Origin of the sequence: Saccharomonospora sp. NPDC046836, from assembly GCF_040645195.1 — a bacterium.
GTDB lineage: Bacteria > Actinomycetota > Actinomycetes > Mycobacteriales > Pseudonocardiaceae > Prauserella_A.
Genome location: NZ_JBEYXW010000011.1, coordinates 56,021 through 169,483, shown reverse-complemented (window position 1 = coordinate 169,483; position 113,463 = coordinate 56,021). Strand labels below are relative to the sequence as shown.

The 113,463-nt window shown below is 68.9% G+C and carries 104 protein-coding genes, 5 pseudogenes and 1 riboswitch (2 of these 110 only partly in view); of the genes and pseudogenes, 41 read left to right on the top strand and 68 right to left on the bottom strand.

Annotated features, from left to right (window positions below):
- Positions 1-399, bottom strand: the beginning of a protein-coding gene (locus ABZ863_RS15690) for an ABC transporter substrate-binding protein (RefSeq protein WP_358535697.1). The gene continues 903 nt to the left of window position 1, outside the view; 399 of the gene's 1,302 nt are visible here — the first part of the coding sequence; the start codon lies at positions 397-399; the stop codon falls past the left edge of the window.
- A complete protein-coding gene (gene ugpC, locus ABZ863_RS15685; RefSeq protein WP_358535695.1) occupies positions 399-1,607 on the bottom strand; it encodes a sn-glycerol-3-phosphate ABC transporter ATP-binding protein UgpC in 1,209 nt (402 codons plus the stop codon). Before ugpC ends, ABZ863_RS15690 begins: the two co-directional genes overlap by 1 nt.
- A 310-nt stretch (positions 1,608-1,917) precedes the next feature.
- Between ugpC and ABZ863_RS15680 the strand changes: the two genes are divergently transcribed.
- Together ABZ863_RS15680 and ABZ863_RS15675 are read left to right on the top strand one after the other, a co-directional pair.
- A complete protein-coding gene (locus ABZ863_RS15680) occupies positions 1,918-2,601 on the top strand; it encodes a response regulator transcription factor (protein ID WP_358535693.1) in 684 nt (227 codons plus the stop codon).
- Positions 2,598-3,935, top strand: coding sequence for a HAMP domain-containing sensor histidine kinase (locus ABZ863_RS15675; protein WP_358535691.1), 1,338 nt, complete (start codon positions 2,598-2,600; stop codon positions 3,933-3,935). The genes ABZ863_RS15680 and ABZ863_RS15675 overlap by 4 nt, the downstream gene beginning before the upstream one ends.
- Before the next feature lie 65 nt (positions 3,936-4,000).
- Here the strand turns inward: ABZ863_RS15675 and ABZ863_RS15670 are convergent, their stop codons facing one another.
- Positions 4,001-5,581, bottom strand: a complete 1,581-nt coding sequence (locus ABZ863_RS15670; protein WP_358535689.1) for an alanine/glycine:cation symporter family protein — start codon at positions 5,579-5,581, stop codon at positions 4,001-4,003.
- 88 nt (positions 5,582-5,669) lie between these two features.
- Positions 5,670-8,228, bottom strand: a complete 2,559-nt coding sequence (otsB, locus tag ABZ863_RS15665; protein WP_358535687.1) for a trehalose-phosphatase — start codon at positions 8,226-8,228, stop codon at positions 5,670-5,672.
- Positions 8,229-8,548: 320 nt separating this feature from the next.
- Between otsB and ABZ863_RS15660 the strand changes: the two genes are divergently transcribed.
- Positions 8,549-9,673 (top strand): sigma-70 family RNA polymerase sigma factor, encoded by a 1,125-nt coding sequence (locus tag ABZ863_RS15660; RefSeq protein WP_358535685.1) that lies wholly within the window; start codon positions 8,549-8,551, stop codon positions 9,671-9,673.
- On the top strand, positions 9,643-12,939 hold the full coding sequence (locus ABZ863_RS15655) for a BTAD domain-containing putative transcriptional regulator (RefSeq protein ID WP_358535683.1): 3,297 nt from the start codon (positions 9,643-9,645) through the stop codon (positions 12,937-12,939). The genes ABZ863_RS15660 and ABZ863_RS15655 overlap by 31 nt, the downstream gene beginning before the upstream one ends.
- Before the next feature lie 20 nt (positions 12,940-12,959).
- On the opposite strand, the pseudogene ABZ863_RS15650 reads toward ABZ863_RS15655, so the two are convergent.
- Positions 12,960-13,666: pseudogene (locus tag ABZ863_RS15650) on the bottom strand (formylglycine-generating enzyme family protein).
- Positions 13,667-14,017: 351 nt separating this feature from the next.
- On the opposite strand from ABZ863_RS15650, the gene ABZ863_RS15645 reads away from it, so the two are divergent.
- The 3 genes from ABZ863_RS15645 (at position 14,018) to ABZ863_RS15635 (ending at position 19,456) form a co-directional block, all read left to right on the top strand.
- Positions 14,018-15,760, top strand: a complete 1,743-nt coding sequence (locus ABZ863_RS15645; protein ID WP_358535681.1) for a cation:proton antiporter — start codon at positions 14,018-14,020, stop codon at positions 15,758-15,760.
- Between the two features lie 102 nt (positions 15,761-15,862).
- Positions 15,863-18,220 carry an arylsulfatase gene (locus ABZ863_RS15640; RefSeq protein WP_358535679.1) on the top strand — a complete coding sequence of 786 codons (2,358 nt, stop codon included), beginning with the start codon at positions 15,863-15,865 and terminating at the stop codon, positions 18,218-18,220.
- A gap of 84 nt (positions 18,221-18,304) precedes the next feature.
- Complete coding sequence (locus ABZ863_RS15635) at positions 18,305-19,456, top strand: LCP family protein (protein ID WP_358535677.1); 1,152 nt, start codon at positions 18,305-18,307, stop codon at positions 19,454-19,456.
- 476 nt (positions 19,457-19,932) lie between these two features.
- On the opposite strand, the gene ABZ863_RS15630 is transcribed toward ABZ863_RS15635, so the two are convergent.
- Positions 19,933-20,589: a class I SAM-dependent methyltransferase gene (locus ABZ863_RS15630; RefSeq protein WP_358535675.1), complete on the bottom strand. Its 657-nt coding sequence runs from the start codon at positions 20,587-20,589 to the stop codon at positions 19,933-19,935.
- 74 nt (positions 20,590-20,663) lie between these two features.
- On the opposite strand from ABZ863_RS15630, the gene hypF reads away from it, so the two are divergent.
- The gene (hypF, locus tag ABZ863_RS15625; protein ID WP_358535673.1) at positions 20,664-22,943 is read left to right on the top strand and encodes a carbamoyltransferase HypF; all 2,280 of its coding nucleotides are present in this window, start codon (positions 20,664-20,666) and stop codon (positions 22,941-22,943) included.
- 146 nt (positions 22,944-23,089) lie between these two features.
- On the opposite strand, the gene ABZ863_RS15620 is transcribed toward hypF, so the two are convergent.
- From ABZ863_RS15620 to ABZ863_RS15550, 15 genes are read right to left on the bottom strand one after another with little or no spacing between them, the layout of a single operon-like run.
- Positions 23,090-23,299: a hypothetical protein gene (locus tag ABZ863_RS15620; protein ID WP_358535672.1), complete on the bottom strand. Its 210-nt coding sequence runs from the start codon at positions 23,297-23,299 to the stop codon at positions 23,090-23,092.
- Positions 23,292-23,915 carry a DUF5947 family protein gene (locus tag ABZ863_RS15615; protein WP_358535670.1) on the bottom strand — a complete coding sequence of 208 codons (624 nt, stop codon included), beginning with the start codon at positions 23,913-23,915 and terminating at the stop codon, positions 23,292-23,294. The genes ABZ863_RS15620 and ABZ863_RS15615 overlap by 8 nt, the downstream gene beginning before the upstream one ends.
- Positions 23,912-24,469: a NifU family protein gene (locus tag ABZ863_RS15610; RefSeq protein WP_358535668.1), complete on the bottom strand. Its 558-nt coding sequence runs from the start codon at positions 24,467-24,469 to the stop codon at positions 23,912-23,914. The genes ABZ863_RS15615 and ABZ863_RS15610 overlap by 4 nt, the downstream gene beginning before the upstream one ends.
- Entirely contained in the window at positions 24,462-26,258 is a 1,797-nt protein-coding gene (locus ABZ863_RS15605; RefSeq protein ID WP_358535666.1) for a nickel-dependent hydrogenase large subunit, read from the bottom strand. The genes ABZ863_RS15610 and ABZ863_RS15605 overlap by 8 nt, the downstream gene beginning before the upstream one ends.
- Positions 26,259-26,291: 33 nt before the next feature.
- Positions 26,292-27,389 (bottom strand): hydrogenase expression protein HypE, encoded by a 1,098-nt coding sequence (locus ABZ863_RS15600; protein WP_358535664.1) that lies wholly within the window; start codon positions 27,387-27,389, stop codon positions 26,292-26,294.
- Complete coding sequence (locus ABZ863_RS15595; RefSeq protein WP_358535662.1) at positions 27,386-27,904, bottom strand: hydrogenase maturation protease; 519 nt, start codon at positions 27,902-27,904, stop codon at positions 27,386-27,388. Before ABZ863_RS15595 ends, ABZ863_RS15600 begins: the two co-directional genes overlap by 4 nt.
- A complete protein-coding gene (locus ABZ863_RS15590) occupies positions 27,901-29,268 on the bottom strand; it encodes a hypothetical protein (protein ID WP_358535660.1) in 1,368 nt (455 codons plus the stop codon). Before ABZ863_RS15590 ends, ABZ863_RS15595 begins: the two co-directional genes overlap by 4 nt.
- Positions 29,265-29,972 carry a hydrogenase nickel incorporation protein HypB gene (gene hypB, locus ABZ863_RS15585; protein ID WP_358535658.1) on the bottom strand — a complete coding sequence of 236 codons (708 nt, stop codon included), beginning with the start codon at positions 29,970-29,972 and terminating at the stop codon, positions 29,265-29,267. Before hypB ends, ABZ863_RS15590 begins: the two co-directional genes overlap by 4 nt.
- Position 29,973: 1 nt before the next feature.
- Complete coding sequence (locus tag ABZ863_RS15580) at positions 29,974-30,303, bottom strand: hydrogenase maturation nickel metallochaperone HypA (protein WP_358535656.1); 330 nt, start codon at positions 30,301-30,303, stop codon at positions 29,974-29,976.
- 3 nt (positions 30,304-30,306) lie between these two features.
- Entirely contained in the window at positions 30,307-31,389 is a 1,083-nt protein-coding gene (gene hypE, locus ABZ863_RS15575; protein WP_358535722.1) for a hydrogenase expression/formation protein HypE, read from the bottom strand.
- Between the two features lie 20 nt (positions 31,390-31,409).
- On the bottom strand, positions 31,410-32,537 hold the full coding sequence (gene hypD, locus ABZ863_RS15570) for a hydrogenase formation protein HypD (RefSeq protein ID WP_358535654.1): 1,128 nt from the start codon (positions 32,535-32,537) through the stop codon (positions 31,410-31,412).
- A gap of 12 nt (positions 32,538-32,549) precedes the next feature.
- Entirely contained in the window at positions 32,550-32,819 is a 270-nt protein-coding gene (gene hypC, locus ABZ863_RS15565) for a HypC/HybG/HupF family hydrogenase formation chaperone (protein WP_358535652.1), read from the bottom strand.
- Between the two features lie 14 nt (positions 32,820-32,833).
- Positions 32,834-33,514, bottom strand: a complete 681-nt coding sequence (locus ABZ863_RS15560) for an SIS domain-containing protein (RefSeq protein WP_358535720.1) — start codon at positions 33,512-33,514, stop codon at positions 32,834-32,836.
- Positions 33,507-33,731 carry a HypC/HybG/HupF family hydrogenase formation chaperone gene (locus ABZ863_RS15555; protein ID WP_358535650.1) on the bottom strand — a complete coding sequence of 75 codons (225 nt, stop codon included), beginning with the start codon at positions 33,729-33,731 and terminating at the stop codon, positions 33,507-33,509. Before ABZ863_RS15555 ends, ABZ863_RS15560 begins: the two co-directional genes overlap by 8 nt.
- Entirely contained in the window at positions 33,728-34,363 is a 636-nt protein-coding gene (locus ABZ863_RS15550; RefSeq protein WP_358535648.1) for an SIS domain-containing protein, read from the bottom strand. The genes ABZ863_RS15555 and ABZ863_RS15550 overlap by 4 nt, the downstream gene beginning before the upstream one ends.
- Before the next feature lie 304 nt (positions 34,364-34,667).
- Here ABZ863_RS15550 and ABZ863_RS15545 point away from each other — a divergent pair, with 304 nt between their 5' ends.
- Together ABZ863_RS15545 and ABZ863_RS15540 are read left to right on the top strand one after the other, a co-directional pair.
- On the top strand, positions 34,668-36,383 hold the full coding sequence (locus tag ABZ863_RS15545; RefSeq protein WP_358535646.1) for a PHP domain-containing protein: 1,716 nt from the start codon (positions 34,668-34,670) through the stop codon (positions 36,381-36,383).
- A gap of 122 nt (positions 36,384-36,505) precedes the next feature.
- Positions 36,506-37,747, top strand: coding sequence for an Nramp family divalent metal transporter (locus tag ABZ863_RS15540; protein ID WP_358535644.1), 1,242 nt, complete (start codon positions 36,506-36,508; stop codon positions 37,745-37,747).
- Positions 37,748-37,757: 10 nt separating this feature from the next.
- On the opposite strand, the gene ABZ863_RS15535 is transcribed toward ABZ863_RS15540, so the two are convergent.
- Positions 37,758-38,672, bottom strand: a complete 915-nt coding sequence (locus tag ABZ863_RS15535; protein WP_358535642.1) for a universal stress protein — start codon at positions 38,670-38,672, stop codon at positions 37,758-37,760.
- A 446-nt stretch (positions 38,673-39,118) separates the two neighbouring features.
- On the opposite strand from ABZ863_RS15535, the gene ABZ863_RS15530 reads away from it, so the two are divergent.
- Entirely contained in the window at positions 39,119-39,622 is a 504-nt protein-coding gene (locus tag ABZ863_RS15530) for a VOC family protein (protein WP_358535640.1), read from the top strand.
- A gap of 37 nt (positions 39,623-39,659) precedes the next feature.
- On the opposite strand, the gene ABZ863_RS15525 is transcribed toward ABZ863_RS15530, so the two are convergent.
- Together ABZ863_RS15525 and ABZ863_RS15520 are read right to left on the bottom strand one after the other, a co-directional pair.
- The gene (locus tag ABZ863_RS15525; RefSeq protein ID WP_358535638.1) at positions 39,660-40,223 is read right to left on the bottom strand and encodes an NUDIX domain-containing protein; all 564 of its coding nucleotides are present in this window, start codon (positions 40,221-40,223) and stop codon (positions 39,660-39,662) included.
- 20 nt (positions 40,224-40,243) lie between these two features.
- Complete coding sequence (locus tag ABZ863_RS15520) at positions 40,244-40,783, bottom strand: YceI family protein (protein ID WP_358535637.1); 540 nt, start codon at positions 40,781-40,783, stop codon at positions 40,244-40,246.
- Between the two features lie 102 nt (positions 40,784-40,885).
- On the opposite strand from ABZ863_RS15520, the gene ABZ863_RS15515 reads away from it, so the two are divergent.
- On the top strand, positions 40,886-41,740 hold the full coding sequence (locus tag ABZ863_RS15515; RefSeq protein WP_358535635.1) for a helix-turn-helix transcriptional regulator: 855 nt from the start codon (positions 40,886-40,888) through the stop codon (positions 41,738-41,740).
- Between the two features lie 365 nt (positions 41,741-42,105).
- On the opposite strand, the gene ABZ863_RS15510 is transcribed toward ABZ863_RS15515, so the two are convergent.
- From ABZ863_RS15510 to ABZ863_RS15495, 4 genes are all read right to left on the bottom strand, one after another.
- The gene (locus tag ABZ863_RS15510; protein WP_358535718.1) at positions 42,106-44,289 is read right to left on the bottom strand and encodes a heavy metal translocating P-type ATPase; all 2,184 of its coding nucleotides are present in this window, start codon (positions 44,287-44,289) and stop codon (positions 42,106-42,108) included.
- A gap of 65 nt (positions 44,290-44,354) precedes the next feature.
- Positions 44,355-45,254, bottom strand: a complete 900-nt coding sequence (locus ABZ863_RS15505) for a hypothetical protein (protein WP_358535633.1) — start codon at positions 45,252-45,254, stop codon at positions 44,355-44,357.
- Between the two features lie 36 nt (positions 45,255-45,290).
- Positions 45,291-45,497, bottom strand: a complete 207-nt coding sequence (locus ABZ863_RS15500) for a heavy-metal-associated domain-containing protein (RefSeq protein WP_358535631.1) — start codon at positions 45,495-45,497, stop codon at positions 45,291-45,293.
- A 35-nt stretch (positions 45,498-45,532) separates the two neighbouring features.
- The gene (locus ABZ863_RS15495) at positions 45,533-45,814 is read right to left on the bottom strand and encodes a metal-sensitive transcriptional regulator (protein WP_358535629.1); all 282 of its coding nucleotides are present in this window, start codon (positions 45,812-45,814) and stop codon (positions 45,533-45,535) included.
- Positions 45,815-46,016: 202 nt separating this feature from the next.
- Here ABZ863_RS15495 and ABZ863_RS15490 point away from each other — a divergent pair, with 202 nt between their 5' ends.
- The gene (locus ABZ863_RS15490; protein ID WP_358535627.1) at positions 46,017-46,697 is read left to right on the top strand and encodes an FCD domain-containing protein; all 681 of its coding nucleotides are present in this window, start codon (positions 46,017-46,019) and stop codon (positions 46,695-46,697) included.
- Positions 46,698-46,720: 23 nt separating this feature from the next.
- Here the strand turns inward: ABZ863_RS15490 and ABZ863_RS15485 are convergent.
- Together ABZ863_RS15485 and ABZ863_RS15480 are read right to left on the bottom strand one after the other, a co-directional pair.
- Positions 46,721-47,472, bottom strand: a pseudogene (locus ABZ863_RS15485) (SDR family oxidoreductase).
- A 4-nt stretch (positions 47,473-47,476) separates the two neighbouring features.
- Entirely contained in the window at positions 47,477-48,334 is an 858-nt protein-coding gene (locus ABZ863_RS15480; RefSeq protein ID WP_358535625.1) for a fumarylacetoacetate hydrolase family protein, read from the bottom strand.
- A 150-nt stretch (positions 48,335-48,484) separates the two neighbouring features.
- Between ABZ863_RS15480 and ABZ863_RS15475 the strand changes: the two are divergent.
- The 9 genes and pseudogenes from ABZ863_RS15475 (at position 48,485) to folP (ending at position 55,393) form a co-directional block, all read left to right on the top strand.
- Positions 48,485-49,724, top strand: a pseudogene (locus ABZ863_RS15475) (enolase C-terminal domain-like protein).
- 21 nt (positions 49,725-49,745) lie between these two features.
- A pseudogene (locus ABZ863_RS15470) lies at positions 49,746-50,369 on the top strand (ATP-binding cassette domain-containing protein); the annotation flags it as partial.
- A gap of 104 nt (positions 50,370-50,473) precedes the next feature.
- Positions 50,474-50,587 (top strand): annotated as a pseudogene (locus ABZ863_RS15465) (hypothetical protein); the annotation flags it as partial.
- Between the two features lie 3 nt (positions 50,588-50,590).
- A complete protein-coding gene (locus tag ABZ863_RS15460) occupies positions 50,591-50,752 on the top strand; it encodes a hypothetical protein (protein ID WP_358535726.1) in 162 nt (53 codons plus the stop codon).
- On the top strand, positions 50,721-51,329 hold the full coding sequence (locus ABZ863_RS15455) for a substrate-binding domain-containing protein (protein ID WP_358535623.1): 609 nt from the start codon (positions 50,721-50,723) through the stop codon (positions 51,327-51,329). The genes ABZ863_RS15460 and ABZ863_RS15455 overlap by 32 nt, the downstream gene beginning before the upstream one ends.
- Before the next feature lie 72 nt (positions 51,330-51,401).
- A riboswitch (cobalamin riboswitch) is annotated at positions 51,402-51,519 on the top strand.
- A 113-nt stretch (positions 51,520-51,632) separates the two neighbouring features.
- Positions 51,633-52,694 (top strand): iron ABC transporter permease, encoded by a 1,062-nt coding sequence (locus ABZ863_RS15450; protein ID WP_358535621.1) that lies wholly within the window; start codon positions 51,633-51,635, stop codon positions 52,692-52,694.
- Positions 52,694-53,497 carry an ABC transporter ATP-binding protein gene (locus tag ABZ863_RS15445; protein WP_358535619.1) on the top strand — a complete coding sequence of 268 codons (804 nt, stop codon included), beginning with the start codon at positions 52,694-52,696 and terminating at the stop codon, positions 53,495-53,497. The genes ABZ863_RS15450 and ABZ863_RS15445 overlap by 1 nt, the downstream gene beginning before the upstream one ends.
- The gene (locus ABZ863_RS15440) at positions 53,482-54,483 is read left to right on the top strand and encodes an ABC transporter substrate-binding protein (RefSeq protein ID WP_358535617.1); all 1,002 of its coding nucleotides are present in this window, start codon (positions 53,482-53,484) and stop codon (positions 54,481-54,483) included. The genes ABZ863_RS15445 and ABZ863_RS15440 overlap by 16 nt, the downstream gene beginning before the upstream one ends.
- Before the next feature lie 97 nt (positions 54,484-54,580).
- Entirely contained in the window at positions 54,581-55,393 is an 813-nt protein-coding gene (gene folP, locus ABZ863_RS15435) for a dihydropteroate synthase (protein WP_358535716.1), read from the top strand.
- Between the two features lie 174 nt (positions 55,394-55,567).
- Here folP and ABZ863_RS15430 read toward each other — a convergent pair whose 3' ends face one another.
- Positions 55,568-55,957 (bottom strand): hypothetical protein, encoded by a 390-nt coding sequence (locus ABZ863_RS15430; RefSeq protein WP_358535615.1) that lies wholly within the window; start codon positions 55,955-55,957, stop codon positions 55,568-55,570.
- 113 nt (positions 55,958-56,070) lie between these two features.
- Between ABZ863_RS15430 and ABZ863_RS15425 the strand changes: the two genes are divergently transcribed.
- Entirely contained in the window at positions 56,071-57,201 is a 1,131-nt protein-coding gene (locus tag ABZ863_RS15425) for a hypothetical protein (protein WP_358535613.1), read from the top strand.
- On the opposite strand, the gene ABZ863_RS15420 is transcribed toward ABZ863_RS15425, so the two are convergent.
- A complete protein-coding gene (locus tag ABZ863_RS15420) occupies positions 57,194-58,519 on the bottom strand; it encodes a PLP-dependent aminotransferase family protein (protein WP_358535611.1) in 1,326 nt (441 codons plus the stop codon). The genes ABZ863_RS15425 and ABZ863_RS15420 overlap by 8 nt on opposite strands.
- A gap of 68 nt (positions 58,520-58,587) precedes the next feature.
- On the opposite strand from ABZ863_RS15420, the gene ABZ863_RS15415 reads away from it, so the two are divergent.
- Together ABZ863_RS15415 and ABZ863_RS15410 are read left to right on the top strand one after the other, a co-directional pair.
- Positions 58,588-59,412, top strand: coding sequence for an alpha/beta fold hydrolase (locus tag ABZ863_RS15415; RefSeq protein WP_358535609.1), 825 nt, complete (start codon positions 58,588-58,590; stop codon positions 59,410-59,412).
- A gap of 46 nt (positions 59,413-59,458) precedes the next feature.
- On the top strand, positions 59,459-59,995 hold the full coding sequence (locus ABZ863_RS15410; RefSeq protein WP_358535607.1) for a hypothetical protein: 537 nt from the start codon (positions 59,459-59,461) through the stop codon (positions 59,993-59,995).
- On the opposite strand, the gene ABZ863_RS15405 is transcribed toward ABZ863_RS15410, so the two are convergent.
- The 5 genes from ABZ863_RS15405 to ABZ863_RS15385 form a co-directional block, all read right to left on the bottom strand.
- Positions 59,979-60,488 (bottom strand): FAD-dependent oxidoreductase, encoded by a 510-nt coding sequence (locus ABZ863_RS15405; RefSeq protein ID WP_358535605.1) that lies wholly within the window; start codon positions 60,486-60,488, stop codon positions 59,979-59,981. The two genes, ABZ863_RS15410 and ABZ863_RS15405, sit on opposite strands and share 17 nt — an antisense overlap.
- 48 nt (positions 60,489-60,536) lie before the next feature.
- A complete protein-coding gene (locus ABZ863_RS15400; protein WP_358535603.1) occupies positions 60,537-61,424 on the bottom strand; it encodes an RNA polymerase sigma-70 factor in 888 nt (295 codons plus the stop codon).
- An 82-nt stretch (positions 61,425-61,506) separates the two neighbouring features.
- A complete protein-coding gene (locus ABZ863_RS15395) occupies positions 61,507-61,770 on the bottom strand; it encodes a DUF4235 domain-containing protein (RefSeq protein WP_358535601.1) in 264 nt (87 codons plus the stop codon).
- A complete protein-coding gene (locus ABZ863_RS15390) occupies positions 61,767-62,090 on the bottom strand; it encodes a DUF3618 domain-containing protein (RefSeq protein WP_358535599.1) in 324 nt (107 codons plus the stop codon). Before ABZ863_RS15390 ends, ABZ863_RS15395 begins: the two co-directional genes overlap by 4 nt.
- Positions 62,087-62,503 (bottom strand): phage holin family protein, encoded by a 417-nt coding sequence (locus ABZ863_RS15385; protein WP_358535597.1) that lies wholly within the window; start codon positions 62,501-62,503, stop codon positions 62,087-62,089. The genes ABZ863_RS15390 and ABZ863_RS15385 overlap by 4 nt, the downstream gene beginning before the upstream one ends.
- A 131-nt stretch (positions 62,504-62,634) precedes the next feature.
- Here ABZ863_RS15385 and ABZ863_RS15380 point away from each other — a divergent pair, with 131 nt between their 5' ends.
- The 6 genes from ABZ863_RS15380 to ABZ863_RS15355 all read left to right on the top strand — a co-directional run bounded on the left by ABZ863_RS15380 (position 62,635) and on the right by ABZ863_RS15355 (position 67,101).
- Entirely contained in the window at positions 62,635-63,075 is a 441-nt protein-coding gene (locus ABZ863_RS15380) for an ATP-binding protein (RefSeq protein ID WP_358535595.1), read from the top strand.
- A 65-nt stretch (positions 63,076-63,140) separates the two neighbouring features.
- Entirely contained in the window at positions 63,141-64,331 is a 1,191-nt protein-coding gene (locus ABZ863_RS15375) for a glycosyltransferase (protein WP_358535593.1), read from the top strand.
- Positions 64,332-64,574: 243 nt separating this feature from the next.
- Positions 64,575-64,970, top strand: coding sequence for a PPOX class F420-dependent oxidoreductase (locus ABZ863_RS15370; RefSeq protein ID WP_358535591.1), 396 nt, complete (start codon positions 64,575-64,577; stop codon positions 64,968-64,970).
- 362 nt (positions 64,971-65,332) lie between these two features.
- The gene (locus ABZ863_RS15365; protein WP_358535589.1) at positions 65,333-65,704 is read left to right on the top strand and encodes an STAS domain-containing protein; all 372 of its coding nucleotides are present in this window, start codon (positions 65,333-65,335) and stop codon (positions 65,702-65,704) included.
- 39 nt (positions 65,705-65,743) lie between these two features.
- Positions 65,744-66,196: a hypothetical protein gene (locus tag ABZ863_RS15360; RefSeq protein ID WP_358535587.1), complete on the top strand. Its 453-nt coding sequence runs from the start codon at positions 65,744-65,746 to the stop codon at positions 66,194-66,196.
- A 5-nt stretch (positions 66,197-66,201) separates the two neighbouring features.
- Positions 66,202-67,101, top strand: a complete 900-nt coding sequence (locus ABZ863_RS15355; RefSeq protein WP_358535585.1) for a hypothetical protein — start codon at positions 66,202-66,204, stop codon at positions 67,099-67,101.
- On the opposite strand, the gene ABZ863_RS15350 is transcribed toward ABZ863_RS15355, so the two are convergent.
- The 14 genes from ABZ863_RS15350 to ABZ863_RS15285 form a co-directional block, all read right to left on the bottom strand.
- Positions 67,077-67,952 carry a sugar phosphate isomerase/epimerase gene (locus ABZ863_RS15350; RefSeq protein WP_358535583.1) on the bottom strand — a complete coding sequence of 292 codons (876 nt, stop codon included), beginning with the start codon at positions 67,950-67,952 and terminating at the stop codon, positions 67,077-67,079. The two genes, ABZ863_RS15355 and ABZ863_RS15350, sit on opposite strands and share 25 nt — an antisense overlap.
- Positions 67,949-68,956 (bottom strand): sugar phosphate isomerase/epimerase family protein, encoded by a 1,008-nt coding sequence (locus tag ABZ863_RS15345; protein ID WP_358535581.1) that lies wholly within the window; start codon positions 68,954-68,956, stop codon positions 67,949-67,951. Before ABZ863_RS15345 ends, ABZ863_RS15350 begins: the two co-directional genes overlap by 4 nt.
- Complete coding sequence (locus tag ABZ863_RS15340) at positions 68,953-70,353, bottom strand: nucleotide pyrophosphatase/phosphodiesterase family protein (protein WP_358535579.1); 1,401 nt, start codon at positions 70,351-70,353, stop codon at positions 68,953-68,955. Before ABZ863_RS15340 ends, ABZ863_RS15345 begins: the two co-directional genes overlap by 4 nt.
- The gene (gene eboE / locus ABZ863_RS15335; RefSeq protein WP_358535714.1) at positions 70,350-71,474 is read right to left on the bottom strand and encodes a metabolite traffic protein EboE; all 1,125 of its coding nucleotides are present in this window, start codon (positions 71,472-71,474) and stop codon (positions 70,350-70,352) included. The genes ABZ863_RS15340 and eboE overlap by 4 nt, the downstream gene beginning before the upstream one ends.
- Positions 71,475-71,482: 8 nt before the next feature.
- Positions 71,483-72,346: a TatD family hydrolase gene (locus ABZ863_RS15330; RefSeq protein WP_358535577.1), complete on the bottom strand. Its 864-nt coding sequence runs from the start codon at positions 72,344-72,346 to the stop codon at positions 71,483-71,485.
- Positions 72,343-73,731, bottom strand: a complete 1,389-nt coding sequence (locus tag ABZ863_RS15325) for an EboA domain-containing protein (RefSeq protein WP_358535575.1) — start codon at positions 73,729-73,731, stop codon at positions 72,343-72,345. The genes ABZ863_RS15330 and ABZ863_RS15325 overlap by 4 nt, the downstream gene beginning before the upstream one ends.
- Positions 73,728-74,579: an SCO3242 family prenyltransferase gene (locus ABZ863_RS15320; RefSeq protein WP_358535712.1), complete on the bottom strand. Its 852-nt coding sequence runs from the start codon at positions 74,577-74,579 to the stop codon at positions 73,728-73,730. Before ABZ863_RS15320 ends, ABZ863_RS15325 begins: the two co-directional genes overlap by 4 nt.
- Positions 74,580-74,584: 5 nt before the next feature.
- Entirely contained in the window at positions 74,585-75,733 is a 1,149-nt protein-coding gene (locus ABZ863_RS15315) for an inositol-3-phosphate synthase (RefSeq protein ID WP_358535573.1), read from the bottom strand.
- 75 nt (positions 75,734-75,808) lie between these two features.
- The gene (locus ABZ863_RS15310) at positions 75,809-80,344 is read right to left on the bottom strand and encodes a ThuA domain-containing protein (RefSeq protein ID WP_358535571.1); all 4,536 of its coding nucleotides are present in this window, start codon (positions 80,342-80,344) and stop codon (positions 75,809-75,811) included.
- Positions 80,345-80,466: 122 nt separating this feature from the next.
- Positions 80,467-81,621 (bottom strand): Gfo/Idh/MocA family oxidoreductase, encoded by a 1,155-nt coding sequence (locus ABZ863_RS15305; protein ID WP_358535569.1) that lies wholly within the window; start codon positions 81,619-81,621, stop codon positions 80,467-80,469.
- Positions 81,618-82,676, bottom strand: coding sequence for a substrate-binding domain-containing protein (locus ABZ863_RS15300; RefSeq protein ID WP_358535567.1), 1,059 nt, complete (start codon positions 82,674-82,676; stop codon positions 81,618-81,620). Before ABZ863_RS15300 ends, ABZ863_RS15305 begins: the two co-directional genes overlap by 4 nt.
- The gene (locus tag ABZ863_RS15295; protein WP_358535710.1) at positions 82,673-83,713 is read right to left on the bottom strand and encodes an ABC transporter permease; all 1,041 of its coding nucleotides are present in this window, start codon (positions 83,711-83,713) and stop codon (positions 82,673-82,675) included. Before ABZ863_RS15295 ends, ABZ863_RS15300 begins: the two co-directional genes overlap by 4 nt.
- A 135-nt stretch (positions 83,714-83,848) precedes the next feature.
- Complete coding sequence (locus tag ABZ863_RS15290; RefSeq protein ID WP_358535565.1) at positions 83,849-85,336, bottom strand: sugar ABC transporter ATP-binding protein; 1,488 nt, start codon at positions 85,334-85,336, stop codon at positions 83,849-83,851.
- 277 nt (positions 85,337-85,613) lie between these two features.
- On the bottom strand, positions 85,614-86,582 hold the full coding sequence (locus ABZ863_RS15285) for an aldo/keto reductase (protein ID WP_358535563.1): 969 nt from the start codon (positions 86,580-86,582) through the stop codon (positions 85,614-85,616).
- 154 nt (positions 86,583-86,736) lie between these two features.
- On the opposite strand from ABZ863_RS15285, the gene ABZ863_RS15280 reads away from it, so the two are divergent.
- From ABZ863_RS15280 to ABZ863_RS15270, 3 genes are all read left to right on the top strand, one after another.
- Positions 86,737-87,657 carry a DMT family transporter gene (locus ABZ863_RS15280; protein WP_358535561.1) on the top strand — a complete coding sequence of 307 codons (921 nt, stop codon included), beginning with the start codon at positions 86,737-86,739 and terminating at the stop codon, positions 87,655-87,657.
- 538 nt (positions 87,658-88,195) lie between these two features.
- Entirely contained in the window at positions 88,196-88,978 is a 783-nt protein-coding gene (locus tag ABZ863_RS15275) for a DUF222 domain-containing protein (protein ID WP_358535559.1), read from the top strand.
- Between the two features lie 222 nt (positions 88,979-89,200).
- Positions 89,201-89,575 carry a VOC family protein gene (locus ABZ863_RS15270; protein ID WP_358535557.1) on the top strand — a complete coding sequence of 125 codons (375 nt, stop codon included), beginning with the start codon at positions 89,201-89,203 and terminating at the stop codon, positions 89,573-89,575.
- 323 nt (positions 89,576-89,898) lie between these two features.
- Here the strand turns inward: ABZ863_RS15270 and lpdA are convergent, their stop codons facing one another.
- From lpdA to ABZ863_RS15220, 10 genes are all read right to left on the bottom strand, one after another.
- On the bottom strand, positions 89,899-91,299 hold the full coding sequence (lpdA, locus tag ABZ863_RS15265; RefSeq protein WP_358535555.1) for a dihydrolipoyl dehydrogenase: 1,401 nt from the start codon (positions 91,297-91,299) through the stop codon (positions 89,899-89,901).
- A 9-nt stretch (positions 91,300-91,308) separates the two neighbouring features.
- Positions 91,309-92,049, bottom strand: a complete 741-nt coding sequence (locus ABZ863_RS15260) for a lysophospholipid acyltransferase family protein (protein WP_358535553.1) — start codon at positions 92,047-92,049, stop codon at positions 91,309-91,311.
- Entirely contained in the window at positions 92,019-92,192 is a 174-nt protein-coding gene (locus ABZ863_RS15255) for a hypothetical protein (protein ID WP_358535551.1), read from the bottom strand. Before ABZ863_RS15255 ends, ABZ863_RS15260 begins: the two co-directional genes overlap by 31 nt.
- A 21-nt stretch (positions 92,193-92,213) precedes the next feature.
- Complete coding sequence (locus tag ABZ863_RS15250) at positions 92,214-92,621, bottom strand: nitroreductase family deazaflavin-dependent oxidoreductase (protein ID WP_358535549.1); 408 nt, start codon at positions 92,619-92,621, stop codon at positions 92,214-92,216.
- A gap of 41 nt (positions 92,622-92,662) precedes the next feature.
- Entirely contained in the window at positions 92,663-93,616 is a 954-nt protein-coding gene (locus ABZ863_RS15245) for a threonine/serine dehydratase (RefSeq protein WP_358535547.1), read from the bottom strand.
- A gap of 275 nt (positions 93,617-93,891) precedes the next feature.
- Positions 93,892-94,743: a sugar phosphate isomerase/epimerase gene (locus ABZ863_RS15240; RefSeq protein ID WP_358535545.1), complete on the bottom strand. Its 852-nt coding sequence runs from the start codon at positions 94,741-94,743 to the stop codon at positions 93,892-93,894.
- Positions 94,740-97,919: a ThuA domain-containing protein gene (locus ABZ863_RS15235; RefSeq protein ID WP_358535543.1), complete on the bottom strand. Its 3,180-nt coding sequence runs from the start codon at positions 97,917-97,919 to the stop codon at positions 94,740-94,742. The genes ABZ863_RS15240 and ABZ863_RS15235 overlap by 4 nt, the downstream gene beginning before the upstream one ends.
- 80 nt (positions 97,920-97,999) lie before the next feature.
- Entirely contained in the window at positions 98,000-98,776 is a 777-nt protein-coding gene (locus ABZ863_RS15230) for an ABC transporter ATP-binding protein (protein ID WP_358535541.1), read from the bottom strand.
- 7 nt (positions 98,777-98,783) lie between these two features.
- Positions 98,784-99,803 carry an ABC transporter substrate-binding protein gene (locus ABZ863_RS15225; protein ID WP_358535539.1) on the bottom strand — a complete coding sequence of 340 codons (1,020 nt, stop codon included), beginning with the start codon at positions 99,801-99,803 and terminating at the stop codon, positions 98,784-98,786.
- 24 nt (positions 99,804-99,827) lie between these two features.
- Positions 99,828-100,706 (bottom strand): ABC transporter permease, encoded by an 879-nt coding sequence (locus ABZ863_RS15220; protein WP_358535537.1) that lies wholly within the window; start codon positions 100,704-100,706, stop codon positions 99,828-99,830.
- A 145-nt stretch (positions 100,707-100,851) separates the two neighbouring features.
- On the opposite strand from ABZ863_RS15220, the gene ABZ863_RS15215 reads away from it, so the two are divergent.
- The 5 genes from ABZ863_RS15215 to ABZ863_RS15195 all read left to right on the top strand — a co-directional run bounded on the left by ABZ863_RS15215 (position 100,852) and on the right by ABZ863_RS15195 (position 104,485).
- Positions 100,852-101,880, top strand: coding sequence for a LacI family DNA-binding transcriptional regulator (locus ABZ863_RS15215; protein WP_358535535.1), 1,029 nt, complete (start codon positions 100,852-100,854; stop codon positions 101,878-101,880).
- 4 nt (positions 101,881-101,884) lie between these two features.
- Positions 101,885-103,024, top strand: a complete 1,140-nt coding sequence (locus tag ABZ863_RS15210) for an enolase C-terminal domain-like protein (RefSeq protein WP_358535533.1) — start codon at positions 101,885-101,887, stop codon at positions 103,022-103,024.
- A gap of 149 nt (positions 103,025-103,173) precedes the next feature.
- A complete protein-coding gene (locus ABZ863_RS15205) occupies positions 103,174-103,362 on the top strand; it encodes a hypothetical protein (protein WP_358535531.1) in 189 nt (62 codons plus the stop codon).
- A gap of 54 nt (positions 103,363-103,416) precedes the next feature.
- Positions 103,417-103,881 (top strand): redox-sensitive transcriptional activator SoxR, encoded by a 465-nt coding sequence (gene soxR, locus ABZ863_RS15200; protein ID WP_358535529.1) that lies wholly within the window; start codon positions 103,417-103,419, stop codon positions 103,879-103,881.
- A 58-nt stretch (positions 103,882-103,939) separates the two neighbouring features.
- Positions 103,940-104,485, top strand: coding sequence for an RNA 2'-phosphotransferase (locus tag ABZ863_RS15195; RefSeq protein WP_358535527.1), 546 nt, complete (start codon positions 103,940-103,942; stop codon positions 104,483-104,485).
- Between the two features lie 4 nt (positions 104,486-104,489).
- Here the strand turns inward: ABZ863_RS15195 and ABZ863_RS15190 are convergent, their stop codons facing one another.
- On the bottom strand, positions 104,490-105,068 hold the full coding sequence (locus ABZ863_RS15190) for a TetR family transcriptional regulator (protein WP_358535525.1): 579 nt from the start codon (positions 105,066-105,068) through the stop codon (positions 104,490-104,492).
- 193 nt (positions 105,069-105,261) lie between these two features.
- Between ABZ863_RS15190 and ABZ863_RS15185 the strand changes: the two genes are divergently transcribed.
- Positions 105,262-107,445: an MMPL family transporter gene (locus ABZ863_RS15185; protein WP_358535523.1), complete on the top strand. Its 2,184-nt coding sequence runs from the start codon at positions 105,262-105,264 to the stop codon at positions 107,443-107,445.
- 246 nt (positions 107,446-107,691) lie between these two features.
- Here ABZ863_RS15185 and ABZ863_RS15180 read toward each other — a convergent pair whose 3' ends face one another.
- From ABZ863_RS15180 to hisD, 4 genes are read right to left on the bottom strand one after another with little or no spacing between them, the layout of a single operon-like run.
- Positions 107,692-107,850, bottom strand: coding sequence for a hypothetical protein (locus tag ABZ863_RS15180; protein ID WP_358535521.1), 159 nt, complete (start codon positions 107,848-107,850; stop codon positions 107,692-107,694).
- Positions 107,851-108,450 (bottom strand): imidazoleglycerol-phosphate dehydratase HisB, encoded by a 600-nt coding sequence (hisB, locus tag ABZ863_RS15175; RefSeq protein ID WP_358535519.1) that lies wholly within the window; start codon positions 108,448-108,450, stop codon positions 107,851-107,853. It lies immediately after the preceding gene.
- Positions 108,447-109,547, bottom strand: coding sequence for a histidinol-phosphate transaminase (locus ABZ863_RS15170; RefSeq protein WP_358535517.1), 1,101 nt, complete (start codon positions 109,545-109,547; stop codon positions 108,447-108,449). Before ABZ863_RS15170 ends, hisB begins: the two co-directional genes overlap by 4 nt.
- Positions 109,544-110,869, bottom strand: coding sequence for a histidinol dehydrogenase (hisD, locus tag ABZ863_RS15165; RefSeq protein ID WP_358535515.1), 1,326 nt, complete (start codon positions 110,867-110,869; stop codon positions 109,544-109,546). The genes ABZ863_RS15170 and hisD overlap by 4 nt, the downstream gene beginning before the upstream one ends.
- 47 nt (positions 110,870-110,916) lie before the next feature.
- Here hisD and ABZ863_RS15160 point away from each other — a divergent pair, with 47 nt between their 5' ends.
- Positions 110,917-111,708: a carbon-nitrogen hydrolase family protein gene (locus ABZ863_RS15160; RefSeq protein ID WP_358535513.1), complete on the top strand. Its 792-nt coding sequence runs from the start codon at positions 110,917-110,919 to the stop codon at positions 111,706-111,708.
- A gap of 1 nt (position 111,709) precedes the next feature.
- Here ABZ863_RS15160 and nadC read toward each other — a convergent pair whose 3' ends face one another.
- Positions 111,710-112,567 (bottom strand): carboxylating nicotinate-nucleotide diphosphorylase, encoded by an 858-nt coding sequence (gene nadC / locus ABZ863_RS15155; protein ID WP_358535511.1) that lies wholly within the window; start codon positions 112,565-112,567, stop codon positions 111,710-111,712.
- Positions 112,564-113,463, bottom strand: partial view of an L-aspartate oxidase gene (locus ABZ863_RS15150; protein ID WP_358535509.1) — the 3' portion only. It continues 741 nt past the right edge of the window; only the last 900 of its 1,641 coding nucleotides appear in the window; its start codon lies beyond the right edge, outside the window; its stop codon occupies positions 112,564-112,566. The genes nadC and ABZ863_RS15150 overlap by 4 nt, the downstream gene beginning before the upstream one ends.

The window sequence follows — 113,463 nt, the reverse complement described above, 5'->3', positions numbered from 1 at the left end:
CTGCCACAGGTCGACGAAGTTCTCGTCCACCAACGCGCGCACCTCGTCCGACAGCGGCTTGAGTGAGCCTTGGCCCGCGAACTGCGCGATCAGCCCCGGCTGCGGCAGGAAGGCCACGTTCGGCGGGGTCTGACCGTCCACCTTGGTCTGCAGGACGGTGGGCAGGTCGTCACCCGCGGACGTGTACTTGACCTCGGCGCCGGTCTGCTCCTCGAACACGGCCAGCACCTCCTCGAAGGCGGCCTGCTCGTCGCCCGACCACACCGCGGAGACCTCCAGGGTCTGACCGCTCAGGTCGGCTCCCGAACCACCACTGGATTGGCCCTCGGACGACCCGCATGCCGCCAGCCCGAGCATGGCGACGGCCGCCAGGGCCACGCCGCCCATCGACTTCCTCATCAGTTCTCTCCTCGATCGTTCCAAATAGCGACACCGGTATCCGGATCAAAGAAGTGCATCCGCGCCGTGTCGACGCGGATCGCGATGCGCTGCCCCTCGAAGACGCTCGTGCGCGGGCTCAGCCGGCCGACCAGGACGATCGAATCGGCGCGCTCCCCCGCGGTGTCGTCACCGCGGTCGCGGGCCAGTTCCCTGGTGTCCTCTGTGAGCACGGGCCGGGAGTCGAGCGGGAAGTGCACGAGCACGTCGGACCCCATGGCCTCGACCAGGTCGGCGACCGAGTACAGCGTGTTGCCCTCGTGCGACTCGGTGAGCGCGGCGTCCTCCATGTCCTCGGGACGGATACCGAGGACCACGTCGCGCCCGCGGTAACGAGCCAGCCCCGGTCGCTGCCCAAGCACCGACTGCGGCAGCGACAGGCGCTGCGAGCCGATGCCGACCTCGTAACCCGAGCTCTCGGTGTACTCCAGCCGCGCGCTCACGAGGTTCATCCCCGGCGAGCCGATGAAGCCGGCCACGAACAGGTTCACCGGCCGGTCGTAGAGCTCCTGCGGGGGCCCGGCTTGTTGCAGGACGCCCCGTTTCATGACGACTACCCGGTCGCCCAGCGTCATGGCCTCCGTCTGGTCGTGGGTGACGTAAACGGTGGTGACGTTGAGATCCCGTTGAATACGCGCGATCTCGGCACGCATCTGGACACGAAGCTTCGCGTCGAGGTTGGACAGCGGCTCGTCCATGAGGAAGGCCCGCGGCTTGCGGACGATCGCCCGGCCCATCGCCACTCGCTGCCGCTGCCCACCCGAGAGGTTCCTCGGCTTGCGGTCGAGATGCTCGTGCAGGTCGAGAATGCGCGCCACCTCACGGACCCGGCGGTCGATCTCCGCCTTGCTCATCTTCCGCAGCGTGAGGCCGAAGGAGATGTTGTCGTACACGTTGAGGTGCGGGTACAGCGCGTAGGACTGGAACACCATGGCGACGTCGCGGTCCCTGGCAGGCAGATCATTGACGACGACATCGCCGATCTGGATGTCGCCTTCGCTGATCTCCTCGAGACCCGCGATCATTCTGAGCGCGGTGGTCTTACCGCAGCCGGAAGGGCCGACCAGCACGAGGAACTCACCGTCGGAGATCTCCAGATCAAGACCCTCAACAGCTCGTGTTCCATCGGCGTAACGTTTTCCGACCTTCGTCAGCACGATCGGTGCCACCGCGGACCTCCTCGTCCAAGCTCGGGAGACAGAATTCGGCGAATCGGTCGGCTGAGGACTCGCCACAACAAACGTCACGCTATGTGGCGGCGACCTAATAGATCCTTAAACGGCGGGCCCGATTGGCTTAACGGCTGGGAATCGCGCCTCCCCAGCTCCTGGTGGCCAGGTCCGCCAGTGCACCCGTAGTCACGCCCGTACCACGATGGCCTGACATCCAATGTGCTGCTGTTTCCCGCGTTCCGACGGGCCGGCGTCCGCGCCGCGATGTCAGCTTCACGCCAGGTTCTGACGCTAGGCTCACAACGTTATGCACACGGTTCTGCTAGTCGAAGATGACCCGGCAGTTCAAGCGGCGCTCGCTCGCACCCTATCCGCCAATGGATACGACGTGCGCACCGCTGGCACCGCCGCCGATGCGTTGCGAGACATCGCGTCCCTCCCGCTGGAACTCGTGATCCTGGACCTGGGTCTGCCCGATCTGGACGGCTCCTCAGCGCTCAGGATGATCCGCGGCGTGAGCGATGTGCCGGTGATCATCGCGACCGCACGGCGCGACGAAGGATCCGTCGTCAGGCTGCTCAACGACGGCGCCGACGACTACGTGGTGAAACCGTTCTCCAGCGAGCAGCTCATCGCGCGTATTCGCGCGCTCCTGCGCCGAACCGCCGCGGTGGAGGTGAACATCCGCCCCCTCGAAATCGGCGAGCTGCGCATCGACCGGGCCAGCAGGACCGTGACACTCGGCGCCCGCCAGCTCGAGCTCACGCGCAAGGAGTTCGACCTACTCGCCTTTCTCGCCGAGCACGCGGGCGAGGTGGTCAGCCGGAAGAAGATCGTCGAGCAGGTGTGGCAAGGCGAACTGCCCGTCAATAACCAGAGCATCGATGTGCACGTGTCATGGCTGCGGGGCAAACTGGGCGAGAGCGCCTCCGCTCCGCGGTACCTGCACACCGTGCGCGGCGTCGGCCTGAAACTCCTGTCACCGCCATGAGCCGCGCGTTCACGCGGCTGTCCCTACTCGCCTCGCTGTTGTGCCTCGGCGCCGTCCTGCTCGCGATCGTCGTCCACGACCTGGCCGGCGCTTCCGGGGACGCCGCCGACGAGTACCGGCGGCAGGCCTCGACGGTGGGGGCGGTGGTCGCAGTAGCTCCGCACCCCGAGCTGGTCCGGCGGATCGTGGCGCGCACACCGGCAGGTTCCGCCGGCGCACTCGCCGTCCACCTCCCAGGCGGGCAGGTGATCGGAACGAGCCGCGCATCACCGCACGAGGTGCAGGCTGTTGTCGCGACACGGCGCGGCACCGAGTCGCGCGGGGACTCGATCGAGCTCCTGCCCGTGGCACTCGACGGCAACGGTACCGCGGTCATCGAGCTGGACCTGCCCGACACCGTGTTCAGCGAGGGCTTCGGACAACGCTTCGCGCTCGTGACGGTGGCCGGCCTCGGCGGCACCGCGCTCGCCGTGGCCGCCATCCACCTGCGTTCCCGGCAGCTGGTACGGACCGTGCGCCACCTTGCCGACACTGCAGCCTCCCTCGGGAAGGGGCCCTACAGCGTCACCGTCTCCCCCACCATGCCAACGGAACTGGCTCGCCTGAACCGCGCACTGGCCGGGGTGGCACAGCGGTGGACGCGCCTGCGCACGGACGAACGCAAGCTGATGGCCGACCTGTCCCATCGGCTCCGTACCCCACTCACCGCGCTGAGCCTCGACGCAGAGGCTGTCGGCGACGGCCCGGTGGGCGCGCGGATCCGCAGGTCGATCGACGCGCTCGAGGCCGCCATCGACGAGGTCATCAGTGGCTCCGACCGCGAGCCTCGCAAGGTGCGGGAGAGCAGCTGCGATCTCGGCACCGTCGTCGCGGACCGGATGACGTTCTGGGCCGCGCTCGCCGAGGCACAGGGAAGGCACCAGCGGGTGGACACCGCGCGCTGCCCGACACCGGTGAAGCTCACCCGGGACGCGGTGGAGAGCATGCTCGACACTCTGCTCGTCAATGTCTTCCGCCATACCCCGCCCGGCAGCGACTTCGCGGTGGTCGTCGTCAAGCACGCGAACTGGATCACCCTCGTCGTGGACGACGCAGGGACCGGTATCGGCGACCCCGAGGCGGCCCTGCGTCGCGGCGCGAGCGGAAGCGGATCGACCGGGCTCGGTCTCGACATCGCTCGGAAGAGCGTCGAGAGCTGCGGCGGCACCATCCACATTGAACAGAGCAGTCTCGGCGGGGCGCGGGTGCGGCTGCGTCTCCCCGAGGCCGGCAGCGCGCCGGCCGACCGCCCACCCCGCGCGTGGCGGTTGTGGCGGCGGGGACCACAGCCGTGAGAGCGGTCGTGGGTCCGGCAGGCCTGGCCGTTCGGGCCTGCCGGACCCTCTCCGCACGACCGACGTCACTCGGTGGCCCGTACCGGGTCGGGGTCCCGTTCGGTCCGGGTGAGCTCGCCGGTCGCGACCTTCCGGCGGAACCGCGCCAGTTCCTTCTTCGCGACCGGTGCCAGGAAGTACAGGCCGAGGATGTTGAAGAAGGCCAGCACGAACAGCACCGCGTCGGTGAAGCTGATGACGCTGTCCACCGCGAGCACCGCGCCCAGCACGACGAAGACGCAGACGATCGCCTTGTAGACCATGGTCGTCATCCGGCCCCGGCCGAACAGGTAGCCCCACGCCTTCTCGCCGTAGTACGCCCAGGTGAGGATCGTCGAGAAGGCGAAGAGCGCCACCGCGATCGTGAGCACCACGGGGAACCACGGCAGCACCGTCTCGAACGCGTCGGACGTGAGCGTCACCCCGGCAGGGGTGCCACCGCCTTCGGCGACGGCCGCGCGGGCGGCCTCCCAGCTCGGCGTCGAAGCGATCACGATCGTCAGCGCCGTCATCGTGCAGATGACCACCGTGTCGATGAAGGGCTCCATTAGCGCGACGAGGCCCTCGGTGGCGGGATGGCGCGTCTTCACGGCCGAGTGGGCGATCGGCGCGGAGCCGACCCCGGCCTCGTTGGAGAAGACCGCGCGCTGGAACCCGACGATGAGCGCGCCAACCGCGCCGCCGGCGACGCCCTCGGGCGCGAACGCACCGCCGACGATCTCGCCGATGGCGCCAGGCACCGCGCTGAGGTTCGCACCGATGACGATGAGGCAGGCCGCCACGTAGATGATCGTCATGGTGGGGACCAGCCGGCCGGCGACGCGGCCGATGGACTTGATCCCCCCCATGATGACGAGCCCGACGACGGCGGCGAGAATCGCGCCGACGATCAGCGCGGCTCCATCCCCACCGAGGAACCCGTCCTCGCCGCCGGTCACCTCCTGCAGCTGGGCGAACGTCTGGTTCGACTGGAACATGTTGCCGCCCGCGATCCCGAACAGCAGGATCATGACTGCCGCCGCGCCTGCCAGGATTCGACCGAGGACAACGCCACCGCCGCCGAGCCTGGCCGGGAGTCCCTTACGCAGATACTGCATGGGCCCGCCGGACACGGAACCGTCCGGGTGCACATCGCGGTACTTCACGCCGAGTGTGCATTCGAGGAACTTGGTGGCCATGCCGAGCACGCCGCACAGGATCATCCACAGCGTCGCCCCCGGGCCGCCGATCGTGACGGCGACGGCCACACCCGCGATGTTGCCAAGGCCGACGGTTCCGGAAAGGGCCGCACTGAGTGCCTGGAAGTGCGTCACCTCACCGGGGTCGTCGGGACGCGAGTACTTCCCGCGGATGAGGTCGACGGACATCCGGAGGCCACGGAACTGAATGAATCCGAAGTAGATGGTAAAGGATGCGGCTGCGACGACCAACCAGGCTACGATCCACGGCATCCTCGCTCCGAACAGCGGGATCTCCGCGAACACGATGTCGTTGGTGAACGTCGAGATCGGCTCGAAAACGCGGTTGATCGCGTCCTCGATGCCGCCGGGTTCCTCCTGCGCGGCCAGCGCGGCAGGGGGTGAGCTCGCGCTCAGTGCATTCAACATGTCACCGGCTCCGTTGGTTCTGCGACAGGGTGAAGCGACCGTAGCCAGCCGCGTCTCAAGAGCTCCTCGAACGAACGCATCGACGCCCTCAGTCCGTGGCCGAGAACAGCTGAGCGCACCTGATCAGCCCCAGATGCGAGTACGCCTGCGGGTGGTTTCCCAGCGAACGTTCGGCAACCGGGTCGTACTCCTCGGGCAGCAGCCCGGTCGGTCCTGCCGCATTGGCGAGATGCTTGAACAGCTCCTCCGCCTCAGCACGCCGCCCGGTCAGGAGGTATGCCTCGACGAGCCAGGCCGTGCAGAGGTGGAACCCGCCCTCCTGGCCGGACAGGCCGTCGTCGCGGTGGTAGCGGTACACGGTGGACCCGCTCCGCAGCCGTTCCTCGGTGGCGGTCACCGTCGCCTGAAAGCGTTCGTCCGCGGGGTCGAGCAGACCAGAGAGACCGATGTGGAGGGTTGCGGCATCCAGGTCGTCGCCGTCGTACGCAGTGGTGAAGGAACCGGCCTCGGCGTTCCAGCCTCGTTCGAGCACATCGTCGGCGATCCGCCGGCGCAGCACAGTCCACTGTGGATCAGCTTGGATACCGAAGTCCCGGAACAAGCGCAGTGCACGGTCGATCGCGACCCAGCACATCACCTTGGAGTAGACGTGGTGGCGGGGCTGGACGGGATCCTCCCAGATGCCGTGATCCGGCTCGTGCCGCCTCCTGGCGACCGCCTCGACCATAGCCTCGACCAGCGACCGGTCCCGGGCGGTGAGGTGACCTCGCGCGTCTGCGAGATCCGCGACCAGGTCCACGACCGGGCCGAAGACGTCCAGTTGCACCTGCTGGCCGGCTTGATTGCCGACCCGGACCGGTCGCGATCCCGCGTAGCCGGGCAGGTGATCGATGACTGCCTCGGGCCCCACCGGCGCACCGGCAAGCGTGTACAGCGGATGCAGCCGCTCCGGACCGGACACGGTGGCGAGAATCCGGTGCAGCCAGCCGAGGAATCGCTCGGCCTCGGTAAGGGAGCCAAGGGATACCAATGATTTCGCCACCAGCGCGCCGTCCCGGAGCCAGCAGTACCGGTAGTCCCAATTGCGGACGCCGCCGATCTCCTCCGGCAGCGATGTCGTCGCGGCGGCCATGATGCCGCCGGTCGTGGAGTGACACAGCGCGCGCAACGTCAGCGCCGACCGCACGACGAGATCACGCTCGACCTCCGGCAGACGCAGCCCTGCTACCCAGCTCGACCAGTCCCGTTCCGCGCGCATGCGCCGCTCGGGTTCGGCCAGGCCGGGCGGGTCGAGATCCTCGCTGCCGCAACGAAGCTCGAGCACCACCGGACGACCGGGCGCCGGCCGGACCTTCGCGCGTGCCGTCTCGCTGACGCCGTCGGAGGAGATCTCCCACCGCACGCCGGGCGAGTACAACGTGATCGGGTCCGGGGTGCCCAGCACTCTGAGCCCGTTTCCCTGCACGACGAGTTTCACCGGAACCTGCCCGAAGTCCGGCCTCGGCGCGAACTCGACGTCGGCCGGGACGTCGCCGGTGAGAACCCGGACCAGGTCGGTCCGGTGCGTTCCCTGACGCCGGTCCAGGTAGTCCGTGACCAGTAGTCCGGACCACCGGGTCTCGACCGTCATGGTGTTCGGAACATACCGCTGTCCGAGCGGAAGCCCCTGCCGCTCGGGCACGACCGAGAAGTGGCCCGCGTCCCGCCCACCGAGCAGATCCGCGAACAGAGCCGCGGAATCCGGCTCCGGATGGCACATCCACGTGACACGCCCATCGGGAGCCAGCAGCGCCACCGAACGCCCGTCGGCCAGCATCGTCAGCCGTTCGATCGCCGGGGCCTGTTCGCCGTGCAGCCACGCCCGTCGCTGCTCCAGCAAGTACGCGAGCACCTGGGCGACCTCGTACGGATCATTGACCCGGAACCCGGCCAGCGACACGCCATCGCCGACCTTGATGCCGACGTCGGTACCGCCCAGCCGGGAGAAAGCCCGTTCATCGGCGACCGCGTCGCCGATGAACACCGTCGCGGAGGCGCTCGCACGGCGCCGCAGGTCGTCCAGCGCGTCCCCCTTGTCCGTCGCCACGACAGAGAGGTCGATGACGGCCTTGCCCTCGACAGCCTGGACTCCCGGGTGAGCGGCAGGGCCGCGACGGACGCGGTCGGCGACGACGCGGGCCACCTCATCGGAGGCGTTTCGCAGGTGTACGGCGAAACCCGCCGGCTTGGCCTCGAGCCGGACGCCATCGGCACCATCGATCAGATCCGCCAGCTCGCTGGAAAGCCGTTCTCTCAGTGCACGTGCGTTGGGGTCGAGCTGATGGACGAAGCCGGCATCGAACTCGGAGCCATGGCTGCCGACCAGGTGTACCTCGGCCGGCAGCCGGGACATCGTCGCGAGATCGCGCAGTGAGCGGCCCGAGATGACCGCCGTCGTTGTCTCGTGCAGACCGGCCAGCGACCGCAGCGCGGTCACGGACTCGCTGAGCGGAGCCGCCGCCTCCGGCTCCGCGACGATGGGCGCGAGCGTGCCGTCGTAGTCACACCCGACCAGCAGCCGGGGAGTCCGGGCCACCCGGACAATGGTGCGCCGCAGCTCGGGCGAGAGGGTCTCGACGCCGAGTCCACTGTGTTTCGTCGTTGCCACGTCCACCAGCTAACCGGTGTGAATCCCTGGCAGAGACCCGCTTGAGTCGATCGTTGGCCGCGCTTAAGCCTGTTTTAAGAGCGCCACCGATCAGACAGGTTGAGTCCAGCGTGTCCGGCGGGGTTGACAGCTGGTGCTTAAGTAGTGAAAGAGGGCACGCCGACCGGCTCGCCTCACCGGTCCCGCACCCTCCCATGCGAACCGCTGTCCGCATGCGCCCCGTACCCGGGGCCCTGCGCAGGTCCTCTGACCTCTGCCGTTGCCGGCCCGGAACCGTCCACACCGCGTCGCCGTGCCGACAGCCACCATCCACATACTCGGTGCCGTCCATCGCACGGCGGGAGAACGGTGACCCCTGGATGCTCGACACGAAGACCGGTGCGCTCATCGCCGACGGTGACCAGTCGGCGCCCCACGGAACTTTCGACGTGACCGGCGCATACCTTGCCAGCATCGGCCGCATCCCACTGCTGACCGCCCACGAAGAGGTGACTCTGGCCGGGGAGATCGAAGCGGGTGTGCTGGCAACGGCGGCGCTGAGCGAGCTGGGCCGCGGCCACGACCCAGCCCTCGACGACGACCTCCGGACCATCGCCGCCGAGGGCGAGGCAGCCAAAAGACGCCTGCTGGAAACGAACTTGCGTCTGGTCGTGAGCATCGCGAAGCGGTACCGGCATCGTGGGCTACCGTTGCTGGACCTCATCCAGGAAGGCAACCTCGGGCTGTGGCACGCGATCGAGAAGTTCGACCACACACAGGGCTTCAAGTTCTCCACCTACGCCACCTGGTGGATCCGCCAGGCCGTCAGCCGGGCGATCACCAACCAGGCGCCACTCATCCGTGTCCCGGTGAACGTGGCGAACAGGATCGACCAGGTACGCAAGGCGCGCCGTGAACTGTCCGTGCTGAACGGCCGCGAGCCGCGGTTCCAGGAGATCGCGGAGAGGCTGAAGATCACGGTCGCGGAGCTACTCGAACTGTTGTCCTACGACCAGCAGCCACTCAGTCTGGACCAGACCATTGACGGTGACCGGTTCGCTCTCGTGGACCGCGTCGGGCACGTACAGCCAGACATCGACACCTCGGGCGGCGACGCGGCCACTTCCCAGCTGCGGCAGGAGATCGCCGAACTGCTGTCCACGCTGAGCGAGCGCGAAGAAGAGGTGATCCGGCTTCGCTGCGGCCTTGACGGTGGCCCCCGGCGCACTCTCGAAGAAATCGGTAGACTGCTCGGCGTCTCACGGGAGCGGATCCGGCAGATCGAGAAACGGTCGCTGACCAAACTCCGCGAGTCGTCCCTATCCAGGCGACTACATGCCTATCTGTCCACATCGGACGAAACAGTTCCCCGGCCCGACCGGCACGGGGCCCGAAAGGATGAACTGCAGTCAACACGGGCGAAAGACACGGTGAGTTGGGCACATCGAAGGCTGTCGAGGGGCTGATTCGCGGACTGCGCCGACGCGCGGGCCTCACCCAGCAGGAAGTCGCCGATCTCGCGGGTATGAGCGTGGCCGGCCTGCGTGATATCGAGCAGGGCCGGGTTACCCGACCGCGAACGAGCACGCTGCGAAAACTGGCCATCGCTCTCGGCCTCTCCCGCTTCGAGACCGAGGAGCTGATTCAGGCCGGAACCCAGCGTGACATCGACGCGCCCGGCGTCCGGCTCGAGGTCCTCGGGCCACTGCGCGTGGTCGTCGACGGCGCCCTGGTCGACGTCGGCTCGGAGACCCAGCGGGTACTGCTGGGTCTGCTGGCTCTGTCCCCGAACGCGCCGGTCAGCAAGGACACCTTCGTCGAGGTCACGTGGGGCACGCGACCGCCTCCCACTGCCGTGGACTCGCTGCAGTCCCGCATGTCGCGGCTGCGGCGCCGGTTGCAGCCCACCAAGGGCGACGCCAAACAGGCGCCCGTGCTGACTGCTACTCGCGGCGGCTACCAGCTGACCCTGGCCACCGAGCAGCTGGACCTGTTGGTCTTCCGCAGGCTCGTCACGCACGCACGCCACGCGCGCGCCAACGGCGACCTCGACCACTCGTCCGTCCTGTTCGGACAGGCACTGGCCCTGTGGCGCGGAGAGCCACTCGCCGGTCTGGCGGCACTGCACACGCATCCAGTCGTGGCGGCGCTGAACAGGCAGTGGAGTGCCGTTGTGGTGGAGTACGCGGCCGTTGCGGCCGACCTCGCCCATCACGACGAGGTGCTGCCCCTGTTGCAGCGCGTCGCGGAGGGCGAGCCGTTGCACGAGGCCGCGCATGCGGCGCTCATGATCGCGCTCGCAGGCACCGGGCAGCAGGCCGCCGCACTCGCCACGTTCGACAGCTTGCGCAGGCGGTTGTCGGAGGAGCTGGGCGCGGATCCCGGCCCCGAGCTGACCAGCGCGCACCAGCGCGTGCTGCGTCAGGAGGTGCCGAGGACCAGGTTCGCACCGGTCACCGCACATCAGCAGCTGCCACCCGACATCGCCGACTTCACCGGAAGAGCCAGGGAGCTACGGATCCTCAGCGACCGGCTCGCGGCCACCGAGGGCAGCACCGCCGTGGCGGTCGGCACGATCCAGGGCATGGGCGGGGTGGGCAAGACCAGGCTCGCCGTGCACCTGGCACACCTTCTCGTGGCCTCGGGACACTACGGTGACGATCAGCTGTACGTGGATTTGCGCGGGCACGCCGACCAGCCACCCGCCGACCCCGCGACTGTCCTCGCTTCGTTCCTGCGCATGCTCGGCGTGCCGAGCGAGCACATCCCGGCGAACATCGAGGATCGCGCCGCGCTGTACCGCGATCGGCTGGCCGACAAGCGCACCCTGGTGCTGCTCGACAACGCGGCCTCCGAGGAACAGGTCCAACCACTGCTGCCCGCCGGAAGCGCCAACCTCGTCCTGATCACCAGCAGGCGGGCGCTCGCCCTCGACGGCGCGCACACCCTGCCGCTGGACGTGTTCTCCCCCACCGACGCCTACGAACTGCTGGCCGCGGTGATCGGTGAGGAGCGGGTCATGGCGGACCCCGCGGCGGCCCGCAGGGTGGTCGAGCTGTGCGGCCGGCTACCACTCGCAGTCGCGCTCGCCGCGCGGCGCCTGCAGTCGCGATCGAGCTGGCAGTTGGCGGACCTGGCGGACCGCCTCGCCACGGCAGGCGACCGGCTGGACGAACTGGTCGCGGGCAACCGGCAGCTGCGCGCGGTGTTCGACCTCTCCTATCGCGCACTCCACTCGCGCGAACGGCGGATGTTCCGGCTTCTCGCATTGCACCCCGGCGGGGACATCACCACCGACACCGCCGCGACGCTCGGCGGATGCGCACCGGCGGAGGCCCGGCGCCTGCTCGACCGCCTCGTTGACGAGCATCTGGTCACGATGGACGGCGTCACTCGCTACCGGCTCCACGACCTGCTCGGCGAGTACGCCCGCTGGATCGCAGGCGAGGCGGAGCCAGCGGCCGAGCGGCGCTCCGCCGTCGGAAGGCTGCTCGACTACTTCCTGCACACCGCTGCGCGGGCGGTGAACCTCGCCCACGAGCGACGTTGGATTCCCAAGCTGACCGGCACGCCGCCCGAACACGGCCCCCGATTCGAGACACGCCACGACGCGCGCAGCTGGCTGGAGACCGAACGCGGCAACCTCGCGGCCGCGGTGACGCTCGCCGCGAGGGACGGCTGGGCGACCCACGCCTGGCAGCTCGCCTTCACCATCGGCCGCTACCTCAACGTGCGCGGCTACACCTACGACTGGGCGCAAACCTATGAGGCCTCACTGGAGGCGGTGCTCGGCGCGAGCGACCCCATCGGGGAGGCCGTGATGCGGCTCTACCTCGGCCGCGCCCACCTCAATGAGGGACGCAACGAGGAAGCTGAAGATCACCTCCGTCGCGCGCTCCAACTCCAGCAGCAGACCAGGAACCGCATGCTGGAGACGGACATGCTGACCACGCTGGGCACTCTGTACTCCCGCACGGGTCAGTACCAGCAGGCGCTGGAATGCGCCGTCGAGGTCCGCCAGCTGTGCGCGGGGTTCGATCCAGCCCAGGAAAGCATCATGTGGACTGCGTCCGGGACCTTCCTCGCCAGGCAGGGCCGCTCGCAGGAGGCGGTCGACCACTACGGGCAGGCCCTCGCACTGGCAACGCGGCTGAGCGACGGAAGCACCGACAGCCAGCTGCTGGCCAACACCGGGGAAACCTACCGGCTACTCGGTCGCTACAGCGAGGCCGTCACCCACCTCGAACGCGCGTTGCACCTGGCCAGGGAGGACGAGGCCCGACCGGTCGAGGTGTATGCGCGTCACCGGCTCGGCTGTGTCTACCGCTCGCTCGGCCGACTGGACCAGGCGCTCGCCCACCTGGAAGCCGCACGGCGGTTGGTCGAGACGGTCAGGGCCGTGGCGATTACCGAAACCGAGGTGCTCATCGACCTCGGCATCGCCCATCGCGACGCTGGGAATCTCGACGGGGCGGCCGAGTTTCTCCAACAGGCGATCACATTGGCCACAGCACGGAAGGAACGGTACTTGGAGGCGCGTGCGCACAACGGCCTCGGCGATGTTCACCAGCGCAGGCGGGAAACGGAAGCGGCACAGGAACAGTGGCATCGAGCCGGGGATCTGTTGAGGCAGCTGGGAACGGTAGAGGCTGATCCTGCCCTGCTGGAAACGTCCAGCGGGACGTCCACACAGGACGCTGGAATCCCCGCTGCGCGCACCGGAGTCGGTTAGCGCGCCCCAGCCGTAGTCCGTCAGGTTCGGCCGGCGCACCGGAAACCGATGTTCCCGGTGGAGGTTTCCGGGGTGTTGGGCATCCTGGCGGATACGCGGTAGCGGCGACAGTAGGAGGCGTGGCAGAGGTACGAGCCGCCGCGCAGCGCACGGGCGGTGCCGGTCGGCGGACCACTGGGGTTCTCGCGGGGTCCGGTGACGTGCCACGTGGGGTGGAACCAGGCGGCGGTCCACTCCCAGACGTTACCGGTCATGTTGTACAGGCCATAGCCGTTGGGTGCGAAGGCGTCCACCGGGCAGGTAGCGAGGTAGCCGTCCTCCATGGTGTTGCAGGTGGGGAACTTGCCGTTCCACACGTTCATCCGGTGTCGGCCGCCGGGGCGCAGTTCGCGGCCCCAGGGGCAGTGCCGGCCTGTCAGCCCGCCGCGTGCGGCGTACTCCCACTCGGCCTCTGTTGGCAGGCGTCGTCCGGCCCAGGCGCAGTACGCGGTGGCATCGTTCCACGAGACATGCACCGCGGGGTGATCCTCGCGCCCCGCCAGGTCCGACCCCGGACCCTCGGGGTGCCGCCAGTCGGCCCCAGGGGCAGGAGCCCTCCGAAGACGAATGAGGCTCCGTACCGCTCGGCGTCGGTGAGGTACCCGGCGGCCTCGGCGAACGCGCGGAACCGGGCGTTGGTCACGCAGTGCGGATCGATGGCGAACGGGCTGACGCGGACGCGCCGCACGGACCCTCGCCGTCCGCGGGGTAGGCCACGGCGTCGTCGCTGCCCATGGCGAACCACCCGCCTTCCAGCGGCACGACTCCCAGTTGGGCAAACCTGTCCTCTGCCATGTCTTCGGCCCTATTCGCCGGCCTTCTTGCCTCGGTCATAGTCCCCGGCCTTCACCCGGCGGATATCGCCCGGCTTGGGTGAAGTGTCCAGCGGCACCCCCGGCGAGGTTGGAAGCTGGCTGACTGTGTGACCAGGCAGCTGTGTGGAGGATGCCATGGCCAAGGCCGTGCCCGGGCGGCAGCAGCGACGCGGCGTCGCCGTTCTGATGGGGCAGACGAGGGCTAGCTGAAGAAGAGGTAGGCGATGAGCACCAACGAGGTCCTGTTCGGGCTGGGCCTGATCGTGGTTCTCGCGGTGGGCTCGCAAGTGCTCGCCAGCCGCCTGCGTATCCCGGCACTGATCATCTTGCTGCCGGTGGGCTTCACGGCGGGCGCGCTGACGGCCGACGTCAATCCGGAACGCCTGTGGGGGGCGGCGTACCAGCCGCTGGTCTCGCTCGCGGTGGCGGTGATCCTCTATGACTCCGGCCTGTCGCTGGAGTGGGGCAAGATCCGCGGGCGTGCCCGCCGCGTGGTACCCCGCCTCGTGATCTGGGGGGTGCCGATCACGATGGCGTCCGCCGCGGCGTTGGCCGGCCCGCTGCTGGGTATGTCGACCGGGGCGGCGTTGATGACCGGCGCGGTCCTGGTGGTGTCCGGGCCGACGGTGGTGGGCCCGCTGCTGCGATTCGTTCGGCCGGCTGGCCGCCTGCAGCGAATACTGTCCTGGGAGGGTTCGCTGATCGACCCGGTCGGCGCCATCTTGGGTGCGGTGGTGTTCGAGACCGTGCTGGCGAGCACCCACGGCGGGATCAGCCACCCGGTGGGGCTGTTCCTGCTGTCCATCGGCATCGGCGCGGTCGGCGCGGCGGCCGGGGTCGCGGTGCTGTGGTTCTGCCTGTGCAAGCTTGATCTGGACGACGTGCTCAGCACCATGGCCCAGCTTGGGTGCGTGGTGGGGGTGGCGGCCGTCTGCGACATCGTCCGCGACGACACCGGGCTCATCGCCGCGCTTCTGATGGGGCTCGCGGTCGCGAACATGCGCGGCTTCGATGTCCCTGCCCGGCGGCCGTTCTTCGAGACCCTGGTGCAGCTGATCATCGGGGTCCTTTTCGTGTCGATCTCGGCCACCGTCACTCCCCAGTCGCTGCAGCACCTCGTGCTGCCCACATTCGGGCTCGTGGCCGTCCTGGTGCTGGTGATCCGCCCGCTGGTGGCCTTCCTTGCCACCTTCCGGACAGAGCTGACCAGGGGCGAACGTGCGTTCATCGGCTGGATGGCGCCGCGCGGCATCGTGGCCGCGGCCACCGCCTCGACCTTCGGGACCCAGCTGGCCGCGAACCACGTCGGCGGCGCGTCCAGGATCCTGCCCGTCTCCTTCCTGGTCATCGTCACCACCGTGGCCCTCTACGGCCTGACCGCGGTCCCGGTGGCCAGGCGGCTCGGCGTCACCCGCCCCGCCCGCAGCAGCCCGCTGCTGGTCGGCAGCGACCCGTGGGTCATCGACCTGGCTCGCGCCTTCCGCGCCGCCGGCCTGGACGTCCTCATGTGGGCCCCCTCCGACGACCAGCGCGCCCAGATCAAGCAAGCAGCCCTCCAACTGGCCCCCGGCGAACTGCTCGCCTCGGCCGTTGGCCAGGGCGCCGAGCTGGAAGGCATCACCGCAGTTCTCCTGCTCACCGACGAAGATCACTACAACGCGCTGGCCGCCATCAGCCTCGCGGGCAGCTCCAACACAACGGTCTATCGGCTAGCTCCCAGCCAGGGCGGCGTGGGCTCTTACGCCATCGGCGAAACGCTCTTCGGCCCGACCCTCACCCACCCGGCCCTGTCCGCCCGCTACACGAGCGGCGCCCACATCAGCACCAGATCATCTGACGGCGGGGTCCCCCCATCCGCCGACCTGTTGTTCCTGGTCAACGCCGAAGGAACGCTGATCCCGGCAACTACTTCCGGCGCCCCGGACCCCCGACCGGGTGACACCCTCGTCCTCCTGGGTCCGAGCTGAAACGGCGCGTATCGCTCGGCTTGGGTGATGCGCCGGGCGGCACGGCCGGCGAGCGTGGGAAGTCGGGCTGACATGTGACGAAGGACCTGTGTGGAGGATGCAATGGCCAAGCAGTTCAACGGCGTCGTGAACCTGGACGTCCGTGACTCGGTTCCGGACTGGCGTCCGTACGAGCAGCCGAAGGCGAAGCCCGGCACGCCGAATGTGGTCTACATCGTGCTCGACGACGTGGGGTTCGGCGCCCTGAGCTGTTACGGCGGGCCGATCGAGACGCCGAACATCGACCGGATCGCCGGGAATGGTCTTCGGTACGCGCAGTGGCACACCACGGCCCTGTGCTCCCCCACCCGCTCCTGTCTGCTCACGGGTCGTAATCACACCGTCAACGGCATGGCGTGCATCAGCGAGGCCGCCATCGGGTTCCCCAGCGCGAACGGGCACGTCCCGTCGGAATGCGCGACGCTCGCCGAGATGCTCGTCGACCAGGGCTTCAGCACGGCGATGGTCGGAAAGTGGCACCTGTGCGCCGAGGACGAGATGAACCTGGCCTCCAGCAAGCGGCACTGGCCGATCAGCCGCGGCTTCGAGCGCTTCTACGGCTTCCTCGGCGCGGAGACCAGCCAGTGGTACCCGAACCTGGTGCACGACAACCACAACGTCGAACAGCCGAAAAGTCCCGAGGAGGGCTACCACTTCAGCGTCGACATCACCGACAAGGCACTCGAGTTCGTCGACGACGTCAAGGCGGTCGCCCCGGAGCGGCCGGTCTTCCTGTACTACGCGCCGGGCTGCGCGCACGCCCCGCACCAGGTGCCGCGCGAGTGGATCGAACACTATCGGGGCCGGTTCGACGCCGGCTACGAAGAGATGCGCCGGCAGATCCTGGCCCGGCAGAAGGAACTGGGGTTGCTCCCGCCGAACACCGAACTGCCCCCGATCAACCCGATCGGGACTCCCGATACCCGGCGTGGCCCGGAAGGACAACCGTTCCCGCCGCTGGACTACACCCCTCCCTGGGACAGCCTTTCCGAGGACGAGAAGCAGCTGTTCGCTCGCATGGCCGAGACCTACGCGGGTTTCCTGACCCACTGCGACAGCCAGATCGGCCGCCTGCTGGATTACCTGGAGCAGATCGAGCAGTTGGACAACACGATTATCGTGGTGGTCTCCGACAACGGCGCCAGCGGCGAGGGCGGCCCCACCGGCTCGGTCAACGAGAACAAGTTCGCCAACGGTGTGCCCGACGACCTCGCCGAGAACGTGCGCATGCTGGACGACCTCGGCAGCCCCAAGACCTACAACCACTACCCGAACGGCTGGGCGATGGCATTCAACGCGCCGTTCAAGATGTGGAAGCGCTATTCGTTCAACGGTGGCATCTGCGACCCCTGCGTCATCGCCTGGCCAGCCGGGATCAAGGCAAGCGGCGAGATCCGCGACCAGTACCACCACGCCATCGACATCGTGCCCACCCTGCTGGACTGCCTTGGCATCCGGGAACCCGAGACCGTCAAGGGCTACACCCAGCACCCCGTCCAGGGCGTGAGCATGCGGTACAGCTTCGAGGAGAAGATGATCCCGACCGCCAAGCACACGCAGTTCTACTCGATGCTCGGCACCCGCGGCATCTGGCACGACGGCTGGAAGGCCGTCACCACCCACCCGGCCATCAGCGGCTGGAGCCACTTCAGCGAGGACACCTGGGAGCTCTACCACACCGACCGGGACCGCTCCGAATGCCACGACCTCGCGGCACAGGAACCCGCCAAGCTTCACGAGCTCATGGGTCTGTGGTTCCACGAGGCCGGTCTGAACCAGGCGTACCCGCTCGACGACCGCTCTGCCGTCGAGATCCTCACCACTCCGCGGCCCCAGATGACAGCACCGCGCAACCGCTACACCTACCGCCCCGGCGGCTCTGGGATTTCCGAGTCGGCTGCGCCGAGCGTCCGCAACCGCTCCTATTCGATCGGCGCTCTCGTCGACCTGCCCGGCCGGAGCGCGGCAGGTGTGCTGTTCGCGCACGGCAGCCGATTCGGTGGGCACGCGCTGTACGTCAGGGAGAACCGGCTGCACTACGTCTACAACTTCCTCGGCAGCGAGATGCAGCGAGTCAGCGCCACCGAGGAGCTGCCGACCGGCGAGAACATCATCCTCGCCGCCTCCTTCGACAGGGAAGGTGCGGACCCGCCCGGCACCGCCCACGGCACGCTCAACCTCTACTACGGCGACCGCAAGGTCGGCGAAGGCCGGATCCGGACCCAGCCCGGCAAGTTCAGCATCGCCGGTGAGGGCCTCAACATCGGCTGCGATCACGGAGACCCGGTCACCGACGACTACCCCGGCACCACCCCCTGGGCGTTCACCGGCGGAACACTCAAGCGGGTGGCGGTCGACGTCAGCGGTGAGCCCTACGTCGACCTGGAACGCGAGGCCGCCGCCATGCTCTCGCGCGAGTAGTGGCGACGCCGTACAGCGGGTGCTATCACGCTCATTTCACAGGGCCTGCGTTGAGCTGGACTGGCAGCCGCTTGTGAGGTGGTGATGGCGAACCGGGGAAGCGCGGTGGCGGTCAAGGTCGCCGTGGGGCTGCTGGCCGTGCTGGTGCTGGGGTTGACCGGTTACGGGTGGTCGGCCTATCGAGGCCTGGTCAACGGGCTGCGGACATCGCAGGCGCTGTCGGGCGAGACCACCTCCGCGGGTGCAGGCACCAACATCCTGATCATGGGCCTGGATTCGCGGCTGGACGAGAACGGCGACCCGCTCCCGCAGAACATCTACGACGCATTGCATGCCGGGGACGAGCAGAACGGTGGCTACAACGCGAATGTGCTGATGCTGCTCCACGTGCCCGGCCACGGCGGCAGGGCGACCTCGATCTCGATTCCGCGCGACGACTACGTCGATCTCGCCGGATGCCCGGACGGACAGTGCCAGGGCAAGATCAAACAGGCCTACGGGCTTGCCTTCGCCCAACGGTCCGGGGAGCTGGCAGCGCAGGGGGTGACGGATCACGCACAGCGGGAACAGCTGGCCAGGGAGGCCGGACGCAAAGCGGAAATCGATACCGTGCGCCAGTTCCTCGGCGGTGTCCCGATCGATCATTTCGTCGAGGTCACGCTCGTCGGGTTCTTCCAGATCGCCCAGGTCGTGCAACCGGTCACGGTCTGCCTGAACGAGGACACCCAGGACAGCTACTCCGGAGCGAACTTCCGCAAAGGGCAGCAGGAGATCGATGCCGCGCAGGCCGTGGCGTTCGTGCGCCAGCGGCGCGACTACGTCCACCCGGAGCTGAACTTCACGGATCTGGACCGGGAACGTCGCCAGCAGGCCTTCATCGCCTCCCTCGGCTACCAGCTCAAGCAGGGTGGTGCATTCGCCGACCCTGCGAAGCTCAACGGAATACTGGCGGTGGCGCAACGCAACATCGCGGTGGACGGCAATCTCGATCTGCTCTCCTTCGCGCAGCAGGCGGCCGGCCTTAGTAGTGGCAACGTCAGTTTTGTGACGCTGCCGATCGAGCATTTCGGCAGTGACCAGGCGGGTGAGAGCATCAACGTCGTAAACCCGGCGAGGATGCGCGCCACGGTGGCCCGGTTGCTGGGTCGAGGTGCGCCCCCTGCGCCGCAAGCTCCTTCCGCCAACGGCGATGCGCCGCCTGCCATAGCGGGTGGCGGCATCCCGTGCGTGAAATAGCGGCAGACAATCTCACATTTCCGGCAGTGGACATCCCGGTTCGCCGCACGCCGTGTTTTTCCGCATGCCACATAGCGAAACTGGCGCCGGACGGGTAACAGCAGCGTCGCTTATTGCGACTTCAAACGCGCCACAACTCTAGTGGCGTACGAGGACAGCGAGGCCTCAGCATCGCGGGGATGCCGGGGCCTCGCTATGCCTGCGCTTGGTTCGCCGGCAGTTTTTGACGCACTCGGCGCATTCCTCGTCGACATCCAACTCGACTGGGGAATCGGGAACTTCTTTCACGCGTAACAGGATCGTGGCCGCGTGCGACTTTCAGTCCGCCACGGCGACCTGTGGCACCTGATGGGTGTGTTGCCCCAGCACCGTGGGGGGTCCTGGGGCAACACACTTTTGTGTGTGTTGGGGTCGGCTTGGGTGGCGGTGCAGGTAGCGGCGTGGGCTGCGTGCCTGGTAGCAAGCGGCTTCGCCGGTCAGGAAACCGTCCGTGGCTTGTGGGCTAAGAGGTAGGCCTGTGGGGTCTTCTCCTGCTCCGTCGGCTCGCGGAGGAGCCGTGCGGTCACGACGATTCCCGCCTGGCACAGCTGTTCGGCGATCCGGTCGGGCGCCAGCCTGTAGGCGTCCAGTGAGACCCGGTGGCCGTAGCCCTGCTCGATGCGGCGACGCTCATTGCCGGCCTGGAACGCCAGCAACAGATGCGCTCCCGGCGCCAGCGTCCGATGGAACTCGGCGAACACGACAGGCAGCGACTCCGGTGGCGTGTGAATGATCGAGTACCAGGCGACGATGCCAGCCAGCTCTCCGTCGGACAGGTCGAGACCGGTCATCGACCCCACCTCGAACCGCAGGCCCGGATACCTTCGGCGGGCCTCCTCGATCATCCCCGGCGACAGGTCGATGCCGAACGCCGTGACCCCCAGGGACCTCAGGTGCGCCGTCACCCGGCCTGGACCACATCCGATGTCAGCGACCGGACCACCGTCGTCCGCTGCCGTCAGCTCGGCGAACGTCGCCAGCATCGCCCGGTCCAACGGCTTGCCCGCGAGTTCGGTCTCCAGGAGTTCGGCGTAGTTGGCGGCCACAATGTCGTAGGCCACCCGTGTGTCGGCCAGGTAAGCGGGTTCGGTCATGGCCGGACCGTACCGGCACACCCCGACAAGATGATCCTTTCGCACGGCACCGCCGCGGCCCGCACACTGGTGGGATGGACCAGCGTGTGGGGCGCACCGTCCGGGTCGAAGGTGTGGTGCAAGGCGTGGGGTTCCGGCCGTTCGTCCACGCGCTCGCCACCGAACTGGGGCTCGCCGGGCGCGTGGGCAACGACGTCCACGGCGTCTTCATCGAAATCGAGGGCCCACACAGCAGTGTCGACGGCTTTCTGGCGGCGCTGGCGCGCGACGCCCCACCACTGGCCGCCGTCGAGCGTGTCACCGCCACCGCCGTCGAACCGAGTGGGCGCAACGGCTTCACCATCGCATCGAGCCAGCCGGGCGGGCCACGGCAGACACTCGTCTCGGCGGACAGCGCGACCTGCGCGGACTGCCTGCGCGAGCTCAGCGACCCGGCCGACAGGCGGTTCGGCTACCCGTTCATCAACTGCACCAACTGCGGGCCACGGTTCACCATCGTCCGTGACGTGCCCTACGACCGGGCACTGACGACGATGGCTGCCTTCCGACTGTGCCCCGCCTGCGCCGCCGAGTACCACGATCCCACCAATCGCCGCTTCCACGCGCAGCCGGTCTGCTGCCCGGACTGCGGACCGCGGCTGCGGTTGACCGGCACGGACGGCCGCGAGGAGCCGGGCGACCCGATCGCGAAGGCCGCCACGGTTCTCCACAGTGGACAGATCCTCGCCGTCAAGGGGCTTGGTGGCTACCATCTCGCGGTACTCGCCAGTCACGATACCGCGGCTGCCACACTACGCCGCCGCAAGCATCGCGAGGACAAGCCGTTCGCCGTCATGGTGTCCGATATGGATGAATCGCGGAAGCTGTGCGCTGTGGACGATGTCGCGGCCGGCCTGCTCACCGGGCGGCGCAGGCCGATCGTGCTACTCCCCCGCCAGGACAGCGCACCCGTGGCCGCTGCGGTGGCGCCCGGTAACCGCGAGCTCGGCCTGATGCTGCCTTACACGCCGCTGCACCACCTGCTGCTGCACGCCACCGGTGCACCGATCGTGCTGACCAGTGGCAACACCTCCGACGAGCCGATCGCGTACCTGGACGAGGATGCCGTGCGGCGGCTGGCCGGCATCGCCGACGCGTTTCTGACACACGACCGGAAGATCCATGTCCGCACCGACGATTCGGTGGTCCGGCCGCTGTTCGGCCGCGCGTCGCCGGTGCGCCGCTCGCGCGGGTACGTGCCGGAGCCGGTCCCGCTGCACCGCCCGGCGCCTCGACCGGTACTCGGCTGCGGCGCCGAGCTGAAGAACACTTTCTGTCTGGCAAGGGGCCGGCATGCGTTCGTGTCGCACCACATCGGCGATCTGGAGAACTACGAGACCCTGCGGGCCTTCACGACGGGCATCGAACACTTCCGGCGCCTGTTCGAGATCGACCCGGTACTGGTGGCGCACGACCTGCACCCCGAGTATCTGTCCACAAAGCACGCCGTGCTGCTCGCCGAGCAGACCGAGGGTGTAGAGCTGGTCGGCGTCCAGCACCATCACGCGCACATCGCATCCTGCCTGGCCGACAACGGGGAGCCGGGGCCGGTGCTCGGTGTCGCGCTGGACGGTCTAGGCTACGGCACCGACGGCACCATCTGGGGTGGGGAAATACTGCTCGCCGACCTGGCGTCCTTCCAGCGACTCGGCCACCTGGAACCGGTCCCGCTGCCCGGCGGGACCGCCGCCATCCGCCAGCCGTGGCGGATGGCCGCGGCCTACCTCGCCGCCGCGTTCGGCGATGCCCTACCACCGGCACTGGACGTGCTGCGGCGCAACGAATCCCAGTGGCCAGGTGTGCTCTCGCTCGCCCGCGGAGCGGTGAACTCACCGCTGACCTCCAGTGCGGGGCGGCTGTTCGACGCCGTGTCGGCACTGCTCGGGCTACGCGACACGATCAACTACGAAGGGCAGGCCGCAATCGAGCTGGAGCAGCTGGCCGACCCGGCCGAACGCGGCGGCTACCACGCCACCGTGTCCGGCTCGAGTCCACTGCGGATCGCCGGCGCCGACCTGGTACGCGCGGCGGCCGAGGACCTGCTCCGCGGCGTCCCGCCCGCCGTGATCGCGGCGCGGTTCCACAACGGTGTGGTCGACGCGGTCGTGCGGGCGTGCGTGCACCTGCGCCAGGCCACCGGCATCGGCACCGTCGCGCTCTCCGGCGGCGTGTTCCAGAATGTCCTGCTACTGACCAGAACGGTGGAACAGCTGCAGCGCAACGAGTTCCGTGTCCTCACACATGCGAGGGTGCCGGCCAACGACGGCGGGATCAGCCTGGGGCAGGTGGCCGTCGCCGCCGCCATCGACCGCTGACTCACATGCGTTCGATCTTCATGTAACGCACCAGTGCGGGGTACTCCTTCCAGGCCAGCGCGGCGCACCCCGCGACGAGCGCACCAATGGCGACGAACAACAGTTTCCGTCCTTTCACGACTCCTCCTCCACTCGATGGTTTCCGTTCAGCCCGGCGGTAGGTTGGGCATGACGGGCAGGATGGGATTGTGCTTTTTCGGGCTCACCCCGGTGGAGCGCCGCGCATCGGCGGTGCCGTCTCTGTGGTGCCCGCCCTGCCTGTCGTACCCACCGGTGGAGTTGCCCTGGTGCACTCCCTTGGTGTGCGCGGAAGCGTCCGGTTTGACGTCAGGCTTGCCGACCCGGATCTCAGCCATGTCCGTTCCCCTTTTCCCTTGTGTGCTGCCGGTCGAGTTCGGCGAAGAAGTCGTCGATCGCCGGCCAGACGTGACTACCGCCGGACAACCCTTGCCATTCCCGGCGAATCACTGCCACCAGCCGGTAGCAGTCGTCGATCGGTACGATCCAGTGCTCATGCCGCCCACGTGCGGTGTTGACCAGCAGCGCCTGCACGCCGGGTGACAGCTTCGCGAGCGGCGGGCAGCTTCGCCGCATCGCCTGCCACGCCTCGGCCTCGACCTCCCACTGCGTTGCGCCGACCGGGCTCGGATAGTGAGCCACAACGGTGCCGTCAGGCTGCGGGACGAAGAACGCCAGACCGACCGGCACCCCGAGGTCCTGCGGCGGCAGCTCGGACAACCGCACCCGCTCCTCCGGGACGAGCCGGTAGTGTCCCCGGCCCGCAGCGTCCTTTTCGAACAGCAGTGTGCATGCGCGGCAAGTGCACAGCAGCTCGCCGCGTTGCTCGTCGAGCACATGGCGATGCCGTTCCGGCAGGTCCGCCGCGCACAGGTCGCAGCGTTCCGGCGCGGCGGGCACATCGGCGGCGGAGCGCCGGATGGCCCGGTGCAGCGCGCCCGAGGGTCCGGTCATCGCCCTGCCGCACCCGCCCCCGTGCGCAGGCCGAGCGACTCGATCGGGATGAACGCGGTGTCGTGCTCCCCGGCCGGCACCACCATCGTGACGTCGGTCAGTTCCGGTGCGACAGCCAGCACCGCCTGGCGGACCGCGTCCCGCACACCGGATGCCGCGGAGCCACAGCCACCCGTCGAGAGCGTCACCGTCGCCACGCCGTGCTCGATGCCGGCCAGTGCGATCTCGCCGCCGCCGTCGGTCACCGCGGTGCGCAGCTCGTCGATGACGCGAGCGACACGGCGGTGAACCGGTTCGGGGTGGATGTCGTGCAGCACCAGCAAATGCCCGAGCAGCTCGTCGCCGACGAGAGTTTCCAGCAGCGTGGGCACCTCGGCCGCGTAGCCGGTGGCGCGAGCCAGTGCCTCGCCGTAGACCTGGGCGAGTTCGGTGATCGCCGCCAGCGCGAGCTCACCGGCCGGGCCCGGGATCTCCTCAACCTGTTCCAGTACCTCGTCCAGTCGCGCGAGCCGCTCCCGCACGGCCTCGTCGCGCAACCGGCCGTCCTCAGCCATGGCTTGCTCCCCACATGGGCGAGTGCAGCTTCTGGATCGTGCGCCCCTTGCCGAGGTACATGTGCACACCGCAGGGCAGGCATGGGTCGAAGCTGCGCACGGCACGCATGATGTCGACGCCGCGGAAGTTCTCCGGGCCGTTCTCCTCGAAGATCGGCATGTTCTGCACGGCGTCCTCGTATGGTCCCGGGGTGCCGTAGCTGTCGCGCGGGCTGCCGTTCCACGGCGTCGGCGGGTACGGGTGGTAGTTGGCGATCTTGCCGTCCTTGATCACCAGGTGGTGGGACAGCACGCCACGGACCGCCTCGTGGAAACCGCACCCGATGGCCTCGTCGGGAACGTCGAAGTCGGTGAACACCTTGGTGTCGCCGCCACGCACGCGTCCGAGACCGTCCTCGATGAAATGCAGCGCCATCGCGGCAGCGTAAGCCACGAAGTAAACCCGGGCCCGGTTGCGCTCGATCGCGTTGGACCACTGTGGAATGGTCCACTCGAGCGTCTGCTCCGGCAGCGTGCGGCTCTTCGGCAGGGAAATCTGCACGCTCCGACCGGTGGCCTTGACGTAGGGCGTGTCCACGAGCCCCGCGAGCGCCGTGGTGTAGAGCCGGGCGAAGGGCCCGCCGCCGGTGTCGAGCGCGAGGTGCTCGCCGCTGTTCTTGTCGAACCAGCGGGGGCTCATCACCCAGCTGTACTTGTCCTCGAAGTCGCGCTTCTGCGGTTCGGGCAGTGTGGTCTGGTTCCATGGGTGCCGGATGTCGACGGGGTTGCCGAGCGGGTCGCGAGTGACGAACGGCTGCTCGTTCACCCAGTCCTTGTAGTACGAACTGCCGAGCAGGATCCGGATGCCCAGGTTGATGTCGACCAGATCAGTGGTCAGCAGGTTCCCGTCCACCACAACACCGGGCGTCACGTACATCGCCCGGCCCCAGTTCGTCATGTTCTCGTACCGGTAGTCGACGACGTCGGGGTTCTGGAAAGTCCCCCAGCACCCGAGCAGCACGCGGCGGCGGCCTACCTCTTCATAACCGGGCAGAGCCTCATAGAAGAAGTCGAACACGTCGTTGTTCAGCGCAACGGATTTCTTCACGAAATCGAGAATGTCGAGCAGCCGGGTGAGGTAGTCGGTGAACAGCGTCGGCTCGGGCATGGTTCCCACACCGCCGGGATAGATCGTCGACGGGTGCACATGCCTGCCCTCCATGAGACAGAACATCTCGCGGGTGACCCGGCTGACTTTGAGCGCCTCCTTGTAGACCTCACCTTCGAACGGGTTGAACGCGCGCATGATGTCGGCGATGGTGCGGTAGCCGTGGATTCCGGCGCCCGGTGCCTCCGTGCTCTCTGCCCGCCGCAGGACGCTCGGGTTGGTGTCCTTGACCATCGCCTCGCAGAAGTCGACGAAGACGAGGTTGTCCTGGAAGATCGTGTGGTCGAACATGTACTCGGCGGCCTCACCGAGGTTGATGATCGTGTCGGCCAGCGGCGGGCTTTTGATGCCGTAGGCCATGTTCTGCGCGTACACCGAGCACGTGGTGTGGTTGTCCCCGCAGATTCCGCAGATGCGGCTGGTGATGAAACCGGCGTCGCGAGGGTCCTTGCCCTTCATGAACACCGAGTACCCGCGAAACAGCGACGAGGTGCTGTGGCACTCGGTCACCAGCTGGTTGGCGAAGTCGATCTTCGTGTAGACCCCGAGGTTGCCGATGATGCGGGTGATCGGGTCCCAGGCCATCTCCATGATCTGCGGTTGTTGTCGGGTGCCGGCGCGCGCCCGCTCGGTTGCGGTCATTGTCACCTCTCCTGGGTTGCCTTTGGCTTTCTGTCAGAACGCTCGGTGGCTTCCGGTCGCGCGCGCGGTGGGCTCTGCACGCCACCGCGGGTTGTAACCGCTGGTGAGTTCGTCGCGGTTGTGCCGCCACCTGGGTTCTCTGTTCGCGGTGTGGTTGGTGATGCCCCGCAGCCGCCGGATGAACGCGCCGTACGGCTTGACGATCATCGACGACAGACTGCTGCCGGGGGGCATGTCCATGAACGGCATGAACTTGTCCGGGAAGCCGGGCATGGTGCAGGCGATGCAGATGCCGCCGACATTGGGGCAGCCGCCGAGGCCGTTCATCCAACCGCGCTTGGGGACGTTGCAGTTCACCACAGGACCCCAGCAGCCGACCTTCACCTGACATTTGGGCGAGTTGTAGTCCTCGGCGAAGTCGGCCTGCTCGTAGTAGCCGGCCCTGTCGCATCCTTCGTGGACGGTCTTGCCGAATATCCACTGTGGACGCAACAGGTCGTCCAGCGGCGGGGGCGGCGCGAGGCCGGCCGCGTGGTAGAGCACCCAGACGAGCGTCTCCATGAAGTTGTCCGGCTGCACCGGGCAGCCCGGCACGTTGACGATCGGCAGGCCGCCCGCGGAGGTGAACTCCCAGCCGAGGTAGTCGGCAAGGCCCATACAGCCGGTCGCATTGCCTGCCATCGCGTGGATCCCGCCATAGGTGGCGCAGGTCCCGATCGCGACGACCGCCCACGCCCGCGGCGCCAGCCGGTCTATCCACCAGTTCAGGGTCAGCGGCTCACCGGTGTCGGGATCGTTGCCGAAGGAGGTCCAGTACCCGTCGCCGTTGATGTTCTCGTTGGGGATGGACCCCTCGATCACCAGGATGAACGGCTCCAGCTCACCTCGCACCGCCGCACGGTACGGCGCAAGGAACTCCTCACCGCCCAGCGTCGGCGAGAGGACCTTGTTGTGCAGGTGGACCGTCGGCAGGCCAGGCACGAGCCCGGTGACCACGTCCTCGATCGCGGGTTGACTGGCTGCGGTGACCGCGACCGTATCGCCGTCGCAGCTCATCCCCTCGGAAATCCACAGAATGTGCATCTCGTCGAAACCGGATGCCTCCGGCCGTCGCTGTGTCGCTGCGGTCATCTCCCGTCCCTTCCGTTCGAGCGGCGGTGCGCCGCGAGATCCAGCACGAGTCGCGCAGCCTCCCCCACGGCTGCGCGCACCGGCTCCGAGAGCTCCATGCGCTCGTCGACGACGGCAGGCCGGCAACCGACCACGAGCACCTGGTCGAGCACGCCCGGTGCGGTGCCGCCGAGCATGCGGAGCATGCGCAGCACCGCGGCGGGATCCATCCCGTGCGCGTCCGGGGTCGCCGGCAGGTCCGCGCCGCTGTCGTCGCCGCGGGGGTCCACTTCGAGCACCACGACGGTGCCGGGCGGCTCGTCCACCGGGACGGCATCGACCATGATCAGCGTGTCGAAACGACCGTCCAGCAGTTCGTAGGCCAGGTGCATGCCACGGATTCCGTAGTCGGCGACCACCACCCCGGCCGGCAGTGTGCACTGTGCCAGCCGGCGGGCGACGGCGACGCCGAACCCGTCGTCGCCGAGGAAGACGTTGCCGACTCCGGCGACGAGAACGCCGCGCTCGGTGGTCATGGCGGCTCGCATTCGCTGTCGAGCGGCACCAGCTCATCCGGCGAGAAGTGGTAGTAGCGGCCGTACCACTCGTGCACGTCGGCTCCCGGATCGTCGTCGACGACCACCGCGACGTGCCGGCTGCCGTCGACATCGGTGAGGACCGCCTCGACCCGGCCGTTCCGGCCTGTCAGGAACATGTCGTGCACATCGGTGCCGGTCGTTCGCGGACATAGCCGTACCCGGCTGCCCTTGCTGACGCGGACGCCGTCGACGACCACCGCATCGGTGTCGGGGTGAATCAGCTCGTCGGCGCCGGGTTCCCACCACGGCGCCGATGTCGCCGCGGGGCGCAGCGTCCGGATCGCGCCGTGCAGCCGTTCCAGTACCTCACGCGGGAGCGCCTCGACCCGGTCGATGATCGCTGCCGCACGCGCGTCCGTGGCTCGCGCCTCCTGTTTCTCCTCGTCGGTCAGCACGCGGGTGCGCAGCGACAGGATCTCGTCGATCTCGGTCGCGTCGAACAGATCGCCGGGGCTTTCCGGACTCACCTGCGGATGGTCGTACATGAGGATCGGTGAGGACAGCAGCACATCGCGCTCGCCCTGCGCCCCGGCAAGCACAGGGAAGGTATGTATGTTCTGGCAGAGCTTCGCTGCCACCGCCGCCCACTCGGGTGGGTCCAATAGGGACAGGAACGTTCCGCCGTCGACGCCGAGCAGCGAATGCGTCGCCACCAGGCTGACCCGCAACGCGTCCGGCCGTGGCGCGCCGGCAGGCGGCCCGTCGGCGACGTTGGCGATCGCCAACCGCAGCCGCAGCAACGGAAACGGCGCATCCGCCTCCTCGGCCTCCAGCCGCACACTGGCGTGCACCGGCCAGCGGGTCCGGACCAGTCTGCCGCTGTCGCCGAGTGGCATCGTTTCCTCACCGCCGGGCGCGACGACGTCCATGGTGCGCGGTGCGTCTCGCAGGTCCCCGACCGTGGCGGTGAGGTCGTACTCGCGGGCCACGGCCTCGTCGAACGTGAGGTGGCGCTGCCCGTCCACCGTGAGCTCGTCGACGGTCTCGAACGTGCCGTCCGGCGAGCGAACCTGGAGCCACCGGTGCTGCAGCTGCAGGAACCGGAGTCGCATGTGGATGGTTGCCGTCCCGGGCGCCTCCAGAAGGCACTCGGTCTGCTGGCGCCACGCGTCCGACGAGCCGACGACGCTGGTGTCCGCCCGCGCGTCCGGCGACAGCCACTGCGGCGGTGCGAGCACACCGAACTGCCAGCGCACCCGGTTCTTGCCCGACGACCGGCGGTACGGGTAGAGCAGATAGCCCTCGTACAGCACCGCGTCGGCGACCGCGCGCGCCGCCTCGAACGCCGGTGTGGCGCTCATCGGGCGACCCGCACGGTGTCGGCGAAGGCACGGCGCCGCCTGCCGAGCCAGGTGTACCACCCGGCGAGCCCGTCACCGCGGGTCGCCGACACCGCGAGCACCTCGGCGGCGGGATTGACCTGCCGCAACTGCGTGCGGAAACGGCCGGGGTCGAAGTCGAGGTAGGGCAACAGGTCGACCTTGTTGAGCAGGACGACGTCGGCGGTGCGGAACATGTGCGGGTACTTCAGCGGTTTGTCCTCCCCCTCGGTGACGGACATGACCACCGCCCGATGGTCCTCGCCGAGGTCGAACAGCGCCGGGCACACCAGGTTGCCGACGTTCTCCACGAAGACCATCGAGTCCGGCGCCGGGTCGAGCTCGCGCAACGCCCCGGCGAGCATGCCCGCGTCGAGGTGACAACCTGCGCCGGTGTTGAGCTGAACGGCGGGGCAACCGGTGGCGCGGATGCGATCGGCGTCGAGCGGGGTCGCCTGGTCGCCCTCGATCACCCCCAGCGGTAGGTCGTCGCGCAGGTCGGCGATCGCCCGTTCCAGCAACGTGGTCTTGCCGGAGCCCGGCGAGCTCATCAGGTTCACCGCGAGGATCGACCGTTCCCGCAGCCAGGTCCGGTTGTGCCCGGCCAGATGGTCGTTCTTGGCCAGCACCTGTTGTTCCAGCACAACGGTTTTACCGATCTCGTCGCAACCGCAGGTACCACACATGTCAGGCCACCTCCACGGAAAGGATTCGCAGCTCGTTGCCGGCCAGCACCTCGACGCTGGCGCTGCCGCACCGGCACAGCAGGATCGGGTAGTCGAGTTCGAACTCGCTCCCGCAGTCGCCGCACCGGGCCCGGCCCATCGGCTCGTCGATGTCCAGCCGGGCGCCCGCCACCGTCGTGCCTTCGGCGACCAGGTCGAAACAGAACCGGACCGCGTCCGCCACGACGCCGGAGAGCCTGCCGATCTCCAGCCGCACGCTGGACACCGTCGTGTCGTCGAACCGTTCGGTGACGGCGTCGACGATGCTCTGGGTGATCGCCAGTTCGTGCATGGCTCAGCAGATTCTCGGCAGCGGGTCGCCGACCAGCAGGTCGACGATCCTTGTGCCACCGAAGGTCGTGTTGAGAAGGACCAGCCCCGGTGGGTCGGCCTTCACCCGGCCGATCATTGCGGCCTGCGCGCCGAGCGGATGACTACGCAGCGCCGCCAGCGCCGCATCGGCCTCGGCGCCGTCGACAACGACGACGATCCGGCCCTCGCATGCGACGTAGAGCGGGTCGATGCCCAGCAACTCGGCCGCTCCCCGTACCTCGTCGCGCACCGGGATGGCGTCCTCGTCGACGACGACGGCAACGTCCGCGGCCCTGGCGATCTCGTTGAGGATCGTGGCCACCCCGCCCCGGGTGGCGTCCCGCAGCGCCCGCACGCCCGGGACCGCCGCGAGCAGACCGGCGACCAAATCGTTGACCGGCGCGGTGTCCGAGACGAGGTCGGCATCGATGTCCAGCTCGCCACGGGCGAGCATGATCGTGATGCCGTGTTCGCCGATGGGGCCGGACACGAGCACCGCGTCACCGGCACGGGCGGTCGCGACACCCAGCTGGCCTGGCCGGTTCAGTACGCCGACTCCGGCGGTGTTGATGTAGCAGCCGTCGGCCTTGCCCCGCTGCACCACCTTGGTGTCCCCGGTGACCACCTCGACACCTGCCACTCGCGCGGCCGCGCGCATCGACTGGACCACCCTGGTGAGATCGGCGACGGGGAAACCCTCTTCGAGGATGAACCCGGCGGTCAGGTACTTCGGTGTCGCTCCGGACACGGCGAGGTCGTTCACAGTGCCGTTGACCGCGAGGTCGCCGATCGTGCCGCCGGGGAAGAACAGTGGCGACACCACGAAGGAATCCGTCGTCAACGCCAGCCGGGTACTTCCGAGATCCAGCTGGGCCGCGTCTTCCAGCGGTTCGAGCAGCGGGTTGCGGAACGCATCCAGGAAGATCGCCTCGACCAGGGTCTGGGTCGCCTTGCCGCCGGAGCCGTGCGCGAGCGTGATGCGCTCCTCTCGCACGCGTGGCCGTGCCCGGCGCACCCGGTCGATACGGTCGAGCACCAACTGCTCACGACTGTCTCGTGTGGACATCGCCGCGGACGTCGCATCGTTCACCCAGCGCTCGCCTCCCTCACTCGCTGCCGGCTGAACCGGCCGAAGTTGTAGTACGCGGCACACGCGCCCTCGGGCGACACCATGCAGGTCCCGATCGGCGTCTCCGGGGTGCATGCGGTGCCGAACACCTTGCACTCCCACGGTTTGAGCACGCCTTTGAGGACCTCGCCGCACTGGCAGGACTTCGGATCGGCGACGCGGACGCCGGGCACGGCGAACCTCCGCTCGGCGTCGAACGCCGCGTAGTCGTCCACTACCCGTAGTGCTGAGTGCGAGATGAAACCGAGGCCACGCCACTCGAAGTACGGGCGTAGTTCCAGCACCTCGCCGATCGCCCGCAACGCCGCGAGGTTGCCCTGCCACGGCACCACCCGCGAGTACTGGTTCTCGACTTCCGCGCGGCCCTGCACGAGCTGAAGCATCAAGAGGTAGATCGACTGCAGGATGTCCAGCGGCTCGAACCCGGCGACCACCACCGGTTTGCCGTACTCCTGAGCGATGAACTCGTAGGGCCGGCAGCCGATCACTGTGGACACGTGCCCCGGCCCCAGGAAGCCGTCCAGCCGCAGGTCCGGCGAGTCCAGGATCGCTCTGATCGCGGGAATGATCGTGACGTGGTTGCAGAAGATAGAGAAGTTCCCGATACCTTCGGCGGCAGCACGTAGCACAGTCATCGCTGTCGACGGCGCGGTGGTCTCGAAGCCGATGGCCATGAAGACGACCTGCTGTTCCGGGTTGTGCCTGGCGATCGCGAGCGCGTCCAGCGGCGAGTAGACCATCCGGATGTTGGTGCCCTCGGCGTTGGAGTCGAAGAAGTTCCCACCGCTGCCGGGAACCCGCATCATGTCGCCGAACGAGGTCATCAGCACGCCTGGCTGCCGCGCGATGTGGATCGCGTCGTCGACCCTGCCCATCGGGATCACGCACACCGGGCAGCCCGGCCCGTGCACCAGCGTGATCTGCTCGGGCAGGTAGTCCTCCAGGCCGTGTTTGTAGATCGTGTGGGTGTGCCCGCCGCACACCTCCATGAACTTGTACTCACGGCCGGGCTCGCACAGCGCCGTGATCTTCGCGGACAGTGCCCGCGCCTTGTCCGCGTCACGGTACTCGTCGACGAAACGCATCCGCTGGAGCTCCTATTCGATTCGTGAGTCTCGAAGGGCGGCAACCTCGTCCTCATAGGACTGTCCGATTTCTTCCAGGAAATCGAGAACGGCCTTGGCCTCCGCTTCATCGATCTTGGACAGCGCGAAGCCGACGTGGATCAGCACCCAGTCACCTGCCACCGGCGGTTCGCTGAGCAGGCCGATGTTGACCGACCGTTTCACCCCGCTGACCACCACCTTGGCGATATCGGGTCGATCGGCGCCGACTTCGACGATCTCTCCGGGAATTGCCAGGCACATTGGTGGTCTCCGTTTCACGCGGCCGGCTGGCCTACAGCGGCGATGGTGAGCTCCCACAACGCGTGGTACACAGTGGTCTGTGCTTCCTGGACACGATGTACCGACGGCGAGGGAATCACGAACAGGTAGTCGATACTGTCCAGCTCCGCCATCTTCCCGCCGTCGTAGCCTGCGATGCCGATGGTGAGCAGGCCACGCCGGGCGGCCTCGTCGAAGGCGCGGAGCAGGTTCGGCGAGTTGCCGCTGGTCGAGAGCCCGACCGCGATGTCGGCGGACCTGGCGAAGGCGCCGAGCTGTCTGGAGAACACCAGGTCGAACCCGACATCGTTGGACAGCGCGGTGATCACGGCGATGTCGTTGGTGAGCGCGAAAGCCGGCAGCGGCGGCGCCGTACCGCCCGGGCTCAGGAACAGGCTGGCGAGATCCTGGGCGTCGGTGGAGCTGCCGCCGTTGCCGAACGACAGCAGCCGTCCGCCCGCCGCGAACCGGGCGGCCATCGTCCGTGCGCACTCGGCCAGGCGCGCGCCGTCACGGTCGAGAACTGTTCGGCGCAATGTCAGTATCTCGGCCACCTTGTCCACAGTGGATTGACGGACCTCGGCCTGCACGGCGGCCGGATCGGCGCGGCCGGAGTACAGAAAGGGATAGAGCGACTCCACGGAGGTCGCCGGTTGCGCCCCGTCCCGGTCAGTCATCGCGGTCACGCCCCACCACGGCGATGGCTTCGCCGGCGTGAACCAGGACCGTGTCACCGACGTCCGCCGTGACGAGCGCGACGCTGATCTCCTCACGCCGCCCGGCTCCGGCGTCGACCAGGGCAAGCGCGGCGTCGCGCAGCTCCAGCACGGTCACCGGTACCGCGGTGTCCGAGCAGGTGATACACGCACCGTCGGCGCAGGGCTCCGTGGTCATCGGACCACCATCCCCGTTTCGAGAACACCGGGCTGCTCGAAGAACACGTGCACCAGTTCCCACAGGATGTGGTAGGTGGTGACGTGCACCTCCTTGACGATCCTGGGGTCGGACGACCTGGCGACCAGCACGTGGTCGGCGGCGCCGGTGGCAGCGATGGCGCCGCCGTCCCCGCCGGCGAGCGCGACGGTCAGCATGCCCTGCCCCCGCGCGTAGGCGAGGCCGCGCAGGACGTTCTCGCAGTTGCCGTCCGTCGACAGCGCCAGTGCGATGTCCGCCGGATCGGCGAGGAAACGCAGCTGATGCGTGAACACCTCGGCCAGGCCCTGACGGTTCGCCACTCCGGTGAGGGTCGCGACGTCCGCCGTCAGCGACAACGCCGGCAGGGCGCGTTTGCCGACGATGACCGGATGTACGAACTCGACCGCCACGTGCTGCGCGTCCGTACTCGGGCCACCGTTGCCGAACACCACGAGCTTGCCGCCGTGACGAAACCGGTCAGCCATGGCCTGACACGCCAGAGCGACATCGTCGGCATGCTCGGCGAGCTGCTCGATCGGCGCGGTTCGCCGTTCGAAGAGAGCGGCTACCGGATCGGTTTCCGAGCCGGCCACTGCTGCCGGTGGCCCCATGAATGATCCTTTCTGGACTCCTCGATTTTCCTGAGTTCTCCATTGAACAGCAGCAGGCCTGCCGACGGCAGGGGACGAACCATCCGAGGCTCAGACCAATTTTTCAAGCCAGCGCCGGAAAGTTTTTCGCGCTGATCTCGAATAGGCCGTCTGATATGTACGATCACCCTACGTACGATGATTCATAGTGGAAAGTCATCTCGATCATGGACAGCGGTCAGGTCCAGGTCGACTGCAGGACACCTGATGTTCAGCCGGCGCGGAGACGATCCGGCGTGTTCAGTCCGTGAGCCCAGGAGGCCAGGTGTCCCACCATCACCATCATGACGACCATCACCATCACCACGATCACCACCATCACGGGCCCGCCCCGGCCAGTGACCCCGAGATTCCCGATGCCGAACTGTCGCCGGCCGACCGGAGCCGCCGGTCGTTCCTGCGCAACGTCGGTCTGGTAGGCGCCGGGGTCGCCGCCGCGACCGGCGGGCAACTGCTCGGCCAGGCCCCGCCGGCCGCGGCGTCGCCGTCGCGAGCGCGCGGCGGCGAATTCCTCTGGCAGGCAGGCGATCACCACATCCACACCAAGTACAGCATGGGCTCGGACGCGCCGTACCGCATCGACCAGCAGGCGACCGCAGCCGCACGCTACGGGCTGAACTGGATCGTCATCACCGACCACGGTGGCGTGAACCACCAGAAGTTCGGTGTCTCGCAGACGCTGGCCGACGTCAAGCTGTGCCGCGACCAGAACCCGGACCTGCTGGTCTTCCAGGGGCTCGAGTGGAACGTGCCCGCCGGTGAGCACTGCACCATGTTCGTGCACCCCGGCCAGAACGAGGAGGCCGTGCTCAGCGAGTTCGAGCAGTTGCACGACGCCTCGATCAACGGCACCAGAAACAGCTCCCCCGCCAACGAGGCGAAGGCCGTAGAGGCCATCCGCTGGCTCGGGCAGCAGGTCCGCTCCGGCCGGGTCCCGATCGGGCTGACCGTGGTGCACCACCCCTCGCGCGTGGGTGCGTACGCGCCGTCGGAGTTGCGGGCGCTGCGTGATGCCGACCCGTCGGTCGCCATCGGCATGGAGGGCGCACCCGGCCACCAGGCGAACAGCATGCCGGCCGCCATGGGCGGGCCCGCGAGCGGACGCGGCGGGTACAGCAGCAGCCCCGGTTCCAACTCCTTCACCGGCTACCCGCTGGAGTCCTACCGGACCTTCGGCGGCTTCGACTGGCTCACCGCCAAGCTGGGCGGGGTCTGGGACACCATGCTCGCCGAGGGCCTGCCGTTCTGGATCACCGCGACCTCCGACAGCCACCAGGTGCTGAACGACACCTGGCGCTACGGCGGTGGCCCGGTCGGCGAGAACGTGCCCGACCCGGTGTTCACCAGGACACCGATCGCGGGCCGCGGCGACTTCTGGCCCGGCCAGTACAGCCGCACCCATCTGGGCCTGCGCAAGTTCGACTACCTCTCGGTGATGCGGGCGATGCGCGCGGGGCGGATCTGGGTCGACCACGGCCAGCTGATCGACAGCCTCGACGTCTCGGTCGGCGGGGACAACGGCCACTACCGCGGCACGCTCGGCGAGGTCGTCACCGCCCGCCGCCGCGGCTCGGTGGACGTGAAGATCCGGATCGGGCTGCCCGAGCGGCCCAACAACAACGGCGACGAGCCTCGGCTGCGCCGCGTTGACCTGATCGCCGGCGCGGTCACCGGCCCGTTGCGCGACGCCAACACCATCAGCGCACCCCGCACGCGGGTGGTCAAGTCCTTCGAGGTTCGGCAGAAGAAGGGCTTCGTCGAGCTCAGCCACCGGTTCCGCAATGTCGACGAGTCGTTCTACCTCCGTATTCGTGGTACTGACGGCCGGTTCTCGGCGCCCGGCTCGATCGAGCCGCGGCAGGACCCGATCGGCGGCGTCGACCCGTGGACCGACCTGTGGTTCTACAGCAACCCGGTCTTCGTCGAGGTCAAGGGCGGCAAGCCGGTGAACGGCCCGCACTGGCTGGCGACGCGGGACTGATCACGTCCGGGTACCGGCAGCGCTGCCGGTACCCGGTTGGTGACACGACCCACCCTGGCGCAAAGAAGTTCGGTGTGCCTAAACTTCGAATTTGGGCGACTTAACTCTGTGAGGGTGGCGGTATGGCGGTCGAGACGGGCACCCGGGCAACGCTGGCACGCGCCAAGAGCGGATTGTTACTGCTCGGCCCCGCCTTCGTCGCCGCGATCGCCTACGTCGACCCCGGCAACGTCGCATCCAATGTCAGCGCGGGCGCCCAGTTCGGCTACCTGCTGGTCTGGGTCATCGTCGTCGCGAACCTGATGGCGGGCCTGGTGCAGTACCTGTCGGCCAAGCTCGGCCTGGTCACCGGCCTGTCATTGCCCGAAGCGCTGCGAGAACGCCTCGGCAGACCCGCCCGCCTCGGCTACTGGGTGCAGGCCGAACTGGTCGCCATCGCCACCGACCTCGCCGAGGTCGTCGGCGGCGCGATCGCGCTCTACCTGCTTTTCGACCTGCCACTGCTCGTCGGCGGAGCCATCACGGGCGCCGTCTCGCTCCTGATGCTCGCCGTCTACGACCGGCGCGGGCCACGCGGTTTCGAGCGAGTGATCACCGGTTTCCTGCTGGTCATCGCGTTCGGATTCCTCGTCGGCGTCTTCGTCGAGCCGCCGTCGGCCGCAGACGCCGCGGCAGGGCTGGTGCCGCGGTTCAGCGGAGCCGAGAGCGTTCTGCTCGCGGCCGCCATGCTCGGCGCCACCGTCATGCCGCACGCCGTCTACCTGCACTCGGGGCTCGCGCGCGACCGGCACGGTCACACCGGGGGCACACGACTGCGCCGACTGCTGCGCGCGACCAAGGTTGATGTCACGGTCGCCATGCTGCTGGCCGGTGCGGTGAACCTGGGGATGCTGCTGCTCGCGGCGACCAATCTGCAGGGGCTCGACGGGGTCGACTCGATCGAAGGCGCACACAACGCCATCCAGAACGCGCTCGGCCCCGCTGTCGCGCTGCTGTTCGCGGTCGGCCTGCTGGCTTCCGGCCTCGCCTCCACCTCCGTCGGCGCCTACGCCGGTGCGATGATCATGCAGGGCCTGCTGCGCAAGCGGGTTCCGCTGCTGCTGCGCCGCCTGGTGACGCTCGTGCCGGCTCTCGTCGTGCTCGCCGCGGGTGTCGACCCGAGCCGGGCGCTGATCCTGTCGCAGGTGGTGCTTTCCTTCGGGATTCCGTTCGCGCTGGCGCCGCTGGTCCGGCTCACCAGCGACCGCGGGCTGATGGGCGACAACACCAACCACCGCCTGACCACCGCGGTGGCGTGGCTGGTCGCGGCGGTGATCATCGTGCTGAACATGGCCCTGCTCTACCTCACCTTCGTCCCCGCATAGAGGGTGTCGCTCACAAGCCGGCCGGTGTCCCGGCGCGCCGGCGCGGACGGACGACGAGCACCGGGCAGTTCGCGTGCATGATGACGGCCTGGCTCGTCGAGCCGAGCAGCATGCCCGCGATACCGCCGCGACCGCGGCTGCCCACCACCAGCAGCTGGGCGTGATCGCCGAGCCGCGCCAGCCGGTCACCGGCACGGCCACGCAGCACCAGCCGCTCCACCCGCACATCGGGGTACTTCTGCTGCCATCCCGCGAGGCGCTCGGTGAGGCGGTCGCGTTCGCGTTCCTCGACGTCCTGCCGATCGAGTTGCCAGCCGCCTTCCGCCAGCACGTCCGCCAGGAGCGCGTCGTGCCACACGTGCACGACGGTGAGTGTCGTGCCCCGCGCGGAGGCCTCGTCGAATGCCGCCGCGAGGACGTCGTCGTCGGTGGCCGGGCTGTCGACGCCGACGACCACGGTTCCGCCCAGCGGTGGCCCGGACGAGCTGGTGTGCCCGCGCACGACCGCCACCGGGCACGCGGCGTGGGCGACCAGCGCGATCGTCGCCGAACCGACGAGGACCCGGCCGACCGGTGTCAGTCCCCAGGTACCCAGCACGAGCAGCTCGGCCAGCTCCGATTCGGCGACAAGCGCGCTGGTGACCGAGTCCGGCAGCACGGCGACCTCGACGTCGACCTCCGGCGCCACCTCTGCCACGAGCTCACGGGCTTCGCCGAGTAGGCGCTCACCGCGTGCCCACAGCAGCTGCCCGATCTCCGCATGCTTCGGCATCGCGCGCGGATAGTTCACCAGTGGGTTGTCGATCGCGTGCACCAATCGCAACCCACGCCCCCGCCGCCGGGCCTCGCCCGTCGCCCAGCGCACCGCATGCAGTGCTGTCTTCGAACCATCGATGCCGACGACGATTCTCCCGCTGCTGGGCATGGCAACTCCTCGGCCGGAACGGTTTCTGCGGAAGGAGACCAGCCTTTCCGACGGCCACCGGATCCACGAGGGGCCGAAATCCCTCTCCCCCAAGGACCTTCGCCTCACGACCGACAACCCCAGCGCGCCAGGCGCGCGAGTCCCCCGCCCAGGCCCGCGAGTCCCCCGCCCAAGCCCGCGAGACCCCCGCCCAAGCCCGCGAGACCCCCGCCCAAGCCCGCGAGACCCCCGCCCAAGCCCGCGAGACCCCCGCCCAGGCCCGCGAGTCCCCCGCCCAAGCGCGCGAGTCCCCCGCCCAGGCGCGCGAGTCCCCCGCTCCGGCCCGCGAGTTGCCCGCCCAGGCGCACGAGTTGCCCGCTCCGGCCCGCTTCGTGATTCGACGGCCCGCCAACGGCCATCCTGTCACCAGCGAATACGGCAACGATTGAGGGAAGGGAGCGTGTGCCATGGCGATCCCAGCTGTCCGGCTGAACCATGCCGTGCTGTTCGTCTCCGACCTGGAACGCTCCGTGCGATTCTGGACCGGCGCGTTCGACATGGAGGTCGTCACCCGCGAGCCGAAGGCCGATGCCGTCTTCCTCCGGCTCGCGCGTTCGGGCAACCACCACGACTTGGGCCTGTTCGGCCTCGGCGGCACCGCGGAGCCGAAGCTTCCCGGCAGCGTCGGGCTGTACCACCTCGCGTGGCAGGTCGACACGATCGACGAGCTCGATGCCGCCCGCGACGTGCTGCTCCGCCTCGGCGCCTACACCGGCGAGTCCAGTCATGGGGCGACAAAGAGCGTCTACGGTGCCGACCCCGATGGCAACGAGTTCGAGGTCATGTGGATGCTGCCGCGCGAGAGCTGGGGCGACTACGACACGGCAGCGCCCGTCGACCGGCTCGACCTCGCCGCGGAACTGCGCCAGTGGAGCGGCGTGCACACGGCCACGGCACCAGGCAGCGCGTGACTGCGCACTACGCGGCTATGGGTAGTCGCCAACCGTCCTATCCGCTCGCCGCGAACAGGGCACGCACGCGGGCCAGGCTCTCCCGGACGTTCGGCTCGGTGGTGTCCTCGTCCGCGTCGGCCAGCGGGAGCCAGCGCACCGGTGCATCAGCCCGTTCCGGCCGGGCACTGTCCGGATGAGCCGTCGCGAGCACGAACCGCAGGTCCGCGTGCTCATGCGCCGGCTCGGCGCCCTTGGCGGGAACCGGCACCACCGCGACGTGCACGAGTCCACCGTCTGGCCACGGGACCAGGTCGGTCAGCCCGGTCTCCTCGCGCCCCTCGCGCAGCGCGACGGCGAGCGGGTCGGTCTCACCGGGGTCGCCGTGGCCGCCGATCTGCAACCACGCGTGCTGCCGCGCATGCCAGCGCAGCAGCACGCGTCGGCTGTCCGGATGCACGACGAACGCGGACGCCGTGACGTGCAAGGGGATCAAGCGCTGCCACGGATCGTCCGTCGCCGCGACCAGTTCCCGCAGCCTGGCCACATCGGCGGCCTCGGTGTGACCGCGCGGGTGGTAGCGGGACAACAGACCGGCAACGGACGAAGAACTGGCAGGCATGCCGAAAGGGTATCGACCGGCTAGGCCGGCTCGATGAACTGAATGTCGAGCTGGATCTTCACGACATCGCCGAGTACGCCGCGCGAGAAACCGAGCTCAAACTCGCTACGCCGGATCTCGCCAACGGCATCGAAGCCGGCGTGGCGCCCGCCGTGGAAGTCCTCGACACCGCCGAAGTCGACCGCGAAGCTGACCGGGCGAGTGACGTCGCCAATGGTCAGCTCACCGTCGAGCGTCCAGTCGGCACCGTCGCCGCGTATCCCGCTCGACCGGAACGTCATCGTTGGGCGGCGTGCCACGTCCAGCAGGTCCTCGGCGCGGACATGAGCGTCGCGATCGGCGTTGCCGGTGTCGATCGAGGCGAGCGCGACGGTGGCGCTCACTTCGCAGTCGTCAAGGGATTCGCCGACGGTCAGCTGAGCATCGAACTCGGCGAAACGGCCCCGCACCTTCGAGATGCCGAGATGGCGAATGGTGAAACCGACTGCCGAGTGGAACTTGTCGAGCTCCCATGTCCCCGGCGAGAGCGGCAGGGCGGTCGTTGTTGGTTCTGTCGTCATGCCTCCACGGTGGCCGCCCCGACGGCGAGTGGGGAGACCGTGTGGATGCTGGCCCTGTCAGGGACACCATCGCGGCGGCCCTCGCCGGGTACTGTCAGTTCGGTGAGCGACAACGAGCTGGGCGCCTTCATGCGTAGTCGCCGGGAAGCGGTCACTCCGGCTGAGGTCGGCCTGCGCGCGGGGCCCCGCCGCCGCACTCCCGGCCTGCGCCGCGCGGAGCTGGCCACGCTCGCCGGTGTCAGCGTCGAGTACCTCACCCGGTTGGAGCAGGGACGCGACCGGCACCCGTCACCGCAGGTGCTCGGGGCGCTCGCCGATGCGCTGCGGCTGTCGGCCCATGACAGGGGACTGCTGCGGCTCGCGGCCAAGGCGGCGGCAGGCGGTGGCCTGATGTGCCCCACTCAGGAGCCGCCGGCACGCACGGTGCAGCCGACCGTGGCGGCCCTGCTCGATCGACTCGAACCCACGGCGGCAGTGTTGCTGAACCGGCTGAGCGACGCGCTGGCGTGGACGGACGGCTACGCACGGCTGGTCGAACCACTCGGCCTGCTCACCGGCGAGCCGCCGAACCTGGTGCGGTTCGTGTTCACCGATCCGCGTGCGCGGGTCGCGTTCCCGGATTGGGACCAGGTCGCCGACGAGCAACTCGCCGCCGTCCGGCTGGAGTCACTGGGCGCCGACCCGCTCGTCAAGGGGTTCTTCGACGAACTCACCGTCACCGCGGGCGCGCCGTTCACCGAGCGGCTGCGGTCTCCTGTCGTGGCGCCGGGTAGCGGTGACATCCTGCGGCTGGGACATCCCGACGTGGGGACGCTGCGGCTGACCCACGAGACGCTCACCCTGCCCTGCAATGAGCAGCGGCTGCTCGTGTACCTGCCGGCTGACGCCGCCACCGCCGCCGCACTCGACCAGCTCAACGGCCAGCGCCGCGGAACGTTACGCGCCGTAACCGGCTGACCCCAACACCCGCGAGTCCCCCGCTCCCGCGCGCGAGTCCCCCACCCGTGCACGCGAGTTGCCCGCCCAGGTGCGCGAGTCCCCCACCCGTGCACGCGAGTTGCCCGCCCAGGTGCGCGGGCTCCATGGGGCGGGCACGCGGCCGGGGCAAGGTGCAACTCGCCAACCGCACCGGGAGACTCGCCGGCCCGAGCGGGCAACTCGCCAACCCCAGCGGGCAACTCGCGAGCCCCAGCGGGGGACTCGCCCGCCCCAGCGGGCAACTCGCCCGCCCCAGCGGGCAACTCGCCCGCCCCAGCGGGCAACTCGCCCGCCCCAGCGGGCAACTCGCCCGCCCGAGCGGGGGACTCGCGAGCCCCGCAGCCTCAGCGGAAACGGCGCAGCCGCAGGCTGTTGGTCACCACGAAGACGGAACTGAACGCCATCGCGGCACCCGCCAGCATCGGGTTGAGCAGCCCCGCGGCGGCAAGGGGCAACGCCGCCACGTTGTAGGCGAACGCCCAGAAGAGGTTGCCCTTGATGGTTCGCAGGGTCCGCCGGGACAACCGGATCGCGTCAGCGGCGGCACGAAGGTCACCGCGCACGAGGGTCAGATCACTGGCCTCGATGGCGACATCGGTGCCGGTGCCCATCGCCAGGCCGAGGTCGGCCTGCGCGAGGGCCGCCGCATCGTTGACGCCGTCGCCGACCATCGCGACGACCTTGCCTTCGCCCTGCAGCCGCCTGATGACGTCCACCTTGTCCCTGGGCAGCACCTCGGCGATCACCTCGTCGATGCCGACCTCCGCGGCGACCGCCCTGGCCACGGCCGCGTTGTCACCGGTCAGCAACACCGGCGTGAGGCCGAGCCCACGCAGCCGCACGATCGCCTCCGCGGAGGTCGGCTTGACGGTGTCGGCGACCACGAGCACCGCGCGGGCCGCACCGTCCCAGCCGACCGCCACAGCGGTACGTCCCTGCTTCTCCGCCACCGCCTTGGCCTCGCTGAGCGAAGCGGGTAGCCGCTGGCTCCACTCCTCCAGCAGCGCCGTCCTCCCTGCCAGCACGGCGTGCCCGTCGACCACCCCCTGCACGCCGAGCCCCTCGATGTTGGTGAACCCCTCCACCGCGGGCAGCGTGCCGACCTTCTCCTCCGCACCGCGGGCGATGGCCCTGGCGATCGGGTGTTCCGAGGCGTTCTCCAGCGCACCCGCCAGCCGCAACGCATCGTCGATCGTGACCCCGTCAGCCACGTACACGTCGACCAGTGCCATCGCACCGGTGGTGACGGTGCCGGTCTTGTCCAGCACGACGGTGTCGATCCGCCGCGTCGACTCCAGCACCTCCGGCCCCTTGATCAGGATGCCCAGCTGGGCGCCCCTGCCGGTACCGACGAGCAGTGCCGTTGGCGTCGCGAGCCCCAGCGCGCAGGGGCAGGCGATGATCAGCACAGCGACCGCGGCCGTGAACGCCGCCGACGCCGTGCCACCGGCGCCGAGCCAGAACGTCAGCGTCCCCACCGCGAGTGCAATGACGATCGGCACGAACACCGCGGAGATCCGGTCCGCCAGCCGCTGCACCGCGGCCTTGCCGGTCTGGGCCTCCTCGACCAGCTTGGCCATCTGCGCCAGCTGGGTGTCCGCACCGACCCGGGTCGCACGGACCACGAGCCGGCCACCCGCGTTCACGGTGGCGCCGACAACCGCGTCACCGGCCGCGACTTCGACCGGCACGGACTCGCCGGTGAGCAGGCTCGCGTCAACGGCGGAGCTGCCCTCCTCGATCACACCGTCGGTGGCGATCTTCTCCCCCGGCCGCACCACGAAGAGGTCGCCCACGGCGAGCTGCTCGACCGGGATGCGCTGCTCGCGCCCGTCCCGCAGCACGCCGACGTCCTTCGCGCCGAGTTCCAGCAGGGCTCGCAGGGCCGCACCGGCCCTGCGCTTCGACCGCGCCTCGAAGTAGCGCCCGGCCAGGATGAAGGTCGTGACGCCAGCCGCGACCTCCAGGTAGATGTTGCCATCGCCGCTCATCCGCTCGATGGTCAGCTCGAACGGATGCGTCATCCCCGGCGTGCCCGCCGTGCCGAAGAGCAGCGCGTACAGCGACCACAGCAGCGCCGCCAGCGTGCCCATCGAGATGAGCGTGTCCATCGTCGCGGCACCGTGGCGCAGGTTCGCCCACGCCGCCTTGTGGAACGGCCACGCCCCCCACACCACGACCGGCGCGGCCAGCGTCAGCGAGATCCACTGCCAGTAGGTGAACTGCAGTGCTGGGATCATCGCCATGGCGACCACCGGGATCGCCAGCAGCGCCGACACGAGCAACCGATCCCGCAGCGACCGCGCCGGATCCGCCGGCTCAGCTGGCGCGGGCTCGGCCGCAGTGGGCTCCGGCGGCAGCGTTGCCGCGTAGCCCGCCGCTTCGACCTGCTCGACGAGCTGCTCCGGCAGCACACCGTCGGCATAGCTGACCTTGGCCTTCTCGGTGGCGTAGTTGACCGTCGCCGTGACGCCATCGAGCTTGTTGAGCTTGCGTTCGATCCGCATTGCGCACGACGCGCAGGTCATGCCGCCGATCGCGAGCTCGATCTCGTGCTGGGCGAGGGGCCGTTCCGCGCGAACATCAGACGTCGTCACTGCTGTCCCTCCACCGTGAACTCGGCCGTGCGCACTGTGCCCTCGTGCTGGAAGTCCAGGAAAAGCCGGTAGGTGGCTGCCGAGGGCACCTCGGCGTAGAACGTGATCGTCGGGCCGCTCGTGCCGGCCTCACCCGGGTGCACGTGCAGGTAGGCGAGGTCCCCGGAGCGCAGCGCCACCAGGTGCCCAGCGGCACCGAGGTAGGGCTGCAGGTCGGTGACCTCGCGGCCGTCCTTGGTGATCGTGAGGTCCAGTTGCGACGTCCGCCCGGCCACCAGCTCGCCGTCGAGGCGAACCTCGTAGCCGTCGACCCTGGCCACCCGGGAGGGTTCGTATGCGGCCGGCTGGAACTCACCTGGCACGGCCACATCGGTGCCCAGTGTCATCGCGTCGCCGCCGCTGGGAACGAAATCCGCGAACACCCGGTAGCTGCCGGGCTCCGCGAGCGTCAGCGGCACGGTCCAGGTGCCGTCGGCCGCCATCTCGGGATGCACGTGCTGGAAGCCGGCGCTGTCGCGCCGCACCACGATGAGATGCATGCGCTTTTCGTGCTCGACCTCGAAGTGCGTCACGGCCGCGCCATCGGGTCCGGTGATCTGGAAGGAGAAGTCGTTGGTGGTCCCTGGAGTGAGCGTCGTGTGGGTGGGCGCGAGGGTGTAACCGCCCCTGGACGACGCCAGCCCCTCGGGCTGGTCGATCTGCTCGGCCTCCGCGACGGTGCCGCTGTGGGTGTCCCCGTGCCCGGCTTCCTCTTCACCGGGCGCACCAGCGGTGCCGGTGCTGGGACCGGCAGCCGTGCTGGTGAGGGGACCGACAGCGGTGCCGGCCGCCCAGGCGCCTCCGGCGACAAGGGCGAGCGCTACACCGTAAGCGGACAGCTTCGCTGCTGTGTTCATGTCAGTCCTGTCCGTTTGGTTGGCGAAACGTAGTGACTACGCGGTCAACTGGTAACCGGCCTCCTCGACCGCGGCTCGTACGTCGTCGGCGCCGAGCTCGGTGGCGCTGGTGACGGTCACCGCACCGGTTGGCAGGTCCACGGCGACGTTGGTCACTCCGGCAATGGCACCGACCTCCTCTGTCACCGAGCGGGCGCAGTGCTCACAGGTCATGCCGGTGACGGTGTAGGTGGTCTCGGTCATCGTCGTATTCCTCCTGGCGGTCGTGTGTTGTCGTCTCAGGAGCGGACGAGCCGCGCGATGGCGTCGCTGGCCTCGCGCACCTTGGCCTCGGCGGTGTCCCCGCCTTCGGCGATGGCCTCGGCCACGCAGTGCCTGAGGTGCTCGTCCATGAGCCCGAGGGACACCGCCTGCAAGGCCTTGGTCGCCGCCGCGATCTGCGTGAGGACGTCGATGCAGTACTCGTCGTTCTCGACCATTCGCTGCAAACCGCGGATCTGCCCCTCGATGCGGCGCAGCCGCTTCAGGTAGGCGTCCTTGTCTCCGGTGTATCCCCGCATGGCTCTTCTCCTTCGTAGCTGCCGGTCGCCCCGAAGTTTACCCCCTACCGGTATCGAGCAGAGGGTCGGCGCCGCCCGACAGGTGTCATTTATACCCTAGGGGGGTAGGGCAGTCAACGGGCACCCCTCGCCTACCGACGTCTCGCCTGGCGAGCAGAAAGATCCGATGTATTCTGCTGACGACACCCGAGGAGGACTTCCCATGTCCGTCACCGACGCCGCCATCGAGGCGATCAAGCAGATGATCGTGGACGGCGAGCTGCGCCCCGGCGACCGGCTCCCCCGCGAACCGGACCTGGCCGAGCGCCTCGGACTGTCCCGCAACTCGCTGCGCGAGGCCGTGCGCGCCCTGTCGCTGATCCACGTGCTCGACGTCCGGCAGGGCGACGGGACCTACGTGACGAGCCTCGATCCGGGGCTGCTCATGGACGCGATGAGCTTCGTCGTCGACTTCCACCGCGACGACACCGTCCTGCAGTTCCTGGAAGCACGGCGGATCATCGAGCCAGCAGCGACCGCGATGGCGGCCACGAAGATGCCCACAGTGGACATCGAGGGGCTCGCGACGCTACTCGACGCGCTCAGCGACAAGCCCACCGTCGAGCAACTGGTGGCCAACGACCTGGAGTTCCACCGCCGGATCGCGGCCGGCTCCGGCAACCAGGTGGTGTCGTCACTGGTGGAGAGCGTGTCCGGCCGCACGCAGCGGGCCCGCACGTGGCGCGGCATCACACAGGAGGGCGTCGTGGAGCGCACCCTCGCCGAACACCGCGCCATCCAGCAGGCCCTCGCCGCCCGGCAGCCCAACGTCGCCCGCGCCTGGGCCACCGTGCACATCGCAGGTGTCGAGCAGTGGCTCCGCCAGACCCTCGTCGAGTCCTGACCACAGACACCACGCGCGGAAGCTCAGGACCGGGGGCGTAGCCGCAGGTCCTGCATCCCGCCGTCGACGACCAGTCCGACACCGCTGGTGGAGGTGGCCAGCGGGCTCACGAGGTACACGACCGCGTGCGCGACCTCCTGCGGTGACACCAGCCTGCCGTGCGGCTGCCTTGCGCCAGCGCGGCCCGTTCCGCCTCGGGGTCGTCGGCGCTGTCGAGCAGCCTGCCGATCCACGGCGTGTCCGCCGTGCCCGGGTTGACGCAGTTGACCCGGATGCCCTCGTGCAGGTGGTCGGCCGCCATCGCGCGGGACAGGGCCAGCACCGCGCCCTTCGATGCGCTGTACACCGCGCGCTGCGGCAGCCTCGCCGTCGCCGCGATAGATCCGATGTTCACCACGGCAGCGGCAGGCGAGCGGCGCAGGTACGGCAAGGCGGCCCGGCTGGTACGGACCATGCCGAGCAGGTTGACGTCGAGTACCCGCAACCATTCGGCGTCGTCGTTGTCGGCGACAGTGCCCTGTGCGCCGATCCCGGCGTTGTTGACGAGGATGTCGAGCCTGCCGAAGCGTGCCACCACGGCATCGAGTGCCGCGCGCACCGACGCGTCGTCGGTGACGTCGGCATGCACACCGAGCACCCCGTCGGCGTCGGGTACCGGCTGCACGTCGAGTGCCGCCACCCGCGCGCCGCGTTCCCGCAACGCCGCCACCACGGCCGCGCCGATGCCGGACGCTCCCCCGGTGACCGCGGCGACCAGCCCGTCGAACTCGCCCATCCGGCTACCTCGGCCCGGCTGCGACGAACTCCTGACGCTGCCGCCCCAGCCCCTCGATCTCCAACTCGACCACGTCCACGGCGCCGAGATACGGGAACTTGCCCGACAACGCGACGCCCTGCGGGGTGCCCGTCATGATCAGGTCACCCGGTTCGAGCGTCAGGTACTGGCTGATGTGCCACACCAGGAACTCGACGTCGAACACCATGTCGGCGGTGGTGGAGTCCTGCCGCGGCTCGCCGTTGACCCAGCTGCGCAGCCGCAGGTTGCGATGGTCGACCTCGTCCGGGGTCACCAGCCACGGTCCCAGCGGGTTGAAGCCGGGAGCGCATTTGCCCTTGCTCCACTGCCCGCCCGAGTCCTCCAGCTGGTATTGCCGTTCGGACACGTCGTTGCCGAGCACGAAACCCGCGATGTGGTTGATGCTGTCGGCCGTCGAATCGAGGTAGCCCGCGCGGGTGCCGATGACAATGCCGAGCTCGACCTCCCAGTCGGTGCGCTCGCTGCCCGGCGGGATGGCGACAGGGTCATACGGGCCGACAACTGTGTTGGGGGTCTTGAGGAACAGGATCGGCGTCTCCGGCGGCGCCGACCCGGATTCGGCCGCGTGCTCGGCGTAGTTCATGCCGACGCACACCACCGCGCTCGGCCTGGCGATCGGCGCGCCGACCCGGAGGTCCGCGGCGTCGGCCACCTCGGGCAGTTCGCCCGCGGCGAGCGCCGCACGCACGGCAGCGGGCCCGCCCGCGGCGAGGAATGCCCCGTCCACATCGGCCGTCAGTCCGGTCAGGTCGAATGTCTTGCCGTCGTCGAGTACGACGGGCCGCTCGCTACCTGCGGGGCCGAGCCTGGCCAGTTTCACAGGTCCACTCCTCACGCCAATGGTCGGTGTGTCCAGGGAATCCTAGGGGCAACACGCGAAGAGATCGAGCCTTGACGGTGAATACATCCGATGTCTATCGTTTCAACGTGATGTAGACCATATCCGGTCACGCGGCAAGGGAGCTGGTCCGTGGCCCGCATCATCGCGCTGCAGACGCATGACGTGCGCTTTCCCACCTCGCAGACCTTGGACGGGTCCGATGCGATGAACCCGGATCCCGACTACTCGTCGAGCTATCTGCGCATCCGTACCGATGTCGGCGACGGGCTGGAAGGCCACGCCTTCGTGTTCACCATCGGCCGCGGCAACGACGTCCAGGTCGCGGCGCTGCGCGCACTCGAAGGGCACCTGCTCGGCCGGGACGTCGACGACCTGCTCGCCGACTTCGGTGGCACCTGGCGCGAGCTGGTGCACGATTCGCAACTGCGCTGGCTCGGCCCGGAGAAGGGCATCATCCACATGGCGATCGGCGCCGCCGTCAACGCGCTGTGGGACCTCAAGGCCAAGCGTGCCGGGAAACCGTTGTGGCAGTTGCTTTCCTCGCTGAGTCCCGAGGAAATCGTCGATCTCGTCGACTTCCGCTACCTCACCGACGCGCTGACCCGGCACGATGCGCTGGAGATTCTGCGTGCGGCCGAACCGGGCCGCCTCGAGCGCGAGGCCACGCTGCTGCGGGATGGTTACCCCGCCTACACGACCACACCGGGCTGGCTCGGCTACGACGACGACAAGCTCGCCAGGCTGTGCCGGGAGGCGGTCGCCGACGGCTTCACCCAGATCAAGCTCAAGGTCGGCGCCGACCTCGACGACGACATCCGCAGGCTGCGCATCGCGCGCGAGGTGTGCGGGCCGGACATCCGCATTGCCGTCGATGCCAACCAGCGCTGGGATGTCGCCGAGGCAGTGCACTGGCTGGGCGCGCTACGCCAGTTCGACCTCGCCTGGGTCGAGGAGCCGACCAGCCCGGACGACGTGCTGGGGCACGCGACGATCGCGAAGGCCATTGCGCCGATCCCCGTCGCCACCGGTGAGCACGCCGCCAACCGGGTGCTGTTCAAACAGTTCCTGCAGGCCGGTGCGCTGCGGATCCTGCAAATCGACGCGACAGTGGTGGCCGGGGTCAACGAGAACATCGCGATCCTGTTACTGGCAGCCAAGTTCGGGGTTCCGGTGTGCCCGCCTGGCGATGTTCGACTACGTCGCGGTGTCCGGCGGCCTCGAAGGGCGGATGATCGAGTCCGTCGACCACCTGCACGAACACTTCGTGACGCCGGTCGAGGTACACGGCGGCCGCTACCACGCACCGAAAGCGCCCAGCGCAGGAACCGGGATGCACGCAGCGTCCATTGTGGAGTATTCCCATGACTAGGCTAACACCGCAGCAGCCGAGTTGCTGCGCGGGCTGCGGCTGCCGCTGGATCCCAGGGCGGTCGTCGGCACCCTCACCGTCGCCAACCAGCAGCTGGTGGAGATCGCCAAGGCGCTGTCCCACGAGCCTCGCGTGCTGATCATGGACGAGCCGACGGCGGCGCTGAACGACACCGAGGTCGCCACGCTGCACGAGCTGATCCGCCAGTTCGTCCGGCCAGGCACCGGGGTCATCTACATCTCCCACCGGATCGAGGAGATCAAACGGATCGCCGGCCGCGTCACCGTCATCAGGGACGGTGAGTACATCGACACGCTCGACCTGCTGAGCGCGAGCACGCCGGAGATCATTGCGCTGATGGTCGGCAGGGCCATCAACACCGGCGCCCGGCCGGAGGGCGTGCGGGCCGACCGCGACGTGCTTCTGCGCGTACGTGGCCTGACGACGAAGGCGTTGCTCGAGGACGTGTCGTTCGAGCTGCGGCGCGGTGAGATCCTGGGTTTCGCGGGACTGATGGGTGCCGGGCGCACCGAGGTCGCCCGCGCGCTGGTGGGCGCCGACCGGATCGATGGCGGCACGATCACCTTGCACGGCAACGACATCCGCATCGGCAGCCCTGCAACGGCCGCACGGTACGGGATCGGCTACCTCTCCGAGGACCGCAAGCGTTTCGGCCTGCTGCTCGACCACGACGTCAAGGCCAACATCGCCCTCGGCTCGCTGCGCGATCGCTTCACCACCGCCGAGTTGTGCACGACCGCGCGGCGCGGTCCGAGGCGCAGGACTACGTCGGCACGCTCCGCATCAAGACGCCGTCACTGGAGCAGACCACCAAGCACCTCTCCGGCGGCAACCAGCAGAAGGTCGTGATCGCCAAATGGCTGGTGAAGAACAGCGACGTCCTCATCTTCGACGAGCCGACACGCGGAATCGACGTCGGCGCCAAGGAAGAGATCTCCCCGGGCCATCAGACCTCCCCCAGCGGCGAACATTCCGGTGATCGCCTTCGACTCCGGTGTGGACAGTGACGTGCCGGTCACCACGGTGGCCACGGACAACAAGGCCGCTGCGGCCGAGGCAGCCGAGCGCATGGCGGACGAGGTCGGCGGCACGGGCAAGGTGGCTCTGGTGGTACACGACCAGACCAGCCGCTCCGGCATCGACCGCCGGGACGGCTTCCGCGAGTGGATGCAGCAGAACGCGCCCGGCATCACCGTGCTGGAGCCGCAGTACGGCGGCGGTGACCAGCTGGAGTCCGCCAACATCACCAAGTCGATCATCCAGGCCAATCCCGATCTCAAGGGAATCTACGCCGCCAACGAGGGCTCGGCGATCGGCGTGATCAAGGGTGCACAGGAGAGCGGCAAGCAGGGCATCACGATCGTCGGCTTCGACTCCGGCAAGGCGCAGATCGATGCGATCGAGAGCGGTCTGATGGCCGGTGCCGTGACACAGGACCCTGTCGACATGGGCAGGCAGCTCGTCGACTCCGCGCTCAAGGCGATCGACGGCCAGCAGCTGCCGGAGACGATCGACACGAACTTCTACTGGTACGACAAGAACAACGTCGGCGACCCGAAGATCCAGGCGGTCCTCTACGACTAGGACCTCTGTCAACGAGTACGTCACAGCGAGTTGACACGTCCGGTACCCGTGGGAAACGATCACCGGCAGCACAACTGCATACCCGCATCTGCCCGGGGGAAGCCGGTCGAAGTCCGGCGCTGACCCGCAACGGTAGGCCGTCCAGTGTGGACGGCGAGCCCGAATGCCCGGCAGGCGCGAATGCTCCTGTACCCGTCGAGGTCTGCGGAACGAGGAGCCCGGAACAGGCGCCATGGCCCGCACGGCCCGGTGTTGGTCCCGTGGCTCACCGGCCGGCGGACCCGCCTGCCGGAAGGTGCCCGCATGGCCGCACTCGCCGGGGCCTGGCCACGCCGCCGCCCCGTCCTGCCGCTGCTGGTGCTGCTCACGTGCGTGCTCGTCGTATCGGTCGTCTGCGCGGTGGTGCTCGGCGCGGCACACGTGCCGCCCACCGATGTGCTGCGCCTCATCGCCGCCGCGCTGTCCGGCGGCTGGATCGACTCCACCGACGTGCCCGCCTACCAGATCGTGTGGGAGGTCCGGCTGCCCCGCGTGCTGCTCGCGGCGGTGGTCGGGGCCGGGCTCGCGGTCGTGGGCGTGGCCAGTCAGGCGCTGGTGCGTAACGCTCTGGCCGACCCGTTCGTGCTCGGGGTCTCCTCCGGTGCGTCGGTCGGGGCCAGCGCGGTGATCGTGTTCGGCGTGTTCGCCGCGCTCGGCATCTACGCGCTGTCGGTCGCGGCGTTCCTCGGTGCCCTGGGCGCGACCGTGCTGGTGTACCTCGTCGCGAGGTCCGGCAACGGCATCACCCCGCTGCGGCTCGTGCTCACCGGCACCGCGCTCGCCTACGGTTTCTCGGCGGTCACGACCGCGCTCGTGTTCCTGGCGCCGCGTGGGGACGCCGCGCGCTCCGCATTGTTCTGGCTGCTCGGCAGCCTGGGCGGGGCCACCTGGCAGTCGCTGCCGCTCGCCGCCGCCGCGGTGCTGGGCGGCTGCGTCTACCTGCTGGGCAACGCCCGACGGCTGGACGCTCTCGCCACGGGCGATGAGACGGCGGCGACCCTCGGCGTGGATCCCGCGAGCCTGCGCCGCAGCCTGTTCGTGGTGTGCGCCGCGGTGACCGGTTGCGTGGTCGCGGTCAGCGGAGCGATCGGCTTCGTCGGCCTGATGGTGCCGCATCTGGTGCGCATGGTGGTCGGCGCCGGGCATCGGCGGGTGCTCGCCGTGGCCCCGCTGGCCGGCGCGTGCCTACTGATCTGGGTCGATCTGCTCGCCCGCACGCTGATCGCCCCGCGGGAGCTGCCGCTCGGCGTGCTCACCGCCGCGCTCGGCGTCCCGGTGTTCGTCTGGCTCATGCACAGGCGTGGCTACGTGTTCGGAGGCAGCTGATGGACGTGCGGATCGACGGCCTGACCGTCACGGCGGCCGGGCAGCGGCTGATCGCAGACCTGCGGCTGGCCGTCCCCGCCGGTGCGGTGGTCGGGCTCGTCGGCCCCAACGGCAGCGGCAAGTCCACGACCCTGCGCTGCGTGTACCGCGCATTGCGGCCATCGGCGGGACGCGTGCTGCTGGCCGGCACCGACGTGTGGCAGCTGACCGCCCGCGACAGCGCCCGGCGCATTGCCGCGCTCACGCAGGAACACCACGTCGAGTTCGGCTACACCGCCGCCGAGATCGTCGCGATGGGACGCTCGCCGCACAAGGGCCTGCTCGACGGCGACACCGCCGTGGACCGCGAGCTGTGCGAGCAGGCGCTGGCCCGGGTCGGCGCAACACACCTGGCCGCTCGCAGCTTCCTCACCCTCTCCGGCGGCGAGCGGCAGCGGGTGCTCATCGCGCGGGCACTCGCCCAGCAGCCGCGGGTGCTGGTGCTCGACGAGCCGACCAACCACCTCGACATCCGGTACCAGCTGGAGATCCTCGCCGCGGTCCGCGCCACCGGGGTGACCACGCTCGCGGCACTGCACGACCTGAACCTCGCCGCGACCACGTGCGACCGGATCTACCTACTCGCCGATGGTCGCGTGGTGGCAGGCGGAACCCCGCGCGAGGTGCTGACCCCGGAGCTGATCGGCGCGGTGTTCGGCGTACTCGCCCATGTGGTGCCGCATCCGATGTCGGGTGCCCCGCAACTGCTCTTCGGCATGTCATTCGGTGATCCGGAAAGGGAGGCCGCATGCGGCGGCGATTGACGGCACTGGCGCTGTGCGTACTGCTGGCGGGGTGCGGCGCGCAGGTGCGCGAACCCGGGGCCGATGGTGCGCCGGGCTATCCGGTGACCATCCGCAACTGCGGGCAGGCGGTGACCTACGACCGCCCGCCGGAGCGGGTGGTGGCCTACGACAGCGGCATTGTGGAGATGATGTTCGCGCTCGGGCTCGGCGACCGGATGGCGGGCTACGTCCTCCCCGGGTCGAAGGAAGCCGAGATCGCGAGCTCGCCGTGGCGGGCGGACTACCAGCAGGTGCGCAGGCTCGGTGCCGACAGCATCAGCAAGGAGGTCGTGCTCGAGGCCGGCGCCGACTTCGTGTTCGCAGGCTGGAGCTACGGCTTCCGCGAGGACACCGGGCTGACCCCGCAGCAGCTCGGCGAACTCGGCATCGACTCCTATGTGCTGACCGAGTCGTGCCGCAACGGCAGTACCGAATCCGCGCGCGGCATCATGCCGCCGCTGGAGGCGCTCTACACCGATCTGCGCAACCTGGGGCAGATCTTCGGCGTGTCCGACCGCGCGGAGCGGTTGATCGCGGAATACCAGACCACCGTGCGGGAAGCCGAGGCGCTGGTGCGCACCGACCGGCCGAAACCCACGGTGTTCCTCTACGACTCGGGCACCGACAAACCGTTCACGGCGGGCCGGTTCGCCGCCGCGAACGAGATCATCACCCGCGCAGGCGGCGACAGCATCATGCACGACCTGCAGGACACCTGGACGACAGTGAGCTGGGAGACCGTCGTCGAGCGCGACCCCGACGTCATCGTGATCAACGACTACGACGAGCCGAGCGCGGCGGGCAAGCGGGCGTTCCTCGAAGCGCATCCCGCGCTGGCCCAGGTGTCGGCGATCCGGCACGGCCGGTTCGTGGTGCTGCCGTACGTGTCGCTCGTCGAGAGTCCGCGCAATCCGGCGGCCGTCCGCACCATGGCCGAGTACCTCCGGACGGTGCACGTAACCTGAACCGGTGCCCTTGGAACGCGAGACTCACGTACCTGCGAAACCTGCGGTGAGCCTGCGGTTTCGCGGGCGCAAGGTCGAGCGCGACCGGGCGCTGGTGATGGCGATCGTCAACCGCACGCCGGACTCCTTCTACGACAAGGGCGCGACCTACGACCTCGGCAAGGCACTGGACAGCGTCGATGCGCTGGTGGCCGATGGCGCCGACATCGTCGACATCGGTGGTGTGAAAGCGGGCCCCGGCAACCACGTCAGTGTCGCCGAGGAGATCCGCAGGGTGGTGCCGCTGGTGGCCGGGGTACGCGAGCGGCATCCCGGCCTCGTGATCTCCGTCGACACCTGGCGCACCGAGGTCGGCAGGCGCGTGTGTGAGGAGGGCGCCGACCTCATCAACGACACGTGGCAGTCTGCCGACCCCGCACTGGCCGAGGTCGCCGCGGAGTTCGGCGCGGGCTACGTCTGCTCGCACACCGGCGGAGCGGAACCCCGGACCCTGCCCCACCGGGTGCAGTACACCGATGTCGTCGCAGCCGTTGCGGAAGAGGTGACCGTCAAGGCCGAACGGCTGGCCGCGCTCGGGGTTCCCCGTGCGGGAATCCTGATCGACCCGACCCACGATTTCGGCAAGAACACCTGGCACGGCCTGGAGTTGTTGCGTCGCCTGCGCGAGCTCACCAGCACGCCGTGGCCGGTGCTGATGGCGCTGTCGAACAAGGACTTCGTCGGCGAGACGCTGAACGCCGACCTGCACGACCGGGTCGACGGCACGCTCGCAGCGACGGCGGTCGCGGCCTGGGAGGGCGCAGCCGTGTTCCGGGCGCACGAGGTGCGCCGCACCCGCCAGGTCGTGGACATGGTCGCCAGCATCCGTGGCACCCGCCCGCCGGCGTTCTGCCTACGCGGCATGGCCTGATACCGCGCGACGGGACCTGGATGGGGCACCACCAGTGGCGGCGGTGCGTAGCTCGGACCTCTCGCTGTCCTTGACCACAGTGGACGGTCGGCGGGTGTTCGTGAGGGGCGTTCGCCGGGGTGGCCGTACCGAGCACATGCACCGGAACGAGCTGGCCACACAGCCAGCTACCGCTCACTGTGCCCAGAGGTCGCCACTGGCCAGCTGCGCGGCCCGCAGCTCCCGGCCCAGCTGCGCGCTGATGCGGCGCGCACGGGCGAGGGCGGAGGCGACCTCGAAGGCCGATCTGGTCAGCTCGTCGAAGGACACATCAGTGGTGTCACCCAACGTCCCCGCCCACAGTTGCCGCTCGAGCCACTGCGACAGCTCCGGCAGATAACCGGTGAGGTTCTCGACGACGAGCTTCAGCGATCCCAGCACGTCGCGCAGCTCGGCGAGATCCTCGATGCCGACCGCGTCGGCCTGCCCCGATGCCCGTTCGTAGAGCTCACGGGCGGCTTCGCTGGCCCGGGCGGCCAGCACTGCCGCAGTAGCGTCCACGTCGCTGTGCGCGAATGGGTCCATGGGCTATAGCTACCCGGCATCCCGGACGCCAAACCCCGCCGCCCACCTGCGGCACACGGCCACTGTGGACTGTGGATGTAGGTTGAGGCGCCACGAAAGGAGCGGCCCGCCTTATGAGTTTGGAAAGAGACAAACCGGCGATACCGGTGACGCATCACGAGAGTCCGGCAGGGTTCGTGATCTTCGAACCGCGCGGTGACCGGCCCGCCAGGGAGGAACCCTTCCTTTCGGCCGTGCTGGCGAACCTACGTCGTCAGTCACAGGCCACGTTCGTGCTGAGCTTGTTGTTCCTGGGTATCGGCATTGCGCTGCTCGTCATCGACGCCGTCCCGGTGCTCGGGGTCGCTCTGGTCGTCGTTTTCGGTTTACTCGCGCTGTATTCGGTGTTCGCGTGGTGGTCCGGTTTCGGCGAAATGCGGGCCCTGCTGGAGACACCGATTCGTGAGGTGCGGCCCCAGCCCGATGGACTACAGCACACAGGCGACTCGGTAAGCGTGCGGATCGGCGATGGCCAGGCGAGCTGGGTACGCGGGTGGTTGCCGGCGGGGTACCGAGCCCTGCTCGCACGCGAGCGGCGCGTCTGGGTGCTGGGGCCGAGCGCGCGCGGCCGCGTCGTGCTCGTCCTGCCGGGTTCAGTGCTGTGCGCTGCCGCCAAAACCACACGAGCACCACGGCGCGGATCCCGGCCGCTTCCCGAGGTGTGGCAACGGTCATCGGCCCCCAAGGACGATCCCGTTCTGACCGCACACCTCGGCGCGGCGCGGCGCCTGCACGGCGGCCTGCTCACGCTGTTCTCGCTCACGGTTGCCGCGGCAGCGTTCTTGCCGGCCTTGGCGCTGTTCGAGAACTGGACACCCATGGACATTGGCGAACTACCTCTCATCGCCGTCGCAGCAGCGGTTTTCGTCGTACTGGTGCAACGAATCGTTCGCAGTATGCTGCGGCTGAGGCGCGTGAACCTCGCCGCACGAGCCGTGACCTGGACTCCGCTGCCCGCTCGCCTCGACGCGGAACCGAAGATCATCGCGGGGTACTTCGCCAGGGCCACCGCACGGGTGTCGTGGCCGGACGGCACCGAGCGCACGGTCCAGCTCGGCAGGGTGAGCGTCGACCTCATCGCGAACGTGCAGGCATCCGGTCTGCTGTGGGTGATCGGTACGCCAGAACCGAATGGCGCCACGCTGGTGGGCGTGCCCGGGCTGCCGGTGCTCAACCACGTGGTGGTCAAGGACCGCGTCAGCTGATCGCGCTCTCGTCGTCCGGTGAGCCGGCGGCCATGGCGGCAAGGACGTCGAGCGCGGCAGCCAAGGTGGCCTCCGGCGGCGAGGCCAGCGCGAGGCGTACCGCGTTGGGCGCGATCCCGGAACCGACCGCGAAGGCCCCCGCTGGGCTCACCGCGATCCCCCGCCGCGCGGCCGCTGCGACGAACGTCTCCGCCCGCCACGGCTCCGGCAGCTCCCACCAGCAGTGGTAGGCACCGCGGTCGGCTCGGACAGTGCAGCCGTCGAGCCGTTCCCGCACGATCTGCTGGCGGCGCGCGGCGTCGGCGCGTTTGCCGTGTTGTACCGCGGCCACCGTGCCGCTCGCCAGGAACCGGGTCGCCGCGGCGAGTGCGAATCCCTGCGGCGCCCAGCCACCCGACCGCAGCGCGGCGGCGATCGGCTCGGACAGTCGCGCGGGCGGCACCACGAACCCCACGGTGAGGCCTGGTGCAAGCCTTTTGGACAGGCTGTCGACCAGCACGGTGCGCTCCGCGGCGAACCTGGCCAGCGGTGGCTCGTCCCGCAGGAACGCGTAAATGGTGTCCTCGATGGCCGGAACGTCCAGCTCCCGCAGCGTGTCGGCCAGCTCGCTGCGCCGCGCGGCGGGCATCGTCGTCCCGAGCGGGTTGTGCAGGGTCGGCTGGACGTACACCGCATGCGGCCGTGCCTCCCGCACGGCTGCCGGAACCAGTCCGTCCCCGTCAGTGGCGAGCGGCACGAGTGTGACCCCGAGGCGCGCGGCGATCCCCTTCACCACGGGATAGGTGAGTGCCTCGACGCCGAGCCTGCCACCGACCGGGACGAGGGCTGCGACGGCCGCGGCAATCGCCTGCCGCCCGTTGCCCGCGAAGAGGATCCGCCCGGGTTCGGGACACCAGCCGGACCGCGCGAGCAGGTCCGCGGCGGCGGCACGGGCCTGTTCCGTACCGGACACCCCCACCGGTCGCAGCGCCAGCGCGAGCGCATCGGGCCGCTGCAGACCGTCGAGGTCGCGCGCCAGCATCTCCGGCTGGTTGGGAAGCATGGGGAAGTTCAGTTCCAGGTCGATCCGCGCGGCACCGGGTTCGGCGAGTGCGGGCTCGACCGGCGGTGCTGCCGCGCGCACGAAGGTGCCGCGGCCGACCTCGCCGCTCACGAGACCGCGGCGCCCCAGCTCGGTATAGACCCTGGCGGCTGTGGACACCGCGATGCGGCGCTCGCGGGCGAACCTGCGTTGCGGTGGCAGCCGCTGGCCCGGCCGGAGCCGCCCGGCGGCGATGTCGGCGGAGAGCTGATCGGCGATGGCGCGGAAATCCTCCATACCAGCATTATTGCACCGAGGTCAATGTTTTCATTGCACCGAGGCATTGCACTGGTTAGCGTCGGGCTGTGAGCACACTCCCGATCAACGGCATCACTGTCGGCTTCGATGACGCCGGCTCGGGCCCGGCGCTGGTCCTCGTGCACGGCCACCCGTTCGACCGCTCCATGTGGCGACCACAGTTCGAGCGTTTCGCCGGTGCCGGCTGGCGGGCGATCGCCCCGGACCTGCGCGGCTACGGTGACAGCACCGTCACCCCGGGCCCCACGACGCTGGCGACGTTCGCGGATGACATCGCCACGCTGCTCGATCAGCTCGGGGTCACCGAGTTCGTCCTGGGTGGACTGTCGATGGGCGGGCAGATCGTCCTCGAGTGCTACCGGCGGTTCCCACACCGGATCCGCGGGCTGCTGCTGGCCGCCACCAGCCCGCACGCGGAGACCGCCGAAGGCAGGCGTCACCGTCACGAGCTGGCCGCCAGGCTCCTCCGGGAAGGACTCGGCCCGTACGCACGCGAAGTGCTGCCGAAGATGATGGCACCGGAGAACATCCGCGCCCTGCCGTCGACCGCACGGCACGTGCTGCGGATGATGACCGCAACGTCGCCGGAGGGCGCCGCGGCAGCACTGCGCGGCCGGGCCGAGCGCCCCGACTACGTCGAGCTCCTGGCGCGGATCGCGGTGCCCACCCTGGTCGCGGTGGGTAGCGATGACGCGTTCACGCCCGTCGACATCGCGCGGCTGATGCACGAGCGCATCCCCGGCTCGTTACTGACCGTGCTCGACGGCGCCGGGCACCTGCCCAACCTGGAGCGGGAGGTCGCCTTCAACGATGCGTTGCAGAAGTTCCTCGAGATCAACTTCAGCCGCCCCGGAGATCACCCCTTTGGGTGAGGCTTTAGGGTAGGCGCGCTGCCTTCCCTGCCCGAAAGGCTCTTCGGTGTACGACGACGTGTCGGTGACGCGGCTGTCCGACGGTGACGGCTGGAACGACCGGGTCCCGCCAGGACCGCGGTCACGCCTGCGCGTTGTCGCCGTGATGACTGCGGTCGTGGTCGGTTGCGCCGTCGCCGCTGTCGTCGTGAGTTCGGGCGGCTCCAAGGACGAGGCGACACCGGACCCCAACGACGCGGTGATCATCGCGCTGCCCACCGGCACGTCCGGCATCGCCGGGGTTGACACCACCACGACGACGATCAGCCATGTCAGTACGGAAAATCCGGTCACCACGACGACCACGACCACGACGACGACCGAGAGCTCGACGACCACCACCACGACCACCGCGGTCACGACGACCGAGGTCACGACCACCACCACGACGAGTCCGCGCCCGCCGTCGAGGACCACCGAGCCATCGGAGGAGTCCAGCTCGTCGCCTCCGCCGGACGCGCCCCGCCCGCCGCGGCCACCCACCACTACGACCACGACCACGCCGCCGGAGGACGACGGCTGCTGGTTCATCTTCTTCTGCTAAGAGGCCACCGCCTGCGCCGCGACGGGACGTAGGGGCCGGAGTTCGCCGTCGTCCACGCCGCGCTCCGCACGATGACCTCCTTGTACCACGCTGCGTTGCGCCCGGTCAGCACCATCCCATGTGGACTGTCGTCGGCAGCCACGTACTGGATCAGCCCGTCCCGCCTGCCCAGGCTCACGCACTGGTTGAGGTACCGGAACCGTAGCGGCGCGGGCTCCCGGTCTGCGATCGCCTCCGCGGCACGGAGTCCCATCGGTAGCCCGATCGCGCACGCCATCCGCAGAAGCTGCCCACCACGCCGATGCGCCGCGGCGCTGTCGCCCACCACGTAGACGTCCGGATGCGACACCGACCGCATGGTGCCGTCCACCTGGATCCGCCCGTGCTTGTCCACCGCGAGCCCTGCACCGGCAGCGAGGTCGGTGACGACGAACCCCGTGGCCCACAGCGTCAACCCGGCGCCGACCACGGCCAGCACACAACGTTCGGCCACGAGATCGGCAATGCGCTTGCCCGCCTCGGCGGCGTCCGGCCAATCCTGTCAACCGGCCAGCTGTGTGGTGAGGAAGCCGAGCTTGTCGGGGTTGAGGACGATGCGCAGCGCGGCGATCCTGCCGTCGACGATGTCCAGTGCCACAACGAGCAGTACGGTGCCGCCGGCGAAGGCCACGAGCCCGGGCTGGCCGTTGAGCTCGGTGGTGAGTATCCGCAGTCCCGGTACGTCGCGGCTCATCCAGCCGAGGTACTGCACCACCCGGTCCAGACCGCGGACCGGCTTGCGGGCAGCCGTCGCCTTGCCGCCGCCGTCGGCCCATGACACGACATCGGTCGCGAGGAGGTCACGCAGCGCGGCGGCGTCACCACCACGCGCGGCGTTCAGGAACCGTTGTGTGATGCGGAATCGGTCCTCGCGCGATGGCGTGAAGCGCGGGCGGCCGTCGGTCACGTGCAACCGCGCCCGGCGGTACAGCTGCCGGCAATGCGACTCGGTCAGCTCCAGGATCGCGGCGATCTCGCCGTGGCTGTAGCCGAACGCCTCCCGCAGCACGAACACCGCACGCTCGGGCGGCGTGAGCCGTTCCAGCAGCACCAGGAACGCCATCGACACGGTCTCGCGCTGCTCGGCGGTGTCGAGCGGGCCGAGCGCGGAGTCGGCGGTGTCCACCGGTTCCGGCAACCACGGACCGACGTACCTCTCGCGGCGCGCCCTGGCGGAGGTGAGCCGGGTGAGGCACAGGTTGGTCAGAACCTTCGTCAGCCACGCCGCGGGGGTCCGGATACCGGCACGGTCGGCGGTGCTCCACCGTAGGAACGTGTCCTGCACGGCGTCCTCGGCCTCACTCGCCGAGCCGAGCAGACGGTAGCCCAGCGCGAACAGGCGTGGGCGCTGCTCCTCGAACTCCCGCAACTCCTCCGGCGCGACGGACACGGACCGAGCATAGGCGCACACTGTCGGCAGGTGTGCACCACGTCCCGGCGCTATCGTCCACAGTGGACCACCCCGCGTCCGGTTACTCCTCGCCAGGCCAGGCTCCGGTCGCCTTCTCGTAGCTCGCGGCGCCCGCCCGGTCGACCGCGGCCTTGACAGCACCGAAGATCGCACCCTCGACCGCCGCCGCGGCGATGACCTGCCACACCGTGTACTTGCGGTCGGTGGCGTTCGGCGCATCGGGCTCACCGCTCACCCGCTTCCAGACCTGCTTGAACACCGTGCCCGCCAGCACGGCACCCAGTGTGCTCACCAGCAGGCTCAACGGCTTGTAGAGCGTCTTCATCGCCGCATCCTCCACACGATCACAGCGCCGACCGCGAGCGCGGCGACCGCGAGGACCACGACGGCCGGGCCGGGGTTGGCCCTGGCCGTGTCCACGGCTTTCGTGGTGCCGTGCTGAAGCTGCTGCCTGGCGCGGGCGCTACGCTCCCGCACCTGCCCCTGCATCCGCGTGACGTGCTCCTGCACCTGCTCCCTCGTCCGCGCCGGCACGTTCAGCTTGTACATCAGCGCCTCGGCGGTATCGCCCAGTTCCTTGCGGGTCAGCTCGATGTCGAGCCGCGCCTCCTCCGCGTCCCGTGGGGGCTCGCCCGGCGTGCTCATCGGTGAATCCTCTCCCGCACGACCGCCACGTCACGCCGCACGCTGTCGGTGGCCTCGCGTGGCAGTGGTGGCCCGGCCCGCTGTACCTGGGTCTTGCCCACCAGACCGAGCACACCGGCGACGAGCAACAGCAGGCCACCGATGATCAACGCCGAAGCCCACCCCGGCAGCACCAGCGCAAGCGCAAGCACGGCCGCGGCAATGAGTGCTCCGGCACCGTAGAAGGCGGTGACAGCGGCGGCTCCGGCGAGGCCTGCGCCCGTGCCGACCCGCTTGCCCTTGGCCCGCATCTCCGCGACGGCGAGCGACACCTCGTCCCTGACCAGCCGGCTGGCCTGTGCCGACAGGTCGTTGACCAACTGCGCCACCGTGCGCTCATCCGCCGTCACATCGCGCTGTTCTTCGTAAACCATGGGCTCCTCCATCCCATCGGCGGCGAGACGCTGCCCCACGGTGTGCCCGGGTGCGGCGCCGGACAAACATCCCGGGTATCCGCCTGGGCACCCGGTGTGGACGTGCCTACGTGGGGTATTCCGCCTGCACCATGCCTACGCAGCAGCTGACCTCGTGGACGGGGCTGAGTTGGGGAGGGCCGGTAGAGCTGAGGGTGCCGGCCGAAGCGCGACAGCTCGCGATGATCCGGACGGTCGCGCAATGCGTCGCGAGGCAGGAGGGCTTCGGGCAGGACGAGGCGACCGATGTCGTGGTGGCGGTCGATGAGGCCGCGGGGTGCCTCATCGGCGCCTCGGTACCCGGCGCGATCCTCACCTGCCGGTATGTGCTGGCTCTCGGCAAGCTTCAGGTGGTCGTGTCCACGACCACACGAGCGGGCAGTGTCCCTGGCAGCCACGCCTTCGGCTGGCGGGTACTCACCACCATGACGGACTCGTTGTCGGTCTGGCGCTTCGAGCACGACGGCCAGCGCAGTGTGGACCGGATCGTGCACATCGAGTTCGCCAAGCAGTTCGTGCCGGGAAGGCTGTAGCTCGCGGCGTTTACCGGGCGACACTCGCGGGCAAGTCTGTTGCGACTTCAGCCGGGGGAGGGAACATGAAGATCGCCATGGTCTCGGAGAACGCCAGCCCGCTGACGCCGCTGGGCGGGCAGAACGTCCACGTCGCCGAACTTTCCACCGGACTGGCTCGTGCGGGGCATGACGTGACCGTCTACACGCGACAGAACGGCACCGATCAGCCTGCGGTGGTACGCGCCCCGGCTGGGTATCGCGTCGTGCACGTTCCCGCTGGACCATTGCGACAGTCGACGGCGGAGCCTCCACCGCATCTCGGCGAGTTCACGACGTTTCTCGAACGACAGTGGCGCACGGGTCGTCCGGACGTCGTACACGCGCACTTCTGGATGTCCGGCCTGGCCTCGGTGCTCGCCGCACGCGCACTGGACGTTCCGGTGGTGCAGACGTTCCACACGCTGGGTGTGGTGAAGCGGCGCCAGCAGAGCGTCGAGGACGCCGGTCCTCCTGAGCGGATGCGGCTGGAGCGACTCATCGGGCGCCAGGCTGCGCGGGTGGTGGCCACGTGCTCGGACGAGGTGTTCGAGCTGGTGCGGATGGGCGTGGCGCGTTCACGGGTGTCGGTGGTGCCGGGTGGCGTCGACATCGAGCGGTTCACCCCCGGCGGCAAGCCGGCGCGACGCGGGCCGCACCACCGGATCGCCGCGGTGGGCAGGCTGGTGCCGCGCAAGGGGTTCGACATCGCGATCGCGGCGTTGCCGGCGCTGCCCGGGACGGAGCTGGTGGTCGCGGGCGGCCCGGAGCCGGGGCGCCTGGCCGAGGACGCGGAGGCGCGGAGGCTGCTGCGCTACGCCGACCGGCTCGGGGTCGCCGACCGGGTACGCCTGGTGGGCCAGGTCGGCCGTGCGGACATGCCGGCGTTGCTCCGCTCGGCCGACGCGGTGGTGTGCACTGCGTGGTACGAGCCGTCCGGTCTGGTGCCACTCGAAGCCATGGCGTGCGGGGTGCCGGTGGTGGCCGCCGCGGTCGGCGGGCTGACCGATGCGGTGGTGGACGGCGTCACCGGCACGCTGGTGCCGCCGAAGCGACCGGATGCCGTCGCCGCGGCGGTCCGCACGCTGCTCGCCGACCCGGCGCTGCGGGACGCCTACGGCATCGCCGGCAGCGACCGCGCCCGCTGCCGTTACTCGTGGGACCGTATCGCCGACGACACCTACCGCGTCTACCAGCGGACCATGCCGGCTCCGGTCATCGGAACGGAAACCGGCTAGGGCAGTACTCCAGCCGTAGATCGTGATCACCCTTGGGCTGTGGCATGGCGGTGGCAGTGGCTTGCTTGGGATCGGGCCTGGTGGCGGCGCTGCCAGTGGCATCAGCGCAGCCGGTGGGCCGCGTCGTGAACGTACTGGGCGGCGAGGGTGATGAACAGGCGCGCGCATCGGGAAGAACTCAGCCCTCGTATCCGTTGTACGGAACCAGTGAACATACGGATTGCTGGTCAGAAGGGTGAGGCCGTGTCGGTGACGTTTAACGAGGAGACGCGCAAGCTTCTGGACGGGAGGAACTTCGCCACCGTCGCGACGCTGAACCGGGACGGCGGGCCACAGACCTCGGTGGTCTGGATAGCAAGGGACGGAGACGCGGTGCTGTTCTCCACCACGGCCGGGCGACGGAAGGCCCGAAACCTTACCCGGGACCCACGGGTCAGCCTCACCGTCTACGACACCGAGAACCCCTACCACTCCGTGGACATCCGCGGCACCGTCGAACTGATCGAGGACCGGGAGCAGTCTCTTCCGCGCAAGCTCTCGCAGAAGTACCTCGGCGAGGACCCGCCCGCCGAGTCGGACGATGTCCTCCGGCTGGTCGTCCGGGTGACTCCGCAGAGGATCTCAGGCTTCTCTGTCTGACGCCAGGTCTGACGCCAGCAACTTCCTGTGCCGGGACAGGTTCGGCACAGGCGCTGTTGGCGCTGGTTCGCATGTGATCACGATCTACAGCTGGAGTACTGACTGCTACAGAGTCTCCACCCGGCAACTCGGGTGCCCGAGCGGGCAACTCGCGCGCCCCAGCGGGGGACTCGCAGACCGGAACGGGGGACTCGCGCGCCCCAGCGGGGGACTCGCGTGCGGGAGCGGGGGACTCGCGCGTGTAACGGGCGACTCGCCGAAGCGGGCTTCGCCTATTGGGGCTGGGCAAATGAGCCGTTAGGCTCGTGGCGTCAGGCGGTCGAACAGCCAGCGGCTTCGCTGTGTACACCGCTGGAGGTGACGTGCCGGAGCTTCCACCGTTCAGCCCGCTGCTGGACATCACCGACGAGCCCCACGGGCAGAGCCTGGTGGTGCGTGTGCAGGGCGAGATCGACCTCAGCACCGGACCGTTGCTGGAGCGGCACCTGCTCGACGTTCTCGGCTCGGTGGACCCGCCCCATCCGCTCGTCGTGGATCTCTCGGGCGTCCTGTTCCTCGGCTCGTGTGGCCTGGCGCTGCTGGTCGAGACGCACGAAGCGGCCAGTGAACGGGGTACGCCGCTGCGCATCGTCGCCGCTCAGCGCGCCATCCGGCGCCCCGTCGAGGCGGTCGGGCTGAACACCACGTTGCAGCTGCATCCGACGCTGGAAGCCGCGCTCGCGCACGTGCCCTGACCGGGGAATAGGCGCGACCACAGCGGGTACACGGATCTGGTGACCTCGCACAATCGTCGTTTCGCCGCGCAGCTCCGGAAAGAGGCCTGCACGGTCGGCGATCCGCGGCGCGTGGCCGAAGGGCATCTGCCCACGCACGAGGGTGTGCTGGCGTCCGGCTTCACGATCAGCAGTCGAATGCATGCCGTTCTTCCGCTACTGGGCGTGTATCGCGGCAACTCCCGCGTGTGGGTCGCACACGACTGCCTCGAAGTGCGTTACGGCCCGTGGTGGTTCGAGACGCCACTGTCCAACGTCACACGTGTGACCGCCGACGATGAGCACGTGTGCATCAGCTTCCGCACGCCGGTGCACGGCCACGAACCGCTCGGCTTCCGGCACCACGATTTCACCGTCGCCGTCGACCAGCCCCGCGAGTTCGCCCAATCACTGCGCACCAGGCTGGTCGTCCGATCCGTTCAAGACGGGCCGGGAACCGGCGAGGAACGATAAGGGGCATGTCCGTTGATCTGTCCGCCGCCGCGGCGTTCCTTGCCACCCACGGCCGTATCCTCGACCAGCACCGGCTCCAGCTCAGCCTCGGCAACGGCGACCCCGAAGCCACGCTCGGCGCGCTGACGGCCTACCGCAACCGCGACGGCGGGTACGGCCATGGCCTCGAGCCCGACCTGCGTTGCGCCGAGAGCCAGCCCGGCGCCGCCCTGCATGCGTTCGAGGTGTTCGCCGACCTCGCGCCGGTGACCCATCCGCACGCCGCCGCCCTGTGTGACTGGCTTGCGTCGGTGACCCTGCCCGACGGGGGCCTGCCGTTTGCACTGCCGATCGCCGACCCAGCCGGGTGCGCGCCGTTCTGGGTGCAGGCCGAACCCGGCGTGTCGTCACTGCAGATCACAGCGATCTGCGTGGCGAACGCGCTGCGGGTCGCCGCCCACGACCCCGCCGTGGCCGGCCACCCCTGGCTGGACCGCGCGGCCGAGTACTGCCTGTCCGCCATCGGCGCACTGGACGGGCAACCGCACGCGCTGGTGCTGGCCTTCGCGACGCGGTTCCTCGACGCCGCACACACGCGCTATCCCGAGGCGGCGGCCCTGCTCGACAGCGTGCGCCGCTTCGTTCCCGCCGACGGGATCGTGCACGTCGCGGGCGGCGCCGAGGACGAGGTGATGCGCCCGCTGGACTTCGCGCCGCTGCCCGGCGGACCGGCGCGCACGCTGTTCTCGCGGGAGGTGATCGAGGCCGAACTGCGCCGCCTGGCCGGTGAGCAGCAGGACGACGGCGGCTGGCAGGTCGGCTTCGTCAGTTACTCACCGGCGGCGGCGCTGGAATGGCGCGGATACGCGACCGTCGGCGCCATCCAGCTACTGGCCGAAACTCAGAACCGCAGGCCCACGAGGTAGTCGTAGCCGACCTCGGCGGTCTTGAGCGGGTCGGTGGGCTGGTCGTGCTCGACGATGTAGTGCTTGACGCTGCCACCGGACCAGGTCTTGCGGAAGATCTCGGCGAAATCGATGGTGCCGGTGCCGAGGTCCGCGAAACCGCCGTCGGCACCCCGGTCCTTGACGTGGAACTGCCTGACGCGCCCGGCATGCCGGCGGAACTCGCGTACCGGATCGACCCCACCGGCGACGAGCCAGTACAGGTCGTACTCGAAGTGGATATTGCGGCGCGTCGTGTGGCGCGCGATGACATCGAACGGCCGGACGCCGTCGATAGCCTGGAACTCGTGCGCGTGGTTGTGGTAGCCGTAGGCGATGCCAGCCTTCCGGAACGCCTCGCCCGCCGCCTCCAGCCGCTGCGCGAACGCCGTCCAGTCGGCGATGGTGCCGTAGTTGGCGTAGGCGCAGTCGGCCAGGTGGTAACCGAGGATTTTCGCGTCGGCGATCAGCTGGTCCACGTCGGCACCGTCGAACCCGACGTGTGCGGAGACGGCCCGCAGCCGGTACTTGTCGAGCAGCCCGCGGAACTCGGTGGCCGAGCGGCCGTAGGTCCCGGCCAGCTCGACGTTGCGGTAGCCGATGTCGGCGATCGCCTCCAGCGTGCCGGCGAGATCCGCCTGCAGCGCGTTGCGCAGCGTGTAGAGCTGAACGGCGATGCGCTCCTTCGGCAGGCGCCGTCCCCCGTGTCCCCCACCCGCCGCGGCAGTGGCCGGCAGTGCACCGGCAACGCCGACGGCCATGGCCGCACCGGCCGCGGTGCGCAACATGACTCGACGGGACAGGCGAGACTCCGGTGTTTCGCTCATTGTCATTTCCCTTCGGTACTGAACGCGGCGTCGAAGGCGGCCGCGGGCTTGTCGAAGTTGAGATTGCGAATGAACTGCACGGCCTCGGCGGCGCCGCGGAGACGATCCATACCGGCGTCCTCCCACTCCACCGAGATCGGCCCGGTGTAGCCGATCGAGTTGAGGGCGCGGAACGCGCTCTCCCAGTCCACGTCACCGTGGCCGGTCGAAACGAAGTCCCAGCCGCGACGCGGGTCCGCCCACGGCAGGTGCGAGCCGAGCCTGCCGTTGCGGCCATCGAACCGCTTCTTGGTGTCCTTGCAGTCGACGTGGTAAATGCGGTCGGCGAAATCGAGGATGAAGCCCACCGGATCGAGGTCCTGCCACACGAAGTGCGAGGGGTCCCAGTTGAGCCCGAAGGCGGGACGGTGGTTCACCGCCGCCAGCGTCCGCTGGGTCGTCCAGTAGTCGTAGGCGATCTCACTCGGGTGCACCTCGTGGGCGAAGCGCACACCGACCTCGTCGAACACGTCCAGAATCGGGTTCCAGCGGTGGGCGAAGTCGGCGTAGCCGTCGTCGATGGTCTCCTGCGGCACGGGCGGGAACATCGCAACGTACTTCCAGATCTTCGACCCGGTGAATCCGATGACGGTGTCCACACCGAACTTCGCGGCAGCACGCGCGGTGTCGGCCAGCTCCGCGGCGGCCCGCTGCCGCACACCCTCCGGCTCGCCGTCGCCCCAGATCCGGGCAGGCAGGATGTTGCGGTGCCGCTCGTCGATCGGGTCGTCGCACACGGCCTGACCGACCAGATGGTTGGAGATCGCCCACACCTTCAGGCCGTAGGACTCCAGCAACTTGCGCCTGCCCTCGACATAGTCGTCCTCGGCCAGCGCACGGTCCACTTCGAAGTGATCGCCGGAACAGGCGATCTCCAGCCCGTCATAACCCCATTCGGAGGCCAGCCTGCACACCTCCTCGAAGGGAAGGTCGGCCCACTGGCCGGTGAACAACGTAACCGGTCGGCTCATCGGTATGCTCCCTCTCGGATTCCTTGCAGTTGCAGCAGGAGGTCACGCACTGCGGTGGCCTCCACCCGGCCAGTCGATTCCACAGTGGACGGAACGGTCGCTTCGGAGCACACGAGGACAGGCCCCTCGGCCTTGGCCGAGGGCAGCCTGCCGTGCGAGCCGCGGACGAACCGCGGGTCGGTGGGCACCACGTTCATCGCATAGCGCAGGCCCACCTTCTTGCGCACCAGGTTCAGCCCCGCCTTCGCCTTCACCAGCCGGTCGTCCGGATCGAAGAACAACTCGGCGGGGTCGTAGCCGGGCTTGCGGTGGATATCCACTCCCCTGGCGAAATCCGGAGCGTGCGCATCGTCGAACCAGTAGTAGTAGGTGAACCAGGCATCCGGCTCGGCCACGACCACGAGCTCGCCTGCCCGTTCGTGGTCGATGCCGTACCGTGCCTGTGCCTCCCGGTCGAGCACCTCGTCGACGCCGGGCAGCGCGCTCAGCACGTCACGCACCCTGGGCAAGTCCTGCTCGTCGGCCACGTACACATGCGCTACCTGGTGGTCGGCCACCGCGAACGCTCGCGACGTCCACGGATCGAGGTACTCCATTCCGTCCTGTGTGTACACATCGAGCAGGCCTTCCCTGCGCAGCAGCCGGTTGATGTCCACCGGGGTGTCCACCGCGGTGATGCCGTACTCGGACAGCGCCACCACCGCGGCACCGTCCCGCGCGGCATCAGCCAGTAGCGGGGCGAGCTCGGCGTCCACGGCACGTGCCGCTGCCGCCGCCTGCGGCGCGCCGGGACCGAAACGCTGCAGGTCGTAGTCCAGATGCGGAATGTAGACCAGCAACAGGTCAGGCGAGTCGGTGCGCAGGATTCGCCGTGCCGCACCGACGATCCAGCGGGTGGAGGTAATGGACGCGGTCGGCCCCCAGTACTGGAACAGAGGGAAGGCACCCAGCTCGGCAGTGAGAGCGTCGTGCAGCTGCGGAGGGCGCACGTAGCAGTCCGGTGACTTGCGGCCATCGGCGTGGTAGATGGGTCGCGGCGTCACCGTGACGTCGGTGGTGGCGCCCATCGCGTACCACCAGCAGACGTTGGCCGCGGTGTACCCCGGCACTGCTGCCCGCGCCGTCTCCCACACCTTGTCGCCCAGCACGAGCTTGTTGTGCTGGCGCCACAGGAAAACCTCGCCGAGGTCGCGGAAGTACCAGCCGTTGCCGACGATGCCGTGCTCCGCAGGCATCCGTCCGGTGAGGAATGTCGACTGTGCACTGCACGTCACCGCGGGCAGCACCGTGCCCAGCTCCGCCTGCCAGCCCCGGGTAGCGAGCGCGGTCAGGTTCGGCATGTGACGCAGCAGCGCAGGCGTCATACCCACGACATCGATCAGGATGAGCTTCTTCATGCGGATACCTCTTTCGCGTGCCTGGCGGACTCGATCGCTTCGAGCGCCCACCGCAGCTCGTCGGCGATGCCTGCCGCGAGCTCTTGCCGTGCGCCCGCGGGCAGGACGTTCCAGGTGTAGGTCTCCACCTCGATGTGAGGCAGCGGCCCCTGTGCCGCCAGCGCGGCGAGCGCGGCCGTGAGCACCCCGGTGGTCGAGGTGAGCGGCGCATCCGGTTGCGCGTGCAGCGGCACGTGGAAGTGCACCCGCCACGGACCGGTCGCGGGCAGCTCCCCCATGGCCTCCAGTAGGTCGTCGGCAGCGAGCACCTCTCCGGCAGCCGACCGCTCGCGTACCTGGTGCAGGTAACGCGGTTCCGCGAACTCCCGCAGCGCCGCCATGGCCTCAGCGGTCCCGGGGTGCTCGACGTGCAGTGCCGCCGAGGCCTGAACCTTGACCACATCCAACCCGGCGCGGCGTATCCGCTCCACCGTCTGTGCCGGATCGGCGAACGACACCGCGAGGTGGCAGGTGTCCAGGCACAGTCCGATGTAGTCGGGGTCGGCTCTGCCCGCCAGCCAGCCGAGGGCATCGTCGACGGTGTCCAGCACGCAGCCGGGTTCGGGCTCGACCGCGAGCTTGATGGGCTGCTCGTGGCGGGCGCGCGCCGACCGCAGCACGCGGGTGACCTCGTCGAGCGCGATGGCCGCGCGGATGTCGTGTGAGGACGACCACGGTTGGCGCCAGGCCAGTGGCAGCGTCGAAATGCTGCCATAGCCGGCATCGGGTGGCAGCAGGTCGGTGAGGACGGTGATGCAGTCCACGGTGTACCGCAGCCGACGGGGATCCGTCCACGTTGGAACGTAGACCGAATGCTTGACGACCTCATCGTGGAAGCCGCCGTACGGGAAGGCGTTGAGCGTCTCCACAGCGAGGCCGCGTGCGGCGAGCTCGGCGGCGAACCCGCGCCGTGCGGCCGGGTCCGCCGCGAGCCCCGCGGCGACGTCGGCGGCCAGCCAAAGACCGACCCCCAGCCGGTCCTCGCCCAGCCGCTCACGTACCGGCACGGCATAGGCGTCGAGCTGGCGCAGTATCCCGTCAAGGTCCTCGGCGGGATGCACGTTCGTGCAGTACGACAGCATCGGCACCGTCACAGCCTCGCGCCACGCAGCACGGAGTTGCCCTCGAACGTCGCACCGCCCGGCTCGCCCGCATCGATCGGGTCGAGCATGAGCTTTCCGCTCTGGCCGTAGAACTCCACCGGGTTGCGCCAGAGCACGGTGTCCACATCGGAATCGGTGAAGCCGGCCGCGAGCATGGCCTCCCCGGTGCGGTAGGTCTTCAGTGGATCGGAACGCCCCCAGTCGGCGGCCGAGTTCACCAGCATCCGGGCCGTTCCGTACTCCTTGAGTATCGCGACCATCCGGTGCTCGTCCATCTTGGTGTCGGGGTAGATCGAGAACCCCATCCAGCAACCCGCTTCGGCGACCAGTCCGACGGTCAGCTCGTTGAGATGGTCGATGACCACCAGCTCCGGCGCGATATTGGACTCCCGGACGAGATCCAGCGTGCGTTTCGTGCCGGCGAGCTTGTCCCGGTGCGGGGTGTGCACCAGCACCGGAAGCTCGTGTTCGAGCGCGAGCGAGAGCTGGTGACCGAACGCTTTCTCCTCGGCCTCGGTCATCGAGTCGAAGCCGATCTCACCGACGGCAACGACACCGTCCTTGGCCAGGTACCGCGGCAGGACGTCGAGCACATCGACGCACCGGGGATCGTTGGCCTCCTTGGGATTCAGCGCGATCGTGCAGTGGTGACGGATACCGAACTGTGCGGCGCGGAAACGCTCCCAGCCGATGAGCCCGTCGAAATAGTCGACAAAGGAACCGACGTTCGTCCGCGGCTGGCCGAGCCAGAAAGCGGGTTCCACCAGCGCCCGCACCCCGGCGCCGTACATCTGCTCGTAGTCGTCGGTGGTGCGCGACGTCATGTGGATGTGCGGATCGAAGATCCTCATCGGACACCCTTCTGGAGAACGAGATGTGCGTCGGGCGGCACCGTGCGCCCGGCTGCCTTGCGCTCGGCCACGTAGTCGGTGACCATCCGCACCAGCTCGTCATCGATCCGGTCGGCGAGACCGCTGACGGCAGCGAGCGGCACTCCGACGAACAGGCATTTGAGTACGCCATGCCGCCACATGTGCGGATCGAGCCGCTCCGCGGCGAACGGGCCGAGAGCGGCCGCGACCAGCCCGATGTCGTTGGCGCGCAAGGCATCCTCGACGAGCTGAAGACCGACGTCGGCGACGCCGGCAGGCAGGTGATGGAGCCCGCGCAGCACGCCCCTGCGTTCGGCGCCATCGCCGTAGCGATAGAGGTCGGCCACCTCCTTGGCCAGCTCGTCCCCGGTCAGCGCCGTGGCGAGGGCAGCAAGCAGGCGCACCCTCGCGTGGTCGTCGGTGGTGCCGTGCACGAGCCCTTGCGCGTCGAGCGATGAGCGGCCCGCCTTGCGCCCCACGGCAGGGAACAACGTGCGGATCTTCACCGGATCAGCACGGACCGCCCCTTCTGCGCGGCTGAGCCAGTCCGCGGCCTGTAGCGCGGCGAGGCTGCGCCGTGCGACGTCAGGCGCCGCGTGGCTGTGCCGGGGAAGTTCGACGGCGGCGAGACCCCGGTAGCCGATGTCGGCGAGTGCGCCCAGCGTGCCTGCCAGGTCCAGCTGCCCCTCACCGAACTCGAGATGCTCGTGTACCCCGGGCAGCATGTCGTCGAGCTGCACGTTGAACAGGAGCTCACCCGCCTCCCGCACGCATTCAGCGGCGCTCTTCGGCTCCACCGCAACACAGTGACCGACATCGAGCGTGATGCCGAGCAGCTCCGGCGAGCCCAGTTCGGTACGGAGCCGAATGGCTTGCGCGAGGTGCTGCACGAAGTGGCCGGGTTCGGGTTCGAGTGCGAACCGTACCTCGGCGCCGTCGAGCACGGCGGCCACGCCATCCCGCATGCGGCGCCACGCCGTTTCATCGTCCACATCGGACGGCTTGACCCCGGACCAGAACGAGACGCATTCGGCGCCGAGGTCAGCGGCGATGCGTGCTGCCCGCCGCAGGAAGTCGATCCGCGGAGCCGGATCGTCGGACACGAGCGTCGGCTGATGCTTGCGCCACGGATCGAGAAGGTAACGCGCTCCGGTCTCGACGACGACGCCGAGGCCGAGGTCGTCCAGCCGGGCGCGTACCCGGCCGGTCTGCGCGACGACGTCGTCGGCGAAGGGATCGAGATGCGCGTGGTCGAGAGTGAGCGCCACGCCCGTGTAACCGAGGTCGGCGATGATCGCGAGCGCGTCGTCGAGCCGGTGGTTGGCGAAACCGTTGGTACCGTAGCCGAATCGCAGCGTGCTCATGTCGGACTCACCTTTCTCGCGAGCCGTCTCGCCAGCGGTAACGCACCGGCGAGCACGGCGGCGGTGCGCACGGCGCCGTGCCGGGCGGCCAGGCTCGCCTGCAGTGGCACCATGCCGTGGATTCCGGCCATGGTCGCCGCGCGCACGCGTGGCGCGGACGGCGAACCAGCGGCCTCGTACTGCGCGATGCCCACGGTCGCTGCGTACCCGCCGGCGAAGGCCAGCCCAGTCAGGCGGTGCGCCCGTCGCCTGGCGCGACCGGCGACGGCCAGTACCGTGGCCGCCGCGGTGCCGGCGAGTGCGGCACCCGCGGTGCGCGGGGATCCACCGTGGACCTCGCCTGCGGACAGCGCCGTCACGCCGAGGGTGTGCACGCCGAGCGCGGCGGCGGCCGGTGCGGCGTCGCGCCACCGCCCGCCCGCGCCCAGCAGCACGTCCAGCGCCCGGCACGCTGCCATACCGGAAGGTCCCGCGGCGGTCCCCTTCAGTTTCGTGTCATAGGCGCAGATCGCGGCGGCCAGCGGGACCGCAACACGCAGCGTGCGCCGACCGCCGCCGAACCCGGCGAGGCCGAGCCCGGCGACGGTCAGCGCGCCTCCGGTGGCAAGGGCCGCGCCCGCACTCATCCGGCCGGAGGGGATCGGCCGCTCCGGGCGCTCGACCGCGTCGAGCTCCCGGTCGGCCCAGTCGTTGAGTGCCATCCCAGCCCAGTAGAAGGCCACAGATGCCAGTGGCAGTGCCCATCTCCTTCCCCGCAACGGTGTCCCCGCCGCCGCCGCGCCGGCCACCGTGTCCCCGAGCACCGTGAGCGCCGCGGGTGCCCGGACGAGCTCGGCCAGCGCACCCAATCCGGTCACAGCGACTCCGCCCAGCTCGCCAGCGCGGTGAACTGTTCGGCGAGGCGGTGTTCCCCCGTGCCCCAGGGGTCCTTGAAGAAGAAGCCGAGGGCGCCGAGCGGACCGGCCCGCCCGGCTCGGTGTGCCGCGGCGGTGAACCGCGCGAGGTCCAGCACCAGCGGTGCGGCCAGCGCGGAGTCGTACCCGCTCCAGGTGAACTGCAGGCTCATCCTGGCGCCGAGGAAACCCTCGAACGACACGTGGTCCCACGCGATCTTCTGCTCGCCGAGATCGGGCACGTTGTCGATGTGCAGCGGCGCGGTCACCTCACTGCCCAGCAACGTGGCGAGCCCCCGTCCCTTGGACGCTAGCTTGCTGCCCGCGTGCTCGGCGTCGGCGAGCGTGAGCCCGTCCCCGCCGCCGAGCAGGTTGGTGCCCGACCACGACCGCACCCGCAGTGCGCGTGCGGCGAACATCGGCGCGAGCGTGCTGCGCACCAGGGTCTCCCCTGTCTTGCCGTCCGATCCCGCGTACGGAAGTCCTTGCTGCGCGGCGAGTTCCTCCAGTGCGGGCAGCCGTATTCCCGTGGACGGTGTGAAGTCGACGAACGGACAGCCCGCCCGCAGCGCCGCGTACGCAGCGACCGAACTCGGGGGCAGCACCGTGCGCCCGGGAACGGCCATCGCGGCCTCGAGTGCCTGCAGGGTGGCGTGTTCGGGCAGTACCGGGAAGACCGGTTCCGTCGACGACACGTTGATCACTACGACCCGCGCGAGGCCGTGCCGCGCGGCGAACTCGCCGATGTCATCGGCGAGCCGCCGTGCGGCATCCGCCTGGGAACCCGGGTTGGTGGCCGGATGGTAGCCCTGTCGCAGCTGACCATCCACATCAGACAAGCTCTGGCGGACCGCCTCGAACACCCGGTGCGGGATGATCCCGGATTCGGCGAGCAGCTCCGCACGTTTGTCCAACGCGATCTCGGCGATGTCATGGCCGCCGACGTGGAGGTCGTCCCAGCCGGGCAACCACACGCCGGAGAACTGAGGCAGGGCGCTCACGCAGCCCGTCGGCTGCACCGCCTTCGCCCGCAGTGCCAGCAGTCCCGCGATGGCCGTGGTGGCCACCGAGCCACGTGCGCCGATCAACCACAACCCTGTGGGTTCCATGGGCTCCAACCTTCTTTTCTCGGTCCTGCGCAGCACGATCACGCCACCGCGATCGTGGGCTTCGAGATCGGCCTCCTAACTCGCCGCCGCCAGTGGCGCGCCACCTTCGATGTGCGCGAGCACCGCCTCCGCGTCACGGACAAGCGTGTCGCGAACACCATTGTCCGGCACCCGCTGCGCCCGGTCGACGAACTTTCGTAGCTCCTTGACCGCCTTCACGTCGTTGCCGCCTGCTTCGGCCTTGCGGGCCTTGGCCAGTTGCGACGACAGGGTCACGTAGTCCGAAAGCGACAGTCGGTTGCTCGACCGGAACCGTTCGATCAGCTGATCGATGTCACGCAGCGACGTGGTGGACGCGAACGCCACCGACTGTTCGGCGACGTTGCCTGCCACGTCGGTGGCGGTCACCGTCAGCGAGTGCAGCCCGAGTGGCAGCGTGTGCAGCGGCACCGTGCTGCCCGAGCTGATCAGCTGCCCGTTGAGCGTCGCGGACTGTTCCGCCAGCCCCGAGGTCGCGTCGGAGGCCAGCCACGTCACCACCAGGTCCGTGGCATCGCCGTAGACCCGGCCGTCCGCGACACCGGAGACCATCACCGTCGGCTTCGTGGCGTCGATCTTGATCGTCGCCGCCTTGTCCGACTCGACGTTGCCTGCCACGTCGACCGCACGGTAGAGCAGCGTGTGCTCGCCGTCGCCGGTGACCACGACCGGTTCGGTGTAGGTGGTCCACTCACCACCGTCGAGGCTCCACTCGACACGGTCCACACCGGAACCGGAGTCGGCCGCGGTGAGGGTCACCCCGACCTCGCCCTGGTGCCAGCCCGCGCTGCCGGGTTCGGCGAAGGTCGCCTCGGTGACCGGTGCCGTGACATCCAGCTCCTTGATCTGGATGTCGCGGAACCACACGTCGTCGCCGTTGCCGTGGTTCTGGATGCCGATGTGGCCCTGCGACAGGTCCCGGTTGGGGTCGGTGCTCACGAAATCGTTGATCAGGGTTCCGTTCAGGTAGACCTTGATCGTCTGGCCCTGCACCACGATCTCGTAGGAGTTCCATTCACCGGGCGGGTTGAGCGCCTCGTCCCGCGCCGCGATGTCGGCCGACTGGAAGTCGTAGATCGCGCCGGTGGTCTTCTCGGGTGCGTCCGTGGCGTCGATCTGGATCTCGTAGCCCTGGTTCACCGCGATCCACGGGTCGTTGCCCGGGGCGGGGAACCCGACGAAGACACCGGAGTTGTCATCGCCTGCCATCTTCCAGTCCAGCTTGAGGCTGTAGGCCCCGAACTCCTGCTCGAACCAGTACAGGCCCATTCCGCCGACCGACCGGATCGTGCAGTCCGCCTCGAACTCGAAGGAGCCGGGACCGGCCTGCCGCCAGCCGTCCATACTCGCCTCGGTGCCGTCGAAGAGCATCTGGTAGCCCTCCTCCGGCGATGTGGGGTCGCACGACGGTGGCGTGCCCGGTTCGGCGACACCGCTGCCGGTGAACCGGAGGGCGTCCACATCGAACAGTCCACCGGAGCCGGTTCCCTTGAACACCAGGTAGAGCGGCACCGTGCCACCCGGGTCGGTGACCGGGACGGGGTCGATGTCGACGTAGTTGTCGAAGCCGCCGGTGTTGCTGACGGCGACCGTGTGCAGCACGGGCCCATCCGGTGCGCCGGAACGCAGCTCTATAGTGCCGCCCGCGCCACCGGAGGACACCCGGTAGCCGATCGAGGAGATGCCGGTGAGGTTGGCCGGATCGAACGAGATCCAGTCACCGTCGTCGATGTAGCCCACCCGCTTGCCGCCGCTGGCGCCCGCGGCATCGACAACCTGGATTCCGTTGTGCTCGGTGAAGAACTCGGCCTGCTTGAGCTTGGGCTGCAGGATGCTCTCATCCGAGCCGGTCAGCGCCGGTACCTCGCCGGCACCGTTGTCGGTGTAGCTGGCGTTGATGACCCCGAACACGTTCGCGTCCAGGCCATGGCCCTCGTCGGCCGGTGTGGTGATGACGCCCTCGCAGCCGGTGGCCCGTGACAGCGGGTGGCCGTGGTTGTCGTGGCCGAGGATGTACTCCACTGTCACCTTTGAACAGTCGATGTCACCGTCCTCAGGGTCGGTCACTGTGACCCGGAACGGCACCGTGTCACCGAAACCGAAGAACCCACCGTTGACCGGTGTCTCCAGTGTCACCGTCGGCGCGGTGTTGCCCACAGTGATCACCAGGCTCGCCGATCCGGTGAGACCGGTCTCGTCGGTCACCGCCAGGTGCGCCGAGTACTGGCCCGGTTCGGTGTAGGTGTGGGTCAGCGGTCCTGTCTCGGTGGAGTCGACCGTGCCGTCACCGTCGAAGTCCCACGCGTAGGTCAGTGGGCCACCGTCGGGATCGGTCGCCGTCGCCTCGAAGTCGACCTCCAGTGGCGCGGGACCTGACGTCCGGTCGGCGGTCAGGTTCACCTGCGGGGTGCGGTTTCCCTTGGTGTAGTCGATCCGGTACACCGCCGAGTCCGCCGCGCCGCCGAAGTACCCGCCGCCGTAGTCGAGAACGTAGAGCGAACCGTCCGGACCGAACTCGATGTTCATCGGCCGCCGCAGCTGCATGGACTCGAAGAACGGCTCGATGGCACCACGTTCGCCGTCCGCCCCGACCTCGATCGTGTTGATCCAGCCGCGGTCCCACTCGTAGGCGAAGTTCCTGCCGTCGTAGAACTCGGGGAACTTCGTCACGAAGTCCAGTTCGGCGTCGTAGTCGTACACGGGTCCGCCCATGGGGGACTCGCCACCGGTGTCGAACTCGGGTACGGACCCGCCGTCGTAGGGAATCCAGGCCGGCTGGGCAGGCGGTAGCTCGGCCAGCCCCGTGTTGTGAGGACTCTCGTTGCGTGGCGCCGCGCAGTCGAAGGCCTCGCCCGACGTCCCGGTGGCGAAGTCGTAGTCGATGAAGGGCTGGTTGTCGCCCACGCAGTAGGGCCAGCCGAAGTTGCCAGGTTCCTTGATGAGGTTGAACTCGACCGTGCCGGCAGGCCCACGGTTCGGGTTCGCCGAACCGGCGTCAGGGCCGTAGTCGCCGAGGTAGATCCAGCCGGTCTCCTTGTCGACAGCAAAGCGGAACGGGTTACGGAAGCCCATCGCGTAGATCTCGGACCGGGTCTTTTCGGTCCCGGGCGCGAACAGGTTCCCCTCGGGAACCGTGTAGCTGCCGTCGTCCTGCACGGTGATACGCAGCAGCTTGCCCCGCAGGTCGTTGGTGTTGCCGGACGCGCGCTGTGCGTCGTAGACCGGGTTGCGGTCGCTGCGCTCGTCGATCGGGGTGTAACCGTCCGAGGCGAACGGGTTCGTGTCGTCCCCTGTGGACAGCAGGAGGTTACCGGCGCCATCGAAGTCGATCTCACCGCCGGCGTGGCAGCAGATCCCCCGATCGGCGGGCACCTGCAGGATCTGCTGTTCGCTGGCCAGATCGAGGGTCCCCGAGTCGGTCAGCTGGTACCGCGACAGCTGGTTGTAGCCCTTGAACGGCTCGAAGTCCGCGGGGGTACCGTTTTCCGGTGCGTCACCGCCCGGGGTGTCCAGTCGTGGCGCATAGTAGAGGTAGACCCAGCGGTTGTTCGCGAAGTCCGGATCGATCGCGATGCCCTGCAGACCGTCCTCGTCGTGGTTGTAGACGGGAATCGTCGCCGCGAGGCTTGTCGTGGCATCCGGCGTGGTGAGGAAGACCCGGCCGTCCCGGGACGTGTGCAGCACCCGCCGGTCCGGCAGTACCGCGAGCGCCATCGGCTCGCCGGTCGCGGCTTCGCCCTGCGCGAGGGTGATCTGGTCGAAGTCCTCATCGGACGGTTGGCCGGTGCCGGGGTCCTCGGTCGAGCAGTCGCCGTCGGCGAGTCCTGCGGCATACTGGATGCCACCGAGCAGATGTTGCAGGAACTCCGGTTCGCTGTAGGACTCGGTGGTGTGTCCGCCGCCGGTGTACCAGGCGCGGCCGCCACTGTTCTCGTGGCACCAGGCGATCGGATGGTCGCCCATGGCACCGTTGCCGGGGCTGTAGCTGGACTCGTCGAGCGAGGCCAGCACGTGGACGTCCTGCCGCGGGTTCTCGCGGAAGTTGTACCACTCGTCGGTGCGGTTCCACTGGTACGGAAGGCTTGCCGTTGAGGGATGCTGGCGATCCTCGACGTTGACCGTGGCAGGCTGGATCTGCGGGTGCGACTGGAAGTAGGCCCCGACGAGATCGCCGTACCAGGGCCAGTCGTACTCGGTGTCGGATGCGGCATGCACGCCGGCATATCCGCCGCCTGCGGCGACGTAGCGTTCGAAGGCGGCCTGCTGATCGGCGTTGAGGACGTCGCCGGTGGTGGAAAGCCACACCACGGCGTCGAACCGGGCGAGGTTGTCGTCGGTGAACGCCGCGGCGTCTTCGGTCGCCTCCACCGTGAAGTGGTTGGCGGCCCCCAGTTCCTGGATCGCGGCGATGCCGGTGGGGATGGACTGGTGCCGGTAGCCGGCGGTCTTGGAGAAGACCAGCACGCTGGCCGTCTCATGTGCGGCCTCCTGGCTGGTCTCGGCGACCGCGCTGGTCGCGAAGGTGCCGAGACCAGTACACAACGCCAGTGCCGCAGCGGCGAAACGCCGCACATGTCGAGGAGATCTGCCGTCTGCGGTGGTACTACTGCTTCGTCGCACTGGTACCTTTCTCCTTGTTGTCAGGCGAAAGGCCCTGTGACTATGGGGGTGTCACAGGGCGGCTGGCCTGTTCCTCACTTCATGTCGTCCACCTGCGTCCAGCGCGCGCCTTCGGCCGCACTGCGTTCGACTGCCGCGAGCACGCGCTGCACGCGTAGCCCGTCGGCGAAACCGGGCTGTGGTGACGTGCCTTCGCCGATAGCCCTGAGGAGATCGGCGATCTCGTGTGTGAAGGTGTGCTCGTAGCCGAGCCCATGGCCGGGCGGCCACCATGCCCCCACATAGGGGTGTTGTGGTTCCGTGGCCACGATGCGGTGGAAACCGGCTGTCTCGCCAGGCTCGTCCCCGTCGTAGAACCACAACTCGTTCATCGACTCGAAGTCGAAGGCCAGACTGCCTCGCGAACCGTTGACCTCGATCCGCATCGCGTTCTTGCGGCCGAGCGCGTACCGGGTCGCCTCGAACGTGGCGACCGCGCCCGAGGACAGCCGCCCGGTGAACACGGCGCAGTCGTCGACGGTCACGTCCTCGTCCGCGCCGTCGGCGCCACGGCGGTGCGGCACGAACGTCTCCACGAAGCCGGACACCCCGGTGATGTGCTCACCGGTGACGAACTGGGCAGCGTCCACAATGTGCGCACCGATGTCGCCGAGCGCCCCGGATCCGGCCTGCTCCTTGCGAAGCCGCCAGGTCATCGGCGCCGTCGCGTCGGAGAGCCAGTCCTGCAGGTACACGGCCCGCACATGCCGCAGCTCGCCGAGCCTGCCCTCGGCGACGAGCTGACGGGCGAGTGAGAGCGCCGGCACCCTGCGGTAGTTGAACGCGACCATCGAGCGCACCCCGCGTGCCTCGGCGCGGGCGGCCGCCTCGGCCATCCGCTCGGCCTCGGCGACAGTGTTGGCGAGGGGCTTCTCGCACAGCACGTGCTTGCCCGCTTCCAATGCAGCGATGGCGATCTCGGCGTGCGTGTCGCCGGGCGTGCAGATGTCGACCAGGTCGACATCGTCGCGCCGCACCAGCTCACGCCAGTCGGTCTCCACCGCAGCCCAGCCGAAGCGGTCGGCGGCCTCCTTGGCCCGCTGCTCGTCCCGCCCGCCGAGCACCACCATGCGCGGGGTCAGCGGAACGTCGAAGAAGCGGTGTACGTTGCGCCATGCGTGCGAGTGGACCGCCCCCATGAAGGCGTGCCCGACCATGGCGATGCCGAGCGACTGTGCACTTTCGGTCACGAGTCGAACCCGACATCCATGTAGTTGTCCACATTCTCCCTCGTGACGACCGCGGAGTAGGTCTTGACCTCGGCCGGGATCTCGTGTTCGGCGAGGTCGCCGAGCCCCTTGTTCTGACCGAGCAGGCGTGCCAGCGAGATCGCCGAGGACGCCATGGACGGGCTGTAGAGGACGGTTGCCCGCACCGGGCTCGACTCGTCCTTGATCAGGTTCATCATGTTCCGTGACCCGGCCCCACCGACCATGAAGAAGTCGCTGCGACGCGAGCTCTCGATGGCAGCGACCACGCCGATGCCCTGGTCGTCGTCGTGGTTCCACAATGCGTGCAGCGTCTGCGCACCCTGCAGCAGGTTGGCGGTCTGCCGCTCACCGGACTCGGTCGTGAACTCGGCGGCGACCCGCGGTCCCACGCTGAAACCGTGCTGCTGCAACGAATCACGGAAGCCCTGGCTGCGCTCCTGCGTCAGCGGCAGTGAGTCGATGCCGGCGACCTCCCCGATCACCGGGTTGCCGATGTTCTGGCGCTTCAGCTCCTCGGCGATGTAGTTGCCCGCGTTGACCCCCATGCTGTAGTTGTCGCCGCCGATCCAGGTGCGATACGCCAGCGGTGTGTCGAAGATACGGTCCACATTGACCACTGGGATGCCGGCGTCCATGGCCTGCCTGCCGACCTGGGTGAGCGCCTTACCGTCGAACGGCAGGATCACGAGCACATCGACGCCCCCGTTGATGAGGGACTCGACCTGTGCGATCTGCTGGTTGACGTCGTTGGTGCCCTCGGTCGCGTTCAGCGTGACGTCGGAGAACTGCTCGGCCTGGGAGCGTGCGTTGATGGTCATCGCCGCCATCCAGCCGTGGTCAGCGGCCGGTGCCGAGAAGCCGATCGTCACCGGCTGACCCGGCTCGGAGTTGGCTCCCTGTCCCGAGTTGGCCTGCTGCGGCTGGTCCGCCTGCTGCTGCGGCTCGTTGGACGTGCATCCGGCGAGCACGGCGCCGGCACCGATCCCGGCCGCACCGAAGAGGAATCCGCGACGCGCTAAGTTCGTTCTCATCATGACTGGCTCCCGGTCGGTTGGGTCGGTTGGTTCCCGGTTTCGGCTGGTGCTGAGGGTTTTCCCCTGCGGCGGCGCAGTGTCGTGTGCTGCAACAGCACGGCGCCGACGATGATCGCGCCCTTGGCGATGTTCTGGATGTCGGTGTCGAGGTTGTTCTGGGTGAAGATGCTGTTCAGCACGGTGAAGATCAGCACGCCGATCAGCGTGCCGACGAGGCTGCCGCGGCCGCCCGCGAGCAGGGTGCCGCCGATGACCACCGCGGCGATCGCGTCCAGCTCGTAGAGCAGCCCGTTGGTCGAGGCACCGGTGGTGGTCCGCGCGACGACGATCATCGCCGCGATACCGCAGCACAGACCGCTGATGCCGTACACGATGGCGGTGTGCAGCTTGACGTTGATACCGGAGAGCCTGGCCGCTTCGGAGTTGCCGCCGATCGCGAACGTGCGCCTGCCGAACGTGGTGCGGTTCAACACGATCCAGCCGACGACGAAGACCACCGCCAGGATGATCACCAGCACGGGGATGCCGAGGAACGAGCCGCGGAAGAAGTCGGTGAAGCCGGTCTCGGTAACCACCTGCGTACGCCGGCCGCTGAGACGCTCGGCAAGGCCGCGCGCCGAGGCCATCATCGCCAGCGTCATGATGAAGGGCACGACCTTGCCGTAGGAGATCAGGAATCCGTTCACCAGGCCACAGCCGAGCCCGACCAGCATTGCGCACAGCACCATCACGAACGGCCCGTATGCCTGCGTCGCCAGGGTGGTCATCCACACGCTGGCGAGCGCGACCATCGACCCGACCGACAGGTCGATGCCACCGGCGATGATCACGAAGGTCATCCCGACGCTCACCACGCCGATCGCGGCGGCCAGCCGCAGCATCGTGGAGATGTTCTCCTGGGTGAGGAACGTGTCGGGCCGGGTGATGAAACCGATGAGGCACAGCAGTGCCAGCACGCCGCCCAGCCCGAGCAGGCGCACATCCACCCGCACCGGACGGAACCTGCCGCCGGGTGTCGTCGAGCGCACCGGCGGCATGTCGAGTGCCTTGGTCACGCAGCACTTCCTTCGTTACCGCGAAGTCCGCTCATGCAGCACTTCCTTCCTTACGCAGATCTGCGTGCAACACAGCGCCTGCGCGCTCTCTGGTCGGCCCAGCGCCGCGAAATCCGGTCACGCAGCACTTCCTTCCATGACCATGTCCAACACATCACCTTCCGTCAGCTCGTTGGCCGGCCGGTCGGCCAGCACATCGCCCTCACGCAGCACCAGGACGCGGTCCGAAAGGCCCAGCACCTCGGGGATCTCGCTGGACACCAGCACAATGGCGACACCGCTGCGCGCGAGCTCGTGGATGAGCCGGTACAGCTCGGCGCGGGCACCGACGTCGACGCCGCGGGTCGGTTCGTCGAGGAGCAGCACCCGGCAGCCGTGCACGAGCCAGCGCGCCACCACGGCCTTCTGCTGGTTGCCGCCGGAGAGAGTGCTCACCAGCCGCCACGGATCGGCGGGCCGAAGGTCCAGTTTCTTCAACGTAGCCAAGGAATCCCGCAGCTCCCGGCCGCGTTGCGAGAAGCCGAGCGTGCTGTAGCCGGGCAGGCTGGCGAGTGTGACGTTGTGCGTCACCGACATGTCGAGCAGCAGGCCCTGGCTCTTGCGTTCCTCCGGCGCGAGCCCGACACCGGCGCGGACTGCCGAGGCCACATTCCCCGGTCGCAGCACCTTGCCGGCCACCGACACCGTTCCGGCGTCGGGCCTGCGGGCGCCGAAGATCGTTTCCAGCACCTCGCTACGCCCGGCTCCGACGAGCCCGGCGAGCCCGACGATCTCCCCCTCGCGCACGGAGAAGGTCACGTCACGGAACTCTCCCTGCCTGCTGAGCCCGCGCACGTCGAGCAGCACCTCGCCGAACTCCACCGCCGTCTCGCCCGCCTCGCGGAAGGCGGTCTGCACCTTGCGCCCGGCCATCATGTCCACGAGCTCGGACGTGGCGGTGTGCTGCGCGTCGAGGTTGGCCGCCACGGTGCGCCCGTCCTTGATCACCGTGACGCGGTGGCCGATGCGCCGGATCTCCTCGAGCCGGTGGGAGATGTAGACCACCGCGACGCCCGCGGTGGTCAGCTCTTCGATAGTGCGGAACAGGTTGTCGACCTCGTCGCTGGCCAGCGCCGCGGTGGGCTCGTCGGCGACGATGAGCTTGGCGTCGTGCGCCAGCGCTCTCGCCATCGACACCAGTTGCTGCCCGGCGGCCGAGAGCCTGCCGACCTCGGCATCGGGCGAGATCTCGGGGTGGCCGAGGCGGTCGAGCAGCGCGGCGGCCTCGGCGCGGGCCACGGCCGGCCGGGTGAAGCCGTACCGGGCACGCTCGTGGCCGAGGAAGATGTTCTCCGCCACCGACAAGCTGGGAATCAGGTCGAGTTCCTGGTACATCGTGGCGATGCCGCGCTTGAGAGCCGCGACCGGCGACGGCAACGTCACCTGCTCACCACGCCACACGATCTCGCCCGCATCGGGCTGATGGGCTCCGGCCAGCGTCTTGATGAGCGTCGACTTGCCGGCGCCGTTCTGTCCGAGCAGGCAATGGACCTCGCCGGCGCGCACCGCAAGATCGACACCGTCGAGCGCCCGGACACCGGGGAACAGCTTGACGATGCCTCGCATCTCGAGCAGAGGAGTGTCACCCTCATCAGCGCTTGCCGCGTGCAGACTTAAATCCACATCAGCCCCACTTCCTCTTATGACATGCAAAAGTAGAGTGACGCCCGACACCCGTCAAGAGATGTTGCGAGCTCGTGAACAACTACCTGCTGTCACAGGGGCACCGTCGACCGGCGCGATCAGGGCTTCTACCAGGGAAAATGGGGAAACGGGCAGCGCTCGACGGACCTGCACCGGGAAGAGGCCCCACCCGGTGCATCGATAAAGGTTCGGACCTCCACTAGCGGGCGCACCGCCGGGAGAGCTCGTCGACGCGATCGAGCTCCTTGCTCGTCAGCCGGATCTGCATGGCCCCGGCACTCTCCTCGGCGTGACGCGGCTTGGACGCGCCGGGGATCGCGACCACGGTGTCGCCGTAGAAGGTGGTGAGCCAGCTCAGCGCGACCTGGCCGACCGACACGCCGTAGGCCTTCGCGATCGCGCGGAGCTCATCGATGAGCGGAGCGGTGCGCCGCAAGGTCTTCTCCGTGAAGCTGCCCAGCAGCCGCCGCGTCCTCGGCAACGCCGCGAGCAGGCTGGGATCTTCGTGGAACTTCCCGGTCAGCAAGCCACTACGCAAGGGCGACATGGCGATCAGCGTGATGCCGAGCTTCCGCGCGGACTCCAGCACGCCGTTGCGTTCGATGCTGCGCTCCAGCAGGTTCACCTGCAGCTGGTTGGACGCCAGTGGGAGCCCGTGCGCTCGCAGGACCTGGCTCGCCCGTTCCATCTGGCTCGCCGAGAAGTTGCTCACGCCGACCGCGGCGATCGTGCCCATGCGACTCAGCGTCGCCATCGCGCGAACCTGCCTGGCAATCGGGGAGAAGCTGCCATGCGGCATGTGGATCTGGTGGAGCGCGATGGGATAGCCCTGCAGGCTGGTGATCCGGTCACCGATGGTGCGGCCGATGCTCGCAGAGGTGCGCAGCAACGGCGTCCATTTCGTGGCGATTGGGGTGTCCCCCGGCGCGACGTCGAGTTCGCGCAGCGCCGTGGTGAGCGCTCGCTCCGATGCCCCTTTCCCATACATCTCAGCCGTGTCGAACCAGCCGATGCCCCCTTTGAGCGCGGTCCGCACCACCTCGGTGACGGTCTCCTGGCCGATCGGCTTGTAGAACCCTTCGAGCAGCCCTGGACCTGCGAACTGCATGCAGCCGAGCCCGATCGGCGTGATCTCGATGTCGGTGGCACCGAGCCTGCGCTTCACCATGACAAACACCCTCTCGTCCAGTAGTGAGACAATGCTATCTCATTTTCAGACGCTATCGTCATGGTAGGCCGAGCGCGAACCGTACAGTTTTGCTTAACGTTTGTGCAGAATTGATCGCTTGTGCTGTCCATACTGCGCGGCGACGATAGGCAGCGTGAGCGATCAACTGCTGACCTCGGGCGCCACTTCAGCTGACAAGAAGAGCGATGCCCGCAAAGCAGCCACGGCAGCCGGCATCACCGTGACACTGTGGGCCTCGGCATTCGTCGCCATCCGCGATGTCGGACATTCGCTGTCTCCGGCGCCGATGGCGCTGGCCCGGCTCGCGGTCGCCGCCGCCGCACTCACGGTGGTGGTCATGGTGCAATCGTCGAGACGGCGCGCCCTGCGCAGTGCGCCGTCTCGACGAGCACTGGCGCTGATCGCAACGTATGCCGTGCTGTGGCTCGCCGGGTACACCGTCGCACTCAATGCCGCCGAACAGCACGTCGACGCCGGAACCGCTGCGCTACTGGTGAACCTGGCTCCGCTACTGGTGGCCTTCGGTGCCGGACTGTTCCTCGGCGAAGGTTTCCCGCGGCCACTCATCGCGGGCTCCGTTGTGGCACTGGGTGGGGTCGCGATCATCGCGTTGGGTTCGTCCACCCACTACGACTGGCTCGGCATCGTGCTGTGCGCGCTGGCCGCCGTGCTGTACGCGACCGGCGCGATGATCCAGAAGGTCACGTTGCGGCATGTCGACGGCCTCACCGCGATCTGGCTCGGCTGCCTGGTCGCGACCGCGGTACTTCTGCCGTGGGCGCCGCAGCTGATCAGCGAGCTGCAGACGGCGCCGGCCAGCGCCGTCGCCGGAGCCGTCTACTTGGGAGTGTTCCCGACCGCAATCGGCTTCGTTTCGTGGTCCTACGCCCTTCGTCGCATGGACGTCGGTCGGCTCACCGCGACCACCTACGCCGTTCCAGCGGTGTCGGTCCTGCTGTCCTGGTTACTGCTCGGCGAAACGCCGACCGCCTTTGGGCTTGTTGGTGGCGTGATCTGTCTTATGGGGGTGGCGATTTCGCGTCGTCGGTCCTGAACTGGGTGGCGTTCTTGAGTTTCAAGCACGCCTTCGGCGTCCCGTGTGAAACTGTCGCTCCAGGGGCTGGGTTGGTCTCACTGTCCACTAGCGACAGTTCCCCACGGTTCGGGTATCGTGGTCAAGCTTCCTTGTAGTGGTCTACCTGGTTCGGTATGATGGACCTTGTGGGGAATTCCTTGCGAGACCAACAAATTCTGGCCCGGATTGAGGGTCTTAATCGGCTCAAGATGTGGGCTGACGCCTCGTTGCATCGGGCCATTGAGGAGTTCGACGACTCTCGCGGGCATTCTCCCGATGTGACTGCCGAGTTGGCCTTGGTGTTGTCAATGACTGAGCAGCGTGCTCGGCGAGTCGTGGACCTGTCTACTGCTCTGGTTCATCGGTTGCCGCAGACTTTGGCTGCTATGGAGTCCGGTGTCCTCGATTCTTTCGGGCTTCGAAGGTTGCTGCGGCTACGGCTTGGTTGAATGACTCGCAGGCCCGGGAGGTCGACTCGACCGTCGCCCCTCGCCTTGAGGGCAGGAATCCTCAGCAGGTGCGCCGGGTTGCCACCTACTGGGCAATGAAAACCGATCCGGACGGCGCGGCTCAACGGGCCGACCACCGTCGGGCTGAGCGGTCGGTGCAGTTGCTGCCTGGTGACGACGGGATGTCCACATTGCTCGCCGATCTGCCCGCCGAGGTTGCTTCATCCGCCTACGCTCGCATCGACCGGATGGCCCGCACCCTGCGCGGCACCAACGAATCCCGCACCCTCGACCAACTCCGCGCCGACGTGTTCGCCGAACTCCTGCTCGGCTCTCACACCGAACGTTCCGGGGCGAAGGCCGACGTGCACGTCTACGTCGATCTCACCACCCTGGCCGGGCTGAACGACAACCCCGCCCAGTTGGCGGGCTACGGTCCGGTTCCCGCTTCGGTGGCACGGGAAATCGCCCACCAGCCCTCCTCCACCTGGCGGCGGATCGTTACCGATCCCCTCACCGGGTCGCCGATCGACGTGGGACGGCGCCGCTACCGCCCACCCGCCGTCACCGACGAATTCGTGCGGGTGCGAGATCGCGAATGCCGCTTCCCCGCGTGCCACCGCCCCGCGCACTTCGGCGACAACGACCACCACACCCCCTGGAACCGCCACGGCAACACCGACCACACCAACCTCGTCAACTACTGCCGCCGCCGCCACCACCGGCTCAAAAACCGGCCCGGGTGGACCTACCACCTACACCGCGAAACCGCCGCCGTCACCGTCACCACACCCAGCGGCTACACCTACACCAGCGAACCCGAACCACTCCACGACCCACCACCCTTCTGATCGTCGGCCGGTGGTTGCACCCTGACGCGTGTGAGGCATAGTCTTTGTCCGTGATCACCGGGACGGCTCGACGCCATACACGGAAAGGCGACCCGGTGGTGAGCTGATCGCATCGTGGGCGCACAGATCGCGCCCGGAACGTTCGTCGCGTGGCCCTCCTCGACAGCACGCTCGTGCCAAACAATCCAGCCACGTAGACGAAACGATAGCGAGAACAGCCAGATGACAGTCACGTTCAACCACACCATCATCGCTGCCAAGGACCGCAACGAGTCGGCACAGTTCTTCCGCACGCTCTTCGAGTTGCCGGAAGCGCCGTCGTGGGGACCGTTCACCAACATCCAGCTCTCCGACGGCGTCCTACTGCAGTTCGCCGAACCTCCGGTGGAAATCCAGATGCAGCACTACGCATTCCTGGTCGACGACGACCTGTTCGACCGGGCCTACCACAGGATCCGCGCAGCCGGCATCGAGCACTGGGCGGACCCACAGATGACTCGTCCCAACGAAACCAACACCGAGCACGGCGGACGAGGGGTCTACTTCATGGACCCCGCAGGTCACGCGATCGAAATGATCACCCGCCCCTACCTCTGATCGGCGAAGTCGGCCCTTGCGCCGCGACCCGAAACACCAGGTTGCGGGGCAAGGGTCGACACCGTGACCCCGAATGTCCACAGAAGACCGCTGGCGAGACCGGATCGAGCCCGACCAACGTGACTTCCAGGCACGCGGCGCATCGCGGTTCGGCCTCGGCCTCGCCGGAGCGGGGAATTCGCGGCCCGGAGCGCGGCACTCGCCCACCAGACCGGGGGACTCGCGCGCCCGAACGGGCAACTCACGCGCCTGAGCGGGGGACTCGCGTGCCTGAGCGGGGGACTCGCGACGGGGCCGGTCCCCCGCTCCCGGCTGACGGGAGGTCACATGTTGATCATGTGGCCGACTAGGCCGTGGATGGCTTCCTTCACTGCCTCGCCGAGGGTCGGGTGGGCGTGAACGTTGCGGGCCACCTCGTGCACCGTGAGGTCCCACTGCTGGGCCAGGGTCAGCTCCGGCAGGAGCTCGGTCACCTCGGGGCCGATCAGGTGCGCACCGAGCAGCTCGCCGTACTTGGCATCGCTGACGATCTTGGCGAAGCCCACGGTGTCGGCGAGGCCGTGTGCCTTGCCGTTGGCCGTGAACGGGAACTTCGCGACCTGCACGTCGTAGCCCTCCGCACGCGCCTGCTCCTCCGTCAGGCCGAAGCTGGCGATCTGCGGCTGACAATAGGTCGCCCGCGGGATCATGCGGTAGTCGAGCTCCATCGTCTCGGCGTCGGCGATGGTCTCGGCCGCGATGATGCCCATCGACTCGGCCGCGTGGGCGAGCATGAGCTTGGCCGTCACGTCACCGATGGCGAAGATGTGCGGCACGCTCGTGCGGCAGCGGCCATCCACATCGATCGCGCCGCGCTCGGTGAGCTGCACGCCCGCGTTCTCCAGCCCGTAACCGTCCACATTGGGCTGGAAACCCATGGCCTGCAGCACCTTGCCAGCCTCGATGGTCTGGCGCTCGCCGTCCTTGGACACGGTGACCCGAACCCGCTCGCCATCGTCCTCAATGGACTCCACGCGGGTCGACGTGAGCACGTCGATACCGAGTCGGCGGTACCGCCGGGCCAGCTCCGCCGACACCTCCTCGTCCTCGAGCGGCACCATCCGGTCCATGAACTCAACGATGGTGACCTTCACGCCATAGTTGTGCAGGACGTAGGCGAACTCGACGCCGATGGCCCCCGCACCGGCGATCACGATGCTGTCCGGCAACTCGGACGCGAGGATCTGCTCCTCGTAGGTCACCACGCGGTCGCTCACCGAGGTGCCCGGCAGCAGCTTCGGGGTGGCACCCGCCGCGATGATGCAGTGGTCGAAGGTGATCGTGTCGGTCTCCCCACCCGCACGGCGCACCTCGATCGCCTTGTCGCTGACGAACGCGCCACGCCCCTCGAACTGCGTGATCGCATTCTTCTTCATGAGGTAGTGCACGCCCTTGACACGGCCGTCGGCGACCTTGCGGCTGCGCTGGAACGCGGCGAGGTAGTCGAAGGTCACCGTTCCGTCGACCTGGATGCCGAACGTGCGCGCTTCCGTGGTGAAAAGGTGCGCCAGTTCGGCGTTACGGAGCAATGCTTTCGACGGGATGCAGCCGACGTTCAGGCACACCCCACCCCAGTAACGCTCCTCGATGATGGCGGTGTCGAATCCGAGCTGAGCCGCACGGACGGCGGCGGTGTACCCACCGGGCCCTGCCCCCAGCACCACAACGTCGAAGTGTTCGCTCATGGTCGCCGATTATGCCTTCACTATTTCGGGTGGCGGGTCGTCCCCACGCACTTCACCCAGTAACGACGTGACCGCCGTCATAATGCGTTCCGTTGCCTCGCGGAGCTGGCTCGCGGTCGGCTTGTCGGTCACCAGATCCGACAGGTCCACCGGCGGGCCGGCCACCAGCTCGACCCGGCGCCGGGGAAACACCCGCGGCAGCCAGACGCCCTCCGGCAACACGTGCTGCGACCCCCAGCACGCCAGCGGCACCACAGGAGTCCCCGTCGTGAGTGCCACCCGGGCGAGCCCGGTCTTGGCCTTCATCGGCCAGCCGTCCGCGCGGTCGGTGAACGTGCCCTCGGGAAACACGACGACGCAGTCACCCGCGCGCACGGCATCGACCGTGTCGCGATACGCCTCCAGGGCGCTCGCCTTGCCGCGGTGCACCTGGATGTGCCGACCAGAACGCATCACACTGCGAACCACCGGCACCTTCCACAGGCCCGCCTTGGCGAAGAACCGTGGGACGCGCTCACCCAGCAGGCAGTACACCGTCACCATGATCGGATCGGCGAACGACAGGTGGTTACAGGCGACGAGCACACCGCCGTCGCGCGGCAGGTGCCGGCTGCCCGACACCCGCAACCTGGTGCCCACCGCGAGCACCGGTGCGATCAGATCGATGGCCAGGCCGAACCAGAATCCGCGTCTGCTCCGGGGAAACCAGCGCAGCGCGGTTAGTGGCCGGAGCCGGATTGCGTCGGCCACCCCGCGAGATCGCGCACGATCCGCTGCGCCCGCACCAGGCCGGGTACCTCCGCCGGGTTGAACTCGCCGCGCTCGGCCTGGTGTTCGGCCTCCGCGAGCTTGGCGAGCAAACCGGCCACCTCGACGGTCGGCTGCTGCCTCATCCTGGTCCCCTTCCCGGAAGTTCAGTCGGCACGCTCCAGCACGACGACCGGAATGTCCCGTTCGGTCTTGTTCTGGTACTCGTCGTAGGAAGGCCAGACCTTGACCATCTTGGGCCACAGAACAGCCTTCTCCTCCTTACCGGCCGTGCGTGCCTTCGCGGCGAACTTGTCCGCCTTCACCTGTACCTGCACGTCGGGCTCGGCCAGCAGGTTGAGGTACCAGCCGGGGTGGTTGTCGGCGCCGCCCTTCGACGCGACGACCAGGTAGTCGCCCTCGTGCTCCTGGTAGATCAGGGCGAACTTGCGCGGTTGTCCCGTTTTACGGCCCTTGGTGGTGAGGATCAGGACCGGTGCGTCCTGCTCCCAGTCGTGGCCGACCTCACCATTGGTCTCCTCGTAGCGGCGGACGTGCTCATCGCCGAACAACATGGGTAAACATCCCTTCGTCTGCTACATACCCACACTAATCCTCAGCCGCCGAGCACGTCGGCCAGGAGATCACGGTCCACGTTGCCGCCCGAGACCACGATCACGGTCCGCCCTCGGGGCAACTCACCCGCCCTGTGCAGGTAGGCCGCGAGGCCCACGGCGCCACTCGGCTCGGCGACCAGCCTGCCCTTCGTCGCCAGCGTCGCCATCGCCGATCGGATCTCGTCCTCGCTGACGGTCACGATGTCATCGAGCACAGCGCGCAGGTGCGCGAACGTCAGGTCCGACGGCTGCGAACGCAGGCCGTCGGCAATGGTGCGGGCACGCCGGTCGATCGGCCAGTCCGCGAGCACGCCTGCCCGCAGGCTCTCCTGTGAGTCGCCGGCCAGTTCCGGCTCCACGCCGATCACCGTCGCATCCGGGGCCAGCGCCTTGACAGCCGTGCCGACGCCGGACGCCAGCCCGCCGCCGCTGACCGGCACGAGGACCAGCTCCACATCGGGCAGGTCGGTCGCGATCTCCAGACCGATCGTGCCCTGCCCTGCGATGATGTCCGGGTGGTCGAACGGTGGGACCAGCACCGCGCCCAGCTGCTCCACCAGCTCGTAGGCCGCTGACTCCCGCTCGCCGATCGGCACCAGGACCACCTCCGCGCCGTAAGCACGGGTGTTGTCGACCTTGACCTGGGGCGTCACATCGGGCATGACGATGTGCGCCGGGATGCCGAACGTGCGGGCGGCGTAGGCGACGGCCTGCGCGTGGTTGCCACTGGAGTAGGCGACCACCCCGCGCCGGCGGGTGCGCGCGTCCAGGCCGGCGATCGCGTTCTGCGCACCCCGCAGTTTGAACGCGCCGATCGGTTGCAGGTTCTCCGGCTTCAGCCACAACGGGCGTTCCGCGTCGGCCCACGGACTCGGCAGCAGCGGAGTGCGCACGACCGCGCCGCGGATGCGGTCGGCGGCGGCGCGGATGTCGTCGATCGTCACGAGTTCCACGGCTCTGAGTCTGCCTCAGCCAGGCGTGCCACTGTGGACGACGGCGGTCGGCGCGCGAGCGGCGAGGCGGAACAGCCCTAGCGCCACCAGCCCGAGCAGCGCGGACCGGTCCGGCAAGCCGCGAACAGCCAGGCCGGCACAGTGACTCCCCTCCCAGGACACCGGGCCGCAGCCTAGCCATTCCACCTCACGCTACGTAAACGAAAAAGCCCCAAGGCCACCTTGGTTGCGTTCAACGCAACCAAGGTGGCCTTGGGGAGGGTAACCCGAACGGGTCAGAAGCGGATCGTGTGCAGAGTTTCGTAGCTACGGGCAGCGGTCACCAGTGGGTCGGTCGGCTGGTCGTGCTCCACGACGTACTCCCGCACTCCCGAGACGTCCCGGCGCCGGAAGATGCGGCGGAAGTCGATCGTGCCGTAGCCGACGTCCTCGAACGCTCCGCCCGGCGCCATGTCCTTGACGTGGAACACGGGGAACCGGCCGGGATAACGCTCGAAGTAGGCCACCGGGTCGTACCCGGCGCGGATGATCCAGTACAGGTCGAGCTCGAAGTCCACATACCTCGGGTCGGTCTCGCTCGCCAGTATGTCGTAGAGCACCTCGCCGTCGACGGTCCGGAAGTCGAAATCATGGTTGTGGTACAAGAACTTCAGCCCGGCCGCCCTCGCCGCCTCACCCGCCGCGGTGAACTCCGCGGCCACCTGCCGGTAGCCCGCCGGTGTCCACAGTGAACTCGGCAGCGACGGCACCACGACCCATTTCACACCGAGTACGTGGGCGTTGTCGAGCTCGCGCTGCCAGTCGCCGCGGATCGCGTCGAGCGAGAGGTGCGTCAGCACCGCCCGCAGTCCCGCATGGTCCAGCATCGCGCGGAACTGCTGCGGCGTGTGCCCGTACAACCCGCTCACGCCCACCGTCGAGTAGCCGATCCTGCCCAGCGCATCGAGCGTCCCTTGTGGATCGGAGGTCATCAGCGAACGCACCGTGTACAGCTGGATGCCGATGTGGCCGGGCGGCACGCGGCGCGGCCCCGACGCCAGCGCCGTGCCACCCAGCAGCCCGCTCGCACCGGCCACCGCCGCACTCGACACCGCCGCCAGGCGCAGGAAGTCCCTTCGCGTACTCATCCGGTCACGCCCTTTCCGTTGAACTGCAACACATCCAGCGAGAGCAGGTCCGGCTGGTCCGCCGACCAGTCCGGGTTGACGAACACGAGGTAGAGCTTCACCGTCCGGCCGGGATCGGTCAGCGTGACGTCGCGGGTGACGACGTTGCCCCAGCCGCCCGTGTTGGCGATGTGCACCGAGCCGAGCAGCTCACCGTCCGGCGCGTCGGCACGAAACTCGATCGTGCCGCCGATGCCGCCCGAGCTGGCGCTGACGGTCAGCGAGTCGATGCCACGCAGGTTGATCGGGTCATAGGCCACCCAGTCGCCGTGTTCGATCTCGCCGAGCCGCTTGCCTGCGGAGGCATCGGCCCTGCTCAGCACCTCGACACCACTGGCGTCCTCGAAGTGCTCGGCTTCTTTGTGCTTGGGTTCCAGCGTCACGTGCGCCGACCCGGTGAGCGGTGGCACGCCGTGCTTGCCGCCGCCGTCGGTGTACTGCGCGCTCAGCGCCGCGTACAGGTTCTGGCCCGGCCCATGGCTGTCGCCGGTGTCCGTGGCGACCTCACCGGTGCAGCCCGTGACGTTGTCCATTGGGTGCAGGTGATCGTCGTGGCCCAGCTGCGACTGCACCACGACCTTCGAGCAGTCGATCGTGGCGTCCTCGCGGTCGGTCACCTCTACCCGGAACGGGATCGTGTCACCGAACTCGAACATCCCGCCGTCCGGCGGCAGCACGATCCGCACCTCCGGCCGGGTGTTGCCGACCGTGATCTCGGTGACGGCGACGGCCGTGAGGTCCGGGTTCTCGGTGCTGGTCACCGTCAGCCGCGCCGTGTACTGACCGCGCTTGGTGTACTTGTGCGACGGGTTGGCCTTGGTGGAGTCCGTGGTGCCGTCGCCGTCGAAGTCCCAGGCGTAGGTGACCGGCTCGCCGTCACCGCCTGCCGAGCCCGCACTGGAGAAGCTGACATTCAGCGGCGCTTTGCCGGAGTCGGCGGAGGTCGTGATCTTCGCCGTCGGCGGCCGCCCGTCGGCGACGTAGTCGATGCGGTAGATCCCCGCGCCGTCGTTGCTGCCACCGCGCCCGGTTCCGCTGCCGGCACCGAAGTCGATGACGTAGAGCGAGCCGTCGGGGCCGAACTGCGCCTCGAACGGCTGGATCCACTCCATGTCCGCGAAGACCGAGTTGATGGACAACAGGTCTCCACTGTGGACAGGGGCGAAGCGCGGGTCGGTGAACGTCTGGTCTCGCTGCTGGACCGACATCACCTTGAACCACTTGCGGGTCAGCTCGTAGTTGAACCACTTGCCGTCGAAGTACTCGGGGAACTTCGTGACGCGTGAGTTGTCCGGGTCGTAGTCGTAGACCGGCCCCGCCATGGGACCGCCGCCGCCGGTCCCCAGCTCGGGGAACTCCGCCGAGGCCGAGTAGGCGTAGGAGATCCACGCCGGCTGCGCGGGTGGCAGCTCACGGAGCCCGGTGTTGTTGGGCGAGTCGTTCACGGGGTTGCCGCAGTCGAACGCCTCGCCGGAGGTTCCGGTCGCGAAGTCATAGTCGACGAACGGCGTGTTGTTACCCGTGCAGTAGGGCCAGCCCTGGTTGCTCGCCTCCGTGATGCGGAGGAACTCCACCGTCCCTTCCGGACCGCGTGCCGGATCGGCCTGCCGCGCATCCGGACCGTAGTCACCGACGAGCAGCGCGCTGGTCTGCGGATCGACGGTGATGCGGAACGGGTTACGCAGACCCATCACATAGATCTCCGGCCGGGTCGACGCGGTGCCGGGTGCGAACAGGTTTCCCTCGGGGATCGTGTAGGTGCCGTCGGACTGCGGAGTGATCCGCAGAACCTTGCCGCGCAGGTCGTTGGTGTTCGCGGAGGTGCCCTGCGCGTCCCAGGCGCGCCTGCCATCGCGCTCGTCGATCGGCGTGAACCCGTCCGAGGCGAACGGGTCGGTGTTGTCGCCGGTGGCGATATAGAGGTTGCCGTCGTTGCCGAAGGTGATCGACCCGGCCATGTGCGAGTTCGCCCTGCCCTCGCCGCGGAAGGTGGGGATCTCCAGCAGCACCTTCTCCGTCGCGGGATCGACGGTGTTGTCGGCCGACACCGTGAAACGCGACAGGTTGAGCTTCGCCTCCGCCGGATCCGAGTACAGCAGGTACAGCTGGTTGTTCTCGGCGAAGTCGGGATCGAGGGTGAGCCCGAGCAGCCCATCCGACTGGCTGGTCATCTCCGGGGTGTACTGGAAGTCCAGCGCCGTGGTGACTTCGAGCGTGCCCTGGTCGATCACCTTGAGCGCGCCCGTGCGCTGGATGTAGAACACGCGCCGGTCGGGTGCCACGGCCAGTTCGAACGGGTCCGCGAGCCCCTCGGAGACGAGTGGGACACGCTGGAAGTTGCCGGTCTGCGTCGCCGAGCAGTCACCTTCGACGGCACCGGCAGCCCATTCGATGCCGCCGAGCAGGTGCTTGCGGAACAGCTCGTCGGAGAACTTCTCCGCGGCGTGCCCACCCGCGGTGAACCACGACCGCCCGCCGTCGTAGTTCTGGCACCACGAGTAGGGGTGGTCGACGCCCTCGTCGAGACCGGTGATGCCGTCGCGCACCTTGATCTGCGCGAGGGTGTGCACCTTGCCGGTCGGGTTGACGCGCCAGTTGTACCACTCCTCGTGCTGTTCCCACAGCTCCGGAATGTCCTTTGTAGATGGATGGGCTCGGTCGAGGACCTTGACCCTGCCGACCTGTGGAACGGGATGGTGATCGAAGATCGCCCCGACCAGACCCTCATACCAGGTCCAGTCGCGTTCACTCGCCGAGGCGGCGTGCAGGCCGAGCCAGCCACCGCCGCCCTGAACGTAGCGCTGGAGCGCCGCACGCTGTTCCGCGTCGAGCAGGTCACCCGAAGCCGGCGTGGAGTTGGTGTTGTTGAAGACGACGGCATCGAACCGCGCCAGGTTCTCATCGGTGAACGCGGCAGCGTCCTCAGTGGACTCAACGGCGAAGCCTTGCTCGGCGCCGAGCTGCTCGATCGCCGCGATGCCGGCGGGAATCGAATCGTGGTAGAAGTTCGTGACCTTGGAGAACACCAGCACACTGAAGCGTTGCTGCGCGGTCGCCGGAAGCGCCGAGGCGATTCCGGCGGCGAGCAACAGCGCGAGGAGTGCCGCGAGCACACGGGCACGTCTCGATCCGGACATGTGGACCCTCTCCATTGAGTGTTCGAATACGACATGCCGGGAAGTATTCGGTTGTGGTGCCGGGTGATTCTGCGATCGGCTCAGTCCGCCACGACGGCCGCCCCGAGGTGGTCCCGAATGTGCCGGGTCGCCTTGGTGAACTCGGGCTCGGCCATGGTCTTGCCGTAGTCCCGCTCCACCGGCAGGTTGACCTCGATGACACCGGCGACGGTGCCCGGCCTCGCCGTGATCATCACGACCCGGTCGGCCAGGTACACCGCCTCGGCGATCGAGTGGGTCACCAGCAGCACGGTGGTCTTGGTCTCCTGCCAGATGCGGCGCAGCTCGACGTTGAGCTGTTCGCGGGTGAGCGCGTCCAGTGCGCCGAACGGCTCGTCCATGAGCAGCACGGGTGGGCGGTGCAGCAGCGCACGGCACAGGGCGACGCGCTGCTGCATGCCCCCGGAGAGCTCATGCGGGTAGGCATCCTCGAACCCGCGGAGCCCCGCCATCTCGATGAGCTCGTCGGCACGCGCCGCCGCCGCACGCGCCGGCATGCGGCGCATTTCGGCCTGCAGCAGGATGTTCTTGCGGGCCGACCGCCATTCCAGCAGCGCGGCCTTCTGGAAGACGTAGCCGACGTCCTTGCGCGGACCCGACACGCGGTCACCCAGCAGCCGCACGCTGCCTGCCGACGGCGCGAGCAGGCCGGACGCCAGCTTCAGCAGGGTCGACTTGCCGCAGCCGGACGGCCCGACGATCGCGACGAACTCGCCGGGGTCCACCCGCATCGTCACGTCGCGCAGCGCGGTGACGTCTCGCTTCTTGGTGCGAAAACGCACCGCGACATCCTCGATCTCGACCGCGTACTCAGGCATCCGCCGATCACTCCTCTGGCGCGAGGTCACTGACCCAGTAGGCGCTGGGCTCCTCGGCGTTCTCGATCACGCCTGCCTCGGCGAAGATCTCGATAGTGGCGCGCCAGTCGGCTTCGGTGTTGACCCCGGGCGCCTGGCCCTGCGTGCTGTCGGTGTGCAGCAGTTCCAATGTGGAGGCCAGCTGCTCGGCGAGCACCTCCTTCGACGGCAACTGCTCCGAGGCACCCTGCATGGCGTCCACGGCGGCGGGCTGGTTCTGCTGCACCGCGGTCCACGCCTCGCTCGTCGCGGCGACCATCCGCGAGGGGAGGTCGCCCCGCTCGTCGAGCACGTCCTGCGCGGCGATCAGACCATTGCTGTAGAAGTTCAGGCCATGCTCGGCGAAGCGCAGGTAGGAGACCTCCTTGCCGGCCCTCTCCTGCATCGTTGGGCCCTGGTCGGTCGCGTAGCCGAGCAGCGCGTCGGTCTGCCCCGACATAACGGCCGCCATCTTGCCGGCGGCGTCGGTGTTCTGCAGCGAAACGTCACCCTCGGCGAGGCCGTTGGCCTTCAGGAAAGCAGGGAACGTCTTGCTCAGCGCGTCACCAGCGGTGGTCGCGATGGTCTTGCCCCTGAGGTCAGCCGGCGAGCTGATGTTCTGCTCGGTGAAGAACTGCACCGACGCCGGGGTGGTCTGCAGGAACACGCCGATGTTCTTGACGTCCAGCCCCTGCGACACCCCGGCCAGCACCGCGGGCGTGTCGGCCCAGCCGAAGTCGGTCTGGCCGGCCGCCGTGGCCTGCACGGTCTTCTGCGATCCCTGCCCCGCCCTGATCTCCAGGTCGATCCCGTGCTTCTCGTAGATGCCCTGCGCCTTGCCGTAGAAGAACGGTGCGTGCTCACCGTAGGGGTACCAGTTGAGGGTCAGCGTGACCTTGTCGAGGGTCTGGCCCTGCGCGTTGGTCGTGGTCTCCGGCTCGGAGCCACCACAACCCACGGCGAACAGGAGCACCGCGGCGACACCGGCGACGAGTGCGGGTAGCTTCATCTGCTTTCCTTATCTCACAGGGGTTCACATAGTTGTGGTGACGCCTTCGGCGCGGCGGCTCGCGTGCCACGGCAGCACGAGCTGTTCCAGCCATTCCACGAGCACGAACAGCAGGACGCCGAGCAGCGACATGATCAGCAGCCCGGCGAACAGCACCGGGGTGTCGAGGTTGCCGTTGGCCTGCAGGATGACGAAGCCGAGGCCCGCGTCGGCGCCGACGAACTCGCCGACCACCGCGCCGGTCACCGCCATCGTCGCGGCGACCTTCAGCCCCGAGAACAGGTGAGGCAGCGACGCAGGGAACCGGATCTTCCAGAAGGTCTGAGCCGGCTTCGCGCCCATGGTCGCCGACAGCTCCAGCATCTCCGGGTCGACGGACTTGAGCCCGGTGACCATGGAGATCACGACCGGGAAGAACGCCATCAGCACGGCGACGACGATCTTGGGTCCGAGGCCGAAACCGAGCCACACCACGAACAGCGGAGCGATCGCGATCTTCGGGATCACCTGCGCGAAGAGCAGCAGCGGATACAGGGTCTTCTCGACGGTGGCCGACTGGACCATCACCAGTGCGGCGAACACGCCGATCACGGCGGCGATGACGAACCCGAGCACCGTCTCGTACGCGGTGGTCCAGGTGTGCTCCCAGAAGTACTGCGGCCGCTGCGCGATCACGTCGAACGTATCGCCGGGCGAGGGCACCAGGTATGGTTCGATCAGCTCCGCCGCTGTCACCGCCCACCACACGACGAACAGCGCGGCGAGCAGCGCGAACGGCCGCCACGTCCGCTCCAGGAACCCGCCGAAACGCTGCACCGCTCCTGGCCGCTTTCGCTCGGTCACACCGTCCGAGGGCGGCTTCCCAGCCGGTTCGGTACGCGCGGATTGACTGTGCGTGACCATGACCCTCCGTTCGCCTTCGAACGTGCTGGGAAGCACCCGATCGATGCCAGAACTCGCAGTGCTGATAGCGCTTTCTGAATGCGCTTTCAGGTAGAGTAGGCAGACCGGGAAACCCGGTCAAGCTTTCTTTGAAACAGGAGTTGCCATGGAGGCCCGCCCCCACGTGACGCTCGAGGACGTCGCCCGCGCCGCCGAGGTGTCGCTGGCCACCGCGTCCCGGGCGCTCAACGGGACAACCAAGGTCAGGTCGGATCTGCGCGAGCGGGTGCTCGCCGCGGCCGAGCAGCTCGCCTACACGCCCAACGCACACGCGCAGGCGCTGGCCGGGGCCTCGCATCGCACGGTCGGCGTCATCTGCCACGACGTGAGCGACCCCTACTTCGCGGCCATCGCCCGCGGCGTCATGCGGGTCGCAGGCGACAACGGGCTACTCGTGATGCTGGCCAGCACCTTCCGCGATCCGCAGAAGGAGATCGCCTACATCTCGATGCTGCGTGCCCAGCGCGCCTCGGCGATCCTGCTCGTCGGCTCCGGCTTCGAGGACAAGGCGTGGGAGCGGGCACTCGCCGCCGAGATCGACCCGTACCGGCGGGGTGGCGGGCAGGTCGCGGTCGTGAGCAGGCACCGCAGCCTGCGGGTGGACAGCGTTCAGCCGGAGAACCGTGAGGGTGCCGCCCAGCTGGCACAGGCGATGCTCGACCTCGGCCACCGGCGCTTCGCGGTGCTCGCCGGCCCGCGCGCGCTGACCACGGTCGTCGACCGTCTCGCGGGATTCCGGGAGACACTGGCCGCGGCCGGCGTGGAGCTCGCCGAGGCCGACATCGTGGAGGCGCCGTTCACCCGCGACGGCGGCCACGCCGCGATGCGCGAGCTGCTGGCCCGCGGGCTCGACGCGACCTGCGTGTTCGCGGTCACCGACGTGATGGCGATCGGGGCGCTCACCGCACTGCGCGAGGCGGGCCTCTCCGTTCCGGACGACGTGTCGCTCGCCGGATTCGACGACATCCCGGTGGTTCGTGACCTGACGCCGCCGCTGACCACCGTGGCGCTGCCGCTGGAGGAGCTCGGCGAGCGCGCGATGGAACTGGCCATTCGTGACACCAGGGGCTCGCGCAGCCGGGTCGTGCGGCTGCACGGCGAAGTCGTCCTGCGCGACAGCACGAGGAGGGCGTGAAGTAATGGTGCAGGACCTGACGATCGAGCGGATCGAGACCTTCGCCGTTGCGCTGCCGACGCTACGTTCGTTCGGGGTCTCCGGCGGCGCGGTCGCCGTCGCGGGCAAGCCGAGCGTGCGCGTGCTCGTCAAGGTCAGCGCGGACGGGGTGAGCGGCTGGGGTGAGGCGACACCGATTCCCGCCTGGACGTACGAGACGACGGAGTCGATCGTCACGACGATCGACCGTTACCTCGCCCCGGCCGTGCTCGGGCGCCCGTGCTGGGACCTCGACGGCGTGACGGCGGCGTTCGACCGGGCGATCAACCGCGGGTTCACCATCGGCTCCCCGCTGGCCAAGGCCGCTGTCGACATGGCGCTGCACGACGTGCTCGGCAAGGCGATCGGGGTACCGGTCAGCACCCTGTGGGGCAGGCGGCGCCGGGACCGGATCACGCTCGGCTGGATGGTGTCCGGGCAGACGGCGGCCGAGGTCGCCGACTGTGTTGCCGAGGGCCGCGCGCTCGGCTACCGGGCGTTCAAGGTCAAGATCGGCCTGCACGGCGAGCGGGAGGACCTCGCGGTCGTGCGCGCGGTGCGCGAGGCCGAACCGGATGCGCCGCTGTGGGTCGATGCGAACCAGGCGTTCACGACCGACTCGGCGTTGCGCATGGCGCACGAGCTCGCCGCGCTCGGGGTCACCGCGTTCGAGCAGCCGTTGCCCGCCAACGACATCGTCGGCCTGCGCCGGTTGCGCGGCGACTCCCCCATCCCGGTCGCGCTGGACGAGAGCCTGCGGCACCCGAGCGATCTGGCCACCTTCGTCCAGCTGGACGCTGTCGATGTCGCCATCGCCAAGGTGCAGCGCAGCGGCGGGCTGACACTGTCGCTGCGGCTCTGCTCGCTCGCCGAGGACTGCGGCGTACGGTTGATGGGCTCCGGGCTCACCGATTCCGATCTCGGCCTCGCCGCGTCGCTGCACCTGTTCGCCGCGTTCGGCATCGACACCCCGGTCGACCTCAACGGCAGGCAGTTCGTGGACTCGGTGTACGCGTCGGGTGTCCAGGTGACCGGCGGCATCGCGGAGGTGCCCACCGGTGCCGGGCTCGGTGTGGAGGTTGACGAGTCGGTGGTGCGCCAGCTGGCGTTCGATCCGTTGTCCTGACCGGCTTCGCCAATTGTTCGTCCACAATGGATATTCCACTATGGATGTTGCCCAAACGAAGTGCCCGCCGCCCGGTCCCCGGCAAAGAAGGTCTACACACTGGCTCCTCTGGGTAGTAACATGGTTACGCTCTGCCCTGGGAGGCCACCGTGGCCAACGAAGACGGACTCGATCGTCTGTTGCGAGCCTGGCGCGACGACATCGACAGCGAGCCGTTCCCGGCGATCGTTGACGTCGTGCTGCCCAGACAACTGCGCCGGCACCTCCGCGATGACGTCGGTCACAGCCGGCCCGCGAGCAGTGCGACCAGGGGCTCACCGGCCAACAGGGAGCACTGACCTGCGTCGCGCCGCAACCTCGACCATGGTGGAAGTCGGGGTACTGTGGCGGTCGTGACGACCAAGCTCGCCGAGTACCTGAGTATCGGACAGGTCGCCGAACGCAGCGGCGTACCGCACACGGCCCTGCGGTTCTACGAGGACCGCGGGCTCATCAGCTCGCAGCGTTCGGCAGGCAACCAGCGCCGCTACCCGCGGACCGTGTTACGCCGCATCGCCTTCATCCGCTCCGCCCAGCGGGTGGGCCTGACCCTGGAGGAGATCAGCCAGGCGCTGGCCGCGCTCCCCCGCGACCATGCCCCGACGAAGGCGGACTGGGCACGCCTGTCCCGCAACTGGCGCGACGAGATCGACGCCAGGATCGATGCCCTGCAGCGGCTGCGCGATCAGCTCACCGGCTGCGTCGGCTGTGGCTGTCTTTCGCTGCGCACCTGCGGTCTGCACAACTCCGAGGACAGGATGTCGTCGTTGGGTCCCGGCGCGCCCCTGTTGAAACCGGCCGCCGAGGGCGGCATCTGACTACCCCGCGAAAAGTGGTTGCGCGGACGACGACCGATGTGCGCGAATAGTGCGCGATATGAATGAAACAGACGTCATCCGCGTCTCGAAGAAACTCTCGCACTACCTACGGCACGCACCCGGTCGCATTGGCATCGACCTCACGACGGACGGTTGGGTGGAGGTCGACGTCCTGCTCACCGCGCTTACCGGGCACGGGCTTCGCCTCACCAGGGCCGACCTCGACGAGGTCGTCTCCCGCAACGACAAGCAGCGCTTCGCCTATGACGAGACCGGCCGCCGCATCCGTGCCAACCAGGGGCACAGCGTCGCTGTGGAGCTGAACCTGCCGATGGCGATTCCACCGGCCGTGCTCTACCACGGAACCGTAGCGCGGTTCCTGCCCGCGATCCTGCGCGCGGGGCTGCGGCCGATGAGCCGCCACGATGTCCACCTGTCCGCCAGCGTCGCCACCGCCACCGCCGTGGGCGCCCGCCGGGGCACACCCGTGGTGCTCGAAGTCGACGCACAGGCGATGGCCGACGCGGGGCACGAGTTCCGGGTCAGCGCCAACGGGGTGTGGCTCACCCGCGGCGTCCCACCCGCGTTCCTCCGCCGCCGGTAGGTTCTCAGCCGCGGCGCCGCGGCCGCCCGAGCAGGCGCTTGCCGATATCGATGAGGTGCTGTTCGAGCGTTCGGTCGTCGACATCGGCGTGTGCGCAGCCACCTGCGGCCAGCGCGGCGCCCGCGAGCAGCACCTTCACCGTGAGAATGCCGGCGAGGTCCGGATCGGGGCCCGCGAGCAGCGACATCATGCGCTCCATGACGTTCTCGTCCGCCGGGCGCTCCAGTGACCTGTTGATTGCCCGAATGATTCCGGGATCGGTGTTGAACAGGCCCACCAGTGGGCGGTGACGCACCACGAGGTCGACGAATCCGGCCAGTGCGTGGTCGATCTGCGCGCCCCGCGTCCGTTGCGTGCTCGCGTCGTCGAGGATCACGCCCAGCTCGCGCAGCGCTGGCGCGGCGACGGCCTCGGTGATCTCGTCCTTGGTCTTGAAGTGGTAGTAGACAGCCGCCTTCGTGACACCCAGCTCGTCCGCGATCATCTGCAGCGACGTGCCTTCCACACCGTGTTCGCTGAACAGTTTCAGTGCGGTGGCGAGCAGGCGTGACCTGGTGTCCTCGGCGACGGTGCCGGCAGTCATTGGGAATCCTCCTCACAAGCAGCCCGACAGTACGCCCCGCCTAGCCGACCGGCAAGCCGTTACCTGCCGATCGGCTAGTTCGCCACTTGCTGTCCGGCAAGTCACACACTTGCCGACCGGCTTGGACTCGCCTAGCCGATCGGCTAGCTTGGAAGTACCCGATCGTGTAGACCACACCCAGAAGGAGCCTGGCGTGGCTGTTCTGCTTTCCCGACTCGGCCGGTTCTCCTTCCGGCGCCGTCGCCTCATGACGGGGGTGTGGGTGGTCCTGCTCCTGGGGCTGGGCCTCGGCGCCCTCACGCTGTCCGGGCAGATGACCAACTCCATCACCATCCCGGGCACCGAGTCCCAGCGTGCCATCGACCAGCTCGAGGAACGCTTTCCCGAGGCGGGTGTCGGGGGTGCCACGGCGCGCGTCGCGATCGCCGCTCCGGAAGGCGCCACCCTGGACCGCGCCGCCGTCGAGGAGGTCGTCTCCGCGCTGCGCGAGGCGCCGAGGGTCACGGCGGTGACGGACCCGTTCCAGACGAGGTCCATCTCCCCCGACGGCCGCGTTGCGCTCGCCCAGGTGAGCTACCCCGTACCCGGGTTCGAGCTCACCGACACCGAGCGGGAGGCGTTGCTCGCGGCAGCCGAGCCGGGCCGCGAGGCCGGGCTCGCGGTGGAGTTCGGCGGGGACGCCGTGATGCCGGCCTTCGAAACGGAGGCCACGGAGGCCATTGGCGTCGCCATCGCCGCCGTGGTGCTGGTGATCACGTTCGGCTCGTTGATCGCCGCCGGGCTGCCGCTGCTGACGGCACTGATCGGTGTCGGCGTCGGCATGGCAGGGATCACGATGGCGTCCGGCTTCCTCGAACTCAACGCCAACACACCGGTGCTGGCGTTGATGATCGGGCTCGCGGTCGGGATCGACTACGCGCTGTTCATCGTCTCCCGCTACCGCCACGAACTCCGCACCGGGCTGAGTCCCGAGGAGGCCGCCGCCCGCGCGGTCGGCACCGCCGGGTCCGCCGTCGTGTTCGCCGGGCTGACCGTCATCATCGCGTTGGCAGGTCTCACCGTCGTCGGTGTCCCGTTGCTCGGCGAGATGGGCCTCGCCGCATCGGTCACGGTCGCCGTCGCCGTGCTGATCGCCGTCTCACTGCTGCCAGCCATGCTCGGTTTCGCGGGCACCAAGGTGCTCGGCGGCCGGATCCCCGGCCTGCGCCGGATCGACTCCGATGGGCCGACCGCGGGTCAGCGCTGGGCGTCCTTCGTGGCACGACACCGGATCCTGGTGCTGGTCGGCGCCGTCGCGGCACTACTGGTGATCGCGATTCCCGCCCTGTCGATGCGACTCGGCCTGCCGACCGACGACACAGCGGCCCCGGATGCCACGCAGCGCAAGGCATACGACCTCATCAGCTCCGGTTTCGGCGAAGGCGCCAACGGTCCGCTCACCGTGGTGCTCGAAGCGGAAGGCGACCCGCAGGGTGCCGCCCGAGCCGTCACCGAACGGATAGCCGCACTCGACGACGTCGCCGCGGTCACTCCGCCGCAGTTCAACGCCGCCGGTGACACCGCGCTGCTCACTGTGATTCCGCTGAGCTCGCCCAGCAGCGCCGCCACGGAGGACCTGGTCACCGCGATCCGCGCCGAAGCCGGTGGGCTGCACGACCAGACGGGTGCGAGCATCAGCGTGACGGGTCAGACCGCGATGAACATCGACGTGTCCCGCAAGATGGCCGATGCTCTGCTGCCGTACCTCTCGCTCATCGTGGGCCTCGCGTTCGTCCTGCTGATGCTGGTGTTCCGCTCGGTGATCGTGCCGCTGAAGGCGACACTGGGCTTCCTCGGCTCGGTCATCGCCGCCTTCGGCGCCGTCGTCGCGGTGTTCCAGTGGGGCTGGCTGAGCGACGTGCTCGGTGTCGAGTCGACGGGGCCGATCATGAGCATGCTGCCGATCCTGCTGATCGGCGTGCTCTTCGGGCTCGCGATGGACTACCAGGTGTTCCTGGTGACCCGGATGCGCGAGGAGTACGTGCACGGTGCCGCGCCCGGCGCCGCGATGGTCACCGGCTTCACCCATGGTTCCCGCGTGGTCGTGGCCGCCGCACTCATCATGATCAGTGTCTTCGCCGGGTTCGTGCTGGCACCGGATACGCTGATCCAGTCGATCGGCTTCGCGCTCGCCTTCGGGGTCGCGGTCGACGCGTTCGTGGTGCGCATGACGATCGTCCCGGCGGTGATGTCGCTACTCGGCAAACACGCGTGGTGGCTGCCGAAGTGGCTCGACCGGATCCTGCCCAATGTGGACGTCGAGGGCGAGCGCCTCACCACCGCCGAAGGGCGACGCGAAGGCGGCCACGGTTCCGACCCCACCCTCGAACCAGTTTAAGCAGCTTTCTGATAAGCGGCGGAGCCGCTTGCGCGGGGCATGCAACTCACACCGCCGCGGGTTCTCAGCCGTCTTCTCGCGAGGACAGCGACGACGTGGTGAATTGGACATTCATAAGGAGGAGATCCCGCAGCCGAGGACACTGCGGCGCGGAGCGCCTCGACCAGGGGTGGCGGTCGGGCTGGCGGGCGGGAGGCTGAGGTTCCGCCACCCGCACCGCCACGCGGGCCACGTCCAACTATTAAGTCAGGCCAGCCAGGTGATGGCGCCGCCGATGGAGAGGAGGGCGGCGGCGCCGAGGGCGACGGAGAGGCCCCGGGAGTTGTTCTTCCAGGTGCTGTAGACGCCGCCACCCAGGAAACCCGCAAGAGCCAGCAACAGCACCGCGACCCATTCGCCCGACATCTACAGCACACCCTTCGTCGATGGAATCCCGCCTGCGCGGGGATCGGCCTCGGTGGCCGCCCGCAGTGCCCGCGCGACGGCCTTGTACTGCGCCTCCGCGATGTGGTGCGGGTCCCTGCCGTGCACGACCCGGACATGCAGCGCGATCTGCGCGTGGAACGACAGCGAGTCGAACACGTGGCGGGTCAGCACGAACGGGTAGTTGCCACCGATGGTGAACGTATTGAATTGCTCGGGTTCCCCGACGTGCACGCAGTAGGGCCGGCCGGAGACATCGATCGCCGCGTGCGCGAGCGTCTCGTCCATCGGGATCCAGGCGTCGCCGAAGCGGCGGATGCCCTTCTTGTCGCCGAGCGCCTCGCGGATCGCCTGCCCCAGCACGATGGCCGTGTCCTCGACCGTGTGGTGCGCATCGATGTGCACGTCACCCCGCGCCTCGATGCGCAGGTCCAGCGACCCGTGCACGCCGAAGGAGTGCAGCATGTGGTCGTAGAACGCGACGCCGGTGGCCACCTCCACCTGGCCGGTCCCGTCCAGATCGACCTCGACCGTGATCGAGGACTCCTTCGTGGTGCGTTCGACCTTGCCGACCCGGCTCACCTGGGGACCTCCTTGCTCGCCTGCAGAAAGGCGTCGTTCTCCTCGGGCGTGCCGATGGTCACCCTGAGGTGGCCTTCGATGCCGACGTTCCGGATCAGCACCCCGCTATCCACATAGGACTTCCAAGCCGCTGCCGCGTCGGCGAACCGTCCGAAGAGGATGAAGTTCGCGTCACTCGGCACCGGCGTGAAACCGAGGCCCTGCAGGGATTCTGCCACCCGATCACGCTCAACGGCGAGCTTCGCGACGGACGCGAGCGTCTGCTCCGCATGTGCGAGCGCCGCTCGGGCGGCGGCCTGCGTGAGCGAGGAGAGGTGGTAGGGCAGGCGTACCAGCTGCAGCGCGTCCACCATCGCGGGCGCCGCAGCGAGGTAGCCGAGCCGGCCACCGGCGAACGCGAACGCCTTGCTCATCGTGCGGGAGACGATCAGCTTGGCTGGATAGGAATCCAGCAGGTGCACCGCACTCGGCTGTGTGGAGAACTCGGCGTAGGCCTCGTCGACGACCACGATGCCCGGCGCCGCACGCAACACCGCCTCCAGCTCACCCAGCGGGATCGAGCCACCGGTGGGGTTGTTCGGACTGGTCACGAACACCACGTCCGGACGCCGCTGCGCGACCAGCCCCGCGGCACGCGCGGTGTCGAGCGTGAAGTCCGGGCGGCGCGGCGTCGGCACCCATTCGGTGCGCGTGCCCGCCGCGATGATCGGGTGCATCGAGTAGGACGGTTCGAAGCCGAGCGCGCTGCGATCGGGACCGCCGAATGCCTGCAGGATCTGCTGCAGGATCTCGTTCGATCCGTTGGCAGCCCACAGGTTCCGCTCCGTCAGCGGCACCCCCGTCGACTCCGTGAGGTAGGCGGCCAGGTCACGGCGCAGGCCCACGGCGTCGCGGTCCGGGTAACGGTGCAGCTCGGCGGCCACCGCGCGGATCGACTCGGTCACGTCCGCCACCAGCTCGGCCGGCGGCGGGTACGGGTTCTCGTTGGTGTTCAACCGCACCGGCACGTCCAGCTGCGGCGCCCCGTACGGGCTGCGTCCCCGCAGGTCCGCACGCAGCGGCAGCTGCTCCAGTGTCACCTCGTCGCCGGCGGTCACGCGGCACCACCGGGGAAACGTGCCGTCACGGCCTCGCCGTGTGCTGGCAGGTCCTCGGCGTTGGCCAGTGCCACGACCTTGCCTGCCACTTCGCGCAGCGCGTCGGCGCTGTAGTCGATCACGTGGATGCCGCGCAGGAACGTCTGCACCGACAGTCCCGAGGAGTGCCGCGCGAAACCGCCGGTCGGCAGGACATGGTTGGAGCCTGCGCAGTAGTCACCGAGCGACACCGGGGCGTATGGGCCGACGAACACCGCGCCCGCATTGCGGACGCGCCCGGCGACCTCACGTGCGTTCGCCGTCTGTATCTCGAGGTGCTCGGCGGCGTAGACGTCCACCACCCGCAGCCCATCGTCCAGTGTGGACACCAGCACCGTGCCCGACTGCTTGCCGCGCAAGGCTTCGCCGATGCGCTCGGTGTGCTTGGTCGCCGCGACCCGGCGCTCCAGCTCGGCGTCGACCGCGTCCGCCAGCGTTTCCGAGGTGGTGACGAGGACACTGGCGGCGAGGGTGTCGTGCTCGGCCTGGCTCACCAGGTCGGCGGCGACGTGCACCGGGTCGGCGGTCTCGTCGGCAAGGATGGCGATCTCGGTGGGCCCCGCTTCGGAGTCGATACCGATCAGCCCGCGCAGCATCCGTTTGGCAGCGGTCAGGTAGATGTTGCCTGGGCCGGTGACCATGTCGACGGGTTCGAGCGTGCTGCCATCGGTGTCGGTGCCGCCGAAGGCCAGCAGGGCGACCGCCTGCGCACCCCCGACCGCCCACACCTCGTCCACGTCGAGCAGGGCGGCCGCCGCGAGGATCGTCGGGTGCGGCAGCCCACCGAACTCCGCCTGCGGCGGCGAGCACACCACCAGCGAGGCGACACCGGCCGCCTGCGCGGGCACGACGTTCATCACCACGCTCGACGGGTAGACGGCGAGCCCACCGGGCGCGTAAAGGCCCACCCGGCCGACCGGTACCCAGCGCTCGGTGACGGTGCCACCCTCGGCGACCTGCGTGGTGACGTCGGCACGACGCTGGTCGGCGTGCACGACTCGGGCTCGGGCGATGGACTCCTCGACGGCCTCGCGCACGGCCGGGTCCAGCTCGGCCAGCGCGCGCCGCAGCTCGGTGGCCGGCACGCGCACGGCCGCGGGGCGGACCCGGTCGAAGCGCTCGGTGTAGTCCAGCACCGCCTCGACCCCGCGGTCCCGGACCGCCTCGACCACCGGACGCACCTGATGCAGCGCCGCGTCCACGTCCACCTCGGCGCGCGGCAGCGTGGCGCGCAGCTCCACCGGTGAAGGGACACGACCTCGCAGGTCGGTGCGGCTCAACATAGGTCTAGGGTACGAGGAACGATGTCGCCCGCGACCGGGAGGTAGCCGTGCTGCGAGTCGCGTTGTGCCAGGCCACATCCAGCGCCGATCCCGAGCAGAACCTGCGGCTCGTACGCGGCTGGACCGGCAAGGCCGCGGGCGAAGGCGCGCGCGTGGTGGTGTTCCCCGAGGCCACGATGGCCCACTTCGGCGTCCGGCTCGCCCCGCTGGCGCAGCCGCTGGACGGTCCGTGGGCGCGGGAGGTCGGGGAGATCGCCCGCGAGCACGAGGTGCTCATCATCGCGGGCATGTTCACCCCGGACGGCGACCGCGTCCGCAACACCGTGCTCCTGACCGGACTCGGCGAGCACCGTGGCTACGACAAGATCCATCTCTACGACGCGTTCGGTTTCCGTGAGTCCGACACGGTCGCGGGCGGCACCGAGCTGGTGACGGTGGACGTCGACGGCGTCCGGCTCGGCGTGGCCACCTGCTACGACGTGCGGTTTCCCGCGCTGTTCCAGGCACTGGCCGAGGCGGGCGCGAGCGCGGTCGCGGTGCCCACCTCGTGGGGAGCGGGCCCCGGCAAGCGGGACCAGTGGGAGCTGCTCGTGCGGGCGCGGGCACTCGACTCGGGCAGCTGGATCCTCGGCTGCGGTCAGGCCGATCCGGCGGCCGCGGGCGTCGAGGTGAACCCGAAGGCGCCGACCGGCATCGGCTATTCGACGGTGGCCGACCCGTTCGGCCGGGTACATGCCCAGGCCGGTGCCGCACCGGAACTCCTCGTGACCGACATCGACCCCGCGGTGGCCGAACAGTCGCGCACGGCGACGGGCGTGCTGGCGAACCGGAAGCTGTGACCTACCGCAGGTCCATGCCGAGGTCGAGTGCCGGGGCCGAGTGGGTCAGCGCGCCGACGGCCAGATAGTCCACACCGGACTCCGCATAGGACCGCGCGTTTTCCAGTCGCAGCCCGCCGGAGGACTCAAGCCGGGTCTTCGGGGATTCCGCAGCACGCAACTCCACCGCACGGGCGCAGTTTTGGGGCGTGAAGTTGTCGAGTAGCACCTCGTCCGCACCGGCGGTCAGCGCTTCCGCCAGCTGTCCGAGGTCGTCGACCTCGACCTCGCATGGCAACCCGGCCGCGTGCTCTCGAGCGAGCCGGAGTGCCTCGGTGACCGAGCCGGCAGCCACGACGTGGTTGTCCTTGATGAGGACCGCATCGCCGAGCCCGAGCCGGTGGTTCACCCCGCCGCCGCAGCGGACCGCGTACTTCTGCAGCAACCGCAGGCCCGGCAGGGTCTTGCGGGAGTCCCGGATCGCGCAGCCGGTACCCGCCACCGCGGCCACCCACGCCGCGGTGGCGGTCGCGATGCCGGACAGGTGACAGAGCAGATTCAGCGCCGTGCGCTCCGCTGTGAGCAGCCTGCGCACGCTGCCCCGCACGACGAGCGCGGGCTCCCCCACGGTGAGCACGGTCCCATCGGCCTGCTGGTGCAGCACCTCGTAGCCGTCGCCGAGCACCTCGTCGAACACGGCGAGGGCGGCCGGGATGCCCGCGGCGACCCCTGGCGCGCGGGGGGTCAGCTCCGCGGTGGCGACCGCACCGGCGGGCACGGTCGCCGCGGTGGTGGCGTCGGGTCCGTACCGGAGGTCCTCCTCCAGCGCCGTGGTGATGACGCGGCGCAGGTCGTCGCGGTCGATGTCGGGGCCGGTCACGCCACACCCTCCAGGATCGGGTCCGCCAGCACGGGCTGGCCGGAGGGGCTGAGCCGGATCAGCTGGCTGCGCTGCCAGAGCTCGTCGTCGCGCTCGGTGAAGTCGGTACGCACATGGCAGCCACGTGATTCGGTGCGCCGCGCCGCGGCCGCGACGAGCGCCTGCGCCAGCAAGGTCAGCGCGGCGTCCTCGACCATCCTGTGCGTCCACAACGGACTGTCCTCGACCGACAGATCGAGCACCGAGCCCGCGACGGCGAGCCCCTCGGCGTCGCGGCCGATGCCCGCGTACCGGCTCATCACCCGTTGCAGTGCGTCCCGCTCGGCGACCGGGGCGGCCACGGTCGCGGGCAACCGACCGTGCAGCGGGTTGCCGAGTGCCCCTGCCGCCAGGTCAGCAGCCGCCGCCTCAGCGGCCCTTTCCCCCAGTACGAGCCCTTCGAGCAGGCTGTTGGAGGCGAGCCGGTTGGCGCCGTGCAGGCCGGTGCGCGCGACCTCGCCCGCCGCGTACAGGCCCGGGACACCGGTGCGCCCTTCGATGCCGGTCACCACGCCCCCGCAGGCGAAATGCGCGGCCGGTGTCACCGGGATCGGCTCCCGGTGCGGGTCAACGCCCGCCGTGGTGCACGCCGCGTACACGGTCGGAAACCGTTGCGCGAAGCCGGAAATCCCGGTCGCATCGAGGTAGACGTGGTCGTCGACACCTCCCGGCGCCTGCGCCAGATGCCGGGTGATCGCCGCCGACACGACATCACGGGGCGCGAGATCGGCGAGCGGGTGAACGCCGCGCATCACCAGTGCGCCCGTCACGTCGACGAGCACGGCGCCCTCGCCTCGCACCGCCTCGGTGACCAGCGGGCAGCGCCCCCGCGCTCCCGGCGTGTAGAGCACCGTCGG

Excerpts from the sequence above, each read along its gene's own strand:
- ABZ863_RS15680 (WP_358535693.1), top strand. The coding sequence starts at position 1,918 with ATGCACACGGTTCTGCTAGTCGAAGATGACCCGGCAGTTCAAGCGGCG.
- ABZ863_RS15675 (WP_358535691.1), top strand. The coding sequence starts at position 2,598 with ATGAGCCGCGCGTTCACGCGGCTGTCCCTACTCGCCTCGCTGTTGTGC.
- ABZ863_RS15670 (WP_358535689.1), bottom strand. The coding sequence starts at position 5,581 with ATGTTGAATGCACTGAGCGCGAGCTCACCCCCTGCCGCGCTGGCCGCG.
- ABZ863_RS15645 (WP_358535681.1), top strand. The coding sequence starts at position 14,018 with ATGAGCACCAACGAGGTCCTGTTCGGGCTGGGCCTGATCGTGGTTCTC.
- ABZ863_RS15640 (WP_358535679.1), top strand. The coding sequence starts at position 15,863 with ATGGCCAAGCAGTTCAACGGCGTCGTGAACCTGGACGTCCGTGACTCG.
- ABZ863_RS15635 (WP_358535677.1), top strand. The coding sequence starts at position 18,305 with ATGGCGAACCGGGGAAGCGCGGTGGCGGTCAAGGTCGCCGTGGGGCTG.
- ABZ863_RS15630 (WP_358535675.1), bottom strand. The coding sequence starts at position 20,589 with ATGACCGAACCCGCTTACCTGGCCGACACACGGGTGGCCTACGACATT.
- hypF (WP_358535673.1), top strand. The coding sequence starts at position 20,664 with ATGGACCAGCGTGTGGGGCGCACCGTCCGGGTCGAAGGTGTGGTGCAA.
- ABZ863_RS15620 (WP_358535672.1), bottom strand. The coding sequence starts at position 23,299 with ATGGCTGAGATCCGGGTCGGCAAGCCTGACGTCAAACCGGACGCTTCC.
- ABZ863_RS15615 (WP_358535670.1), bottom strand. The coding sequence starts at position 23,915 with ATGACCGGACCCTCGGGCGCGCTGCACCGGGCCATCCGGCGCTCCGCC.
- ABZ863_RS15610 (WP_358535668.1), bottom strand. The coding sequence starts at position 24,469 with ATGGCTGAGGACGGCCGGTTGCGCGACGAGGCCGTGCGGGAGCGGCTC.
- ABZ863_RS15605 (WP_358535666.1), bottom strand. The coding sequence starts at position 26,258 with ATGACCGCAACCGAGCGGGCGCGCGCCGGCACCCGACAACAACCGCAG.
- ABZ863_RS15600 (WP_358535664.1), bottom strand. The coding sequence starts at position 27,389 with ATGACCGCAGCGACACAGCGACGGCCGGAGGCATCCGGTTTCGACGAG.
- ABZ863_RS15595 (WP_358535662.1), bottom strand. The coding sequence starts at position 27,904 with ATGACCACCGAGCGCGGCGTTCTCGTCGCCGGAGTCGGCAACGTCTTC.
- ABZ863_RS15590 (WP_358535660.1), bottom strand. The coding sequence starts at position 29,268 with ATGAGCGCCACACCGGCGTTCGAGGCGGCGCGCGCGGTCGCCGACGCG.
- hypB (WP_358535658.1), bottom strand. The coding sequence starts at position 29,972 with ATGTGTGGTACCTGCGGTTGCGACGAGATCGGTAAAACCGTTGTGCTG.
- ABZ863_RS15580 (WP_358535656.1), bottom strand. The coding sequence starts at position 30,303 with ATGCACGAACTGGCGATCACCCAGAGCATCGTCGACGCCGTCACCGAA.
- hypE (WP_358535722.1), bottom strand. The coding sequence starts at position 31,389 with ATGTCCACACGAGACAGTCGTGAGCAGTTGGTGCTCGACCGTATCGAC.
- hypD (WP_358535654.1), bottom strand. The coding sequence starts at position 32,537 with ATGCGTTTCGTCGACGAGTACCGTGACGCGGACAAGGCGCGGGCACTG.
- hypC (WP_358535652.1), bottom strand. The coding sequence starts at position 32,819 with ATGTGCCTGGCAATTCCCGGAGAGATCGTCGAAGTCGGCGCCGATCGA.
- ABZ863_RS15560 (WP_358535720.1), bottom strand. The coding sequence starts at position 33,514 with ATGACTGACCGGGACGGGGCGCAACCGGCGACCTCCGTGGAGTCGCTC.
- ABZ863_RS15555 (WP_358535650.1), bottom strand. The coding sequence starts at position 33,731 with ATGACCACGGAGCCCTGCGCCGACGGTGCGTGTATCACCTGCTCGGAC.
- ABZ863_RS15550 (WP_358535648.1), bottom strand. The coding sequence starts at position 34,363 with ATGGGGCCACCGGCAGCAGTGGCCGGCTCGGAAACCGATCCGGTAGCC.
- ABZ863_RS15540 (WP_358535644.1), top strand. The coding sequence starts at position 36,506 with ATGGCGGTCGAGACGGGCACCCGGGCAACGCTGGCACGCGCCAAGAGC.
- ABZ863_RS15535 (WP_358535642.1), bottom strand. The coding sequence starts at position 38,672 with ATGCCCAGCAGCGGGAGAATCGTCGTCGGCATCGATGGTTCGAAGACA.
- ABZ863_RS15530 (WP_358535640.1), top strand. The coding sequence starts at position 39,119 with ATGGCGATCCCAGCTGTCCGGCTGAACCATGCCGTGCTGTTCGTCTCC.
- ABZ863_RS15525 (WP_358535638.1), bottom strand. The coding sequence starts at position 40,223 with ATGCCTGCCAGTTCTTCGTCCGTTGCCGGTCTGTTGTCCCGCTACCAC.
- ABZ863_RS15520 (WP_358535637.1), bottom strand. The coding sequence starts at position 40,783 with ATGACGACAGAACCAACAACGACCGCCCTGCCGCTCTCGCCGGGGACA.
- ABZ863_RS15510 (WP_358535718.1), bottom strand. The coding sequence starts at position 44,289 with ATGACCTGCGCGTCGTGCGCAATGCGGATCGAACGCAAGCTCAACAAG.
- ABZ863_RS15505 (WP_358535633.1), bottom strand. The coding sequence starts at position 45,254 with ATGAACACAGCAGCGAAGCTGTCCGCTTACGGTGTAGCGCTCGCCCTT.
- ABZ863_RS15500 (WP_358535631.1), bottom strand. The coding sequence starts at position 45,497 with ATGACCGAGACCACCTACACCGTCACCGGCATGACCTGTGAGCACTGC.
- ABZ863_RS15495 (WP_358535629.1), bottom strand. The coding sequence starts at position 45,814 with ATGCGGGGATACACCGGAGACAAGGACGCCTACCTGAAGCGGCTGCGC.
- ABZ863_RS15490 (WP_358535627.1), top strand. The coding sequence starts at position 46,017 with ATGTCCGTCACCGACGCCGCCATCGAGGCGATCAAGCAGATGATCGTG.
- ABZ863_RS15450 (WP_358535621.1), top strand. The coding sequence starts at position 51,633 with ATGGCCGCACTCGCCGGGGCCTGGCCACGCCGCCGCCCCGTCCTGCCG.
- ABZ863_RS15445 (WP_358535619.1), top strand. The coding sequence starts at position 52,694 with ATGGACGTGCGGATCGACGGCCTGACCGTCACGGCGGCCGGGCAGCGG.
- ABZ863_RS15440 (WP_358535617.1), top strand. The coding sequence starts at position 53,482 with ATGCGGCGGCGATTGACGGCACTGGCGCTGTGCGTACTGCTGGCGGGG.
- folP (WP_358535716.1), top strand. The coding sequence starts at position 54,581 with ATGGCGATCGTCAACCGCACGCCGGACTCCTTCTACGACAAGGGCGCG.
- ABZ863_RS15430 (WP_358535615.1), bottom strand. The coding sequence starts at position 55,957 with ATGGACCCATTCGCGCACAGCGACGTGGACGCTACTGCGGCAGTGCTG.
- ABZ863_RS15425 (WP_358535613.1), top strand. The coding sequence starts at position 56,071 with ATGAGTTTGGAAAGAGACAAACCGGCGATACCGGTGACGCATCACGAG.
- ABZ863_RS15420 (WP_358535611.1), bottom strand. The coding sequence starts at position 58,519 with ATGGAGGATTTCCGCGCCATCGCCGATCAGCTCTCCGCCGACATCGCC.
- ABZ863_RS15395 (WP_358535601.1), bottom strand. The coding sequence starts at position 61,770 with ATGAAGACGCTCTACAAGCCGTTGAGCCTGCTGGTGAGCACACTGGGT.
- ABZ863_RS15390 (WP_358535599.1), bottom strand. The coding sequence starts at position 62,090 with ATGAGCACGCCGGGCGAGCCCCCACGGGACGCGGAGGAGGCGCGGCTC.
- ABZ863_RS15385 (WP_358535597.1), bottom strand. The coding sequence starts at position 62,503 with ATGGTTTACGAAGAACAGCGCGATGTGACGGCGGATGAGCGCACGGTG.
- ABZ863_RS15380 (WP_358535595.1), top strand. The coding sequence starts at position 62,635 with ATGCCTACGCAGCAGCTGACCTCGTGGACGGGGCTGAGTTGGGGAGGG.
- ABZ863_RS15375 (WP_358535593.1), top strand. The coding sequence starts at position 63,141 with ATGAAGATCGCCATGGTCTCGGAGAACGCCAGCCCGCTGACGCCGCTG.
- ABZ863_RS15355 (WP_358535585.1), top strand. The coding sequence starts at position 66,202 with ATGTCCGTTGATCTGTCCGCCGCCGCGGCGTTCCTTGCCACCCACGGC.
- ABZ863_RS15350 (WP_358535583.1), bottom strand. The coding sequence starts at position 67,952 with ATGACAATGAGCGAAACACCGGAGTCTCGCCTGTCCCGTCGAGTCATG.
- ABZ863_RS15345 (WP_358535581.1), bottom strand. The coding sequence starts at position 68,956 with ATGAGCCGACCGGTTACGTTGTTCACCGGCCAGTGGGCCGACCTTCCC.
- ABZ863_RS15340 (WP_358535579.1), bottom strand. The coding sequence starts at position 70,353 with ATGAAGAAGCTCATCCTGATCGATGTCGTGGGTATGACGCCTGCGCTG.
- eboE (WP_358535714.1), bottom strand. The coding sequence starts at position 71,474 with ATGCTGTCGTACTGCACGAACGTGCATCCCGCCGAGGACCTTGACGGG.
- ABZ863_RS15330 (WP_358535577.1), bottom strand. The coding sequence starts at position 72,346 with ATGAGGATCTTCGATCCGCACATCCACATGACGTCGCGCACCACCGAC.
- ABZ863_RS15325 (WP_358535575.1), bottom strand. The coding sequence starts at position 73,731 with ATGAGCACGCTGCGATTCGGCTACGGTACCAACGGTTTCGCCAACCAC.
- ABZ863_RS15315 (WP_358535573.1), bottom strand. The coding sequence starts at position 75,733 with ATGGAACCCACAGGGTTGTGGTTGATCGGCGCACGTGGCTCGGTGGCC.
- ABZ863_RS15300 (WP_358535567.1), bottom strand. The coding sequence starts at position 82,676 with ATGATGAGAACGAACTTAGCGCGTCGCGGATTCCTCTTCGGTGCGGCC.
- ABZ863_RS15295 (WP_358535710.1), bottom strand. The coding sequence starts at position 83,713 with ATGCCGCCGGTGCGCTCGACGACACCCGGCGGCAGGTTCCGTCCGGTG.
- ABZ863_RS15290 (WP_358535565.1), bottom strand. The coding sequence starts at position 85,336 with ATGCGAGGCATCGTCAAGCTGTTCCCCGGTGTCCGGGCGCTCGACGGT.
- ABZ863_RS15285 (WP_358535563.1), bottom strand. The coding sequence starts at position 86,582 with ATGGTGAAGCGCAGGCTCGGTGCCACCGACATCGAGATCACGCCGATC.
- ABZ863_RS15270 (WP_358535557.1), top strand. The coding sequence starts at position 89,201 with ATGACAGTCACGTTCAACCACACCATCATCGCTGCCAAGGACCGCAAC.
- lpdA (WP_358535555.1), bottom strand. The coding sequence starts at position 91,299 with ATGAGCGAACACTTCGACGTTGTGGTGCTGGGGGCAGGGCCCGGTGGG.
- ABZ863_RS15255 (WP_358535551.1), bottom strand. The coding sequence starts at position 92,192 with ATGAGGCAGCAGCCGACCGTCGAGGTGGCCGGTTTGCTCGCCAAGCTC.
- ABZ863_RS15250 (WP_358535549.1), bottom strand. The coding sequence starts at position 92,621 with ATGTTGTTCGGCGATGAGCACGTCCGCCGCTACGAGGAGACCAATGGT.
- ABZ863_RS15240 (WP_358535545.1), bottom strand. The coding sequence starts at position 94,743 with ATGAGTACGCGAAGGGACTTCCTGCGCCTGGCGGCGGTGTCGAGTGCG.
- ABZ863_RS15235 (WP_358535543.1), bottom strand. The coding sequence starts at position 97,919 with ATGTCCGGATCGAGACGTGCCCGTGTGCTCGCGGCACTCCTCGCGCTG.
- ABZ863_RS15230 (WP_358535541.1), bottom strand. The coding sequence starts at position 98,776 with ATGCCTGAGTACGCGGTCGAGATCGAGGATGTCGCGGTGCGTTTTCGC.
- ABZ863_RS15225 (WP_358535539.1), bottom strand. The coding sequence starts at position 99,803 with ATGAAGCTACCCGCACTCGTCGCCGGTGTCGCCGCGGTGCTCCTGTTC.
- ABZ863_RS15220 (WP_358535537.1), bottom strand. The coding sequence starts at position 100,706 with ATGGTCACGCACAGTCAATCCGCGCGTACCGAACCGGCTGGGAAGCCG.
- ABZ863_RS15215 (WP_358535535.1), top strand. The coding sequence starts at position 100,852 with ATGGAGGCCCGCCCCCACGTGACGCTCGAGGACGTCGCCCGCGCCGCC.
- ABZ863_RS15210 (WP_358535533.1), top strand. The coding sequence starts at position 101,885 with ATGGTGCAGGACCTGACGATCGAGCGGATCGAGACCTTCGCCGTTGCG.
- ABZ863_RS15195 (WP_358535527.1), top strand. The coding sequence starts at position 103,940 with ATGAATGAAACAGACGTCATCCGCGTCTCGAAGAAACTCTCGCACTAC.
- ABZ863_RS15190 (WP_358535525.1), bottom strand. The coding sequence starts at position 105,068 with ATGACTGCCGGCACCGTCGCCGAGGACACCAGGTCACGCCTGCTCGCC.
- ABZ863_RS15180 (WP_358535521.1), bottom strand. The coding sequence starts at position 107,850 with ATGTCGGGCGAATGGGTCGCGGTGCTGTTGCTGGCTCTTGCGGGTTTC.
- hisD (WP_358535515.1), bottom strand. The coding sequence starts at position 110,869 with ATGTTGAGCCGCACCGACCTGCGAGGTCGTGTCCCTTCACCGGTGGAG.